Origin of the sequence: Comamonas sp. Tr-654, assembly GCF_011752915.1 — a bacterium.
Classification (GTDB): domain Bacteria; phylum Pseudomonadota; class Gammaproteobacteria; order Burkholderiales; family Burkholderiaceae_C; genus Comamonas.
The window spans coordinates 689,420-800,384 of the sequence record NZ_VWWQ01000001.1 but is presented as its reverse complement, the minus strand read 5'-3'; the positions used below and the strand labels follow the sequence as shown (position 1 = coordinate 800,384).

The 110,965-nt window shown below is 59.8% G+C and carries 109 protein-coding genes and 1 tRNA gene (2 of these 110 cut by a window edge); 57 read left to right on the top strand and 53 right to left on the bottom strand.

The window, feature by feature from the left end; genetic code table 11:
• Positions 1 to 461: the 3' end of a 3-keto-5-aminohexanoate cleavage protein gene (locus F3J24_RS03585; RefSeq protein WP_167002761.1), read on the top strand. 610 nt of this gene lie to the left of the window's left edge; the window shows 461 of its 1,071 coding nt (coding positions 611–1,071); the start codon falls outside the window, past its left edge; the stop codon is at positions 459 to 461.
• A gap of 143 nt (positions 462 to 604) precedes the next feature.
• On the opposite strand, the gene F3J24_RS03580 is transcribed toward F3J24_RS03585, so the two are convergent.
• A complete protein-coding gene (locus F3J24_RS03580) occupies positions 605 to 1,543 on the bottom strand; it encodes an MBL fold metallo-hydrolase (protein ID WP_167002759.1) in 939 nt (312 codons plus the stop codon).
• Between the two features lie 97 nt (positions 1,544 to 1,640).
• Between F3J24_RS03580 and F3J24_RS03575 the strand changes: the two genes are divergently transcribed.
• Together F3J24_RS03575 and F3J24_RS03570 are read left to right on the top strand one after the other, a co-directional pair.
• Positions 1,641 to 2,234 carry an NUDIX domain-containing protein gene (locus tag F3J24_RS03575; RefSeq protein WP_167002757.1) on the top strand — a complete coding sequence of 198 codons (594 nt, stop codon included), beginning with the start codon at positions 1,641 to 1,643 and terminating at the stop codon, positions 2,232 to 2,234.
• A gap of 233 nt (positions 2,235 to 2,467) precedes the next feature.
• On the top strand, positions 2,468 to 2,776 hold the full coding sequence (locus F3J24_RS03570) for a metalloregulator ArsR/SmtB family transcription factor (RefSeq protein WP_003053925.1): 309 nt from the start codon (positions 2,468 to 2,470) through the stop codon (positions 2,774 to 2,776).
• A 59-nt stretch (positions 2,777 to 2,835) separates the two neighbouring features.
• Here the strand turns inward: F3J24_RS03570 and F3J24_RS03565 are convergent, their stop codons facing one another.
• The gene (locus F3J24_RS03565; RefSeq protein ID WP_167002755.1) at positions 2,836 to 3,249 is read right to left on the bottom strand and encodes a DsrE family protein; all 414 of its coding nucleotides are present in this window, start codon (positions 3,247 to 3,249) and stop codon (positions 2,836 to 2,838) included.
• A 161-nt stretch (positions 3,250 to 3,410) separates the two neighbouring features.
• On the opposite strand from F3J24_RS03565, the gene F3J24_RS03560 reads away from it, so the two are divergent.
• The 11 genes from F3J24_RS03560 to F3J24_RS03510 all read left to right on the top strand — a co-directional run bounded on the left by F3J24_RS03560 (position 3,411) and on the right by F3J24_RS03510 (position 13,340).
• A complete protein-coding gene (locus F3J24_RS03560; RefSeq protein WP_167002753.1) occupies positions 3,411 to 4,430 on the top strand; it encodes an MBL fold metallo-hydrolase in 1,020 nt (339 codons plus the stop codon).
• A gap of 5 nt (positions 4,431 to 4,435) precedes the next feature.
• Positions 4,436 to 4,921 (top strand): hypothetical protein, encoded by a 486-nt coding sequence (locus F3J24_RS03555; protein ID WP_167003453.1) that lies wholly within the window; start codon positions 4,436 to 4,438, stop codon positions 4,919 to 4,921.
• A gap of 116 nt (positions 4,922 to 5,037) precedes the next feature.
• Positions 5,038 to 5,358 carry a c-type cytochrome gene (locus F3J24_RS03550; RefSeq protein WP_167002751.1) on the top strand — a complete coding sequence of 107 codons (321 nt, stop codon included), beginning with the start codon at positions 5,038 to 5,040 and terminating at the stop codon, positions 5,356 to 5,358.
• A 55-nt stretch (positions 5,359 to 5,413) separates the two neighbouring features.
• Positions 5,414 to 6,766 (top strand): sulfite dehydrogenase, encoded by a 1,353-nt coding sequence (soxC, locus tag F3J24_RS03545; protein WP_167002749.1) that lies wholly within the window; start codon positions 5,414 to 5,416, stop codon positions 6,764 to 6,766.
• The gene (locus F3J24_RS03540) at positions 6,750 to 7,820 is read left to right on the top strand and encodes a c-type cytochrome (protein ID WP_167002747.1); all 1,071 of its coding nucleotides are present in this window, start codon (positions 6,750 to 6,752) and stop codon (positions 7,818 to 7,820) included. Before soxC ends, F3J24_RS03540 begins: the two co-directional genes overlap by 17 nt.
• A gap of 36 nt (positions 7,821 to 7,856) precedes the next feature.
• Complete coding sequence (soxY, locus tag F3J24_RS03535; RefSeq protein WP_167002745.1) at positions 7,857 to 8,312, top strand: thiosulfate oxidation carrier protein SoxY; 456 nt, start codon at positions 7,857 to 7,859, stop codon at positions 8,310 to 8,312.
• Positions 8,313 to 8,344: 32 nt separating this feature from the next.
• Complete coding sequence (gene soxZ, locus F3J24_RS03530; RefSeq protein ID WP_003053938.1) at positions 8,345 to 8,656, top strand: thiosulfate oxidation carrier complex protein SoxZ; 312 nt, start codon at positions 8,345 to 8,347, stop codon at positions 8,654 to 8,656.
• Between the two features lie 78 nt (positions 8,657 to 8,734).
• Positions 8,735 to 9,544, top strand: coding sequence for a sulfur oxidation c-type cytochrome SoxA (gene soxA / locus F3J24_RS03525; RefSeq protein WP_167002743.1), 810 nt, complete (start codon positions 8,735 to 8,737; stop codon positions 9,542 to 9,544).
• A 9-nt stretch (positions 9,545 to 9,553) separates the two neighbouring features.
• On the top strand, positions 9,554 to 10,207 hold the full coding sequence (gene soxX / locus F3J24_RS03520; RefSeq protein WP_167002741.1) for a sulfur oxidation c-type cytochrome SoxX: 654 nt from the start codon (positions 9,554 to 9,556) through the stop codon (positions 10,205 to 10,207).
• A gap of 181 nt (positions 10,208 to 10,388) precedes the next feature.
• Positions 10,389 to 12,122: a thiosulfohydrolase SoxB gene (gene soxB / locus F3J24_RS03515; RefSeq protein WP_167002739.1), complete on the top strand. Its 1,734-nt coding sequence runs from the start codon at positions 10,389 to 10,391 to the stop codon at positions 12,120 to 12,122.
• A gap of 108 nt (positions 12,123 to 12,230) precedes the next feature.
• Positions 12,231 to 13,340 (top strand): YeeE/YedE family protein, encoded by a 1,110-nt coding sequence (locus F3J24_RS03510; RefSeq protein WP_167002737.1) that lies wholly within the window; start codon positions 12,231 to 12,233, stop codon positions 13,338 to 13,340.
• A gap of 115 nt (positions 13,341 to 13,455) precedes the next feature.
• On the opposite strand, the gene F3J24_RS03505 is transcribed toward F3J24_RS03510, so the two are convergent.
• From F3J24_RS03505 to lptF, 5 genes are read right to left on the bottom strand one after another with little or no spacing between them, the layout of a single operon-like run.
• A complete protein-coding gene (locus F3J24_RS03505; RefSeq protein WP_167002735.1) occupies positions 13,456 to 14,622 on the bottom strand; it encodes a pyridoxal phosphate-dependent aminotransferase in 1,167 nt (388 codons plus the stop codon).
• A gap of 40 nt (positions 14,623 to 14,662) precedes the next feature.
• The gene (locus tag F3J24_RS03500) at positions 14,663 to 15,604 is read right to left on the bottom strand and encodes a CysB family HTH-type transcriptional regulator (protein WP_003075706.1); all 942 of its coding nucleotides are present in this window, start codon (positions 15,602 to 15,604) and stop codon (positions 14,663 to 14,665) included.
• A gap of 58 nt (positions 15,605 to 15,662) precedes the next feature.
• Positions 15,663 to 16,094: a sirohydrochlorin chelatase gene (locus F3J24_RS03495; RefSeq protein ID WP_167002732.1), complete on the bottom strand. Its 432-nt coding sequence runs from the start codon at positions 16,092 to 16,094 to the stop codon at positions 15,663 to 15,665.
• A gap of 2 nt (positions 16,095 to 16,096) precedes the next feature.
• Entirely contained in the window at positions 16,097 to 17,200 is a 1,104-nt protein-coding gene (gene lptG / locus F3J24_RS03490; protein ID WP_043005305.1) for an LPS export ABC transporter permease LptG, read from the bottom strand.
• The gene (gene lptF / locus F3J24_RS03485) at positions 17,197 to 18,306 is read right to left on the bottom strand and encodes an LPS export ABC transporter permease LptF (protein WP_167002730.1); all 1,110 of its coding nucleotides are present in this window, start codon (positions 18,304 to 18,306) and stop codon (positions 17,197 to 17,199) included. Before lptF ends, lptG begins: the two co-directional genes overlap by 4 nt.
• 23 nt (positions 18,307 to 18,329) lie before the next feature.
• On the opposite strand from lptF, the gene F3J24_RS03480 reads away from it, so the two are divergent.
• The 3 genes from F3J24_RS03480 to F3J24_RS03470 are packed head-to-tail and all read left to right on the top strand — an operon-like array spanning position 18,330 to position 21,174.
• Complete coding sequence (locus tag F3J24_RS03480) at positions 18,330 to 19,880, top strand: leucyl aminopeptidase (protein ID WP_167002728.1); 1,551 nt, start codon at positions 18,330 to 18,332, stop codon at positions 19,878 to 19,880.
• Positions 19,881 to 19,932: 52 nt separating this feature from the next.
• Positions 19,933 to 20,364 (top strand): DNA polymerase III subunit chi, encoded by a 432-nt coding sequence (locus F3J24_RS03475; protein WP_167002726.1) that lies wholly within the window; start codon positions 19,933 to 19,935, stop codon positions 20,362 to 20,364.
• A gap of 3 nt (positions 20,365 to 20,367) precedes the next feature.
• The gene (locus tag F3J24_RS03470; RefSeq protein WP_167002724.1) at positions 20,368 to 21,174 is read left to right on the top strand and encodes a hypothetical protein; all 807 of its coding nucleotides are present in this window, start codon (positions 20,368 to 20,370) and stop codon (positions 21,172 to 21,174) included.
• A 29-nt stretch (positions 21,175 to 21,203) separates the two neighbouring features.
• Here the strand turns inward: F3J24_RS03470 and F3J24_RS03465 are convergent, their stop codons facing one another.
• Positions 21,204 to 22,223 (bottom strand): D-2-hydroxyacid dehydrogenase family protein, encoded by a 1,020-nt coding sequence (locus tag F3J24_RS03465; RefSeq protein WP_167002722.1) that lies wholly within the window; start codon positions 22,221 to 22,223, stop codon positions 21,204 to 21,206.
• A gap of 308 nt (positions 22,224 to 22,531) precedes the next feature.
• Here F3J24_RS03465 and F3J24_RS03460 point away from each other — a divergent pair, with 308 nt between their 5' ends.
• Both F3J24_RS03460 and F3J24_RS03455 read left to right on the top strand, forming a co-directional pair.
• Positions 22,532 to 24,289 carry a diguanylate cyclase gene (locus tag F3J24_RS03460; RefSeq protein ID WP_240154229.1) on the top strand — a complete coding sequence of 586 codons (1,758 nt, stop codon included), beginning with the start codon at positions 22,532 to 22,534 and terminating at the stop codon, positions 24,287 to 24,289.
• A gap of 159 nt (positions 24,290 to 24,448) precedes the next feature.
• Entirely contained in the window at positions 24,449 to 25,615 is a 1,167-nt protein-coding gene (locus tag F3J24_RS03455) for a GGDEF domain-containing protein (protein ID WP_167002720.1), read from the top strand.
• An 11-nt stretch (positions 25,616 to 25,626) separates the two neighbouring features.
• Here the strand turns inward: F3J24_RS03455 and F3J24_RS03450 are convergent, their stop codons facing one another.
• A complete protein-coding gene (locus F3J24_RS03450; protein WP_167002718.1) occupies positions 25,627 to 26,406 on the bottom strand; it encodes a YoaK family protein in 780 nt (259 codons plus the stop codon).
• A gap of 142 nt (positions 26,407 to 26,548) precedes the next feature.
• Positions 26,549 to 27,766 carry a diguanylate cyclase gene (locus F3J24_RS03445; protein WP_167002716.1) on the bottom strand — a complete coding sequence of 406 codons (1,218 nt, stop codon included), beginning with the start codon at positions 27,764 to 27,766 and terminating at the stop codon, positions 26,549 to 26,551.
• A gap of 320 nt (positions 27,767 to 28,086) precedes the next feature.
• Between F3J24_RS03445 and F3J24_RS03440 the strand changes: the two genes are divergently transcribed.
• On the top strand, positions 28,087 to 28,341 hold the full coding sequence (locus F3J24_RS03440; protein WP_167002714.1) for a DUF333 domain-containing protein: 255 nt from the start codon (positions 28,087 to 28,089) through the stop codon (positions 28,339 to 28,341).
• 395 nt (positions 28,342 to 28,736) lie between these two features.
• On the opposite strand, the gene F3J24_RS03435 is transcribed toward F3J24_RS03440, so the two are convergent.
• From F3J24_RS03435 to F3J24_RS03420, 4 genes are all read right to left on the bottom strand, one after another.
• Positions 28,737 to 28,931 carry a hypothetical protein gene (locus tag F3J24_RS03435; protein ID WP_019042799.1) on the bottom strand — a complete coding sequence of 65 codons (195 nt, stop codon included), beginning with the start codon at positions 28,929 to 28,931 and terminating at the stop codon, positions 28,737 to 28,739.
• A gap of 67 nt (positions 28,932 to 28,998) precedes the next feature.
• Complete coding sequence (locus tag F3J24_RS03430) at positions 28,999 to 29,169, bottom strand: hypothetical protein (protein WP_155293384.1); 171 nt, start codon at positions 29,167 to 29,169, stop codon at positions 28,999 to 29,001.
• A gap of 1,100 nt (positions 29,170 to 30,269) precedes the next feature.
• Positions 30,270 to 30,617 carry a PRC-barrel domain-containing protein gene (locus F3J24_RS03425; protein WP_019042797.1) on the bottom strand — a complete coding sequence of 116 codons (348 nt, stop codon included), beginning with the start codon at positions 30,615 to 30,617 and terminating at the stop codon, positions 30,270 to 30,272.
• Positions 30,618 to 30,685: 68 nt separating this feature from the next.
• Positions 30,686 to 30,880 carry a hypothetical protein gene (locus tag F3J24_RS03420; protein WP_167002712.1) on the bottom strand — a complete coding sequence of 65 codons (195 nt, stop codon included), beginning with the start codon at positions 30,878 to 30,880 and terminating at the stop codon, positions 30,686 to 30,688.
• 424 nt (positions 30,881 to 31,304) lie between these two features.
• On the opposite strand from F3J24_RS03420, the gene F3J24_RS03415 reads away from it, so the two are divergent.
• Both F3J24_RS03415 and F3J24_RS24800 read left to right on the top strand, forming a co-directional pair.
• Positions 31,305 to 32,834 (top strand): EAL domain-containing protein, encoded by a 1,530-nt coding sequence (locus F3J24_RS03415; protein ID WP_167002710.1) that lies wholly within the window; start codon positions 31,305 to 31,307, stop codon positions 32,832 to 32,834.
• Positions 32,835 to 33,075: 241 nt separating this feature from the next.
• Positions 33,076 to 33,555 carry a hypothetical protein gene (locus F3J24_RS24800; protein WP_205244585.1) on the top strand — a complete coding sequence of 160 codons (480 nt, stop codon included), beginning with the start codon at positions 33,076 to 33,078 and terminating at the stop codon, positions 33,553 to 33,555.
• A gap of 86 nt (positions 33,556 to 33,641) precedes the next feature.
• Here F3J24_RS24800 and F3J24_RS03405 read toward each other — a convergent pair whose 3' ends face one another.
• The 3 genes from F3J24_RS03405 to F3J24_RS03395 form a co-directional block, all read right to left on the bottom strand.
• The gene (locus tag F3J24_RS03405) at positions 33,642 to 34,283 is read right to left on the bottom strand and encodes an FABP family protein (protein WP_167002708.1); all 642 of its coding nucleotides are present in this window, start codon (positions 34,281 to 34,283) and stop codon (positions 33,642 to 33,644) included.
• Between the two features lie 115 nt (positions 34,284 to 34,398).
• Positions 34,399 to 34,803, bottom strand: coding sequence for a DNA breaking-rejoining protein (locus tag F3J24_RS03400; RefSeq protein ID WP_167002706.1), 405 nt, complete (start codon positions 34,801 to 34,803; stop codon positions 34,399 to 34,401).
• A gap of 95 nt (positions 34,804 to 34,898) precedes the next feature.
• Complete coding sequence (locus F3J24_RS03395) at positions 34,899 to 35,207, bottom strand: hypothetical protein (protein WP_167002704.1); 309 nt, start codon at positions 35,205 to 35,207, stop codon at positions 34,899 to 34,901.
• 909 nt (positions 35,208 to 36,116) lie between these two features.
• On the opposite strand from F3J24_RS03395, the gene F3J24_RS03390 reads away from it, so the two are divergent.
• Positions 36,117 to 36,500, top strand: a complete 384-nt coding sequence (locus F3J24_RS03390; RefSeq protein WP_167002702.1) for a hypothetical protein — start codon at positions 36,117 to 36,119, stop codon at positions 36,498 to 36,500.
• A gap of 288 nt (positions 36,501 to 36,788) precedes the next feature.
• On the opposite strand, the gene F3J24_RS03385 is transcribed toward F3J24_RS03390, so the two are convergent.
• The 4 genes from F3J24_RS03385 to lexA form a co-directional block, all read right to left on the bottom strand.
• Entirely contained in the window at positions 36,789 to 37,250 is a 462-nt protein-coding gene (locus F3J24_RS03385) for a universal stress protein (protein ID WP_045839521.1), read from the bottom strand.
• A gap of 146 nt (positions 37,251 to 37,396) precedes the next feature.
• Positions 37,397 to 37,642 (bottom strand): hypothetical protein, encoded by a 246-nt coding sequence (locus F3J24_RS03380; RefSeq protein WP_019042785.1) that lies wholly within the window; start codon positions 37,640 to 37,642, stop codon positions 37,397 to 37,399.
• Positions 37,643 to 38,070: 428 nt separating this feature from the next.
• On the bottom strand, positions 38,071 to 38,463 hold the full coding sequence (locus tag F3J24_RS25095) for a hypothetical protein (protein WP_167002700.1): 393 nt from the start codon (positions 38,461 to 38,463) through the stop codon (positions 38,071 to 38,073).
• A 167-nt stretch (positions 38,464 to 38,630) separates the two neighbouring features.
• Positions 38,631 to 39,302, bottom strand: a complete 672-nt coding sequence (gene lexA, locus F3J24_RS03370) for a transcriptional repressor LexA (protein ID WP_167002698.1) — start codon at positions 39,300 to 39,302, stop codon at positions 38,631 to 38,633.
• 82 nt (positions 39,303 to 39,384) lie between these two features.
• On the opposite strand from lexA, the gene F3J24_RS03365 reads away from it, so the two are divergent.
• Entirely contained in the window at positions 39,385 to 40,368 is a 984-nt protein-coding gene (locus F3J24_RS03365; RefSeq protein ID WP_167002696.1) for an asparaginase, read from the top strand.
• A gap of 266 nt (positions 40,369 to 40,634) precedes the next feature.
• Here the strand turns inward: F3J24_RS03365 and adk are convergent, their stop codons facing one another.
• From adk to F3J24_RS03340, 5 genes are all read right to left on the bottom strand, one after another.
• Positions 40,635 to 41,291, bottom strand: coding sequence for an adenylate kinase (gene adk / locus F3J24_RS03360; protein WP_003054002.1), 657 nt, complete (start codon positions 41,289 to 41,291; stop codon positions 40,635 to 40,637).
• Positions 41,292 to 41,681: 390 nt separating this feature from the next.
• On the bottom strand, positions 41,682 to 42,458 hold the full coding sequence (gene kdsB, locus F3J24_RS03355; RefSeq protein ID WP_167002694.1) for a 3-deoxy-manno-octulosonate cytidylyltransferase: 777 nt from the start codon (positions 42,456 to 42,458) through the stop codon (positions 41,682 to 41,684).
• 3 nt (positions 42,459 to 42,461) lie between these two features.
• Entirely contained in the window at positions 42,462 to 42,653 is a 192-nt protein-coding gene (locus F3J24_RS03350; protein ID WP_003054006.1) for a Trm112 family protein, read from the bottom strand.
• A 97-nt stretch (positions 42,654 to 42,750) separates the two neighbouring features.
• Positions 42,751 to 43,794, bottom strand: a complete 1,044-nt coding sequence (gene lpxK / locus F3J24_RS03345; protein ID WP_167002692.1) for a tetraacyldisaccharide 4'-kinase — start codon at positions 43,792 to 43,794, stop codon at positions 42,751 to 42,753.
• 292 nt (positions 43,795 to 44,086) lie between these two features.
• Entirely contained in the window at positions 44,087 to 44,989 is a 903-nt protein-coding gene (locus F3J24_RS03340; RefSeq protein ID WP_167002690.1) for a LysR family transcriptional regulator, read from the bottom strand.
• Positions 44,990 to 45,422: 433 nt separating this feature from the next.
• Between F3J24_RS03340 and dkgB the strand changes: the two genes are divergently transcribed.
• Positions 45,423 to 46,229: a 2,5-didehydrogluconate reductase DkgB gene (dkgB, locus tag F3J24_RS03330; protein WP_167002686.1), complete on the top strand. Its 807-nt coding sequence runs from the start codon at positions 45,423 to 45,425 to the stop codon at positions 46,227 to 46,229.
• 21 nt (positions 46,230 to 46,250) lie between these two features.
• Here the strand turns inward: dkgB and F3J24_RS03325 are convergent, their stop codons facing one another.
• Together F3J24_RS03325 and F3J24_RS03320 are read right to left on the bottom strand one after the other, a co-directional pair.
• Positions 46,251 to 47,090: a CHAD domain-containing protein gene (locus F3J24_RS03325; RefSeq protein ID WP_167002684.1), complete on the bottom strand. Its 840-nt coding sequence runs from the start codon at positions 47,088 to 47,090 to the stop codon at positions 46,251 to 46,253.
• 201 nt (positions 47,091 to 47,291) lie between these two features.
• Entirely contained in the window at positions 47,292 to 47,849 is a 558-nt protein-coding gene (locus F3J24_RS03320; protein ID WP_240154227.1) for a hypothetical protein, read from the bottom strand.
• Positions 47,850 to 47,919: 70 nt separating this feature from the next.
• Here F3J24_RS03320 and F3J24_RS03315 point away from each other — a divergent pair, with 70 nt between their 5' ends.
• The gene (locus F3J24_RS03315) at positions 47,920 to 48,369 is read left to right on the top strand and encodes an SRPBCC family protein (protein WP_019042959.1); all 450 of its coding nucleotides are present in this window, start codon (positions 47,920 to 47,922) and stop codon (positions 48,367 to 48,369) included.
• A gap of 187 nt (positions 48,370 to 48,556) precedes the next feature.
• On the opposite strand, the gene F3J24_RS03310 is transcribed toward F3J24_RS03315, so the two are convergent.
• Positions 48,557 to 49,486 (bottom strand): LysR family transcriptional regulator, encoded by a 930-nt coding sequence (locus F3J24_RS03310; RefSeq protein ID WP_167002682.1) that lies wholly within the window; start codon positions 49,484 to 49,486, stop codon positions 48,557 to 48,559.
• Between the two features lie 141 nt (positions 49,487 to 49,627).
• Between F3J24_RS03310 and F3J24_RS03305 the strand changes: the two genes are divergently transcribed.
• The 3 genes from F3J24_RS03305 (at position 49,628) to F3J24_RS03295 (ending at position 54,307) form a co-directional block, all read left to right on the top strand.
• Complete coding sequence (locus tag F3J24_RS03305; RefSeq protein WP_167003446.1) at positions 49,628 to 50,854, top strand: FAD-dependent monooxygenase; 1,227 nt, start codon at positions 49,628 to 49,630, stop codon at positions 50,852 to 50,854.
• 670 nt (positions 50,855 to 51,524) lie between these two features.
• On the top strand, positions 51,525 to 52,625 hold the full coding sequence (locus F3J24_RS03300; RefSeq protein WP_167003444.1) for a porin: 1,101 nt from the start codon (positions 51,525 to 51,527) through the stop codon (positions 52,623 to 52,625).
• A gap of 101 nt (positions 52,626 to 52,726) precedes the next feature.
• Complete coding sequence (locus F3J24_RS03295) at positions 52,727 to 54,307, top strand: esterase-like activity of phytase family protein (RefSeq protein WP_167002680.1); 1,581 nt, start codon at positions 52,727 to 52,729, stop codon at positions 54,305 to 54,307.
• Positions 54,308 to 54,968: 661 nt separating this feature from the next.
• Here the strand turns inward: F3J24_RS03295 and F3J24_RS03290 are convergent.
• On the bottom strand, positions 54,969 to 55,475 hold the full coding sequence (locus tag F3J24_RS03290) for a GNAT family N-acetyltransferase (protein WP_240154225.1): 507 nt from the start codon (positions 55,473 to 55,475) through the stop codon (positions 54,969 to 54,971).
• Between the two features lie 87 nt (positions 55,476 to 55,562).
• On the opposite strand from F3J24_RS03290, the gene F3J24_RS03285 reads away from it, so the two are divergent.
• Together F3J24_RS03285 and F3J24_RS03280 are read left to right on the top strand one after the other, a co-directional pair.
• On the top strand, positions 55,563 to 56,486 hold the full coding sequence (locus F3J24_RS03285; protein WP_205244583.1) for a LysR family transcriptional regulator: 924 nt from the start codon (positions 55,563 to 55,565) through the stop codon (positions 56,484 to 56,486).
• Positions 56,487 to 56,783: 297 nt separating this feature from the next.
• Positions 56,784 to 57,308 (top strand): Rrf2 family transcriptional regulator, encoded by a 525-nt coding sequence (locus tag F3J24_RS03280; RefSeq protein ID WP_167002676.1) that lies wholly within the window; start codon positions 56,784 to 56,786, stop codon positions 57,306 to 57,308.
• A gap of 73 nt (positions 57,309 to 57,381) precedes the next feature.
• On the opposite strand, the gene F3J24_RS03275 is transcribed toward F3J24_RS03280, so the two are convergent.
• The 3 genes from F3J24_RS03275 to F3J24_RS03265 form a co-directional block, all read right to left on the bottom strand.
• On the bottom strand, positions 57,382 to 58,587 hold the full coding sequence (locus tag F3J24_RS03275; RefSeq protein ID WP_167002674.1) for an NAD(P)/FAD-dependent oxidoreductase: 1,206 nt from the start codon (positions 58,585 to 58,587) through the stop codon (positions 57,382 to 57,384).
• A 563-nt stretch (positions 58,588 to 59,150) separates the two neighbouring features.
• Entirely contained in the window at positions 59,151 to 59,360 is a 210-nt protein-coding gene (locus F3J24_RS24795; protein WP_205244582.1) for a hypothetical protein, read from the bottom strand.
• 367 nt (positions 59,361 to 59,727) lie between these two features.
• Entirely contained in the window at positions 59,728 to 60,405 is a 678-nt protein-coding gene (locus F3J24_RS03265) for a DUF4124 domain-containing protein (protein WP_370527709.1), read from the bottom strand.
• 484 nt (positions 60,406 to 60,889) lie between these two features.
• Here F3J24_RS03265 and F3J24_RS03260 point away from each other — a divergent pair, with 484 nt between their 5' ends.
• A complete protein-coding gene (locus tag F3J24_RS03260) occupies positions 60,890 to 61,297 on the top strand; it encodes a universal stress protein (RefSeq protein ID WP_167002672.1) in 408 nt (135 codons plus the stop codon).
• Positions 61,298 to 61,596: 299 nt separating this feature from the next.
• Here the strand turns inward: F3J24_RS03260 and F3J24_RS03255 are convergent, their stop codons facing one another.
• Positions 61,597 to 62,166, bottom strand: a complete 570-nt coding sequence (locus F3J24_RS03255) for a TetR/AcrR family transcriptional regulator (protein ID WP_167002670.1) — start codon at positions 62,164 to 62,166, stop codon at positions 61,597 to 61,599.
• 89 nt (positions 62,167 to 62,255) lie between these two features.
• Between F3J24_RS03255 and F3J24_RS03250 the strand changes: the two genes are divergently transcribed.
• Positions 62,256 to 62,723, top strand: coding sequence for a DUF1348 family protein (locus tag F3J24_RS03250; protein ID WP_167002668.1), 468 nt, complete (start codon positions 62,256 to 62,258; stop codon positions 62,721 to 62,723).
• A gap of 312 nt (positions 62,724 to 63,035) precedes the next feature.
• On the opposite strand, the gene F3J24_RS03245 is transcribed toward F3J24_RS03250, so the two are convergent.
• A complete protein-coding gene (locus F3J24_RS03245) occupies positions 63,036 to 63,734 on the bottom strand; it encodes an alpha/beta fold hydrolase (protein WP_167002666.1) in 699 nt (232 codons plus the stop codon).
• A gap of 1,243 nt (positions 63,735 to 64,977) precedes the next feature.
• Here F3J24_RS03245 and F3J24_RS03240 point away from each other — a divergent pair.
• Positions 64,978 to 65,316: a hypothetical protein gene (locus F3J24_RS03240; protein WP_167003438.1), complete on the top strand. Its 339-nt coding sequence runs from the start codon at positions 64,978 to 64,980 to the stop codon at positions 65,314 to 65,316.
• Positions 65,317 to 65,497: 181 nt separating this feature from the next.
• On the top strand, positions 65,498 to 66,301 hold the full coding sequence (gene blaOXA / locus F3J24_RS03235; protein WP_167002664.1) for a class D beta-lactamase: 804 nt from the start codon (positions 65,498 to 65,500) through the stop codon (positions 66,299 to 66,301).
• Between the two features lie 89 nt (positions 66,302 to 66,390).
• On the opposite strand, the gene F3J24_RS03230 is transcribed toward blaOXA (F3J24_RS03235), so the two are convergent.
• Positions 66,391 to 67,260 carry a helix-turn-helix transcriptional regulator gene (locus F3J24_RS03230; RefSeq protein WP_167002662.1) on the bottom strand — a complete coding sequence of 290 codons (870 nt, stop codon included), beginning with the start codon at positions 67,258 to 67,260 and terminating at the stop codon, positions 66,391 to 66,393.
• Between the two features lie 10 nt (positions 67,261 to 67,270).
• The gene (locus tag F3J24_RS03225; protein WP_167002661.1) at positions 67,271 to 67,918 is read right to left on the bottom strand and encodes a YbhB/YbcL family Raf kinase inhibitor-like protein; all 648 of its coding nucleotides are present in this window, start codon (positions 67,916 to 67,918) and stop codon (positions 67,271 to 67,273) included.
• Between the two features lie 642 nt (positions 67,919 to 68,560).
• Between F3J24_RS03225 and F3J24_RS03220 the strand changes: the two genes are divergently transcribed.
• The 7 genes from F3J24_RS03220 (at position 68,561) to F3J24_RS03190 (ending at position 76,107) form a co-directional block, all read left to right on the top strand.
• Entirely contained in the window at positions 68,561 to 68,998 is a 438-nt protein-coding gene (locus F3J24_RS03220; protein WP_167002659.1) for an antitoxin Xre-like helix-turn-helix domain-containing protein, read from the top strand.
• Positions 68,995 to 69,486 (top strand): RES family NAD+ phosphorylase, encoded by a 492-nt coding sequence (locus tag F3J24_RS03215; protein WP_167002657.1) that lies wholly within the window; start codon positions 68,995 to 68,997, stop codon positions 69,484 to 69,486. The genes F3J24_RS03220 and F3J24_RS03215 overlap by 4 nt, the downstream gene beginning before the upstream one ends.
• Before the next feature lie 403 nt (positions 69,487 to 69,889).
• Positions 69,890 to 70,372 carry a GreA/GreB family elongation factor gene (locus tag F3J24_RS03210; RefSeq protein ID WP_167003436.1) on the top strand — a complete coding sequence of 161 codons (483 nt, stop codon included), beginning with the start codon at positions 69,890 to 69,892 and terminating at the stop codon, positions 70,370 to 70,372.
• A 463-nt stretch (positions 70,373 to 70,835) separates the two neighbouring features.
• Positions 70,836 to 71,294 (top strand): RNA polymerase sigma factor, encoded by a 459-nt coding sequence (locus F3J24_RS03205; protein ID WP_240154259.1) that lies wholly within the window; start codon positions 70,836 to 70,838, stop codon positions 71,292 to 71,294.
• Between the two features lie 80 nt (positions 71,295 to 71,374).
• Positions 71,375 to 72,532: a FecR family protein gene (locus F3J24_RS03200; RefSeq protein WP_167003432.1), complete on the top strand. Its 1,158-nt coding sequence runs from the start codon at positions 71,375 to 71,377 to the stop codon at positions 72,530 to 72,532.
• Between the two features lie 130 nt (positions 72,533 to 72,662).
• A complete protein-coding gene (locus tag F3J24_RS03195; RefSeq protein WP_167002655.1) occupies positions 72,663 to 75,077 on the top strand; it encodes a TonB-dependent receptor in 2,415 nt (804 codons plus the stop codon).
• Positions 75,078 to 75,615: 538 nt separating this feature from the next.
• Positions 75,616 to 76,107 carry a DUF4198 domain-containing protein gene (locus tag F3J24_RS03190; protein WP_240154224.1) on the top strand — a complete coding sequence of 164 codons (492 nt, stop codon included), beginning with the start codon at positions 75,616 to 75,618 and terminating at the stop codon, positions 76,105 to 76,107.
• A 248-nt stretch (positions 76,108 to 76,355) separates the two neighbouring features.
• Here the strand turns inward: F3J24_RS03190 and F3J24_RS03185 are convergent, their stop codons facing one another.
• The 3 genes from F3J24_RS03185 to F3J24_RS03175 form a co-directional block, all read right to left on the bottom strand.
• Positions 76,356 to 78,002 (bottom strand): S-layer protein, encoded by a 1,647-nt coding sequence (locus F3J24_RS03185; RefSeq protein WP_167002651.1) that lies wholly within the window; start codon positions 78,000 to 78,002, stop codon positions 76,356 to 76,358.
• Positions 78,003 to 78,188: 186 nt separating this feature from the next.
• Entirely contained in the window at positions 78,189 to 78,512 is a 324-nt protein-coding gene (locus F3J24_RS03180; RefSeq protein WP_167002649.1) for a multidrug efflux SMR transporter, read from the bottom strand.
• Positions 78,513 to 78,844: 332 nt separating this feature from the next.
• A complete protein-coding gene (locus F3J24_RS03175; protein ID WP_167002647.1) occupies positions 78,845 to 79,366 on the bottom strand; it encodes an ATP-binding protein in 522 nt (173 codons plus the stop codon).
• A 403-nt stretch (positions 79,367 to 79,769) separates the two neighbouring features.
• On the opposite strand from F3J24_RS03175, the gene F3J24_RS03170 reads away from it, so the two are divergent.
• The 4 genes from F3J24_RS03170 to blaOXA (F3J24_RS03155) all read left to right on the top strand — a co-directional run bounded on the left by F3J24_RS03170 (position 79,770) and on the right by blaOXA (F3J24_RS03155) (position 85,182).
• Complete coding sequence (locus F3J24_RS03170) at positions 79,770 to 80,306, top strand: sigma-70 family RNA polymerase sigma factor (RefSeq protein WP_167002645.1); 537 nt, start codon at positions 79,770 to 79,772, stop codon at positions 80,304 to 80,306.
• A gap of 27 nt (positions 80,307 to 80,333) precedes the next feature.
• A complete protein-coding gene (locus tag F3J24_RS03165; protein WP_167002643.1) occupies positions 80,334 to 81,404 on the top strand; it encodes a FecR domain-containing protein in 1,071 nt (356 codons plus the stop codon).
• A gap of 248 nt (positions 81,405 to 81,652) precedes the next feature.
• Positions 81,653 to 84,151, top strand: coding sequence for a TonB-dependent receptor (locus F3J24_RS03160; RefSeq protein ID WP_205244581.1), 2,499 nt, complete (start codon positions 81,653 to 81,655; stop codon positions 84,149 to 84,151).
• 230 nt (positions 84,152 to 84,381) lie between these two features.
• Positions 84,382 to 85,182, top strand: coding sequence for a class D beta-lactamase (gene blaOXA, locus F3J24_RS03155; RefSeq protein ID WP_167002642.1), 801 nt, complete (start codon positions 84,382 to 84,384; stop codon positions 85,180 to 85,182).
• A gap of 209 nt (positions 85,183 to 85,391) precedes the next feature.
• Here the strand turns inward: blaOXA (F3J24_RS03155) and F3J24_RS03150 are convergent, their stop codons facing one another.
• Complete coding sequence (locus F3J24_RS03150) at positions 85,392 to 85,841, bottom strand: helix-turn-helix domain-containing protein (protein ID WP_167002640.1); 450 nt, start codon at positions 85,839 to 85,841, stop codon at positions 85,392 to 85,394.
• A gap of 96 nt (positions 85,842 to 85,937) precedes the next feature.
• Between F3J24_RS03150 and F3J24_RS03145 the strand changes: the two genes are divergently transcribed.
• Positions 85,938 to 87,155, top strand: a complete 1,218-nt coding sequence (locus tag F3J24_RS03145) for an MFS transporter (protein WP_167002638.1) — start codon at positions 85,938 to 85,940, stop codon at positions 87,153 to 87,155.
• A 116-nt stretch (positions 87,156 to 87,271) separates the two neighbouring features.
• Here F3J24_RS03145 and F3J24_RS03140 read toward each other — a convergent pair.
• Positions 87,272 to 87,348, bottom strand: a tRNA-Val gene (locus tag F3J24_RS03140).
• Positions 87,349 to 87,522: 174 nt separating this feature from the next.
• Between F3J24_RS03140 and F3J24_RS03135 the strand changes: the two genes are divergently transcribed.
• The gene (locus F3J24_RS03135) at positions 87,523 to 88,443 is read left to right on the top strand and encodes a Dyp-type peroxidase (protein WP_167002636.1); all 921 of its coding nucleotides are present in this window, start codon (positions 87,523 to 87,525) and stop codon (positions 88,441 to 88,443) included.
• A gap of 83 nt (positions 88,444 to 88,526) precedes the next feature.
• Here F3J24_RS03135 and F3J24_RS03130 read toward each other — a convergent pair whose 3' ends face one another.
• Together F3J24_RS03130 and F3J24_RS03125 are read right to left on the bottom strand one after the other, a co-directional pair.
• Positions 88,527 to 88,958, bottom strand: coding sequence for a biopolymer transporter ExbD (locus F3J24_RS03130; protein WP_167002634.1), 432 nt, complete (start codon positions 88,956 to 88,958; stop codon positions 88,527 to 88,529).
• A 19-nt stretch (positions 88,959 to 88,977) separates the two neighbouring features.
• Positions 88,978 to 89,610 (bottom strand): MotA/TolQ/ExbB proton channel family protein, encoded by a 633-nt coding sequence (locus tag F3J24_RS03125; protein WP_167002632.1) that lies wholly within the window; start codon positions 89,608 to 89,610, stop codon positions 88,978 to 88,980.
• Positions 89,611 to 90,056: 446 nt separating this feature from the next.
• On the opposite strand from F3J24_RS03125, the gene xseA reads away from it, so the two are divergent.
• The gene (gene xseA / locus F3J24_RS03120) at positions 90,057 to 91,394 is read left to right on the top strand and encodes an exodeoxyribonuclease VII large subunit (RefSeq protein ID WP_167002630.1); all 1,338 of its coding nucleotides are present in this window, start codon (positions 90,057 to 90,059) and stop codon (positions 91,392 to 91,394) included.
• Between the two features lie 325 nt (positions 91,395 to 91,719).
• Positions 91,720 to 92,304, top strand: coding sequence for a superoxide dismutase (locus F3J24_RS03115; protein ID WP_043007846.1), 585 nt, complete (start codon positions 91,720 to 91,722; stop codon positions 92,302 to 92,304).
• A 186-nt stretch (positions 92,305 to 92,490) separates the two neighbouring features.
• Here F3J24_RS03115 and F3J24_RS03110 read toward each other — a convergent pair whose 3' ends face one another.
• Both F3J24_RS03110 and F3J24_RS03105 read right to left on the bottom strand, forming a co-directional pair.
• On the bottom strand, positions 92,491 to 93,060 hold the full coding sequence (locus F3J24_RS03110) for an SMI1/KNR4 family protein (protein WP_167002628.1): 570 nt from the start codon (positions 93,058 to 93,060) through the stop codon (positions 92,491 to 92,493).
• A 406-nt stretch (positions 93,061 to 93,466) separates the two neighbouring features.
• Positions 93,467 to 94,240: a helix-turn-helix transcriptional regulator gene (locus F3J24_RS03105; protein WP_167002626.1), complete on the bottom strand. Its 774-nt coding sequence runs from the start codon at positions 94,238 to 94,240 to the stop codon at positions 93,467 to 93,469.
• Between the two features lie 175 nt (positions 94,241 to 94,415).
• On the opposite strand from F3J24_RS03105, the gene F3J24_RS03100 reads away from it, so the two are divergent.
• Both F3J24_RS03100 and F3J24_RS03095 read left to right on the top strand, forming a co-directional pair.
• Positions 94,416 to 95,651, top strand: coding sequence for an MFS transporter (locus tag F3J24_RS03100; protein ID WP_167002624.1), 1,236 nt, complete (start codon positions 94,416 to 94,418; stop codon positions 95,649 to 95,651).
• Positions 95,652 to 96,088: 437 nt separating this feature from the next.
• Positions 96,089 to 96,457, top strand: coding sequence for a DUF1428 domain-containing protein (locus F3J24_RS03095; RefSeq protein ID WP_167002622.1), 369 nt, complete (start codon positions 96,089 to 96,091; stop codon positions 96,455 to 96,457).
• A 199-nt stretch (positions 96,458 to 96,656) separates the two neighbouring features.
• Here F3J24_RS03095 and F3J24_RS03090 read toward each other — a convergent pair whose 3' ends face one another.
• The 4 genes from F3J24_RS03090 to F3J24_RS03075 all read right to left on the bottom strand — a co-directional run bounded on the left by F3J24_RS03090 (position 96,657) and on the right by F3J24_RS03075 (position 101,554).
• Positions 96,657 to 98,174 (bottom strand): PepSY domain-containing protein, encoded by a 1,518-nt coding sequence (locus F3J24_RS03090; protein ID WP_167002620.1) that lies wholly within the window; start codon positions 98,172 to 98,174, stop codon positions 96,657 to 96,659.
• An 11-nt stretch (positions 98,175 to 98,185) separates the two neighbouring features.
• Positions 98,186 to 100,372, bottom strand: a complete 2,187-nt coding sequence (locus F3J24_RS03085; protein ID WP_205244580.1) for a TonB-dependent siderophore receptor — start codon at positions 100,370 to 100,372, stop codon at positions 98,186 to 98,188.
• Positions 100,373 to 100,462: 90 nt separating this feature from the next.
• Positions 100,463 to 100,822, bottom strand: a complete 360-nt coding sequence (locus tag F3J24_RS03080; RefSeq protein WP_167002618.1) for a DUF2946 family protein — start codon at positions 100,820 to 100,822, stop codon at positions 100,463 to 100,465.
• 438 nt (positions 100,823 to 101,260) lie between these two features.
• Positions 101,261 to 101,554 (bottom strand): H-NS histone family protein, encoded by a 294-nt coding sequence (locus F3J24_RS03075; RefSeq protein ID WP_167002616.1) that lies wholly within the window; start codon positions 101,552 to 101,554, stop codon positions 101,261 to 101,263.
• 321 nt (positions 101,555 to 101,875) lie between these two features.
• Here F3J24_RS03075 and F3J24_RS03070 point away from each other — a divergent pair, with 321 nt between their 5' ends.
• The 3 genes from F3J24_RS03070 (at position 101,876) to F3J24_RS03060 (ending at position 105,656) form a co-directional block, all read left to right on the top strand.
• Entirely contained in the window at positions 101,876 to 102,220 is a 345-nt protein-coding gene (locus F3J24_RS03070) for an energy transducer TonB (RefSeq protein ID WP_167002614.1), read from the top strand.
• A gap of 733 nt (positions 102,221 to 102,953) precedes the next feature.
• Positions 102,954 to 105,185 (top strand): NADP-dependent isocitrate dehydrogenase, encoded by a 2,232-nt coding sequence (locus tag F3J24_RS03065; protein ID WP_167002612.1) that lies wholly within the window; start codon positions 102,954 to 102,956, stop codon positions 105,183 to 105,185.
• Between the two features lie 180 nt (positions 105,186 to 105,365).
• Entirely contained in the window at positions 105,366 to 105,656 is a 291-nt protein-coding gene (locus F3J24_RS03060) for a CPCC family cysteine-rich protein (RefSeq protein ID WP_167002610.1), read from the top strand.
• Here the strand turns inward: F3J24_RS03060 and F3J24_RS03055 are convergent.
• The 3 genes from F3J24_RS03055 to F3J24_RS03045 form a co-directional block, all read right to left on the bottom strand.
• Positions 105,636 to 106,196, bottom strand: coding sequence for a hypothetical protein (locus tag F3J24_RS03055; protein WP_167002608.1), 561 nt, complete (start codon positions 106,194 to 106,196; stop codon positions 105,636 to 105,638). The genes F3J24_RS03060 and F3J24_RS03055 overlap by 21 nt on opposite strands.
• A 14-nt stretch (positions 106,197 to 106,210) precedes the next feature.
• Positions 106,211 to 106,711, bottom strand: a complete 501-nt coding sequence (locus F3J24_RS03050; protein WP_167002606.1) for a DUF192 domain-containing protein — start codon at positions 106,709 to 106,711, stop codon at positions 106,211 to 106,213.
• 214 nt (positions 106,712 to 106,925) lie between these two features.
• Positions 106,926 to 107,180, bottom strand: coding sequence for a hypothetical protein (locus tag F3J24_RS03045; protein WP_370527708.1), 255 nt, complete (start codon positions 107,178 to 107,180; stop codon positions 106,926 to 106,928).
• A 164-nt stretch (positions 107,181 to 107,344) separates the two neighbouring features.
• Between F3J24_RS03045 and icd the strand changes: the two genes are divergently transcribed.
• Together icd and F3J24_RS03035 are read left to right on the top strand one after the other, a co-directional pair.
• Positions 107,345 to 108,607, top strand: a complete 1,263-nt coding sequence (icd, locus tag F3J24_RS03040) for an NADP-dependent isocitrate dehydrogenase (protein ID WP_167002604.1) — start codon at positions 107,345 to 107,347, stop codon at positions 108,605 to 108,607.
• Between the two features lie 205 nt (positions 108,608 to 108,812).
• Positions 108,813 to 110,965 carry the 5' portion of a membrane-bound PQQ-dependent dehydrogenase, glucose/quinate/shikimate family gene (locus tag F3J24_RS03035; protein WP_167002602.1) on the top strand. It continues 235 nt past the right edge of the window, so 2,153 of the gene's 2,388 nt are visible here — the first part of the coding sequence; it begins with the start codon at positions 108,813 to 108,815; the stop codon falls past the right edge of the window.

The following is a 110,965-nucleotide window of genomic DNA, read 5'->3' as shown; positions in this document are numbered from 1 at the left end:
AGCGCATGATCCGTCGCGGCGTCTACAAGGGCCCGCTGGTCATGAACTGGGTCGCCATCAGCGGCGGCATGGACCAGGCCAATATCTACAACCTGGCCAATATGCTGCGCGCCGTGCCCGACAACGCCATCGTGACGGTGGAAAGCTCGGTGCTGAACGTGCTGCCCATCAACATGATCGGCATGGCCCTGGGCCTGCATGTGCGCTGCGGTATTGAAGACGTGCTGTGGAACCAGACCCGCACGGGCAAGATGAGCACCGTGGAGCAGATCAGGCAGCTGGTGCGTATTGCGGGCGAGTTCGGGCGCCCGATTGCCACGGCCCAGCAGGCCCGCGAGATCAAGCAGATCGGCGTGTTCTACGAAACTGCCGACGAAACCCTGGCCAGGAACGGCTTTGCGCCCAACCGCAAGGGCGCCAACCAGGGCTTTCTGCGCAAGCCCATGGACGCCGTGGCCTGAGTCTCAAAGCCCAGGTGGCTGGGATCGGCTCATCAGCCAAGGGCCAGCTGCTGTGCGTTTGTCACGCTTGCCTGGTGGATGCGTGGCCAGGCGCCAGCCCCCGCCGACTTCCTTGAGAAGTCGGCTTCTTTATTTTTCTGGATTCAAGCCCGCAGATAAAGGTCTTCGCCCTGCGCGTTGCGCTCCTGCAGGATTTCTCCGGCCGCCAGCAGCTCGTCCAGATGCTGGGAGATGCTGCGCTTCTCGGCCCCCAGCACCCAGGGCGCATCAAAGCCTTGCGGGTAGAGCAGGCGCTGCTCCACCATCTGCGAGAGCGTCAGGGGCCGTTGCGCCAGCCATTCGAAAATGCGTGCACCGCGCTCGTCAATGACAGCAGCAAAGCGCTTGAGGTCTCGTAGAAACGCCTCGCGCTCGGTGTAAATGCCTTTGTGGTGAGAAGTCACCCAGACCCGGGCATCGATCTCCGGCAGCCGCGCCAGGCTGCGGCGAAAGTCCGCCAGACAGGAGCAGGCGTCGCCGTAATAGGGCCCGAAGCCCGTCAGGTCGATATCGCCGATAAAGGCAACCCCCTCGGGCTCGATCAGCAGCACGCTGTGGCCCGTTGTATGGCCCGGCATATGAATGGCGCGAATCTGCGACTGGCCCAGCTCCCAGACGGCTCCATCTTCGTAGCCCTTGGCATCGGGTCTGGGGGCGTAGAAGAATTCGCTCTCGAGCTTGCTGCGCATGATGTCGACCTGCGCCGAATCGGCCCAGCCAAAGGTGGCAACCAGGCCCTCCCAGCTTTGCAAGGCCGCCAGATCGCCGGCGTGAGCAAAGACCTGTGCATCTGGTAGGCGGTGCAGGCCGGCCATATGGTCCTCATGCACATGACCCATCACCACCAGCTCGGCGGCATCGAACTCGGCCCCGATATGGTTGGCAACGATAGGCGTATCCAGCGCTGCCAGCGTATCGCTGCCGCGAACCATGATCTGGTTGCCGTCCGGATACTTGCCACCCTTGGCGCCGCGAAACACCGTCACGCGGCCGAACTGGTGGCGCTGTATGTCTGTCTGGGCTGTGTCGATGGGATGCGTCATGGTCTGAGTGGAGGAAAGTGAAGCCGGCTTCTGCGAAGATTAAGACCTTGGATGTATTTGCGCTGTCGCCACGGCGCGTGTGAAGGATGAGTCAGCGATGACACGACAAGACCCCGAAATTCAGGAAGCCCATCTGATTGAGCATCCCATCAAGAGCGAGCTGGTACACCAGGGCAGTTTTCTGCAGGTCAGGCTCGATACCGTGCGCCTGCCTCATGGCGGGCAGGCCACGCGCGAATATGTGGTGCACCCCGGCGCCGTAGTGGTGATCGGGCTGCTCGACGATGGCCGCGTGCTGCTGGAGCGGCAGTTTCGCTACCCCGTGGGCCAGGTCATGACGGAGTTTCCCGCAGGCAAGCTCGATGCGGGAGAGCTGCCACTGATCTGCGCCCAGCGCGAGTTGCTGGAGGAAACCGGCTACAGCGCGCGCGAATGGGCCTATGCAGGGCCCATGCATCTGGCGATCGGCTACTCCGACGAAGTCATTCACATCTTCTTCGCGCGCGGCCTGACTGCGGGCGAGCGCCAGCTCGATGCCGACGAGTTTCTGGATGTCTGCAGCATGACGGCTGCCGAGCTGCTGGATGGCGTGCGCACCGGCCAGGTCACGGATGCCAAGACCCTGAGCTGCTGCCTGTGGCTGCAGAACGTGCAAAGCGGTGCCTGGTCTCTGGACTGGAAGCCCGCCTGATTTTTTGATAGCTGCTTGCGCACATCAGCAATGGATTACAGATAGAAAAGTACCTGAAATCGATGCCAATCAGGCGCTAGATGCTTCTTTTTCGGGATTGCCTGATGCCCATCAGTGTTTGTCGTCGGGCGATGACAGAGGCTGCATGAGCTTCCTATAAACTGGCGCCATGCACCACGGCATGCAATCCAGACGGGACGCTTGCAGGCCGCCAAGGTGCCCAGGAGTGTTTCATGGAATCGTCAGAGCTTGAGGATGACAGCGTGTTCGAAAGTGCGGCCGAGCTGTTCAAGGCCATGGCCGCGCCCATGCGGCTGAAGATCATCAGCGCGCTGTGCAATGGAGAGAAAAACGTTTCCGAGCTGCTGGCTTCCATAGACACCACCCAGCCCAATATGTCGCAGCATCTGAACACGCTGTACCAGTCCGGCATTTTGGGCCGCAGGCGCGAAGGGGTCAGCATTTACTACTTCATCGCCAACGAGAAGGTCGTCCATATGTGCCGCACCATCTGCGTGCAGATTGCCATCGAACAGAACTGATGGCTTGAGCTCCCGGAGCAAAGGCGCAGCTGGCGCCTTTTTTTATGCCCGCTTCGGGCTCAGGGCTTGAGATAGACAAAGCCCTCCCTGGCCTGCAGGCGTGCCACTTCGGCCACGCCCGAGGGGACGACCGACGCTTCCATCAGCAGGCTGGAGGCTTCGAGCTTGCGTGTCTGCAGTGTGTTGTTGCAGACCTTGAACTCCACGCCGCGCCCCGCCAGCGCGCTGACCTGGCCGCTGAACTCGCGGCCCTTGTTGTCCTTGGCGTTGCTCAGCAGAAAGTCTATGCCGGGCCCGTGGGTGACCACCACGATCTTGTCGGTGGGCGAGGCATTGAGCTCGTTGGTGATATTGCCGAGTATGGCGGCCGCGGTCTCCACTCCGGTGTTGACGTGATAGACCACTTTCACATCCTGCGCGGCGGCAATTGCCGTGCACAGGGCAAAGCTCAGGGCAACAAGTTGGCGCTTCATCGAAGGTCTCCTGTGGTGTCTGTGGGCATCAGGGAAGATGCTGCTGGTTAAATATTGCCACTTGCTTATATTAATGATGACGCAAACATTCAAAAATAGGGCAAGCGCTAGTGGCGGCTTCGATGTCGCCGGTCGCTGCCTACCCCAAGGGAGACACCGCGATGACAAGCTGGGCAGGGGCTGCGCTGAGGAGCTTTGTTTGGGCAGTGATCGCAGCGACAGGGGCGGCGGCTGCGCATGATGCAGCTCATGAGGAGGCTCCCGTGCTGAACGGTCCCGTGGCGGGCACTCCCGTGGCGGCCAGCGCACCCGTCATGGCGCTGCAGCAGGTGGCGCCCAATGTGTTTTTCGTGCAAGGCGTATCGGCGCTGGGCAGTGCAGCCAATCGCAACTTCATCTCCAATGCGGGCTTTGTCATCACCGCAGACAGCGTGGTCGTGATCGATGCGCTGGGCTCGCCTGCACTGGCTGAGGAGCTGGTGCAGAAAATCCGCACGCTGACGCCCAAGCCCATCAGCCATGTGCTGCTGACCCACTATCACGCCGACCATATCTATGGCCTGCAGGTGTTCGAGGCACTGGGCGCAAAAATCGTGGCCCATGCCCAGGCGCGTGAATACATCAACTCCGAGACCGCGCATCTGCGGCTTGAGGCTTCGCGCAAGGATCTGGCACCCTGGGTCAACCAGGGCACGCGCCTGGTACCGGCGAGTCAATGGGTGTCGGGCGACAGCTCCACGCTCAGAGTCGGGGGCGTGGACTTTGTGCTGCAGCACATGGGTCCTTCGCATACGCCGGAGGATACGGCCATCTTCCTGCCACAAAGCGGCGTGCTCTTCATCGGCGATGTGGTGTTTCGCAACCGCATTCCCTATGTGGGCCAGGCCGACAGCCGGCACTGGATTGCCGCGCTGGACGAGTTGCTTAAGCTGCCCGTCAAGGTCATGGTGCCAGGCCACGGCCCGGCCTCCGAGCAACCGCGCCAGGACATGCAGCTGACGCGTGACTATCTGCACTATCTGCGCGAGGCCATGGGCAAGGCCGCAGCCAATCTCGACCCGTTTGACGAGGCCTATCAGGCGACGGACTGGTCCAGGTTTTCGGCCTACCCGCTGTTCAAGGAAGCCAATCGCATGAATGCCTACAACACCTTTTTGCTGATGGAGCAGGAAAAGCCGTGACGGCCATGGCCCGCTTCTTTCATGCTCGCAGAAGACTGTGCTTGCAGTTGCTGCTGGCGGGCGCGGCACCGGCGTGGGCGGCGCTCGATGCTTCGGAGCGTCTGCTGCCCACCAGCCAGAGTCTGCGGCATGACCTGGCCTTGGCGCTGGCTGGCAAGCAGCCGCTGGTGGTGATGGCAAGCCTGCATGGCTGCCCGTTCTGCAAGCTGGTGCGCGAGCACCATCTGCTGCCGCTGCAGCGCTCCGGGGCATTGGTGACCCAGATTCATTTTTTGTCGCGTGAAGCTTTGCATGACTGGAATGGCGCGGCGACCACGCATGGCGACATGGTCAGGCAACTGGGCATCGATGTCGCGCCGACCGTGCTCTTCTATGGAGCCGCTCACAAGGAGGTGGCCGAGCGCTTGAGCGGCAGCTTCATCCCCGACTTCTATGGCGCTTATCTGGAGCAGCGCATGCTGACGGCCCGCGCGGCGGTGCAGGAGCGTTGAGCCTCGTTGTTCCTGTTCGGGAATAACGAGGGTTAGCGCGGGATTTCAAATTCGGCATCCTGGCCGATACTTTAAATAACAACATGCTTATATATAAATATAAGGAGACCCAAGCGATGAAGACTGCATCCTGGCTGAGTGGCTTGACGGTGTTGCTGGGGCTGGCTGTTCCTGCGCTGGCGCAGGCGGATCAGGCGCTGGCGCAGAAGAACGCCTGCATGGCCTGCCATGCGGCGCAGCAGAAACTGGTAGGTCCGGCGTTTCAGGACGTGGCCAGCAAATATGCGGCCCAGGCCGATGCACAGGCCTATCTGGTCAAGAGCATCAAGGCCGGTGGCTCCGGCAAGTGGGGGCCGGTGCCCATGCCTGCCCAGCCCGCACTCAGCGATGCCGACACCCAGACACTGGCGGCCTGGATTCTCAAGGGTGCCAGATGACGCAGGCGTCTCACGCTTTCCCGGTAAGCACCACCAGCGATCAAAGAGAGAGCTTATGCAAAGCCAGTTGACGGGCAAGGTGTGCAAGGCACCCGAGAATTTCGTGAGCTCAGGCGATGTCGGCACCGTGTTTGCCGAGGCCAGGGCCGGCCGGCGTGACTTCATTCGCGGGGCTTTCGCGGCCGCAGCGGCTGGCGCTGCAACTGTCCATGCGCAGGGCCGGCGGGCCGTGAGCGGCGATGGAGACCCGAATATTCTGGAGCTGCCCGCGCACAGCAAGGGCCTGGGCCAGCCGGTGGTCACCGACGGCTACGGCAAGCCTTCCCGGTACGAGGCCAATGTGCAGCGCCGCCAGAGCCCGGGGCTGACCCAGACCAAGCAGGCTTCGGTATCGTTTGCGCCGCTGCAGTCGCTGTTCGGCATCGTCACGCCCAGTGGTCTGCATTTCGAGCGTCATCACCAGGGCTGGTGGGATATCGACCCCTCCAAGCACAGGCTGATGATCAACGGTCTGGTGAAGCACTCCAAGGTCTTCACCATGGACGAGATCATGCGTCTGCCTTCGGTGTCGCGTTTTCACTTCATCGAATGTGGCGCCAACACCGGCATGGAGTGGGGCAATGTGGCTGTGCCCACGGTGCAGTACACGCACGGCATGCTGTCGTGCAGCGAGTTCACCGGCGTGCCCTTGATCACCTTGCTGGAGATGGCCGGTGCCGATCTGAAAAAAGGCCGTTTCATACTGGCCGAGGGGGCGGACGGCTCGTCGATGACGCGCACCATTCCCGTGGAGCTGATTACTTCGGGCGAGGTGCTGGTCGCCTACGGCCAGAACGGCGAGATGCTGCGGCCCGAGCAGGGTTATCCGCTGCGCCTGGTGGTGCCGGGCGTACAGGGCGTGAGCTGGGTGAAATACCTGCGCCGCATCGAAGTGGGCGACATGCCTTACGCGGCCAAGGACGAGGCCATCCACTATGTGGACCTGATGCCCGACGGGCAGCACCGCCAGTACTCCAGCATCCAGGAATGCAAGAGCGTGGTCACCACGCCATCCGGCGGGCAGATGCTGCTGGACAAGGGCTTCTACAACATCACGGGCCTGGCCTGGTCGGGGCGTGGCAAGGTCAGGCGCGTGGATGTGAGTGTGGACGGCGGTCGCAACTGGCGCACGGCCCGGCTTGAAGGGCCGGTGATGGACAAGTGCCTGACGCGCTTTCATCTGGACTGGGTCTGGAATGGCGAGGAATGCATCATTCAGAGCCGCGCCATGGATGAAACCGGCTATGTGCAGCCCAGCAACCAGCAACTGCGTGCCACACGCGGAACGCGCTCCATCTATCACAACAACTCGATCCAGTCCTGGGCGGTACGAGCCAACGGGGAGGTCGCCAATGTTCAGCTTGCGTAAACCGCTGGTGCTGCTGGCGCTGCTGGCCATGGGCTTGGCTGCCGGGCCTGCTGCGGCGCAGGGCAAGTCTGACGAAGACCGCTATCCCGGCGTGGGCCGCAATGCCACGGGCAAGGAGGTTCTGGCCTGGGATATCGATGTGCGCCCGGATTTCAAGGGGCTGCCCCCGGGCTCGGGGTCCGTGCAAAAAGGCATGGATGTGTGGGAGGCGAAGTGCGCGTCCTGCCATGGGGTGTTCGGCGAATCCAACGAGGTGTTCAGCCCGCTGGTCGGCGGCACCACGGCCGAGGACATCAGGACCGGCCATGTGGCGCGGCTCAAGGACCCCGCCTTTCCGGGGCGCACGACCCTGATGAAGGTGGCCACGGTCTCCACGCTGTGGGATTACATCAATCGCGCCATGCCCTGGAATGCGCCCAAGTCGCTGTCCACCGAAGAGGTGTATGCCGTCACCGCCTATCTGCTCAACCTTGGTGGCGTGGTGCCCGATAACTTCACGCTCAGCGACAGCAATATCGCCGAGGTACAGCAGAAGCTGCCCAACCGCAACGGCATGACGACCCGGCATGCGCTGTGGCCTGGCAAAGAGTTCGGCAAAGGTGCCAGGCCCGATGTGCAGGCCACTGCCTGCATGAGCAACTGCGGCCCCGCGCCCACGCTGCGCTCGGCCTTGCCTGAGCATGCCGGCAACAACCACGGCAATCTGGCTCAGCAGAACCGGCTGGTTGGTGCCCAGCGCGGCATAACCACCGATGGCGGCGCCAGCAAGGCCGCGCCGCCCGCAGCCAACGGGAAATCGGGCGGTGTGGCACCGACGGCCTTGCTGGAAAAGAACGCCTGCATGGCCTGCCATGGCATGACGCAAAAACTCGTCGGCCCGGCCTTCAGTGACATTGCCAGCAAACACGGCGGCCAGCCGGACTATCTGGCAGGCAAGGTCAAGGCTGGAGGCTCGGGTGTCTGGGGATCAACACCCATGCCGCCTCAGCCCAATCTCAGCGATGCTGATGCCAGGGTGATTGCCCAGTGGCTGGCTGCCGGGGCCAAGCCCTGAGCCCGCTTGTGTGATGTGAATGAAAAGGAGACAACGATGAAACGTAGAGACGCCCTCAGGAACAGCGCGGCCGTGCTCGGCATGTTGATGGCCGCCGGCCTGCTGCCGCAGGCTGCGCAGGCGGCCTATAACAAGACCGCCTTCGATGCCAAGACCGTGGCCGATGTGCTCAAGGCCATGGGCGCTGCTGCACCTGCCGAGAGCAAGGACGTGACGCTGACGGCGCCCGACATCGCCGAAAACGGTGCCGTCGTGCCCCTGGGAGCCGCGACCACCTTGCCCAATGTGAAGCAGATGCTGGTGCTGGTGGAAAAGAACCCCAATACGCTGGTGGCGGCCTTCACCGTCAACGAGGCGCTGGAAGCCAACTTCCTGACCCGCGCCAAGCTGGGCCAGTCCTCGGATGTGTATGCCGTGGCCATCACCAACGATGGCAAGGCCTTCTACGCCAAGAAGGAAGTCAAGGTCACCCTCGGTGGCTGCGGCGGTTGATGGCAACCAATCATCTGAAACAGGAGAAGAACATGGCTGATCCGATGCGTATTCGTGCCCAGGCTGCAGGTGACAAGACTACCGTGCGCGTGCTGATGTCCCATGAGATGGAGACCGGCCAGCGCAAGGATGCGGAAGGCAAAACCGTGCCCGCATGGTTTATTCAGGAGGTGACGGCGGCGCACAACGGCAAGCAGGTGCTGCAGGCCGAATGGGGGCCTGCGGTTTCCAAGAACCCGTTTCTGCAGTTCGTGGTCAAGGGGGCCAAGGCGGGCGACAAGATCTCGGTGAGCTGGAAGGACAACAAGGGCGAGACCCGCACCGATGAAGCGACCGTGAGCTGAGCACGGCGCAGACAGCGGCTGGCCGGCGGCCAGCCTTCACCCTGGACCAGAATCAATCAAAAAACAGAGAGGTGCCCCATGAGACATTCCTCCCCGGGCCAGGCGGCTGCTGCCGTGCTGGCCTTGTGCATGGCTGCGCCGGTGCTGGCGCAAAAGTCCACGGCCGATGGCATTGCCGAGTACCGCGAGATGCTGCAGGACGGCAACCCTGCGGAGCTGTTTGAGATGAAGGGCGAGGAGCTGTGGAAGCAAAGGCGCGGCCCCCGCAAGGCGTCCATGGAGCAGTGCGATCTGGGCAAAGGGCCGGGCGTGGTCAAGGGCGCATTTGTTGAGCTGCCGCGCTATTTTGCCGACACGGGCAAGGTGCAGGATCTGGAGTCGCGCCTGCTGACCTGCATGGACAGGCTGCAGGGGCTGGACGCCCAGAAGATTGCGGCAACACCGTTCGGCAAGGACGAGCAGAAGAACATTGAAGGGCTGGTGGCCTGGATTTCGTCGCAGTCCAAAGGCATGAAGTTCAACCTGCCTCAGAGCCATGCGCAGGAAAGACAGATGTATGAGGCGGGCAAGCGCCTGTTCTATATGCGCGGCGGCCCGCATGACTTTGCCTGTGCCTCCTGCCATGGTGCGGACGGCAAGCGTATCCGCATGCAGGATCTGCCCAATCTGACCAGGAACCCAGGCGCTGCGGAAGGCTTTGGCGCCTGGCCCGCCTATCGCGTCTCGTCGGGCGAGCTGTGGAGCATGCAGCGCCGCCTCAACGACTGCTTCCGTCAGCAGCGCTTTCCCTATCCCGGTTATGCCAGTGACGTGACGGTGGCGCTGGAAGTGTTCATGGGCGTCAACGGCAAGGGCGGGGCATCGACCGCACCGGCCATCAAGCGATAAGGAGGCCCTATGCGCAAGCAAAAATACATGTCGTACCTGGCCGTGGCCGCATCGCTGCTGGTGCTGGGCTGTGCCTCCGTCGACGGGGCTGCGGACATCGATGCCTTGACGGCCAAGATGGTGCAAACCTCTTTTCGCGATCAGGGCATCGCCAAGGTTGATCGCCTGCAGCAGGACGAATCGAATGCGGCCTGCAGCGCTGCCGATGCTTCCGGCAAGCCGCTGGCGCCTGAGCGTGCACAGGGCATAGAGGCGGCCAATCTCAAGACCGTCAAATGGCCTCAGGACGGCAAGCTGCTCGGAGACTGGAAAGAGGGCGAAAAAATAGCCCAGAACGGCCGGGGCATGACCTGGAGCGACAAGGCAGACGGTGCCAACGGCGGCAACTGCTACAACTGCCACCAGATCAGCAAGGAAGAAATCTCCTTTGGCACGCTGGGCCCCAGTCTTTACAACTACGGCAAGATTCGCGGCATCAAGGATCCGGCCAGTCCCGAATCCAGAGCCATCGTCGAGTACACCTGGGGCAAGATCTGGAACGCCAAGGCCTACAACGCCTGCTCGGGCATGCCGCGCTTCGGTCACTCCGGCATCCTCACCGAAGCGCAGACGCGAGACCTTGTCGCGCTGCTGGTCGATCCAGCCTCTCCCGTCAACAAATAGCTTTTTCAAGCGGCGCCGCTGTTTGCCCGTCTCGCAATGCCTAGCCATTCGGCAGGGGGACGAGACCGGGCGACGCAGCATTGCGGAAATGGCTTGTGCCAGTTGGGGTAGTGCGGGGCGTCCTGTTGACGCAAAGGCCCGTGCTTGCCCCTGGTTGGAACAAGTACCAACGGATATCAGCATGAGTCTTTCCAAACGCGAATTCCTGCAAGTGCTGGCGGCAGCCAGTGTCTCGGGCATGGGCTTGCAGCGCTATGCCTACGCCGACCAGTCGCTGGCCGACAAGGCCTTGTATGAGGTGGCGCCGTTCGGCAATGTGTCCCTGCTGCATATGACGGACTGCCATGCCCAGCTCAATCCGGTGCACTTTCGCGAACCCAGTGTCAATCTCGGTATCGCTGCGATGAAGAACCAGCGCCCGCATCTGGTGGGCGAGCATCTGCTGCGCTCGATGAGCATCAAGCCCGGCACGGCTTCGGCCCATGCATTCAGCTATCTGGACTTCGAGGCGGCGGCCAGGCGCTACGGCAAGGTGGGCGGGTTTGCCCATCTGTCCACGCTGGTCAAGCGCATGCGCGCCTCGCGCCCGGGCGCACTGCTGCTGGACGGCGGCGATACCTGGCAGGGGTCGGCCACATCGCTGTGGACCAATGCCCAGGACATGGTCGATGCCTGCAAGCTGCTGGGCGTGGACGTGATGACGGGCCACTGGGAATTCACCTACGGCATGCAGCGCGTGCAGGAGATCATCGACAAGGACTTCGGCACGCAGACCGACTTTGTGGCGCAGAACGTCAAGACGGCCGATTTCGGCGACCCGGTGTTCAAGCCCTATGTGATTCGCGAGATCAACGGCGTGCCTGTGGCCATCATCGGTCAGGCCTTTCCGTACACGCCGATCGCCAACCCGCGCTATATGGTGGCGGACTGGAGCTTCGGCATCCAGGACGACAATCTGCAGAAGATGGTGGACGAGGTGCGCGCCAAGGGCGCCAAGGTGGTGGTCGTGCTCTCGCACAACGGCATGGACGTGGATCTCAAGATGGCCGGCCGCGTGCGCGGCATCGACGCCATCCTGGGCGGCCACACGCATGACGGCATGCCCGTGCCCACCCTGGTGCAGAACGCCGGCGGCAAGACCATCGTCACCAATGCGGGCTCGAACGGCAAGTTTCTCGGGGTGCTGGACTTCGAAGTCAGGGACGGCCAAGTGCGCGGCTTCCAGTACCGGCTGCTGCCGGTATTCGCCAACATCCTTCCTGCCGATGCCCAGATGCAGGCGCTGATCACCCGGGTGCGTGCGCCTTATGAAAGCCGGCTGGGCGAAGTGCTGGCGCGCACCGACGGCACGCTGTACCGCCGCGGCAACTTCAACGGCACGGGCGACCAGCTGCTGCTGGATGCCATGATGGAGGTGCAGAATGCGCCGATTGCCTTTTCGCCAGGCTTTCGCTGGGGAACAACGCTGCTGGCCGGGCAGGACATCACGCGCGAATGGCTGATGGACATGACGGCCACCACCTATTCCTACGCCACGGTGACCGAGATGACGGGCGCCACGATCAAGACCGTGCTCGAAGACGTGGCCGACAATCTCTTCAACCCCGATCCCTACTATCAGCAGGGCGGCGACATGGTGCGCGTGGGCGGTCTGCAATACCAGTGCGACCCGGTGGCCGGCGCGGGTCGGCGCATCAGCGACATGCGCCTGAACGGCCAGTTGCTGGAAGCGGACAAGAAATACAAGGTGGCCGGCTGGGCGCCGGTGGCCGAGGAAGCCAGAACGGCCGGCAACAAGCCGATCTGGGAGCTGGTCGAGCCCTGGCTCAAGGACCGCAAGACGCTGGGGCCGCGCCGGCTTGACGAGCCCCGACTGATCAATGTCGGAGGCAACCAGGGGCTGGCCAAGGCCTGACGAAAGCCGATTGGAAGGACGCTTGGAAATCCGATTAAGACAGTGTTATCGCGCGGGCTGGGGTATATGCCATTGCCTTGAAGTCGGGCCGCGCCGTCCAATGCCCGCATGAGTCCTGCCGAGTTTGATTCCCTGACGGCCACCGTTCTGGTGGCCATTTTGTTGCTGGCCGCCATGCTGGGCTTTGTGATGCGCGAGACCCGGTTTTGCACCGTGGGCGCCATCAGCGATGTGGTCTATCTGCAGGACTGGGGACGGGCGCGCCAGTGGTGCATGGCCATCGCCGTGAGCATGCTGGGCTTCACGGCGCTGGCGCTGTGCGGCCAGCTGCAAGTGGGCGATGCCCTGTATGCCGGCCGCCGCCTGCTGTGGCTTTCGGCTCTGGCTGGAGGGCTGCTGTTTGGCGCAGGCATGGTGCTGGCATCGGGTTGCGGGGCCAGGAATCTGACCCGGCTGGGCAGCGGCAGCCTCAAGGCGCTGGTGGTGCTGCTGGTCATGGGCGTGGCGGCCTTTGCCACGCTCAAGGGCATTACCGCCGTGGCGCGGGTGAGCTGGCTGGACAGCGTGCATCATGAATTCGCGGGCCCGGCCCTGCTGCCCGAGTGGCTGGCCGGTCATGTCGCCTGGCCCTTGACGCTGCTGCGCGGCGTGCTGGGCCTGGGTCTGGGGGGCTTGCTGTTGCTGCTGGCCTTCGATCCTCGGCCCGGCGCCGAGCGCAGCCGGGTCGTGCTGCTGGGCGGGCTGCTGGTGGGATTGTGCGTGACGGCGGCCTGGTGGCTCAGCGGTCATCTGGCGCTGGTGGCCGAACACCCCCAGACGCTGGAGCAGGTCTATGCCACGACCTATAGCGGCCGTATCGAAGCCTTCAGCTTTGTCACGCCGGTGGCGCACACGCTGGACTGGCTGATGTTCTTCAGCGATCGCAACAAGGTGCTGACCTGGGGCATAGCCTCGGTGGCAGGTGTGGTCCTGGGCAGCTTTGCCCATGCGCTGTGGCGCAGGGACTTCCAGTGGCAGGGCTTTGCCGACCGCAGGGATCTGGCCCGACATCTGCTGGGCGGACTGCTGATGGGCGTGGGCGGGGTGACGGCTATGGGCTGCACCGTGGGCCAGGGCATCAGTGCGATTTCCATGCTCAGCCTGGGCAGCTTTGTGGCGCTGGCCGGCATTGTGCTGGGGGCGGTGCTGATGCTGCGCCATCTGGCAGGGACGGCATGAAGAAAAGTAACTTTGATAGCTTCTTGCGCTTGCTGATAAACAGATTCAGCATGAAAACATGCTGAAAATTAAAAAAGGAGCGCGGTAGGCGCTCCTTTTTAAGGGTCGCAGCGTTTCAGAGCTTGCGCAGGCGCGCGGCTGCCTCGATCAGGGTTTCGTCCTTCTTGGCAAAGCAAAAGCGCACCACGCGCTGATCGAAACCGTCGCCGTAGAAGGCCGACAGCGGAATTGCGGCCACGCCGATTTCCTTGACCAGCCATTGGCAGAACTCGGCCTCGTTGAGACTGGAGACCGATGAGATGTCGGCACAGAGGAAATAGGTGCCGGCCGTGGGCAGCAGCTTCAGGCGCGAGCCCTGCAGGCCGCCGAGGAACAGATCGCGCTTGGCCTGGTAGAAGGCCGACAGCTCCAGATAGGGCGCCGGGTCCTGCATGTACTGCGCGAGACCCGCCTGCATGGGCGTGTTCACGGTGAACACATTGAACTGGTGCACCTTGCGAAACTCGGCGCTGAGGGCGGCGGGTGCGGCCACAGTGCCGACCTTCCAGCCCGTGACATGGTAGGTCTTGCCAAAGCTGGAGACGATGAAGGCGCGCTCGGCCAGGCCCGGGTAGCGGGCGCTGCTCAGATGCTGGGCGCCGTCGAAGACCATGTGCTCGTAGACCTCGTCGCTGATCAGCAGCACATTGGTGGGGGCCAGCAGGGCCTCGAGCTGGCGCATTTCCGCATCGGTCCAGATGGTGGCGCTGGGGTTGTGCGGACTGTTGATGATCAGCAGGCGCGTGCGCGGCGTGATGGCGGCCGCGATCCTGGCAAAGTCGGGGCGGAAGCTGGCTGGCGTCAGCGGCACCCGCACGGCCACGCCGCCGGCCATCTCGATATTGGGCACATAGCTGTCGTAGCAGGGGTCGAGCACGATGACTTCGTCGCCTGCATGCACGGTGGCTAGGATGGCGGTCAGAATGGCCTGGGTGGCGCCGGCGGTAATGGTGATTTCGCTGCCCGCGTCATAGTGGCGACCGTGCAGCGTTTCGATCTTGGCGGCCACGGCCTCGCGCAGCGCGGGCCAGCCCGTCATGGGCGGGTACTGGTTGTGACCGGCGCGCATGGCGTCGTTGACAGCGTCGAGCAGCCTAGGGTCGCAACCGAAGTCGGGGAAGCCCTGGCCCAGATTGACGGCCTTGTGCTCGGCGGCCAGCGCCGACATGACGGTGAAAATGGTGGTGCCTACATTGGGCAGCTTGCTGGGGAAGTTGGGAGTCACGATAGTCTTGCAATGCATGGGCCGGGCGCACAGGCACCGGCCCTTGAGGCGGGCCGGGTCAGAGCCCGAAATCGTCCACGCTGCCGTTCATGGCGCGCATGATGAGGTCTCGCGAGAGACGGTCGCTGAGCAGCTCGGCAAACCGGTAGACGAAGTTGCGCAGGTATGCTCCGCGCTTGATGGCCACACGGGCCACGCTGGTGCCGAACAGATGGCCGACGGGGCGCACCACCAGGTCGTTGACGGTGTCGTCGCGCATGGCCATCTCGGCCACGATGCCGATGCCCAGGCCCAGACGCACGTAGGTCTTGATCACGTCGGCATCGATGGCTTCCAGCACGATATGCGGATGCAGGCGGCGCATCTCGAAGGCATGGTCGATCTTGCCGCGTCCGGTAAAGGACGGGTGGTAGGTGATCAGGGCTTCCTGGGCGATGTCTTCCAGCGTGATGCGCTCTTTCTGCGCCAGCGGGTGGCCCGTGGGGATGACCAGCACATGCTGCCATTCGTAGCAGGGCAGGGTCACCAGGTCGGGGTAGTCGGCCAGCGATTCGGTTGCCATGCCGATCTCGGCCACTTCGTCGATCACCATGCGCGCGACTTCGGCGGGCGTGGCCTGGTGCAGGCTGATGGTGACCTTGGGATAGAGCTCACGCAGGCGTGCCACGGCGGGCGGCAGCACATAGCGGGCCTGGGTGTGGGTGGTGGCGATGCTCAGCGTGCCGCTGTCCTGGGCGCTGTACTGCTCGCCGATGCGCTTGAGGTTGCCCACTTCGCGCATGATCAGCTCTATGCTCTTGAGGACTTCCTGTCCAGGCTCGGTGATGCGCTTGAGACGCTTGCCGTGGCGCGCAAAGATATCGATGCCCAGCTCTTCCTCAAGCTCGATGATGGCTTTGGAGACTCCGGGCTGGGAGGTGTGCAGGGCCTTGGCCGCCTCGGTGAGGTTGAGATTGCGGCGGGCGGCTTCCTGGACGAAGCGGAATTGATGCAGGTTCATGACAGCATGGACTAAGAACTCGCATCATTATGCTTCAAATATCTAAAGAAGCTATTTTTTATTTGAAATCTGTATGTTTGAGTGCTTCGGTGCCACCGACGGCCTCTATCGCCAGCTGTGCCAGCAGGGCCGTGACGCGCGGATTCTCGCCAGCTGCGGTCTGCAGATCGAACTGGCAGCCGGGATGCTGGTGGCGCAGTTTGTCCAGCAGGCGCGGAATGTCTTCACGCGCATGCTTGCCGGTACCGAGAAACAGCGGCAGCACGATCAGATGCTGAACGCCCTGGGCAATCAGGCTCTGCGTGGCGGCAGGCAGATCTGGGGCGCAGGCGTCCAGGTAGGCGCAGATGCAGGGCAGGCCGGGCTGCATAGCCTGCAGCAGCTGGTGAACGGCCTCTATGGGCTGGCGCCAGAGGGGGTCTCTGGAGCCATGGGCCAGAAGGATCAGGCCGGCCCGGCCTGGAGAGTGGTTGGCTGCGGCGACATCCATGGCTAGCGCCTCAGTACCAGCCAGCCAAAGGCCGAGAGCGATAGCGCGGTGTAGAGCAGGCCCGGCGCAGCGGCGGCCAGCCAAGGCCACCAGGACTGCAGGGTGCCGATATAGCCGAACACGTTGTTGAGCAGGAAGAAGCTGATGCCGGCCATTACCCCGCCAAACACATAGGCCGTGATGCCGCCCGAGCGGAAATGCAGATAGGCAAAAGGCAGGGCGAGCACCACCATCACCAGGCAGCTCAGCGGGTAGAAGACCTTGCGCCAGAACTCGATTTCGTACTTCTGCGCGGCCTGGCCGTTGTCCTGCAGATGGCGTATGAACTGGAACAGCGCAATCGTGGTCATGCGATCGGGCTTGAGCAGCGCACCCGAGACCATGGCCGCAGTGACCTTGGTGGGCCAGTTCATGCTGGCTTCGTTGATCTGGCTGAGTTGGGTGACATCGCCATCCTGGGCCACCTTGCTGCCTTGCACGTCCTGCAGCGTCCACTGCTCCTTGTCTTCATCGACCTGTGCCGACTTGGCGTTGATCTGGGCGGCGATACGGCCCTTGCTGTCGAACTCGAAGATACGCACATTGACGAAGTCGCCAGGGCTCTTGACGGCGCCGACGTTGATGGCGACCGAGTGATTGCCCTGTTTTTCCTTGAGCCAGGCGCCGGTGGCGCCACGGGAGATCTGGCCTTTGCTGACCACGCGCAGTTTCTGGCTGAAGTTGTCGGCAGCAGGGGCAATGTAGTCGCCCACCAGCACCGTGAGCAGCACAAAGCTCATGCCCAGAATCAGCAGCGTGCGCAGTGCCAGCCAGGGGCCCATGCCGCTGGTGCGCATGATGGTGAACTCCGAGCTCTGGGCGAACTTGGCCATCACGAAGATGGCACCGATCAGCACGGCAATCGGCATCAGCTCGTAGAGGTGGCCCGGAATGGACAGGGCCACGAACAGCAGGGCGCGCGTGGCGGTGTAGCCGGCGTTGCCGCTGCCCACCCAGCGCATTTCATCGACCAGGTCGAAGAAGAAGAACAGCGCCAGAAAGGCCAGCGAGACATACAGGACGGCCTGTATGACCTCGCGATAGATCAGGTTGCGCAGGACTTTCATCGTGCCACCTCCTTGCGGGCGCCCGAGCGCTGCAGCAGATCGCGCGGCGACCAGCGGAAATGGCGCGCCAGCAGCACCAGCACGCTGACCGTGAGGATGCTGCCGTGCAGCAGACCCAGCAGGCCCCACATGCCAATCTTGTTGGCGCTGACCCAGCTCTCGCCCAGGGTCATGAGGTTGTAGTAAACGATAAAAGCGAAGAGGGCGATCATCAGGCTGCTGCTATTGCCCGCACGCGGGTTCACGCTGGAGATGGCCAGACCCAGAATGACGAAGTTGAGCGCTGCGAACGGCAGGCCCAGACGCCATGCGAGCACCGAGCGGGCAATCGGTTCATCCTTGCCGATCAAGTCCTTGGTGGGCATGCTGCGTGCCGCCATCTCCTCCATGGCGACGGGGTTGTCGTTGTCGACCTGCACACCGTATTCCTTGAATTCGGTGATGCGCACCGAGCCGTCGTCGCTGCGTGTCTCCATGCGCTGGCCGTCTTCGAGAATCACCATGCGTTGGCCCTTGATGACGGCCAGATGCGCGCCCTTGGCCGAGGTCACGGACTCCTTGCCCGGGTCGCGCGAGACCACGAAGACATTGCTGGCCGCCATGTCGGAGGGGGAGTCCTTGTCCACGAAGAACACGCGTGTGCCGCCCGCCGATTCCTGGAACTCGCCGGGCGCGATGCGATCCAAGTCGCTGCGCTGCTGGAACTGGGTCTTGATCTGCTCGATTTGCTGATAGGACCAGGGCAGCACGCCGAGGGCCAGGACGGCCGTGATGAGAATCACCGGCCAGGCAAAGCGCAGCAAGGGTTTGAGCAGGCTGGCCAGACCCTGGCCGGCAGCAAACCAGATGACCATCTCGCTGTCGCGATACATGCGCGACAGTGAGCCCACAATGGCAACAAACAGACTCAGGCCCAAAATGGTGGGGAGTTGTCCGAGCACGGTGAAACCCATGACCAGCATCACGTCGGAAGGGCTGACACTGCCCTTGTAAGCCTGACCCAGGGTGCGGATCAGCATCATGGTCATCACCACAGTGATCAGAACCACGGCCGTCGCGCCAAAGCTGCGGGCCAGCTCTTTGCGTATGGATGAATCGAATAACATTGGCTAAAAGGAAAACACCGATTATGAACTTTGAACTGAAGGCTCTGACCGCTGCTGCCGCAGCGCGTGAAAAATGTGATCTGTTGCTGGTGCTGGTTTCCGAGCAGGCAGCTTCGGGCACATTCGGCAGCGACGCCATCGGAGCCATGGTGGCTCACGCGGTGAAACAGGGTGATTTTGCCCTGTCTTGCGGCAAGCAATTGCCTTTGTACCAAGTGCCCGCCATTGCCGCACGCCGTGTGGTGCTGCTGGGCGCGGGGTCCGGCTCGGCCAGGGATGTGCGCAATGCGCTGGCCGGCTGTGGCGCGGTGCTCAAGACCGACGGCATTGCCAAGGCCGTGGTGAGCTTTGCCTTTGAGGCCAGCGCCCAGGCGGTGGCCGCCGCCGTGCAGGCGGTGGCCGATGCGACCTACCTCTATACCCACACCAAATCCCAGGCCAAGCCCATTGCACTGACCAAGGTCGTGCTCGGTGTGTCGTCCAAGGCCGCTGCAGTTACCGCTGCTTTCAATACTGCCGTGGCGCAGCAGGAAGGCGTGAACACGGCCCGCGAATGGGCCAACCGTCCGGCCAACCATGCAACGCCCACCTTGCTGGCCAATGCGGCCAAGAGCATTGCCAAGGCCGCACGCATGAGCTGCAAGATCCACGGCCCTGCCGAAGTGGCAAAGCTGGGCATGGGCGCCTTCATGGCGGTGGCCCAGGGCTCGCGCGAGCCCCTGCGCTTTATCGAGCTGCACTACAACGGTGGGGCCAAGAGCGAGGCCCCCATCGTACTGGTGGGCAAGGGCATCACTTTCGACACCGGCGGTATCTCGCTCAAGCCTGCGGCCGAGATGGACGAGATGAAGTTCGACATGGGCGGCGCTGCCAGCGTGCTGGGCGTGTTCCAGGCATTGGCCAGACTGCAGCCCGCCATCAACGTCGTGGGCCTGATCCCCGCCTGCGAGAACATGCCCGACGGCGCAGCCGTCAAGCCCGGCGATGTGGTGACCAGCATGAGCGGCCAGACCATCGAGATTCTCAACACCGACGCCGAAGGCCGTCTGGTGCTGTGCGATGTGCTGCACTACGCGGCACGCTTCAAGCCTGCGGCGCTGGTCGATATGGCCACGCTGACCGGTGCCTGCGTGATCGCCCTGGGCGGCTTGCGCAGCGGCTTGTTCTCGACCAGCGACGAGCTGGCAGCGGCTCTGCAGACTGCGGGCGACGCGGCGCTTGACCCTTGCTGGCGCATGCCTCTGGACGAGGAGTACGCCGATGGCCTCAAGAGCAATTTTGCGGACATGGGCAATGTGGCAGGGCGCGCTGCGGGTGCTGTGACGGCTGCCAAGTTCCTGCAGAAGTTCGTGGGCGATATTCCCTGGGCGCATCTGGATATCGCCGGTACGGCCTGGAAGAGCGGTGCTGCCAAGGGCGCCACCGGTCGCCCCGTGGGTCTGCTGGTGCAATATCTGCTGGGCCAGCAAGGCAAGGCTGCACCCGCGACGGCCAAGACCCCGGCGTCGCGCAAGGGCGCTGCCAAGCCTGCGACCTCGCGCCGCACGCGTACGACCGCCAAGGCCTCGACTTAAGGAAAGCCGGCAGGAGCAGCCTGGTTTGGGGCTGCTGCTGCCGCCAATAGCTGTGACAGAAATTGCCTTTCATTTCAACGCGCCTGACAAGCTGGGCTATGTGTGCCGCTTCGCACGCAAGGCCTTGCGTCATGGTGCGCGCCTCGTGGTACTGGGCGATGGCGCCGCGCTGAGCCGGCTTTCGCCTCGCTTGTGGAGCGTCTCGGCCACGGACTTTCTGGCCCATGCTGCCGAGTCCGAGGGTGCGCAGATGCTTGCGGCTTCCCCCATCATCCTGGCCGAACACCTGCAGGGTCTGCCCCATCACGATGTGCTGGTCAACCTCACGCCGCAGGTGCCTGCCGAGTTCGAGCGCTTTGCGCGTGTGGTGGAGATCGTGTCCTCCGGCGATGAAATGGATCGCCAGGATGCGCGTGTCCGTTGGCGCGACTATGCTGCGCGTGGTTTTCCCATTGTCCGGCACGACCTGAATCTCAAGGGCTAGGTCATGAACTCCTCATCCAAAGTTCCGCCACGCTTTGTCCCCACACTGACCGAGGTGGTCCAGCCCGAAGCTGCCGCGCCCGAAGGCGCGGCAGACAGCGCACAGCCGGCGGCGCCGGAGCAGTCGCAGGAAGCTGTGCAGCAGGTGCCAGGCCCGCGGACTCTGGGAGGCAGCGTCGTCCCTCTGGCGCGGCCGTCGTTTCACACCTCATGGCTGGCGGATGGTCTCTACGGCCGTGGCCGGCCTGCAGGTATTCCGCATCAGCTGCCCCCTTTGCCGGAATCCCTGCCGCCGCAGCAGTCATTTGCCCAAAGCATGGCTGAGGAGGAGGTGGAAGCAATATCGGCCGTGCAGGTGGAGCCTGAGACTGATTCGGTAACTGCCGAGCCCGTGGAGGTATTTCCGCTCGCAGACCCGGCGGAGCAGCCAGCCGCTACGGACGCTGGCCAACCCCAGGATGAAGAGCTTCAACCCGGGTCTGAAGCACTCGATGAGGAAGCCGCCGAGCCACTCGTCCAGGCACAGAATGTGGAGCAGACCGTTCAGCCAGCCCCGGTCTTCGAGGCAGCCGGCCTGCAGCAGGCGCTGGATGCGCACGGTGCCGTGGTGACCGAAGAGTATCTGGTCCACAGACTCATGCAGCGGGTGGATCTGGTGCTGGAGCAAAAGCTCAGGGAAGCGATAGCGCAGGTCGTGGAGGCGCAGACCCGATCCATGGTGCTGCGCCTGCGTGAAGAGGTGGAGACCGTGGTGCGTCAGTCGGTCTACCAGGCGGTGGAGGCCGAGCTTGCGCAGCAGACCCGGCAATAGCCGATAGCCGCTGGCTGCGGCATCCCGGCCTAGCGGTTCAGGCGCAGCGGACCGTTGAAAACCTCGGGGTTCAGGATATTGCTGGGCTGGCCGTTGGCAAAGTTCACCACGTTCTCGAACGCCGCGCGGAAATACAGCTCATAGCTGTCCTGCTCCACATAGCCGATATGGGGTGTGCAGATGCAGTTCTCCAGCCTCAGTAAGGCATGGCCTTGCAGTATCGGCTCGCTTTCGAAGACATCGATGGCAGCCAGGCCTGGACGGCCGCGGTTCAGTGCGCAGAGCAAGGCTTCGGGCTCCACCAGCTCGGCGCGCGATGTGTTGACGAACAGGGCGGTCGGTTTCATCCGCGCCAGATCCTGTGCCGTCACGATGCCCCGCGTTGCGTCGTTCAGACGCAGATGCAGCGACAGCACATCGCATTGCTCAAAAAAGGCTTCCTTGGAGGGGGCGCTCAGATAGCCGTCGGCCTCGGCCTTTTGGCGCGAGGCTTCGCTGCCCCAGACACAGACCTGCATGCCGAACGCCTTGCCGTAACCCGCCAGCAACTGGCCGATGCGGCCATAGCCCCAGATTCCCAGCATGCGTCCGCGCAGTACGCTGCCCAGTCCGAAGTTGGGCGGCATGGATGCCGCCTTGAGTCCCGACTGCTGCCAGGCACCATGTTTGAGATTGGCGATGTATTGCGGCAGGCGGCGCATGGCCGACATGATCAGCGACCATGTCAGCTCTGCCGGCGCAATCGGAGAGCCCACGCCTTCCGCAATCGCCACGCCACGTTCGCTGCAGGCCTGCACATCGATATGCGCGCCCGCCTTGCCTGTCTGCGCAATCAGCTTGAGCCGGGGCAATTTATCGAGCAGTTGGCGCGAGATCTGGGTGCGCTCGCGAATCAGGACAATGACATCCGCATCGCGCAGCCGGACCGACAGCTGCCCCACACCCTTGATGGTGTTGGTGTAGACCTTGGCGTTGAAGGCATCGAGCAACTTGGCGCAATCGAGCTTGCGAACCGCGTCTTGGTAATCGTCCAGGATAACGATGTTCACCACTGGCATCCTTAAGTAAGTGGCTGAGTTTATTGAATGAAATTCAATGCGATCAAAGGCTTAGGATTGCTCTCGTGAAAACTTACGCCAAATCGACGCCACCAGATTCCCTGCGTGCACACCCTACACATACCAGAGCTTAGCTCAGGTTTGGCACCGGTTTTGAAAGCCAGGCTGACGCATGGCGTTGGCAGCGGCTCGATGACCAGGGCGCAAGAAGCTCCGGGTTGCGAATGCCATTGTGAGCCAGGCCGGAGACGGTCCGCGGCTTGCAGTGGCTGTAACCGGCAAAACTGGGGTTTACCGGTATGTTCGAGCATCGAGTAAGCATGATCCGCATGCCGGGTTCTGGCGGCATCTGCGGCATGGCTGCTTCAGGCCCGACCGTTCGAGCTTGGCCGATGTGCAGCAGCTTTGTAATATCTTCTGCTTTGACTCAGAGGTCAAAGGCTTGCGCGTCCGGTCTGTTGATCAGGCAGTCACTTTCGGTGCGCTGCCAGATGCAAGCCGGTTCGCAAATCGGTCCATATAGCCAAAACGCTTGTCAAACATTTCATATATGTCCAATCATTAACACCTTTGCCAACCGCTTGCTCAATACCGGTGCAGATATCGATGACGGTGCGGGTGTCAGGGTCGGTCAGAAATTAATGTGCCGCAGCATTCGCAATCAAGGTGAGAATGTGGCGATGGAGAAGAATAGTTATATTTCGTCACTTTCTGATTCTCGACTGGATACCCAATCGCAACTGCTTGAGGTAGCTGTGGCCCAGGCATTTAATGCCGTGGTGATAACCGATGCTGAAATGGCTGACGGTGGCCCGTTCATTCGCTATTGCAACAAGGCATTTACCAGCATGACGGGTTACTCCACAGTGGAGCTGCTGGGCCGGTCTCCGCGTATGTTGCAGGGCCCCGAGACGGATCCGCAGGTGATTGGGCAATTGCGCCAATGCCTTGCCGAGGGACGCTTTTTCGAAGGCAGTGCAGTCAATTACCGCAAGGATGGAACGCCATACCATGTGTCCTGGAATATATCTGCCGTGCGGGATGTAGACGGGAAGATCACGCATTTTGTATCCGTGCAGCAGGATGTGACGCAGCAGGTGGAAAGCGAAAGGCAGCGGGATTTGATGATCCAGGCATTGAACTCGGCCAATGCGCCGGTATTCATTACCGATCGCAATGGCTACCTCGTGTTCGTCAATGATGCTTTTGAGCGTCAGACGGGTTATTGCGCAGCCGAAGTAATGGGCCGCACGCCGGCCATGCTGCACTCCGGCTCACATACGGCACAGTTTTATTCCGAGTTGCGCGATGCCTTGGTGCGTGGAGAAAACTTCAGCCGGACTTTTATCAATCGGCGCAAGGATGGCGAGCTCTACCATGCCTCCCAGAGCATTTCGGCGCTGCGCGATGCCCGGCACCGGATAACGCACTATGTGAGCATTTCCAAAGACATCAGCGACCTGGTTCAGCGTGAACAGGAACTGCTGGTGCGGGCCTACCGGGATGATCTGACCGGCTTGCCCAATCGCAGTGCCGGAAGTTATGAACTGGAAAATTGCCAGCGAATTGCCGAGCGTCAAGGCGTTCCCTATGCACTGATCATGTGCGACGTCGACCTGTTCAAGCAGGTCAACGATCAGTTCGGCCATGAGGCCGGCGACCAGGTTCTGCAGCAGATCGCAAAAGTCCTCAGGAGCACCGTACGGTCCTCGGAGCATGTTGCGCGCTGGGGTGGCGAGGAATTCCTGATCATCGTACCGGGCGTCGGCCTGCAGGCGGCCCTGGAGCTGGCCGAGCGGCTGCGCCGCAGCATCGCATCGCACAGCTACGCGGCGGCAGGAACCATCACCATGTCGTTCGGCGTGGGCGGCTGGCAGGTCGGTGAAGCCTCTGCGCAACTGCTGCACCGCACCGACATGGCCTTGTACCGGGCCAAGAGTTCGGGCCGCAATCAGGTCCAGAGGGCTCGCTACCCGGACCAGGGCGACGAACTCGAGCGCAGCAAGGATGGTTCTCGTGACGCCTGGACCGTCCCGCTCACCGGAGCCGGTAACTGATATTTGTCGGGAAATCGATTTCTCGGCTTTTGGACACTTGCTAACATCGCCCCGAATTCAACAGTCCACTGATCAAACGGACTCCTTCTTTCTAACCTCAGAGCATGGGTAGCCACCAATGTGTAGCCGCGCGAATGAGCTTTACTGATCGGCTGATTCATGCCTAGCAATTTGCAGCTCTATTTGTTGGTCGCGCCGGTGTGCATCACCGCGCTTGGCGCACTCATGGCTTTTTGCTGGCTGGCGCAGCGTCGCTCGGTGTTCCTGCTCTCGACGGCCTGCGGTCTGACGCTGACGGGGATTGCCCTGGGACTGCAATGCTTGATGCCTGCCGGTGAGCTGGTGAAATGGGCTGTTTATACCGGGCCTGTATATCTGCTGGGGGCCTGGCTCTGCACCTGGGGAGTCGCACAGAAATTCTCCGTTTCCTCCTATCCCAAGACCTCGGCCCTGGTGTCCATCATCGTTGTCGCTGCGCTCTATGAATACAGCGTCGTGCAGAACAATATTGCGGCGCGGGTGCTTTGGCTCAATACCGGGCTGGGCATCATTCACTTCATTCCCTTTCCTGCCATTGCGCTGAAAAAGGTCAAGCGTGACGGGCTGGAAAAGCTGCTGTACTGGTCTTACGGCGTGTTCGCCATCTATACGGTGCTGCGACCGGTCATGGTGTTGTACCTGGGCTTCAGCGAGCTTCAGGACATGCTCAGCTCGATCTACTGGCTGGTCACCATGCTGGGCTCGCTGCTGTTCAGTCTGGTCTTCTCGGGACTGATGCTCATTGTTTCCATGGCGGATGCCATGTCCAAGCTCAGGGAGGAGCGCAACCACGATGCGCTCACCGGGGTATTGAACCGTCGCAGCTTCTGGGAGCTTGCAGAGCCGCTGGTCCGCGATCGAAAGGCGCAGCCGATCTCGGTGGTCGTGGCCGATCTGGACCACTTCAAGCGGGTCAACGACAGCTGGGGGCACGAGTTTGGCGACAAGGTGCTCAAGGCCGCTGCGCAAGTCATACAGGCAGGGGTGCGCGGCACCGACCTGGTGGCGCGCTTTGGCGGCGAGGAGTTCGTGCTGCTGCTGACCAATGCCGACATCGATACCGCAGGGCGGGTGGCCCAACGCATCCGTGTTGGAATCAGCGAAGCTATAGACGCTCTGCCTGACGGTCAGCGTGTGACCTTGAGCCTGGGCATCGTGGCATGTCCCTTGGGCGGCGATTTGCGCGAGGCCGTGATGCAGGCTGACCGGCAACTCTACAAGGCCAAGGAGCAGGGGCGCGACCAGGTTGTCGTGCTCGATCCGACGGGTTCTGCAGCAGCGGCTTGAGCCACAGGCGCTCAGCCCTTCTTGCTGAAGAGGGAGGGCCGCTCCGTCGCTTGCGCGGCATCGCGCAGAAAGGGCGGTACGGACAGGGCGAGCAAGAGCGCGGCCAGCGGTACCACGCAGATAAAGCCTATATGCTTGAAGCCCAGGGCGCCGGTAATGCCGCCCAGCACGAACATCGCTATCAGTCCTGCCGAAACCTGCATGCGGCGCCAGTCGTGCCGGACCAGGGACGGCAGGGGCAGGCCGGCCTGGGCGTGGCGCTTCCAGAAGAACATCTTGCCCAGCTCCATCCCCAGATCCGTGAAATTGCCGGTCATGTGCGTGGTGCGCGTGCTGCCGCCTGAAGTCTTGGAGCCCACGGCATTTTGCAGCCCCATCATGAACGACAGCAGCAGCACGGTCAGCGGCACCGCGAATGGGGTGTTCCAAGTCAGGGTGACAGCGCCCATCAGACCGAAGGCGATCAGCATCAGAGCTTCCAGCATCAGGGGCAGGGCATAGACGCTGTATAGATGCCGTTGGCGCCCCCAGTTGACCAGCACTGCGCAAACGGCCGCGCCGGTCGTGAAGGCGATGATGGCGCCCAATGCGTTCAACAGCAGCGTGGCGTTTTCCAGCACCATGCCGTCGGCCACCTGCGAGGCGAAGCCCGTCATGTGCGAGGTATACATGCGCAGCACCAGAAAGCCGCCTGCATTGACCGCGCCGGCGTTGAAGGCCAGCAGCAGACCCAGGGCGATATTGGTGGACGGCGTGCGGTGCCGGTTGGTGAGATGGCGAAGTCTGCGCATCAAGGATTCCACTGACAAAAGTGCAGCCATGGCGGATGCAGCAATGCCGGCGAGCCGGGCGCCGACAACCCATGGTGAATCATTGATTGTGGGCCAAATTGGATCAACGAGCTGTCTGGTGCGTGATGGCCGGACACCTGGCCTACATTAGCAGGGCCATGGGATGGTCTGCCGGCATGGTCTGTTCGAAGCTGATGTCCGGGTAGAGGCGGCCTTCCACATGCACGCGATCACGCCCTGCATTCTTGGCGCTGTAGAGCAACTGGTCAGCCTGGCGCAGCGCTCCTTCAAGCTGGTTGGCATTGTGGATGGCGGTGATGCCAAAGCTCAGCGTCACGGCCGGCCCGTCGGGCAGCACCTTCTGGTCGTTTCTCAGTTCCAGGCCTATGCGCCGGGCGACCTGCTCGGCGCCCGGCAAATCAATGCGGGTCAGTAGCACCATGAATTCCTCGCCGCCAAAGCGTGCCACCAGATCATTGCTGCGCACATTGTGCTGCATGGCTCTGGAAACCAGTTGCAGCACCTCATCGCCCTTGTCATGCCCCCAGTTGTCGTTGATGCGCTTGAAGTGATCGATGTCGCTGGCTACCAGCGCCATGGGATACAGGTGCTTGTCGGCCAGGCGGTGCTGTGCGGTTTCGCCAAAGGCACGGCGATTCAGTACCTGGGTCAGAGCATCCAGATCGCGCTCGGTGCGCAACTGGCGCACGGTGTCGCGGATGGTGACGGCGCAGATCAGCACGGTGAAGAGCAGGGCAAAAAACAGAATGCTCATCAGCGTGGTCAGCCAGTAGGTCGAGTTGGCCTCCATGGCATCGCTGAGGCCGTTATGCGCGAACGTTGCCACCAGCGTCGGGCGCAGCATGGTGAGGACGGCATAGGACAGATAGGACCACAGCAAAGTCCTGTCCAGCCAGTCACTGGAGAGGCCCCGCCTGAGGACTGCGGGTACCGGCAGCAGAAGAATCATTGCGACGCCTATGCTGAATGCGTGCAGCCGACCTTCGGGGTTCTGCGTCAGATTGGCGAAGTAGTACAGCGATGCCAGGGTGATGGAGCACAGGGCAAGGACGGCGAGCGGATGCATCGGCACATGCCGGCGCTCTGAAAAACTCTTGGACAGACACCAGGCTCCCGCCAGAAACAGCCCGTTGACGAGAACCACATAGTGGTTGAGGACCTCGAACTTCAGCACGCTGCGAATGCTGACGGACACTGCCGTCAGCATGAAAGCGGCGCACAGCCAGAGCAGAAAGCGTTGCCGGGGCTGGGTCACCCAGCACACACCGAGCAAGCCTGCGAGGAACAGCAGTGACAGCGATGGCATCAGCACATAGATGTAGTCGTTGCTCGTATGCATACACGCAGCCCTTCTGCTAGTGATTACCAACAGACAGGCCAGACTGGCCATATCTCTCATGGAATCTAAATGCCAAGGCGATCGGCAATGTGTCAGTCGCTGATCTTCCGGATCAGAAATTAACAACTTCTTGCGATTTCTGACAGTTCCCTTTTTCCTTTTTTTGAGGGGAAATGACTAAAAGTGACATTCGCTGACAGCGTGCGCCAGGATGGCTGGCACAAACCCTTGGCCCAAATGGGTGAAGCCCTGATGAAATGGCTCTGAAGCATGACTTTATGAGCCTTAGCGGGAGGGTGGGCATTTGCTACATTGGGCCCATGAAAAAAGCACTTGAAACCACCGGCGCCGTTCTTGGCGCGATTGCCATCAGCGGCTGTGCCCAGCCTCAGGCCACAACGCCTGCCGGGCCCATGGTCGGCATGGCCAACCCTGCCTCGGTCTACTGCGCCAAGCTGGGCGGCAAGACCCGTATCGAGAAGGCGAGTGCTGGCGAGCGCGGCATCTGCGTGCTGCCCGACGGCAAGGAAATCGACGAGTGGGAACTGTTCCGCCGCGACCACCCCTCCCGCTAACGACGCCCTGACCCTGGCGTCGGGCGGGCCTGGCCACCGGGCGAGACGGTGCAGTTCATGCTGCGCATGAGCTGCGTGCCGGCAGGGCTGACCTGCATCTGGTGGGCCTCAAGGCTGCCGCTGCGGCCCGCGCAAGCTCGCTGCTGCGACCAGGAATGGCAAGGCCCGTCAGGTAGCAAACCTTGCGGGCCTTGATGTACATGCCGAACTTAATGAATACCAGCTGAATTTGTGAGCGCCTTGCGCTTTCTATATATGAATTTCAAGGTGTTTTTATTCTGAAAACTATGTATAGATTGCGATAGAAGCTTTGATTTCTATAGCTGCGGGCGGGCAGATTGATGACCATAACGCTGCGGCTGCCGCCGCGGATGGGCGATGTGCGTGGCGGCAGGTCAGGGCTTTTCGCGCAGGCATTGGACGGTGTGGGCATCCAGCCATTCGGCGTGCATGCCCGGGCAGGCGAAATCATCGCGCACGGATTTGGTGAGGGTGGTTGGTTCGTCCGCCTGGGCGCTGGGAGTTGCCAGCCACAGGGCACCCATGCCGATGGCGGCGACGAGGATCAGGGATTCGATGATCTTTTCCATGATGTTTCTCCGGTCTGGCGCTTATCAATCAAGCGCATATAGCTATCAGAATTGATGGATCAAGCGTTCAAAGCGGCCAGGCTTCGGGCGTGGTTGCAATGACGGCGACGGCGCCGATGAGGCCCAGCAGCGCAAGCACCCATTGCGCGGCACTCAGAAGCTTTGCTCCAAGGCCGGGGCGAGCAGGAGCAGGACCGCCAGGAGCAGCGCGAGCAGGGCGGTGGGGATGTGTGGCCATTTCACAGGCCTCCCTTCTCGCGCAGGCGCTGCACGAGGTCTTCATCAACGGGCTGAGGGACGGTGCTGTACAGCATGGAATTTCCTTTTGGCGAGAGGCAGGCCCGCTGCATGGGCGGGGGCGAATAAAAAGGCCAGTGCTCTTGCGAGCAGGCGAAACCAACGAAGGTGCGGAGTGAATGCGCTTCGCGCTCTGGCGGGGAAAACGAGGGCTGAGGCACGGATCTGCAAGCAGCGATTGCATAGGATTTTACTGTTATTTTTATCAGTGCTGTTTATTTGTACAGTAGTTTAGACCTGGCCTGTACAGCGCGTCAACAGGCGTGAACACAGGGTGTTGCGTGGCTGCAGCGGATGTCTGCGGGCAAAGAAAAGCCCACCGGCTTTCGCGGGTGGGCTTTTGAGTAAAGGCCGATGCCTTGCGGCGTGCCTGAGGAAGCGGAGGGAGGGTCAGAGAACCTCAGGCTCGGCAGAAAACGATGAGCGTCTTCACCATCGGGTGTGACGGCTGCGGCGATCCGGCGATCCGGCGACCCGGCGCTCCGGCGCAGCCCGCGTTTGGTGCACTGCAGTATCCACAAAGCGTATTTCAGGCCTTGATTTTGAGCAAGACCCTTTGCCCGGACGATCACACCGGATGGCCCCGCTTGACCCTGCGGGGAGAGGTCGCGTTTAGAACGTGTTGACGATCTCCTCGCGCCGCGACAGTGGCTTTGCGGGATGGGATGCAAGGCGCGATACCGCAGCAATAGCTGTGCTATTGCGAGGATTCGCAACGCCGCAGACCGCCCGCAAAGTCCCTGTCCCGAAGGGTTGGAGCGAAATCGGGCGATTTCTGTGCGCTGACTCTTGCTTGCACCCCGGTGCAAGCGGCGAGCCATCGCTTCGAACTCATCCCGATTGCGCTCCAACGCGGCTGCGTAGAGATCGTCAACACGTTCTGGCGACCCGCGGGGCCGGGAGGCCACATTTGAAAATCTCCGGGCAAAAAAAAGCCTACCGCGAGGTGGGCTGAACTCCAACAGGATGGCGGCCGGCGCTCACCGGCCTGCAGTTCTTCTTCGGATCGGGCGCCTGCGCTTGCGCAGCTGCGCGCCGGGCTTAGACAAAGGGCACACCGTAGTGGTCGTAGACTCGGCGGCCGTAGTCGTCGGTGTATTCGGGCAATGCGCCACCGGCGTAATGAGGGGCGTTTTCAAGCCGTTCCTTGGTGACGGAAACCACGTAACCGCCTTGACTGGGCTCGTATTTGAGGCTGTCCCACGGCAGGGGATAGAGATCCGAGCCTATGCCCAGGAAACCGCCAAATTGCATCACTGCGTATCGAACCTTGCCGGTGAGCTTGTCGATCATCAGTGAGTCGATGGACCCCAGCTTGTCGCCGTTGGGGTTGTAGACATTAGTGCCATTGACGCGATCGGATGAGATGACAGGTGAGGCTGATTGCATTCCTGCTCCTTTCTTTGCGTGGTTCAGAACAGCGCTGGCGCACAGGGCCAGCGCTGAGGCGTGCACTTTCAGTTCTGGGGCGTCTTGTGCTGCTGCCCATGCTGCTGCTGGGCAGGACTCTTTTGCTGGCCCGGGCTCTGCTGCTGTTGCTGGCCGGGCTGGTTGGTGTTCTGGCCTGGCTGGCGTTGACCAGGGCTTTGCTGCTGCTGTTGCTGCTTGTCCTGCTGGTTGGGGCTGTGCTGCTGATTGGCTTGTTGCGTCATTTCCTTCACTCCTTCAGGTTGGTGATCAGCAAACCGGTTGGCTTGCTGAGGGCCCATGGTCACCGAGTAAGGAAAAACCCTTCTGTAGGAGAACGGGGCGCAAGCCTGAAAACTGTGAGTGAGCCGCCATTACGTAGCATTTGGTTTACGTTTGAGGCGGAACTCTCGATATTCCTCACACAAGCCATCACAAAGTGCTGCGGGTGATGGCCCGGCACAAGGTGCACACGGGCGTGGAGTTGCAGAGCAGACTTTGCTGGTTGAGGGCAGGCGATAAAGAAACGTGGCGCCAGGAAGCAAGGCGCAGCCTCCTGCAGGTGCATTGTCGGACTTCGGGTTGAACATTTTGATACAAATAAAGACCTCTGGTATTTTTGGGGCTGAACATAGAATGACATTTCAATAGGCATATACAAATCAATCAATGAACAATTTATCGGGAATCAATAAAAACCCAGTAAAAATAAGAATTCTGATTTATTTGTTGCCTATCGCAGGATTGTTTTCAGGAATATTTTTCGGTAGCAGACTTGATTTTCAGCATTTTGAAAATCAAGCTGAAATACAGCATGCATTCATCTTGAAGCGAGCCATGAGGGAGAGGCAGGAAGAAACAAAAATCTTCGATGCTCTTGACTCGATAAAAGCAGGCTGCAGCTTTAATGATATTCAGGAGATGAAAGGCTATCTTTCCCAATCTAAATATATAGCGGATATCGGGAGAATGATTGATGGAGAAATAAGATGCACTGCAATGTCGGGGCTCGTCGAAGGAATAAGGCTGCCGCAATCCGCTTCAAAGCAGCGAGATGATGGGGCATTGGTATGGCAGGATGTTGAATTTTCTCAGCTCAATAAAGAAACAGGATCGGTTGCCTTGAGTGGCAGTGTGGCTATCTTCACCCATGAGGATCTGTATGACGATCTGGCTGCAGAAGGTACTAATTCAGTGGTGCAGATTAACTCCAGAGATCAGGAGATAATTTATTGGTATTCCAGGGTTTTGGATAATTACAGGTTCAAGAAAGAAGGTTTTATATCCGGGTATATCTGGCCGCAGCTTCAAAAAACGAGTTGTCTGTCGGATCTTTGCGTTCAGTCCGAATTCAGGGTTTCATGCCGACTCAACACCCTGGTATTGTCAGCGCTGGGTTTGGCGATTGGCCTGCTGCTGGCGATAACCAGCGGGATGCGCTGGCGAGTCAAGCACGGACTGCGTTACAGGCTGGTCGAAGCCATGAGGTCAAGGCAGATTTTTGTAGAGTATCAGCCTCTGCTTGCTGTTGCAGACAAAAGAGTCGTCGGAGCGGAAGCACTGGCTCGTTGGCGGCATGATGAAGTTGGCTCGGTCTCGCCCGATATATTTATTCCTTTGATTCAAAAACTGGGCTTGCGAAAAGAATTTACCAGATATATCGTCACCAGCATTATCGAGGAGCTGAAGGTCAAGCTCAGGTCAGAAGATGATTTTTATGTGGGTATCAATGTCTTTCCTGCAGATCTTGAAGAAGATGATTTCTTCTTGTTTTTGCATTCAACTCTGAAAAGAATGAATATTCCTGCAGGAAAAATAGTTCTGGAAGTGACCGAGGGCAGCCAGTTCAGTGTCGATGATCCGACGAGAATATTCGAAAAATACCGATCCTTGGGAGTGAAGATCTACATCGATGATTTTGGTGTGGGGTACTCCAACATCAGCCGCATGCTTGAGGGTGGTATCGACGGTATCAAGCTGGACAGGGTCTTCATCAGATCCGTGGATTCGCAGGCAGAGACGGTGTCTATTTTCGATAACGTGGTGGCAATGACGCAAAAAATAGGAGTGCAGATTGTCATTGAAGGAGTAGAGACACTTGAACAGCATCAATACATTGCCAGGCTGGCTCCCGGGGCGATTGGGCAAGGCTGGTTCTATGGTCGCCCAGGACCGGCCAGCGCTCTGACTGTCCATTGACGGCGGGGCCGGCTCGCATTGCAGCCACGCAAGCTGCAGCAAGTCCGGCGATCACTCCCATGGTCGGAAGGCACCGCTTCCGGAATGCATGGCGCTTGAATGCCGAGCAATCAACTGTAGCCGCAGCACAGGTAATCGCCGGACATGCCGAAGCTGAGCTTGATTATCAATTTTGATAGCTTTAATCGCTTGATTGTTAAGCGTTTGAGGCCGATTTTCCTCAAATCTGCTGGCGCAGTACTTGGAGCTGGACTTCTCCGCACCTATCAAAGGCTTTGTGCAGGCCTATGCTGCTTTTGCCGGCAGCTCGCTGAAGCCGCAAATCACTGTGACCAGCCCGGTGCTCAGCGGCAATGCCTTCAGCGCACTGGTCAACAGCAATATGGCGGGCCTGGGCGGTGTCTTTGACCCGGGCCATGCCGTGCTCACGCTAATGGTCTACGTCAAGAACGAAGGCAGCCATGGCCTGATGGTCTATCAGACAGAGTGCGTGGACCTGACGCTCATGAACTATCTGCTGGGCCAGGCACCAGCGCAGCGCTTGACGAAATGCCAGGGCAAGCCCTTGCCGTTGGATGCCCAGGTGCAGAAATTGCAGGCGCGCAGCACGAGGTCCTTGCCGACCTCAGGGCAGGAACCCAGCAATTTTGAAGATCCGGAACTGGCTCGGGTGCTGATCGAACGCCTGCGCAAGGCCATCGGCTCTGCATCGTTGCATTGAGGTAACACTGCGCAAGCATTCAACTCAGCCCTCGCTGCTGGGCCGGGCGTGCGCGATGCTTACGACGACGTCCTGGCTATTCGCCATCAGATCTCGACTGCGGCTCTTGCCGTGGGGTTGGGCGTGGGCTCGCCGATCTTGTGCAGGGTATTGCGGTCGGTATGGGCAAAGGGCTCGCTCTGACCGGGGATGGCGAGCGTGGTTTCCTGTTCGTACGACCAGGTGCCGTCGGCGTGCTTGGTGACGGTGATGGTGTAGGCGTCGGTTCTGAAGGCGTGCTCCAGAAATGGGTTGCTGGAGATGCCGTTGACCGTGGACCCGCGCACGGCACTGAGGGTGAAGCTGGTGGCGTCGGCCGTGGTTTTCCCCGTGGCCATGGCCGTCTGCCCGCGCGGGATGCTCAGGGTTTGAATGATGTTGCCGGTGGCGGGCTCCCACAGCCAGTAGCCGACCTGGTCGTGAAAGGTTTCCACGTCGTCGGGCTTGACGATGCGCGTGTGATAGCGCAGACCGTAGAAGAGTTGGGGGCCATTGGTCTGCGCATCGATGGGCTGCAGCTCCATGTGCTCGATGAAGGCCTGCTTTTCGGGGCCGTCGGCCTTGGGATTGATGTCCAGGCCACGCCTGCCGGTCCAGATGCCAGCCATGCCGGTGAGCGGGCCGAGATTGGCCAGAGTATTCACATCAGGTGTGGGCTCGGTGTAGATGTCCTTGGGAAAGTTTTCCATATCGTGTAACGAGCTTTCACTTTGAATCTGGTGAAGCCAGTTTACAAGCCGCGGGTCGAGGTGAAATTGACAGTAGTCAAGATGCCGGGTACACCAGAACTGCCGGTGAGAGCAGTCAGGTGCTTTCTTCGGTTGTGAGCGTGAAGCGTGCACTCTCGCCGCGCTGGGCTGCATCACGTGTGAGAAAGATCAGCACGCGGTAGCTGGCACCTCTTTCGACGCGGAAAGTACAGATGTTTTGCTTGGCCGAGCCTGCACACAGCGGCTGAGCATTGCCGTCCTTGAAGATGTTCATCTGGCTGGACGGATTGTTGGTGTTGAGCGTGACGGTCATGCGCTGGAAGGGCCGCGTTTCCAGTCCATATTGCACAACCCCATTGCCGGTGATCTGGCCGCTGTAGGAGTTGGAGTAGCCGCCCGGCGTCGTGAAGGCGGCCTGAGCCATTGAGCTGCTGCTGAGGTGTAGGGTCATGAGACTGAGCAGGGCAGCAGTTGCAAGCATCGGTTGGAAGCGGGTCATGCAACTCTCCTGAAGGTTCTGGACAGGATGGCGCCCCTGGCGCTGCGGCAGGCGTCTATGGCGACAGCCGGGCCGCCATCTCCCTCCACTGCGCCCTAGCGGCAGGAGACATTGCGCCAACTGAATTTGCCGTCATTGAAGAACTCTGTCCATACCGACATGATGGGAGCCTGGCGGTAAGAAAACGTAATCTGGTTAGGGATCTTCGGCCCCAGCGCAGCGGGCTGGCCATCCTTGTCGAAGACCTTGACAATGAAGAGCGTGACGCCGCCGTCTTCGTCGGTGTTGAGGACGACTCGGTAGTCCTTGGTGAAGATATCCCAGTCGAATTGCTTGGTCACATACGTGTGCAGCCGGACAAAGGCGCGATTCGCGTTCTTGGCGGCAGGATTAACTTTTCTCATATTCACACTCCCAGTTGCTCAACCACATGCCGCAGAACCTGCGAGCTGACATTTCTTTGCATTTGAGTGATGTTGTATCAAGCGGATGTAAGTAAGTATGTAGGCACTTACAGATCGCGCCGATGGATAGCTCTGATCCCGTTTGTGAGCTTGAAGGAAGCCTGGAGGCAGCACTTTGCTGGTGCGGCTGTCATCTTTTCTTGATGAAGTAAGCGTGCTAAGTAACGGAGGGAAAAGATAGTTTTTGTTAATTGGGTCAAACCTGTGCAAGTGTGGAAATCCGCTCTGTATTTCAGGGCAGAGAAGCGAAATACGAACGAGGCGATGTCGATGTCCGCGAACAGAATTCGCGGCCTGAATCGCTTGGTTGCCTGTCTCGATTCGAGCAAGAAAAATCATGACTAATCTGCGCTGACCCTGGGTGCTGCGACATAGGACTTCGAAGCAGGGGACGCTGGCTTAATCCGCCCGTTTTGTGCTCAGGCCGCAGCCTTGAGTCGTGGGGGCCGTGTCGCTATGGGCTTCTGAACCGGCTCGCATTGTCGGATCGCCCATCCATGAAGCCACCGCGCGCAAGCTGATTGCCCTGGAGCGCTTCAGTGGGCATGAGTTAGCAGGACCGTAACTGAGCCGGTGCAGCGAGGACAGACAAGGGCGCAGGGTGAAGCATGGTCGATGCGTCCATCGATGCATTGACATGACGGATGCGGCAGCCCGAGACCGTAGATTCCTAGGGTTTCACCGGGCTGGCTCTCTTAATTCAGCTATTGACAGCCTTAAACCCTGAGCCTACTGGTGATGTGTATTTTGTTTCAGACGAAGTTTTAGGTAAATTGTGCGTAGGAAAATTCTGAAAGTGATGTGCAAATGGCGATTTAGCCTGGTGCGCTATTGAATTCAAGAAAACTCATGCCTCACCACCTGCAATACACCTTTGCCTCCCGTCTGGATGCCTGGATCAGGCATATGAAGATGGCCAAACCGTGCCATACGCAGCAGATGGCCTATGAGCTGGTGATTGACAGCTGGGTGCATGTCAACGCGGAGCTCGGTGCTTCACAGGAGTTCCTGAGGGCTTTGCGCCGGCGCCGTCTTTGTGAGGAACATGGCTGGCGGGGCGTGAACACCAGCGTGGCACATTGGGATCTGGACGATGACCGGACGGTGCGGATCTATCTGCATGAAGACGGCTCCATCGTGGTGCAGCAAATGGATTCGCAGAATCTCCAGATCCTGTTCACCTTGCCCGGCCATCGAGAGCGCTTGGGTGAGACATCGGCACGATGTGCCTAGCACCCCAAAAAAATGCCCGCGCAAGGCGGGCAAGTTTCGGGGTCCCTTCGATTCCGTTCTGCAGCTCACACAGTCAATGCATTTGAATAGTTGGCAGAGGCTTCGGCCTCGGTTGCCGTTTATCGCTCTTGCACTGTTGCTGACGCGTTTGAACGGTCGACAGGTTGCCCCATCGGGTGCGGCCGGCAGCTTTGACTGGCTGGCCTGCATTGCTGAGCAGTCACGGTCTATCGGTGGTTGGCGTCCTTGTGTGCAACGTTAGATCCGCTGCCTGATGTTTTGTGCTCCTTAGTGCTTGCCGGTTGAGGCGGGCCGGTGCACCAGCACCGGGACGTGACTGTGCGTCAGAACGCGCTGGGTTTCGCTGCCCAGCAAGATTCCGCCTATGCCTTTGCGGCCATGGGAGGCCATGCAGATCAGGTCGCATTGCAATTCCTGAGCCTGCTGAACAATGGCTTGGTAAACAGAGGCGTGGGTGACTCGCACGAAGTTGCAGGGCACGCCTTCAGGCCTGGCGATCTGGTCAACGAATTGCAGGGCCGCATCGGCATCGCTGTTGGCACTGCGTTCGAACTCCGCGCTGTTATAGGTCAGCAGGGCATCCGCGCCATAGATGATGGCGCGGTAATCGGGCATGACATAAAGGCCGGTCACCTTGGCACCTTGCTCACGTGCAAGCAGAACGCCTGCGCGCACTGCTGCCTCGGACAGTTTGGTGCCATCGGTGGGAATGAGCAGGTGCTTGAACATGTTCAATCTCCTGATGCCGGAAGATGTGCCTGAATGCCAATTTATTCCAATACTTCAGGCTGCGCAATGCTCAGAACTTTGCCTGGAGCAGGGCGATCAACAGAGGGAGAATTTCGCCATGGTCAAGGCAGTAGTGTCGTGCAGGCTTACTCCTCCGGTGAAGCTGGAACGCGATTGAGGATCTCGCCAGTGGCTTCCATCTCGAACTGTTGGGGATTAAGCCAGTTGACCTTCTGGTGATCGGAGGTTTCGAAGTAAATGGCAGACGGGCGTATGGAGACGCCATGCGGCATGTCGACTTCGTCGAAACTCTGATAGACCAGAATCAGGCGCAGGTTGCCATTGGCGTCTTTGGCCTGTATGTGCTGCAAGAGCTTGCGGTAGGCACTCATAGGACGCCCTCGTTGACATGTGTGTATGAATGTTTCCACTGTCGAGAAGGTGCCGCAATACCCTGATCCGGGTACTGCGATGGCGGATATTCGCGCCTGACAAGGAGTTTTGTCACTTGCGGGCTGCTGCAAAAGGCGTTTTGGCAGGCAGGAGCAGCCAGAATGTCTGGCAAAAAATTTACATGGCGATCCAGATCGTTTGGCGCCGACGAAATGAAGTTTTCATCGCGGTACTGGCGGCAGTGGCATCTCGCACATCTGTCGATCAGCGGGGCAGACCCTTGAGAGGGCGCCTTGCGGCCCGCTGCGAGTCAGCCAGTCAGGCGGGCATATGGAAGCCTTGCTGCACCAGCTGCAGGTCTGTCGCGACTCGCATGCGACTCGGACTTGTGCTGCATGAGCGTAGTGAGCCCAAGCTTGTCGTGCTTTCAGGCTTGCCGGGCTGCTTGCTCATTGAGAACCATGCGCTCCAACGCTGCGCAGACATCGGCCATGCGCCCGGAGATCAGCAGGCATTCGGGTTGCTTGCGTGGTTCACGCTGAACGATTTTGAGCAGCCGTGCAGAGGGCGGCTGCACCGCCTCGGCGGTGATGGGCGAGGTGGTGGCTAAGGTCCGAGAGTGAAGCACGCGGCTGCCAAGGCGGCTGCGACCGCGATTGGCGCGCATGACCGGAATGCTGATTTGTGTCGCCTTGGGGTGATGAGCCTTGCAGGAGGCGGTCTCCGTGGCAGCTTTGCTCGTGTCGCCAGGAGGATGCAGGGACGATAGGCTTTTCAGTGTCCGGCGAGTCAAAGACTGCAGTGATGTGGCGAATCCCATTTGACAACTCCTCTTGATGACCTTGCGGCATGGATAAGGGCAGGATTGCGTACTTCAGGCAAAGCTCCGCCCAGGGCGAAGCTCAGCAGCTTCGCGCCTACCACCTGGGCTCGAGAGGAAAAGAGGCTTGATGCACCTCCGGGAGGTGCCGACAGGCCGTCTGGCCGCTACATGAACATGCTGTTGCGGATCAGGCCAACGGCCAAGCCTTCGATGGCGAATGGCTCTTCAGGCGAGACGTGAATGATCTTGTAGTCGGGGTTTTCGGGCAGCAGCTCGATGCCCTGAGGCGTGCGCTTGAAGCGCTTGACGGTGACGTCGTCACCGAGGCGGGCCACCACAATCTGACCGTTGCGCGCTTCATGCGTGGCCTGTACCGCCAGCAGGTCGCCGTCCATGATGCCGGCGTCGCGCATGGACATGCCGCGCACCTTGAGCAGGTAGTCGGGTTTGGCGGCAAACAGGCTGGGCTCGACCGAATAGCTTTGATCGATATGTTCCTGAGCCAGAATAGGCGAGCCGGCGGCGACGCGGCCGACTAGGGGCAGCACCAGCGGAGCCAGGGCTGTGAGCGGCAGCGCAAAGCTGGCGCCGCGTGCAGCATTGATGGTGCGCACGGTGTCGGCGCGCAGGCGAATGCCGCGCGATGTGCCGCTGACCAGATCGATGACGCCCTTGCGGGCCAGTGCCTGCAAATGCTCTTCTGCAGCATTGGCCGACTTGAAGCCAAAGGTGCAGGCAATCTCGGCCCGGGTCGGGGGCGCACCCGTGCGAGCGATGGTGGACTGGATGAGGTCCAGAATCTGCTGCTGGCGGGGCGTGAGCTTGGGGTGGTCCATGGGCATTCCTTGATCGATCAATGATGAATACTGTGTGTTCATCCAGTACCTGTATTTTTAATCAGTTTAAAGAGGACTGCAAGTGGAACGTGACAAAAAAATCGTCATCCTGGGCACGGGCGGCACGATTGCCGGTGTCGCCGAGCAGGCCGGCACCAGCGTGGGCTACCGCGCGGCCCAACTGGGCGTGGCTCAGCTGCTGCAGGCCGTGCCGGACCTGGAGCGCGTTGCTGCTGCGTCGTTGCAGGCGGAGCAACTGGCGCAGCTGGACAGCAAGGATATGGATCACGCCACCTGGCATGCGCTCGCGCTGCGCTGTGCCGAGCTGCTCGCGCGTGATGATGTGAGCGGTATCGTGATCACCCACGGCACCGACACCCTGGAGGAAACTGCCTGGTTTCTGCAATGCGTTCTGCGCCCGTCAAAGCCCGTGGTACTGACCTGTGCCATGCGCCCGGCCACAGCCATCTCAGCCGACGGCCCTGGCAATCTGCGTGATGCCGTGGCCTGCGCGGCCGATGCACAAGCCGCTGGCCGGGGTGTGTTGGCGGTGGTGGCGGGCAGGGTGTTCAGCGCACGCCAGGTGCGCAAGGTGCATCCTTACCGTGTGGATGCCTTTGATGGAAGCGGCGCCGGCCCGCAGGGCTGGGTGGAAGAGGGGCGGGCGCGCTGGGCAACGGGCGGGCTGCCTAGGGTAGCTGCGGCTGGCTCGCCTGCAATCGCTTTACCGCCCGCAGGTCAATGGCCCCAGGTGGAATTGCTGCACAGCCATGCGGGCTGCAACAGTACCGTGGCGCTGGCGGTGATGCAGGCCTGGCATGCGGCAGGCGTGCGCGCCGTGGTGGTGGTGGGCACGGGCAATGGCACGGTCCATCGGGCATTGGGGCCAGCCCTGGACTGGGCGCAGGCGCAGGGCATGGCGTTGTGCATCACGACCCGGTGCGAAGAGGGGCCGGTGGTGCAGGCTCAGGGAGCACAGGATGGCCACACGAGCAGCCTGCCTGCGCCCAAGGCCAGAATCAGCCTGATGCTGGAGCTGATGGGCTGGCCTCGCGCTCTGGGTTGATGCTCTTATTATGAGAGCTTTTAGCCTTTGTTGATGAAGAGTATTGGCGGTATTTCGACCTGAAAGCCAATGAATGCAAGCGCAGGAAGCTATGAATGTTGATGGCCGCAACTCCGCTTCGGTACAGTGTGCCCGCATTGGACGGATGCCAGCCGAAAGGCCGGGAGCTTGAGCTTCGAGAACAAAAAAGGCCAGTGAAGACACCGGCCTTTTTTGCCCAGAGATGCCTGACCGCGAAAGGTCGGCAAGGCTCCACGAGCGAGTGATCAGGAAGCCAGAGCAGCCAGAGCGCGCTCGGTGATTTCTTCCACGCTACCTGTGCCGCTGATGGCACGGTACTTGGGGGCCGCTGCTGCGTCGGCCTTGGCCCAGTTGCTGTAGTAGTCCACCAGAGGACGGGTCTGGTTGCTGTAAACGTCCAGGCGCTTCTTGACGGTTTCTTCCTTGTCGTCTTCGCGCTGCACCAGGTCTTCACCGGTCACGTCGTCCTTGCCTTCCACCTTGGGAGGGTTGAACTTGACGTGGTAGGTGCGGCCCGAGGCTGGGTGGCTGCGGCGGCCGCTCATGCGTTCGATGATGGCGTCGAAGGGCACATCGATTTCCAGCACATAGTCCAGCTTCACGCCGGCGGCCTTCATGGCGTCGGCCTGGGGGATAGTGCGGGGGAAGCCGTCAAACAGGAAACCCTTGGCGCAGTCGGGCTGGGCGATGCGTTCCTTGACCAGGTTGATGATCAGATCGTCGCTGACCAGCTGGCCGGCGTCCATCACGGCCTTGGCTTGCAGACCCAGAGGGGTGCCAGCCTTGACGGCGGCGCGCAGCATGTCGCCCGTGGAGATTTGAGGGATACCGTACTTTTGGCAAATAAAGGCCGCCTGAGTGCCTTTGCCGGCGCCGGGTGCACCCAACAAAATCAGTTTCATGGAAATCCTTGAGGAGAGTAGAAATTCTTGCTGGCTCAGGCAGACGGGTGGTCGTCCGTAGTCCCCGGGCCGTATTTTTTCGCGGGCAAGGATAGCACGCACAAGACCAACACAGGCTTACACAATTCAGTCAAGGCTGTCACAAGTGCGGCCAATCGAAGGCATGTATCCGCTGCAAACGCGATTGCTGTAGTTGTAATCCAGATGCCGAAGCCGTTACATATGCTATTCGGACTATGCGGAAAGTATAGCTATCGGCGCTTTCCTGGACTGGCCCAGGGCCCTTTGGGGTGGCGCGCGCCGACAGGGCTGCTGCCGGCTTGATGCGTGAGCAGCCCTGGATGAAGATGGCCCGCGCACCGGTGTCGCCAAAGTGCGCAGGTCTTTTACTCACACAGCAAAAACGGCGCGCACGCGCTCAAGGTCTTCGGGCGTGTCTACGCCGGCACCCGGTGCATCGGGTGTGATGTGCACGGCAATGCGGTGGCCGTGCCAGAGGGCGCGCAGTTGCTCCAGCTGTTCCATGGCTTCGGTCGGCGCGGGTGCCAGTTGCGGGAACTCGCGCAGAAAACCGGCCTTGTAGCTATAGATGCCAATATGGCGCAGCGGTGTGAAACCTGTGTGACCAGCCTTGGGGGCCGCCGTCTGCCACCAGGCTTCATCGCCGTGGTCGCGCGAGAAAGGGATGGGCGCGCGGCTGAAATAGCTGGCCAGACCCTTGGCGTCACAGACTACCTTCACCACATTCGGGTTGCGGTAATCCGTCAGGCTATCAATAGGATGGGCGGCCGTGCCCATGCTGGCTTCGGGGCGGGCCAGCAGCAGTTGCGCCACGGCCTCGATGAGCTTGGGGTCGATCAGCGGCTCGTCGCCCTGCACATTGACGACCACATCGTCGCCGGACAGGCCCAGTTGCGCACAGGCTTCGGCCAGACGGTCGCTGCCGCTTGGATGATCCTTGCGCGTCAGGATGGCCTGGACGCCATGCCGGGCGCAGGCCGCGACAATGCTTTCGTCGTCGGCGGCCACCACGCAGCGGGCTGCGCCGGCCAGAGCCGCGCGCTGGGCCACGCGCACGACCATCGGCAGGCCGGCAATATCGGCCAGCGGCTTGCCGGGCAGACGGGTCGAGGACAGGCGGGCCGGGATCAGTACCGTATAGCTCATGGATTATTGCTTTTCTTCTTCCAGCTCGTCGTCGGACAGGGTGCGGGCTTCGTTTTCCAGCAGCACCGGGATGCCGTCGCGCACGGGGTAGGCCAGACGCGCGCTGTGGCTGATCAGCTCCTGATGCTCGCGGTCAAAGCGCAGCGGGCCCTTGGTGACGGGGCAGACCAGCAGTTCGAGAAGTTTGGCGTCCATGGAATATTCCTGCAAAACGGGATGAGGGCGCCAGCAGGGGGCTGGCGCTGCAAAAAAGGGGTGATCAGCCGGGGCCGATCCATAGGCTCAATGATAGTCAGGCTGGCTTGCCATCGCGGCGAATATTGGCGTTGGCCTTGGACAGCTGCGCGTCCAGCAGTTCCCAGAAGGCCTGCGGCAGATGCAGCTTGAGGGGCACGGCCCAGGCTTCGGGATGCCTGCGCCAGAGCTTGACGGCGTCTTTTTCGGTGCAAATCAAGGGCTTATCGTTTCCCAGCTTGCGCGAGAAGCTCTCGAAATCATAGTGATCGGGCAGGGCCTGGGTTGCCGCCGCAGTGATGCCCTGGGCGGCCAGCATGGCAAAAAAGGACTCGGGGCGTGCCACGGCGGCCACGGCCTCCGGGCTCTGGTCAGCCAGGCTGCGCAGCGGGATGCTCTGGCCATGGCCGTTGTGGGCAGTGTCGGCCAAGCTGCGCTGCAGCGCGAACGTCGGGGCCGTGCCCGGTGGCCTGGGCGGCTGGCCCGCATGCAGTGTGGCCGTCACCGGGCGGGGCCAGGGCTCGCGCAACGGGCCTGCGGGCAGCAGAAAGCCGTTTCCGACTCCTTCATCATTGAAGACGCACAGCTCAACATCGCGTGCCAGGGCCAGATGTTGCAGGCCGTCATCGCTCACGATCACATCGACCTGCGGGTAGCGCTGGCGCAGCGCTTGCGCTGCCTCCAGGCGCCTGGAGGCGACAAAGACCGGCACGCCGGTGCTGCGCGCCAGCAGGGCGGGCTCGTCGCCGACTTCGCTGGCGGGGCTGTCCGGCAGGGCCTCGCGGCAATCCTGGCCGTTCTCGATTCTGCGGCCATAACCGCGCGAGATGATGGCCGGCTGCCAGCCCCTGGCTTTGAGGTGGGCCACTACGGCCTGAGTCACGGGGGTCTTGCCTGCGCCGCCTGCGATCACATTGCCGACGACGATGACCGGCAGTCCCGTGCTATGCTGGCGGCTGCGCATGCGCCGTGCATTCCAGGCCTGCAGCACTCCATAGAGTCGCGATAGCGGCCACAGCAGCCAGGCACCCGCTCCACGTTGGCGCCAGAGGGCGCGCAAGCCTTGTTGCGAGGAGGATGCTTGGACGGTGTTTTGAGGCATAGGGGTTCGGATCATACGGGCGTGGCCGGAGTTCCCGCAGCCAACCGGCCTGGGATGCGCAAATACCTGGGCCCTGATCCTGGCAGCCAGAGGTCAGAAGTTGCCAAAGAGGCTACCCAGCGCCACGATGGCGGCAAGGGCTGCAGGGCAAGGCGGAAGGCCCGATTCTGCCGTCCAGCCATGGCGTGCCCTGCTGCGGCGGCACAGCCTCGCTGCAAGTGCTGCGCTGCCGGCCCATTGCCCAGCCTCATCGCGATACAGGCACGGCGGCCGCCGCGCCGGCTCGCGCCGCTCAGGTCTCGAAAGGACCGCTGCCCAGCGTTTCCACCACATGGTCCACAAAGCAGGTGATGCGCGCTGCCAGCGCGGTGTTTCGATAGTAGACCGCATTGACGGGCTGACAGATGTCCAGCGTCTGCTTGCCGAACAGTTGCACCAGACTTCCTTGCTCGCGGTCTGCGCGGGTCATGAAGTCCGACAGGCAGACGATACCCAGCCCGGCCAGCGCCATGTGCCGCAGCGTCTCGCCGCTGGAGGAGGCAATGTCCGGGCAAATGTGCACGGCGTTGCCGTCGGTGTCGCGCAGCGGCCAGTCGTTGAGCGATTCTGGCTGGGTAAAACCCAGCAGGCTGTGCTGGTTGAGCTGTGCCGGACTGGCGGGCATGCCGTGGCGCTTGAGATAGGCCGGGCTGGCCAGCACGCGTATGCGGCTGATGCCCACAGGGCGGGCATGCAGTGTGGAGTCCTTGAGCACGCCGATGCGGAATGCCACGTCGGTGCGCCTTTCGAGCAGGTCGATGATGCCTTCGTTGGAGTTCAGCTCCAGCTCCACTTCAGGGTAGCGCGCACGAAATCCTGCAATCAGCGGCACTAGCACATGCAGCATGAAGGGCGTGGCTGCATCGACACGTAACCTTCCCGCCGGACGCATGCGCCGCGCGGCCATCAGTTCCTCCGCTTCGTCGACCGATGCAAGAATGGCGCGGGCGTGCTGCAAGAAAGTGGTGCCTTCCTCGGTCAGCGCCAGGCGTCTGGTGGTGCGGCGCAGCAACGTGGTCTGCAGCTTTTCCTCCAGCCGCCCCAGCGTGCGGCTGGTGGCTGAAATTGTCAGGCCCAGCAGTTCCGACGCGGCTGTGATGGACCCCGTGTCCACGACGGCCACAAAGGCCTGAAGTTCGTCGAGCGTGGTCTTCATTGTTGAATTCGGTTCAAGAAAAATGGGGGATGCCAAGCTTGATCTGCAAATATTAATCGAGGACACCGCCACGAAAACCCGTCCGTGGTTCTGTTCGCCCTGGTCAACGGCGTTTTGCCGAGTTCAACTCCAAGGAGCTGGTGCCGTTGATTGCCGATGGAGCGCAGACCCGTGTTCCGCAGCTTCCCGCAGCGGGTATGGCGCTCAAGTCGGGTCAGGCGTCTGAAGTGGTCACAGGTCATGAAAATTGGCGACTGCTGCTGCAAGATTCTGGTTCTATATTTGATTTGGTTTCAAGAGTATTTGTGAAATACAGGGCTTAATCCGCGACTATGAACGCGGCAAACTTCAGGCATCGGGAAAGCCGGGACGGCCAGCATGCATGCAGGCTCCGGACGGGCTGCAGCCCTCAATCTCATTCAGGAGTGATTTCATGAGCCATATTCCTTCCTTCGGCGTCGGTACTTTCCGCCTCAACGGTCAGGTCGTGATCGATTCCGTGCGCAACGCACTCGACGTGGGTTACCGCGCTGTCGACACAGCCCAGATCTATGGCAACGAAGCCGAAGTCGGCCAGGCCATCGCCGACAGTGGTGTGGCGCGCAGCGATCTGTTTGTAACCACCAAGATCTGGACCGACAACTACAGCCGCGCCAAGCTGATCCCGAGCTTGCAGGACAGTCTCAAGAAGCTGCGTTGCGATTATGTGGATCTGACCCTGATCCATTGGCCCGCACCCGGTAACGGCGTGGAGCTGTCCGAGTACATGGAAGCCCTGGCCGAAGCCAAGGCCCGGGGTCTGACACGCCAGATCGGTATCTCCAACTTCAATATCGAGCTGACCCGCCAAGCCATCGCCGCCGTGGGCCAGGGCGAGATTGCCACCAATCAGATCGAGCTGAGCCCCTATCTGCAGGGCCGCAAGCTGACGGCCTTCCTCAAGGAGCAGGGCATTCAGGTCACGTCCTATATGACTCTGGCCTACGGCAAGGTGCTCAAGGACCCGGTGCTTGCGCAGATAGCGGCCAAGCACCAGGCCACGGTGGCGCAGGTGGCGCTGGCCTGGGCGCTGCAGCTGGGCTATGCGGTGATTCCGTCGTCCACCAAGCGCGAAAACTTGGCCAGCAATCTGCTGGCGCGCGATCTGAAGCTGGATGCCGATGACATGGCGCTGATCGCGGCGCTGGAGCGCAACGGGCGCGAAGTCAGCCCCGAGGGCCTGGCTCCTGTCTGGGACTGATAACGGCGCCGTCATGAGCGCTCAAGCCTGCTTGAGTGTCCGATCCTTGCGCAGCAAGCAGGCGAGGGCGCTCAGGCGGTGCTTGCGTTTCTTTCTGAGCCAGCGTCTTATTTCTTTCGCCTGATCCGGAGAAGGGATCAGGCGCGGGTTCTGTCTGAGCAGGCTTTCGCTGACAGCAAGGTCATTCAGCTCGCCAAGCGGCTGCTGGATTTTCTGCAGCCGCTTGAGCAGGCGGCGATGGTCTGCGGGCAGCACAGACCCGAACAGCTCCAGCAGATAACGTGTTTTCTTGCCGGCCTTTCTGACATCGTGAAAGGCTTCAAGGTCTGGCCTGCCGGAGGTGATCGCCCGTTTGATGCGTCGGCGCAGCTGTCTCACGGATTGCGCAACCTGGGCCTGCGCAAGAACTCGCAGTCGCGGCTGGCTGGACCCAGCATCCACGCTGGCCGACGTTTGCGCCAGAGCTTCCTGCAAGCGTTTCTGTATGTGAAGGGGCGAAAGATTTTCCCGGCCAGCCTGCAGAGCGGATTCACGAGCGGTCGATAAGGCAGCAATGCTGGCCGTGCTGTATTTGTCGTTACGTCTCAGCAGTTCGATCAAAATGTCGTAATCGCGGGCCATGCCTGCTGCGCTGGCAATCGATTTCAGGCTGCTGCGTTGCCGTGCATATTCTCGTGCCTCCATCAGAGGCCGGTAAAACCACCACAGCGTCAGCAGGCTGCGCAAGGTGACGCGCAACTGATGGATTCCCTCGACGTCAGGTACCCGTGCAATGTCCCGGGCCTGTTCGACTGCCGAGTCGACGAGCGGGGTTGCGAGAGCTGAAAACGCCGCTTTGGTGCCGGATCTGCCTTTGCCCATACGAACTCCCGGGGCCGTTGTCATGAGGCTGCAACAGGCGGCGACGCGCAATGCGATGCGGCCTCGCCGATGTTCGCCACAGTGTGCCATGCTCCGTGCCTCCGGCCGTAAGGGGAACGCTGCCTGAATTCCGGCAGCTGTGTGTGCAGATCGGTAGCGGCTCGGGTTGCGAAGAGCCTGAACATGCGCTTGAAGATCAGGCTATGGCAGATGGGCGACGAACACGGCCAAGCTCAAAGCCGGCTCCTCACTGAGGCCATCGCGCGCAGCCTGGTCTGGCCCAGGCTGGCCCCACGCGGCATTGAGCCAGTCCTTTTCGACAATATCTGCGGCAATGGATGCAAGCCCCGCTCCGGGGTCGACGGCGCAGCCGAAAGGCAGCCGGCCATGCGCGGCGGATACAAGGCTGAAGCGCAGCTGCCTGGTCTGTGCCTCATGCCAGCAATAGAAAAGCATGGGTGCATTTCCACTCAATTGCTCCCGTCTGGCTGCCACGACCTGCCTGATGAAATCGGCAAGGGCTTCTGCACTGATGCCCAGAGACTCCTCATCGTCTGGAGAAAAGCACCATAGATTGGACGATGCTTCGTGGTTGATGTCGGTGGCATCGACGACGATCTCGTCATCGCGCGCCACGGTTAGCCATCTGCTTAATGTCGGCGAATCTTGCATGGGGTTTGTGGTGGAGCGGAGCCGAAGCGGCTTGTCTGTGGGGCATGTGCGATGGCGTTGTGCCGAAGAGGTGATTGATGAATACATCCAAGAAAGCCTGGTAGCCAGCCGCGGTAATGAGGGCTAAGCTTGCTGACCTCTATCTCAGGAGTCTCGCATGCCACAGACCATTCGACTGCACCGTGTGATCAAAGCTCCGCCCGAACGCGTCTATCGGGCCTTCACGACTCCCGAGGCCATGGTCAAGTGGCTGCCTCCGCATGGCTTCGCGGCACAGGTGCATGAATTTGACGCACGCGTGGGCGGCCGCTATCGCATGAGCTTCATCAATTTTTCCGCCAATAGCAAAAACAGCTTTGGCGGTGAGTTTCTGGAGCTGGTGCCGGGCCGGCGCATACGCCATACCGATCGATTCGAGGACGCCAACCTACCCGGCGAGATGATCACCACCGTCGATCTGAAAGAGGTCTTTTGCGGCACAGAGCTGCATGTGGTGCAAGAGGGCGTTCCCGACATGATTCCAGAGCAGGCATGCTATCTGGGCTGGCAGGAATCGCTGCAATTGCTTGCCCTCTTGGTGGAGCCAACCATCCCTGATGGAGCGTGAGTGCGGCGGTGCCACTCATAGAGCCGCGGGACAATCGGCCGATGTGGGCAACGACGGAATTCAGCAACGGAGTTTCTGAAACTTGGTCGCGCACTTCACATGGTTTAGCTGCTGCTGGGGGCAGACGCTGATATTGAGCAAGTGACACCGAGCGACTGCTTGCGCCGCGAAGGGCTCCACTTCGATCCTAGACCGTCCCACAAGGTGAAGGGTTGACCAAACCAGCCAACCGTACTTGCATCAGTTCCAGCAGCGCCCGGACACGCGCAGTTACGGAATGGCGATGGCTGTATGCCCCCAGCAATTTCAGTGGCGCGGGGCACAGGTCTAGTGGTACCTCCTGCAATCGGCCCGTAGCAAGGTCTTCCTGGCAGGGATAGGCAGCCACAATCGCGAAGCCGATACCTTGCCGAGCGCCGGCCACTGCCAGCTCTCCGCTGTTGACGCGATAGCGGCTGCGGACTGGCACCTTGACGATTTCGCCCGTAGCGTCCTGAAACTGCCAGGGCTGCCCCTTCAGTGCACTGAGGGTGGTGATGCAGGGCAGAGATTTCAGCTCACGCACGTGGCGAGGAATGCCGGTTTTGACCAGCAAGGAGGGGGCGGCAACCACGATGCTGGGCAGTATGGCGAGTTCGCGGGTGATGAACGCGCTGTCCTCCTGATGGCCCCGGTGGAAGACGATGGAAAGGTCAACGTCTTCTCGAAGCACTTCCAGCCCGGTCATCCGGGTGTCGCATTCGAGCTCGATCCCCGGATGGAGACTACAGAATTCGGCAAGGATGGGAGCTAGCAGCCTTGGTGCCTCGCCAGGCATGCACATCTTCAAAGGACCACGCAGTTCGCGCTGCACAGCACCAAGTTCATCCTGCGTGGAGAGCAAAGTGTCGAGCAAGGGCTTGGCGCGCTCGTAGAGCAGCCGACCGGCTTCCGTCATGCGCAGATGGCGGGTGCTCCGTTCCAGCAGGCGTGTGCCGAGTTTGCTCTCCAGTGCAGCAACGTGGCGGCTGACGTTGGACGAAGGCATGGCCAATAGACGCGATGCGCCAGCAAAGCTCTGCTCATCAACAACTGCCGCATAGACACGGACAGTATTCAGGTCGAGTGCATCGCGCATTGATTATCCCGTTTGAGGTATGAAAACGTCCCATTTTTTCAGGCTAGTTCTCTCCAGTGGCGAAATTTAACATGCCCTTTTGTCCGATGCGATACGGTGGACCGTGCATCGGGCACCGTATGGACAGAGGAGAGATTCAAAATGAAAATTGGAATACTTGGCGGCGGCATTGCGGGCCTGAGCATGGCACTGGCTTTGCACAAGCAGGGATACAGCCCTCGGGTCTATGAGCGCAGAGCAGAGCCGGCAACCATGGGGGCCGGCGTTACGCTTTGGCCCAATGCCAGCTTTGTGCTGGAAGAACTGGGGCTGTTGCAAGACATCGAAGCCATTGGCGGCCGGCCAAAGACAATGCGCCGCCAGGATGCTGCGGGAAATGCACTGGGAGGGCTCGATATCGCCTTGCTGGACCGGACGATGGGATACCCCACCTACACAGTGCTGCGCAGGCACTTGCAGCAGGTGTTGCTGGACCATGTGACACGGGCGGGGATTCCGGTGAAGTTCGGGCGCAGGGCGGTGGCCCTTGAGCAGGATGCTCATGGCAGAGCCGTGGCGCACTTCGAAAATGGATCGAGCATCCGTCCGGATTTGCTCATTGGTGCCGACGGCCGCATGGATTCGGTGGCGCGCAAGTTTGTTGCGGGTGACAACAAGCCCATCTACCAGGGCTTTGTGAATTGGATCGGCGTGGCACAGTGCCCGCATGCGCTGGTGGACGATATTTCGATTCAGGACTTTTGGGGGGCGGGTGAGCGTTTTGGCTGTGTGCCGATTCGACCTGACCTGGTGTACTGGGCCGCGGCGCAGGCTCGGCCCCTATCTGAGGCTTCGCCCACCGTAGACATGCGCGAGGAAGTCGGGAACTTGTTCGCGAAATGGCCTGAACCGGTTGCGCGCATCATCCGTGCCACACCCGCGAATGCCATTCGACTGATTGCAGTGCATGACCTGGAGCCGCTGCATACATGGAGCCGGGCGAATGTGCTTCTGGTTGGAGATGCCGCGCATGCGCCGTTGCCGACGTCGGGGCAAGGTGCTTGCCAAGCACTGGAAGATGCGTGGCATTTGGCCCGGTGTCTGGATGGTGCAAATGGTGGCTGGGAAGAGGTCTTCCAGGCGTTTGCGAACATCCGCGCGCCCAAAACCGCAAGGCTGGCGGAACAGGGCCGAGTCTTCGCGCGCGGATTGTTTGCCACCGATCCTGAAACCTGCCGCATCCGCAACGAGCGAGCCAAGGCGTCCAACCCCATGCATGACGTGCAGGTCTTGGCCGCCGGGTGGGGACAGGGTCTGCCGATGCCTGGTGGTGCGGACATCATGTCGGCAGAGGAGGGGAGCTTCGGCAGCCTGTACCGCATCGAATGACGTGCTCTGGATTTCGCAAAGATAGAAAGTCATGTCCCCAGTGACGAAAGCGAACAGCCGGATGAACGTTAAAGGCGCTGGATGTGGTCCTTCGGGTTTCATACAAACGGTGACAAGCAGCGATAAAGGGCGATTCCCACGCATCGAGTCAGCTTGCATGTGGACTCCGGCCTTCAGGCTGCCACATACCATCGAACTCGACAGCGACTAAGGGTCGTGAGCTGGACTAGGTGACTGGCAGCTACCGGCCAAGAGATGCCGGTCGCTGCGAGTAAAAGCGGGTGCCCAATGGAAAAGGCAAGCGGCTGGTCATAGGCCAGACCGCTTGTGTGACAGGCTGAAGTGGCTGGCGCCACCGCTGTACCAGGCGCACGCGGATGATCGCTGTTGCCAACTTCTGCAGTGTTTCGCGTTTCGTGGATATCGGACTGAACATCGGCTCGCCAGGATCGAGCGGTGGGGCAAGAGGATCTGGCTGCATGGAGCGCTGCGCATGCACCGCTGCTGTGACTTTCATGTCACGCCGTACAAGCGTCACGAAAAGTACTTATGTGTTGCTTAGAGTTCGCGCAGCGGTTGCAAGAAGCTGCCGCCAATTCCTCTGATCAGTTCCGTTCGTATCTCGCCAATGAAAAATCAAAAAACGCGCTCGCGCAATCTGGCAATCGTGATGGGTGCATTCGTCGCCTCTTCTTCCAGCCTTGCCTTGGCACAATCCTCCATCACCATATTTGGCATAGTGGACGTCGGTATCACCAGCGCCAAATCCGGCGGCAACAGGCTCAATGCCTTGAACTCCAGCCAAGGCAAGACCAGCCTGATCGGCTTTCGCGGCACCGAAGACCTCGGTGGCGGCAACCATGCTCAGTTCTGGCTGGAAGGCGGCCTCAACCCCGACGTCGGCAGTGGCGGCAGCAGCGGCTCTCTGGGTTTCGAGCGCCGTTCCACCATCGGGCTGATCAACAACTCCTGGGGTGAAATCCGCCTGGGTCGCGACTACACCCCCAGCTACAACATCTTTACCGCCTTCGGGGGCCCCGACACCACCACCGGCGTGCAGGCCAACCTGTTCCAGACGATCCGCCAGACTGCCTATAACGCCGCCAGCCAAAGCGGCACGGTGGATCGCACGCGAATCAGCAACTCCGTGGGCTACTTCCTGCCACGCGATTTGGGCGGTGTCTACGGTCAGTTCTCGGTTTCCTTTGGTGATGAAAACGCCTCGAGATCTGGCGCAAGCAAGGCCCGCAGATACATAGGCGGCAACCTGGGATATCGCTCTGGCCCGCTGAACGTGGGTATTGGCTACGGCAAGATCGAGGGCACTGCAGCCGTGACTTCGCCCAGTGCCATCGCTGCAACCAGCGATCTGGAAGACTTTGTGTTAGGCGCTTCCTACAACTTCGGCAGTTTCGTGCTCAATGGCGGATATAACAGCCTGAAGTGGAATCCCGTCAGTGGCGCAACCTCCGGAAAGGTGGATGGTGTTTACCTGGGCGCAACCATCCCCGTGGGGCCAGGCAGCTTCCGCGTCAAGTACGCCAGCGCCAAGTTCAGCGGTAACGCCACGGCTCTCACGCGCAGCGGCGGCAAGACCGACAAGTATTCGATCGGATATGTCTACGACTTCTCCAAGCGCACCTCCATGTACGCCGGGATTGCGCGTGTCAACAACAAGAATGGCGCCAGCATCGGCCTGATCGGCGGCCCTGCAGGTGTCGCCAACACCGGGTCGACTGGCGTGGATATCGGCATCAGCCACTCATTCTGAGCGGCACGACGCCTCTTTCCGCAAGGAAGTCTTCAAGGTCGGGCAGGCCTTCGCCTCGTCGGGCTTGGGGACTTCCATCTTCCTCTCAAGCCATACTTGCCATGCGCCACCTTACTTCTTCCTCCTGCCTGATGGCCGCGACCGCCGTCGCGGTTACCTTGCTGAGCGCCTGCGCCGATACCCGCCCGCTCCAGGCCGCTAGCTCCGAGACGGTCACTCAGACCAGCGGCGTCGGCAGCGTCAGCGCCATCGTCATGCGCCAGGACGTCCAGTTCGACGACACGTTCTATTTCCCCTATGAAGGCCACCACCCTGCCACCAAGGCTGATTTCCCCAAGGGCTTTCTGCCGGCCTATGGCTCGGGCCTGGCATTGAAGGGCAGGCGGGCCGACGGCACGCTGGAGTTCTATGCCATTACCGACCGCGGCCCGAACGCCACCACCGGCCCGGTGACGCAGATCACCGACGGCTCCAACCCCATGGGCTTTGCCAGTTCCACGGTGTTTCCTTCGCCCAACTTCACGCCGTCCATCGGCGTGATCACTCTCGGCAAGGACGGAGCCAGGCTCGTCTCGACCCTGCCGATCAAGTTCAGCGCCGCACAGAACGCCAATGGGCGTGTGCAGCCACGGGGCATCACGGGCAATACGGGCGAGCAAGTTCTGGACGACTCCTTCACCTACCCCGGCAAGGCCAAGGGCTACAGTGAATTCGGCCTGGACACTGAATCGGTGGTGGTGGACGCCGCACGCAATGTGCTGTGGGTTTCCGATGAATACGGCCCCTTCGTCCTGAAGATCGACCCGGCTACCGGCATCATTCTGAAGAAATACAAGCCCGGTGCCGGCGCTGCCGATCTGCCTGCCATCCTCGCCAAACGCCGCGCCAACCGTGGCATGGAAGGGCTGAGCATCGATGTGGCCAGTGGCAAGCTGCACGGTTTCCTGCAAAGCCCTCTGGACGACGGCAAGGCCGACTACACCACTGCTGCCGTTTCCGGTGCGACCGGCAAGTCGGAAAATGTGCGCGACTACGCCCGTTTTGTGCGCTGGGTGGAGTTTGACCCGACTACCGAGAAAACCCGTTTGTTTGCATTGCCCGTGGACAGCAGCTGGTACAGCCAGGGCAAGACCGGGAACGCCAAGCTGGGTGATGTGGTTTCGCTGGGCAATGGAAAGTTCATCGCCATCGAGCAAGGCACGGGCAAAGACAAAAAAGTCTTTAACGATCTGGTGCTGATCGAGTTTCCGGTCAACGCTACCGACATTACCGCGCTGGGATCCGACCTGGAAAAGAGCAGCCTGACCGGCAAGCCGGTCAATGGCGCGGACTATTCCAAGGTGGTGGCGCTCAAGAAGACCCGGCTCTTCAACTTGAACGCCACCGGCTGGGAGGCCGAGAAGGCCGAGGGACTGGCATTGGTCGACGACTACACGCTGGCGCTGACCAACGACACCGACTTCGGTGTCTCGCTGGCCGTGCTGGACGCCAGTGGCAAGCAGATTGAAGGCTCGGACGTCACCAAATGCATGGTGGATGCCGACGGCAAGATCGTGAGCGATGGCAAATGCGCCAAGGGTGCGGCAAGCCTGCGCTTTACCACCAATGACGTCGATGATCGCGCACAGCGACTGTGGACCTTTAAGTTCAGCAAGAAGTTGAGCGAATACGGCGCTCCCTGATCGACAGCGGCTGCAGCAGCCGCTTTTGCTGTAGCCCAGGGCACCGCACCGGCTCCAGTCGGCCCGCTCGCACGAGTGCCGTGCTGATGCTGCGTACAGCGACCTGCGCTGGTGCTCCGGCACAGTGTGGTTTTTGGCAAGGGGCTGGAGGCAGGGTTGCTAGGCTGGATAGCAGAAGACTGCCAGAAATGAAAAATAGATAACTGACAAGCCGAGCCAGAGGACATTTCTAAAGCGCGAGCGTGACACCAAGATTCCGACAAAACCAAATGCAGCGGCAATGAACAACCAGCCGCTCACTACGGCGCTCAGTCCGAAAGAGGTGGAAATACCAAGCTTCCCCCCGGTCGTGAGTTGATGCTCAGTGATGCCAATCCAACCTACGCTCGCGCAGATTGCAGCCATCACACCACAGGCCATAACGACGGATATCGGAGGTCTCATCAATCTCAATGTAATGTAGACCGCACCAAGCTGCAGGCCATGCGATCTGAGCTGGCGCGAAAGAGCGCGCAAAGGGGCTTGCAGCTTAGCTGAATGGCGGCGTTGGAGCTATAGGCTGAATGGCCGGTTCAGGCTTGTGAGCTGCCCTCGTTGGCTGATCGCTACCGGTCACAAAAGGTCACTGGCCAGGTCCCAGAGCCTCCGACGTTCGTGCATTTCACAGGGTCATAACCATTTCATGCCAGGCCATGCCACCGTGGTCTGAGTCCGAAGGACGCTGGTACTGAAATCCCAGGCGAGAGTACAGCCCCACATGCCGCTCCTTGCACATCAGGTGGATGGTTTTCTTGTCCTCGGTGCGCATCTTCTCGACAAAGGTATGCATCATGCTGGTGGCGTAGCCGCGGCCTTGGAAAGCCGGATCGATCACCACGGACATGATGACCACGTTAGGTGCGGCAGCGTCATGCCCGATCAGCTCCTTGAACTCCTCGTCAGACATGCACACCTTGTAGGCGCAGCCACTGTTGATGAAGCCAATGATCTGCCCATCGTGTTCCATGATCAGGAAGCCATTCGGATATTCACGAATACGTTTGGTGATCTTGGCAAGCGTGGCTGCTTCATCACCCTCATAGGCACCGGCTTCGATGTCGTAGCAGCGATCGGCGTCTTCTGGTTGAGCATGGCGGAACGTGAGATCTGGTGTCATGGCGGAGGTCATTTCAAGGCTCATAAATCGTCAATTTCATGATGCTAATTGGAATGATCGCTGCATGTAATGCATTGTTTTCATTGCATACTGCATATCATGCACTCCGCTTTACGCCGTCTCGATCTCAATCTACTGCTGGTCTTTGACGCCCTGTTTCGTCACCGCAGTGTCGTTGCAGCAGCCGATGAGCTGGCCATCAGCCCTTCGGCCTGCAGCCATGCCCTGGCCCGACTTCGGGACGGATTGGGCGATGAGCTGTTTTTTCGCACTGGCAGCAGCATGCAGCCCACAGTGCGAGCTGCCGAGATGGCGGAGGGAATTACCCTGGCTCTGCATGCGCTTTCGGAGCAGTTGGGTGACCCGGCGGCCTTTGCACCTGGCAGCAGCACTCAGTCTTTCACTTTCGCTGCTACCGACTTCACCACCTTTGCTTTGATGCCTGCGTTGATCTCCAGGATCGAGCATGAGGCGCCTCATATGCGCCTGCGCGTGGTCCATTCGCGTCACCGAGATGCCTTCAGCGACCTAGTGCAAGAAGGAGCCCATTTCGTCATGGGTTTTTCGGACGAATTCAGCCCGGCGCAAGAAGGCGTGGAGGTCTTGCAAGGACATACCGATGCCTATGTCGTCGTTGCGCGCAGAGGCCATCCTCGCATCGGCAAGAGGCTCTCCATGGCGCAGTATCTGGCAGAACGCCATGTGGTCGTGAAGCCCTGGCAGGAGGAGAAAGGCACCATAGACTCGGCATTGAGCAAGGGCGGATGGACTCGTGAGATCGCGATAGAGCTGCCCAGTGTCATGGCCGCGCCTTTTATCGTGGCAAATTCAGATTTGCTCATTACGCTGCCCCGCCTGGCTGCACTGCAGTTGGAGGCCTCGGCAGCGATTGCGATCTTCAAAGCACCTTTTGAGGTGCCGTCATACACTCTGAACGTGTATTTTCAGCATCGGCATCTGAGCAGTCCATGGCATCGCTGGATGCGCGCTCGTCTGGAGAGCATATTGCGCCCCAAAGGGTGACTAAAGCGTGTGAGCAATTGCCCGCATTGGGGCGTGAGCATTCCTTGGCGGAAAGCTGCTACCGGCTGTGGATTCAACCGGTCGATGCGACATACGCGCTGCAAATCTCAGCGGGCGTATGGGAGCCGAGCGTCTTGTGTGACCTCTCATTCAATTGTTTCGCTATCGCGTTGAGCTCATGCGGCAACCGTCTACCAATGGCCGAGGTGCCATAAGCGCACAATGCCTAAGCCCCCATGCGAAGCATGGCTGCTTGCACTGCGGCTAAACTCAGTCTGTATTAGTCGGAGTTATGCTATGAGTTTTATGAGCGCGGGTGTCGAATACGGCTTGCACTGCATGTTGTACTTGGTTCACTCTGCCGAACATGGCGTTGCAGAGGCCAGTACCCGTGACCTGGCGGATATGCAGGGTGTACCAGCGGAGTATGTCGCCAAGCTCTTTACCAAGCTGGGGCATGCCGGGCTGGTGCGTGCGGTAGAGGGCGTCCGTGGCGGATTCTCTTTGGCGCGCCCTGCTGAAGAAATTACGGTGAAAGACGTGGTGGAGGCCATTGACGGCGTGAAGCCGGTCTTCGATTGCCGCGAAATACGAGAGCGGTGTGTTGTCTTCGGCGAAGTGGCTCCCGCCTGGGCCACGCGTGGCACCTGTTCTATCCATGCAGTAATGGTCAGTGCAGAGAAGGCCATGCGCGACGAGCTCAACCGGCACACGCTCGCGGATCTCGCTAGCCGAACTCGATCCAAAGCGCCGGCGAGCCACGAGTCGAAAGTCATCGAATGGTTTGGTGCGCGCTCGGCGGCGCGGCGCTCCGCTTCATAGTCAGGAACTGGGGCACCGAGGCCGGGCTGCATGTAAAGAAGAGGCACCAAGCCTCTTCCAATGATTGCCCAACTCAGGCGACGACGATGCGCAGTGGATCAGCGGATGCCAGCGCTTCGGCACGATTCGCCGAGGGAGGGTAGATCCATTCGGTGTTGATTTTCTGCTTGAGTGCCTTGGCTTCCGCTCCAGCCAGCTTCACCGAGCGCTCCCACCCTTCGGTATAGACCGCACCCCAAGGACCAAGGTCAAGGCAAGTCACATACTTTGGCTGGCTATAGGGAATCGGCGTCAGTCCCAGCAGATCGGATGCGACGTTGTGTCCGGCAGAGCGGCCAAGATTCATGGCATGCTGGCACGACATCATGGTCACATTTCCCTGGTCGTCAGTCGCGGCGTTGGCGACATCGCCCGTCGCATAGATGGTTGGCACGGCTTTCACGCGCAGATTCCGGTCGACGTGGAGGCGGCCGTATGCGTCCCGCTCGCCCGGGATCTGGGATGTGAGTTCGTTCGCGCGAGCACCTGCTGTCCATACCACCGTGCTGGCATCAATGCGCTGGCCGGAGGAGGTGACCAACCCATGTGCATCAATAGCGGTTACCCCGGCCCCCAGAACTGCCGTGACGCCAAGTTCGGCGAGCGCCTGTTGAATCACGGGCCGTGGGCCCGGGCCCAGGTCGGGACCGATATCGCTGTTGCGTTCGACAATCACGACATTCACCTGTGCGTCTTCGCCCAGGGCCGCACGCAGCCTTGCGGGCATTTCCGCAGCAGTCTCAATGCCTGTAAATCCGCCACCGACCACCACCAGGGTGTTTCGTGCTGGCGTGTCGGGCTGGCTGCCAAGGTTTTGAATGTGTGCCTCCAGCGCTGCTGCTTCATCTACCTGATCCACGCTGAAGGCGTGTTGGTCCAGTCCAGGCACATCGGGGCGGAACAGCTTGCTCCCAGCAGCCAGCACCAGGCGGTCATAGGAAAGCAGTGCATCCTGTTCCTGCGTTTTGATGACTACTTGCTGTTGCAGCACATCAATTTTTTCGACACTTCCCTGCAGGAATTTCACGCCGACGACATCCAGCAACGCGGTCAGCTTGACGCGCATGGTGTTCGGGGATTCTTCGTACAAGCGAGGCCGAACATGCAGCTCGGGTTGGGGAGCCACAAGCACGACTTCAATATCGGAGCGCTTGTGCATGTCCAAGACGCGAGCCGCAGCTAGGGCACTCCACATGCCAGCAAAGCCAGCACCAACAATCACGATGCGTTGAGTATTCACAGATTTACCTTCATCCCACGTAGCACGGCATGCTCGGCTGGGCCGTTGGCGCGCCGAGGTCCGGTAGAAGTGCCGACAGCAGGCGCGCGGGAGACCGCCTTGGTTCGGCAGGCATAAGGCCTACCGGTCAAGCACTAAACTACGACAATAATAGTCGGAGTTTTTGGGAGGTACATCCCACAGAGGATTTCCGGCCAAAGTTTGAGGATTTCAGCGGCTGCAATAGACATGGAGGGGTTCAGGCGTGGTGGTCGCACGAGTGACCATTGGTGTGCAGCTGCGCACCAGGGACATCCATGCAGCCCTGTGTCGAGTGGCGATGGCAGAGAGAGGTGCTGACCGGCGCACCAGGGATAGGCCCAGCCTGGGAATGAGGGGCGGCATTGGGCGGCAGCGCAATTAGCTCGATGCCTGGCGCCTGAACAGCAGTGGCTAGGTGTTCATGCAGGACACGCGGGCCAGTACCGGCAACTTCGACGATTTAGCAGGCCGTGATCGACCCTCAAGTCCGGCGACGTCAGAAGCTGAACAAGAACGGCTGCAACGTCAGCGGAGAGGCTGCCTCATGTGTTGCAGATGCTGTCTGCCCATGGCCATTTCGCGAGAAAAGAAGGGAGCAGATGGACGATATCAAGAAGCTGGCGCAGCAAGTTTTCGCGACCCAACCGTTCAGCGAGTTCATCGGTGCCGAGCTGATTGCCGCGCAGCGCGACAGTGCCGAACTCACTCTCGCCATTGCGGCGCAACACAATCAGCAACATGGGTTTGCGCATGGTGCCGTCTCAGCAACTTGCGATTAATGCCATCGCCTTCACGGGAGGCTGGCTCTCAATGGCAAGGCGCTGGCTGCCGAGCTCAAGATCAGTTACGTTAGCTCCGGTGTCGCACTCATTTGATTGCGCGGGCCGAGACACACAGCATCGGTATGCGTCAGGCTGTGTGCCGATGCGAGGTATCTGCGGTGGATGGCGGCAAAGAAAAACTTTGCGCGTTGGCCCAGGGTACGGTTGTGCCATCGTCCTGACCGGAATCGATCGACAGGTAGGACAGGCGCGCGAGGCGCAGGCCTGCTGGTAGAGGAGTGTGGCGAGCGAGAGTACCTGGAGGTGTCGTTGGCCCGGACAGGTGCTGCGGCCTGATTCAGTGGCACTGGATCAGGTTGCCAATTTCCTGGCAACTGCGGCCGCTTTGGTTTGTCATGAAGGAGCCGCTGCGATTGTAGATATTGCCGTTGGTGTCGTAGCAAAAGCCGGCATCGCAATGGCTGAGCGGGTGACCTTGTTCTGGCGCAACAATGACTTTTTGCGGCTCTTGCATGAGCGGAGTGTTGGAGTCGCAAGCGGCATTGACATTGCTGATGGCCGCATTGGTGCGCATGCGTTTTTCGTCCTGAGAGACGGTGCGGACGCTGGAGACGAATTCAAGTTCCTTGCGTGCTTCTTTGCAGGCTGGAGACTGACTGGGTGATACGGCTTGAGCGCCTGAGGATTGATGCTCAAGCCTGCGTTGCTGTGACTCCAGCTGGCTATGCTGCATGTCATGCAGCTGCTGTCGGTATTTGCGCTCGTTTGCCTCGGCAGCCTGCATGCGCTCCTGATCAATCTCTTCGTTGCTGCGCTTGCGCTCAAGCAGTTCGCCAGACTGGCCGACGGAGCAGGGTTTATCAGACATGGTAATGCTGCCCGTGGAGTCCTTGCATCGATACACCTGAGCCGTGGCAGGCAGGGCCAGAACAGTGCAGATCAAGGCCAAGCTCAAAAGCCGCATGGGGAGCCTCCTTGTGACTATTGCATTTCCCGAAGCTGCGAGATCGAACACTGCGCTCGTGCCTGGGCTATGGGGAGAGGGTACACCCGTCAGAAGGCCGTACAACTGCCGGGTGAGGGCCTATGCGTAATCTGGGCCGGTGCATCACTTTGTGCGCTGAGAGATCTGTTCATCAAAAGCTGATGTCCATCAAACATCTCAAGGGGTTTCTTTGAATTCCCATGGCACGAGGAGCATCATCATTCATGTCTTACAGAGTCGCTCTTCAGCGGAGTTCTGCCGAGTGGCTGTGGGCATTCGTTCAATCAAGCGAGGGAATCTGTCCTCAAATACGAGGAGCCGTGCCCCGCTGGGCTGGTCGAATCTGAGAAACAAATGTTCTCTGCTCCTATCCATAGGATGGATTCCCTTGAGGGATCTGGTAGGTGCCACTGTCTGCAAAATCGGCGGTCTGCTGCTATCGCTGATCGTGCTCTATTGAACGAATCGATCGCCTTAGTAGGACTGCTCCCGACCCTGTCAAAGGAGATTCCCTGTGAAGATTGTTCTGGCTGCTGATGGCAGCAAGTTCTCCGGCAAAGCGCTCACTTGGCTGCTGAAGCAGGAATGGGTGCATGGTTACGGTGTGGAGATCCTCATCGTCAACGTGCGTGCCCGCGCGACATCGAGACCATTGGATGCAGAAGACAAGGCTGCCCAGCAGGTCACCAAGCCGGTTTTCAATTCCCTTGAGCGACAGTTGAAGCGCTACCGCATATCGCATCGCAGCGTGTCATTGGTCGGTGACCCTGCAGCAGAAATCGTCAAGCTTGCGAAGAAGGAGGGCGCACGGATGATAGTGATGGGGACTCGCGGACAAACCGCAATCAAGAGCATATTCATGGGGAGCGTTGCCCAGGGGGTGGTCACCAAATCACCGATACCTGTTTTGCTCGTCAAGTGATGGAGTGATAGCGCGATGCTGATTCATCGCTCTCATCGTTCGTCTGCGCTCGGAGGACGAACCCGGCAAACAGTATGACCAATCCGTCCGTCATGGCCGGCCCATGGCTTCTGGTGGGCGTTGGAAGATGGCTAATGCGCCTGTGCTGCATTGACCGGTTGGATCCACAGCCATAAGCAGTCGCTGCTCATGCTGTGTAGTTCAGTCGACAAGCGCTTGGGTATATCGATCTCCTGCCGACTAGACGCCAGCAGATTCAAATCGCGCACAAGCTGGCCTGAACTACCCGCACGGCCACCTCATCTGCGCAGAATTCCTTCAACAGATACTTTGACGTTCTCCATCACTTCATCGACTGCTTGGCCCATCTGAGCATGGACGATGGCGCCATCTATCACCAGCGATAGCGCGGGTCCGGCAGACACAGCATCGATCCCGAACAGGCTGTCCAACACCGATGACATTTCTTGCTTGTGCCGACGTACGATTTCCAGGATTTCGGGGTCTGACGAGCCCAACTCAGCAGCGGCATTGAGAAACGCGCAGCCTCGAAACTCTGGAGTACTGAACCAAACTTTCAGAGTGGTAACGAGGGCATCCGCCGCAGACAAACCGTCTCCTGTGGCTTCCAGCAAGCTTGCCTTGAACCAGGAAATCCACTTCCCATACCTGTAATCGAGGTATGCCCGAATCAGCTCATCTTTGCTCGCGTATTGACGGTAGAAGGTGACTTTGCTCACCGATGACTGGTCAATGATTTTGTCAATACCCGTCGCCCTGATTCCTTCTCTGTAGAAGAGGGTGTGGGCGGCAATCAGGATGCGCTCCCGAGGAGGCAGCGAATCAATAGGTGGCTCTACAAATTTCATGAGGGTATTGTAGACAGGTCGTTCTACATCCGCTAGCATTGGGCATGTAGACAGATCGTTCTACATGTTTTTTTTAGTGAGATCACATCATGGAAACTCGTCCACCCCTGCCACCATTCACGCTCGAAACTGCCATTCAAAAAGTACGTTTGGCCGAAGACGGCTGGAACACGCGCGATGCTGCCAAGGTTGCAATGGCATATACCCACGACACGAAGTGGCGCAATCGAGCGGAATTCGCCAACAACCGCGCTGAAGCACAGGCTTTTCTCGAAAGGAAATGGAGCAAGGAGCTTGACTACAGGCTCATCAAAGAGCTTTGGTTGCACGAAGGCAATCGGATCGCAGTTCGTTATGCGTACGAGTGGCATGACGACGCGGGGAACTGGTTCCGCTCGTACGGGAACGAGAACTGGGAATTCGAGGCCGACGGCCTCATGCGTCGTCGCTATGCCTGCATCAATGACATGCCTATCAAAGAGTCGGAGCGAAGGTTCCACTGGCCTCTTGGTCGTCGACCCGATGACCATCCCGGGCTGTCTGATCTCGGTCTGTGAGGAAAGACCTCGGAACACCGCATGCGGAGGACTCCCCGTGTGCCATGTCTGCCAAAGGCATGCATGGCACACGAAATACCAACGTGGCCAAATTGGATAGGTCTGCTTTCGAACGAGTCATGATCGACAGCACCGCCGCGTACTTTTCAAGAGCTTCCGTGCAATGGCACTTGTAGCGCAAGCAGAGCACCTGGCGGCAAGCATCCAGGATTGTTGACCGACCGCCAAAGGGCACTCTGCGACGGACGCAGTACGGCCACACATCATCCATCAAGAGGATCGGGTGACTAAGTACTTCCAGCGGTATCTGTTTTAGGTGGCAATCACACGATCAATGAAATGCGCCACTGCGTCGCTCGCTTCTGCTGGCACGACCTGTAAGAGACAGTGTGGAGCATCAAAAACCTCGACTTCCATAGCTCGGCACCATTGCTGTGTTTCGGCAGCGGCTGATCGCGGCACAAGCTGATCGTTGAGTGCTTTCAGATATAGAACTGGCATCGCAAGCTTGGCAGCTTGCGCCCGCACATCTACAGATGCGACCTCACGAAGCCTTGCTCGCATGACAGAAGGATGCACTTGAAGTAGAGCATCGCGCAGCAAGGCGCTCAGCCTCGAGGTTGCAAACCGTCCGAAAAGCAATGCATTCACGATTGTTAAAGGTGGGCGAGGCATAGGCACCCAAGCCAAGCTTTTCAGCCACCGAAGTTTGGGTCTAGGGTTGCGAACGAACGTGCAACACAAAATGACGCCCAGCACACGCACAGGATTGGCTGCTGCTATCGAAATTGCAATTGGGCCTGAAAACGACTCTCCGAGCAAAACAATGGGGCCATCAGCAGGCAGTTGCGCTTCAGCAAAGTCATGCAAAGCAGCGTAGGTCTGAGAATGATCTTTGGCCGGATATCGAACCACTGAAACGGGGTACCTATTTCCGAGTGCAGCAATGAAGGGCTCGAACAGGATGCTTGTCCCATCCATACCCGGAAGGAGAACGAGGGTGATCGGCATTTTTTGCAGATGAAGGGCTAGTTGCCTGCAAATCAGGAAATGGCCAGGAAGCTGTATTCAACAAGAATAATAGCCAGTGCCGTAGGACTGCTCTGGGTCGGTCATGGCCTGCGAGCGCTTACCGCCTGTGGCGCAGAGAAGACTCTCGTGAATCTGCAAAGCGCCCATTGAGCGCGCTGACACGGCTTGGTGCAATTCAAGCCAGCACAATGGAAAACGACATCAGCATGCAAGAGGCCTATTCAGGCTCTTCGCTGAGAACCACCGGTGTGTCGTGGGGCACTACTGAGCGCCAGAATCGCAGCCCTGCGAGATTGGCCGGCATGACAGTGAGTTGCCAATGTCCTTTTCTGGACGCCAGGCGGGCCTACCAGCATGACCTGCTGCTGACTCTGCCGGCTGATCGATGGATGTTAGCTGTTGAGGTGAGCCCGCCTACCAATTGTCAAATTGATTCAACGTCCAGGATTTTCTTGAGGCAACTCAATACAATTGGATACAACCAAGCGTAAACCCTAGTTCTTTAGGGCGCGCTATCTTCCCTCTGCCTGCTCTCGCCGCAGGGCCGCAAACGCCGTTCATACAGCCCGCTGATGGCTCACGGACCGGTGTTGCCGCCTTCAGCGTGAACATGCAGGATGGCCCAAGCGGCGAACGATGACTTCCGTTGTGCGTGACCAGGGCCAGGGCCGCCAGCACGGCAAACGTCGTAGAAAAATAGAGCCACTCATTGATGCAAGCCCCTAGTGTTGCAGTTCTGGATCTGACATCTCGCATGGGTGCCTATGCGCTTGCACAATTGGGCGTATCAGGAGCAGAAGGTCATGGTGCCTGGGAAAACATGCCGCTCGGTGGCATGTCTGGCGCACCGCATTTAAGTTGGTACCGACCTTTCAAGGCGGCTGACCTGGCAAGCCTTCCAGGCAGGTCCGATGCCATTGCAATTCTGGTGGGGCCTGGCAGCTTTTCCATGCTGCCGGCGGTACTGGCCCACAACACGATACGTACAGCATCGGTCGTGTGGTTTCTGATGCTGCCTAACGCGCTGATGGAAGACATCGAAATTTCCAAGTGCCTGGCCGACCAACCACATGCAGGTACTCAGAAGTATCAGCTGCCTACGAGCGATCCGCAGACCTTGTGGTTTGTGCTCATGGAGCAATTGACCAAGCTGAAGAAATTCAACGAATATTTCAACGAAGAAAGAAGTGAGAGTGAGATGAGCACGAATTTGAAGTCATCCATGGACTCCGCCATGAGCATCGACGGTGCGTTGGCTGCTGCCTTGGTTGACTACCGCAGCGGTATGTGTCTGGCCCAGGGCGGCAGCGGCATGAACCTGGATCTGGCAGCAGCAGGAAATACGCAGGTCGTGCGAGCCAAACTCCAGACCATGGAGTCTCTTGGCATACGCCGTGGTATCGAGGACATCCTGATCACTCTGGCCGACCAGTACCATCTGATTCGACTTGTACCGAACGCCGAAGGTCTGTTCCTGTATCTGGTGCTCGATCGCAACAAAGGAAATCTGGCGCTGGCGCGCTACAAACTCACGGATATTGAGCGCGCGCTGAAGGTGTGACCGGGCGGAGATTCACCCGTGTCGGTCACGGCGAGCATGGTCATGACATTGGGGCAGGGGATCAGGCCTGTTGCTGATCGAGAGCAGTGGCATCGCACGGCTCATGGCCGTCGCTGCCCGGGTCCTCCATGCAGAAACCGATGTATCCGGCGAAACTACGGTTTTCAAGTCCAGAGTCTAAATGTCCAGAGCCTCAGCCACCTTCATCACCGCATTCCTGGTGCTTTCAGGGCCTGTTTCATCCGCAGCTGAGTTGTGCACCCTCGTTGTTGATGCCGCCACCGGCAGTACCGTTGCCAGCAGTGGTGCAAGCTGCGCCAGGCGCGTTACGCCTGCGTCCACGTTCAAAATCGCCATCAGCTTGATGGGGTTTGACTCCGGACTGCTCCATAGCAGCCATCGCCCGATATGGCCCTATAGAGATGGCTATCCTGACTGGGCTGGGGACGCATGGAAGGGAGAAATTGATCCCGCCAACTGGATGAAAAAATCCGTTTTCTGGTATTCCCAGCAGGTGGTGAAGGAGCTTGGCCAGGCTCGCTTCGAGTCCTATGTCACGTCCTTCGAATATGGCAATCAAGATGCGTCTGCTGTCCAGGTACGGCATCCGCAAAGCAATGGTGCCTGGGTGATGTCGTCGCTCCAGATTTCACCCATTGAGCAAGTTGCGTTTCTGAGGAGGCTGGCCAATCGTCAACTTCCCGTGAGCGCTCATGCATATGAGATGACTGAAGAGATCACCCGGCAGGACGAGCTGAATGGTTGGCGCATCTACGGGAAAACAGGCACCGGGTCCCCGGGGCAGGACAACAAGTACCGGGCAGATCAAGCCTATGGCTGGTATGTCGGATGGGCCAGGAAAGGCGCGCAAGCAATGGTGTTTGTCCGCCTCATCCAGGACGAAAAAGCGCAGTCCACCAATGCAGGGTTGCGGGCGCGCAGCCAAATGTCCGAGCAGCTGCTTTCGGTCACCTCAAAGCGTTGAGGGCATTGCCTGCGGCATCTCGCAGTGACCCATGGCGGATGTTTGGAGCGATGCTCTGATGCGTCTATTGCGGGGCTGTCGGCATCAGATCAGCGTACAGCTGAAGGCGGATAGCCGAAGCGCGCGCGGAAACGTTCGGCAAATCGGGCGCGTGACCTGTATCCACATGCCTGGGCAATCTCCGGAACACTCAACGATGTGGTTTGCATCAGCATCATGGCGTGGTGCATGCGCACGTCTATCAGCACATCCTCAAACCGGGCGCATTCACCCGCAAGGCGGCGGTGCAGGGTGGCTTCGCTGACGGCGAGTGCTTTTCCGGCAGTCTGCGCAGTCCAATGTTGATGGGGCGCTTCGCTGACAAGGGCACGCAAACGCCCGGACATCCGCTGTGACATGAGCGGCCTGAATGCGAAGCCGCGTTCGGCCAGTGCTGCCAGCAAGTCCATGGCCCGGTATCGAAGGCGCTCGTCACTGAACTGCGGGGCAGCGGCGCCCGCAAGCACATGCTCTAGCGAAGAACCGAGGTCGGCGTCCAACGGAATGCTCCGAAACGATGCGGCCGCTTGCGAGCTCTCAGGTCCTGTGGCGCGGCCCCGGCGAAAAGCCTCAAGCAGTTCCGGTGACAGAGTCAGAAAGATCGAGCGAAAGCGCTGCTCTGTGCCGCCAGGTGTCTTGATCAAATCTGCGCAGGCATTGGCTTCGACGAGGAGCAATGCTGCACCAGCATCGACACTGATTCTGTCGACGCCGCAGTCAAGATCCAGTCGCCCCGACGCAATGAGCAGCAGCGTCGCATCCTGAAACAGGAAGCGTGGCGTGTGCTGCGCCTGTTTCAAACAGGGTTGGGCCATGGTGCAAAGGCCGCGCCGCCATACGGGCGAGCCCGCAGGAAGCAGCCATGGCAGGTCGTCAGCATTGGTCTGTGCGGTGTGAGAGGCTGCCCGCGCAATTGCCATGGCTAACTTTCTAACGCAGGCCTGTCTGAAGCGAAACAGCAGGATTGAGGCTGTAGACCCCGGTGAGACTGGCCTGTCCAAGCACCTTGGCCGATGCCAGCGCTGCACGCACATTCGCGCCGGTCAGAGGCCCTGTCACCTCCAGCGTGAGGGTCGCCAGAGCATAGACGGTGAACACGTAGTGATGGATTCGCGTGTCGTTCCATGGCGGGCAAGGGCCGTCATAGCCGAAGTAGTTTCCCTTCATGTGTTCGTCCGCTGCAAACCATCCGGTGTAGTCGTTCAGGCCATGACGCCATCCTTCCGGCGTGGCTGGGCCGGACTTGCCTCCTGGTGTCACGCCATCCGAATGGGATCCTGCAGCGATCTGCGAGACGTCGGCAGGAATGTCGAGCAGCACCCAGTGAAAAAAGTCCACACGAGGCAAGGAGAGCGGAACTTCACGGCCCTCCTGGTTCACATCATCTCCCCGGCTGGGCACGTCGGGGTCATGACAGATGACAACGAATGACCGGGTTCCCTCCGGCACATCGCTCCAGGCCAGATGCGGATTCCGATTGGACGACAGGGCCACATGGGAGGATGCATCGGGCACGGCGAACGCGAATTCGCCTGGGATGACCTGACCGTCTTGAAAACTCTGGCTGATAAGCTGCATTGCAATCCCTCCTTCAGTGGGTTGAGCTTGTGTGACGTGCATCCACGTCTTGCAGCAGTGTAGGAAATCAAATGCCCTCAAAAGTACCAAATCCGATCAATTGTTGCGCCAACCCTGTCAATCTGAATGTATTTGGCTCTATGCGTGCGTTGTCATCGCATTTTCGGCTGCGCTTGGATTGAGGTCCTGCCCAAAGGTCTGCGTCTGACTGCATGCCGCTGCTCGCGAACGGCTGACTGTCCGGTGATGGCTGGCCCAACTGGTCAGCTCTATACCAGGGCGCATGATGGCTTGCCTCTTTCGATAGCTGAAGAACCTGAGTCTTCGCCATGACCCTACCGGGCAGGCTTGCCGCTTCGCACATGCAAGCAGGGCCGGCCAGAGGCGGCAGGCCTGTATGTTGATTCCATGGTCAAGCCTAGTAAACTCTCAGTTGGGAGAAGTTTGACTCCCAAATGAGAATTGGAGCTTCCTATGGAACATGCTGCCGCTGGACGGAATGTGGGCAAGGCCGCTGCGAAGCAGGCTTTTCAAGAAACGAAGGCCCGCACCATCAAGCCGCGGACGCTGGGCCAGGCCAGTCTCGGTGCATGGCAAAAGAAACTCTCTTCCATCGAGGCAAGATCCTCGAAGAGCTTGTCAATGCCGAAATCGCAGCTGGTGTTTCGCATGAGCCCTCTGCAGCGCCATGAAGTGGTATCTGATGGTGTGCCCGCAGCTGCGGTGGCGGACATTGCCAGCAAGCTTGGCACCACGGCCGAGAAGCTGAACCGCGTTCTGGGTCTGGGCTCTTCCACCGTGGCGCGCAAGGTCAGCGAAGGCAAGAACCTCGATCTCAATGACGGGGAGAGAATTCTGCAGATGTACCACCTGCAGGGTCTGGTGCATGAAATTGCCGAAGACTTCATCATGCCCGAGCAGCGCAAGGACTTTGATGCCGACAAGTGGCTGGGCGAATGGCTGGAAATTCCGCAGCCTTCGCTCAACAACAGAAAGCCTTCCGAGTTTCTGCACACCGACGTCGGGATGCAGATCGTGGAAACACTGCTCAAGCGGATTGCTGTCGGGGCCTTTGCATGAGTGGCGGCGCCGCCCCCCAGGGCTATTTTTCGTTCTTTCGTATCGGCAAGGAGACACCCAGATATCAGGCCACCGACATGAGTGGAAAGGGTGGGCTGTATGTCGGCGGCCGGTGGCATGAGGAAGGAAATCCATGCCTGTACGCAGCCGGCTCCGTGGCCTTGGCAGTCCTGGAAACCTTGGTCCACTATGAAGACCATGGGCTGCCAGCGCTACGTAAGCTGGTGGAGTATCAGATTCCCATGAGCCTTGTCAGGCAAGGTGAGAACGTTGTGCTACCTCCCCACTGGGATGACATGCCGACCAGCACCGCTGCCCAGAAAGTGGGAACGGAATGGCTGAGATCCAAGCGTGGGCTGCTGCTCTTTGTCCCTTCGGTCATTGTCAAAGCGGAAGCCAATGTGGTCATCAACACCATGCATCCAGACTTGGCCTTGATCAAAACCATTGATCGCGGCGCCTGGACTTACGACTCGCGGTTGCTCTGATGGTCTGCCGCAGCAATGGCTGAGCGCTGCGCCGAAGGCGCTGACTCTTCGTCTGCATGAATTGTTCAATACCCTGGGGGAGTAGTCCGTTCAAGGTGCTGTCGCCAGTGCTGGATAGAAGATCGTGCTATTAAAAATAGAGCTGCTGGCGCTCATCAATTAATAGTTTTATATAGATTTCTCTTTAGAAACAATGATTAGCTTGCGCAAGCTGCTATAAGTTTTTGATCGCATCACTTGTTCAGATGGGCAGTAGCGCAGCCCTCTGAGGTGAAGGAAGTGCGCTTTACCTGCCTGAAAAAAGGTGCTGACGATTCTCTGGCCTATAGCCAATGGGAAGCGTCGAGCGGTGAACAAGCCCTTCATAATCGGGACCCCCAACTTGTTCGAAATGCCTTTCGCTATGGATAAATTGTTGTTGCAGCAGCAGGTGCTGGAACGGCTCGCGGAGGACCTTCTGCAGGCCGAGAAGGCCGCTATGGCTGCTCATGAAGCAGCGACTCATGAGGAAAACATCGCCGAGAACAAGTACGACACATTAGGTCTCGAAGCTGCCTACCTGGCTACCGGCCAAGCTCGTCGCGCAGAAGCCATCCGTCAGGCGATGGGCGATTGGCGCCAGTTCCGCCCGCAACCCTACGACGCCAGCAAAGGGATTCAGCTCGGCGCGCTGTTCTGTCTGGTGGATTCAGACGACAAGCAACAACAGTTCTTTCTCGGACCGGATGGAGGGAATATGAAGCTGGTCAAGGGCGCAGATCCCATTCAGGTCATCAGCAGCAAAGCACCTTTAGGCAGGGCGGTGCTGGGCAAGTGCGAAGGGGCTGAGGCGTCGATACAGATCGCTTCAACCCGCCAGCAGTTTGAGGTGCTGTGGGTTTACTAAGCCGCGAGCGAGCTCTTGCTGAAGTGATCGGCAGTGATTCGTTCCAAGCCGCCCGGCCTGATGCCGTGGCCAGCAAGCGTCTGACGTGAGCGCAGCATCAGCCTGCGCCTGATTTCGGATTCGCAAGCGAGATGGAGCTTTCGGCCATGAGCTGAATTCCTGCTCCTCAACCCTGACGGCTGTTTCAGGCTACTTGCTGCCGGTGGTCGGCCCGGACATGCCGATCAAGGCTGAGCCGAATGGGGCCGTGGCTGACCCGCGCCCATGGATCGCATCACATTGGACGGATTTATTGAGAATAAGTCGCATTAACAATCTATAATTTTGCCGTGTAGTTGAGCGCAACTCTTTGCGCCAGGGCTCCAAGGCTGTCTTATCGCCGCGCACGTTCGACCTCACTTATTGCTACTGGCTTTTTTGGATCGTGCTGACCCGCTACTACAGAGACCTGTTGAATTTCTGCATGCGCAAAGTGAGAGACCGCGATGCTGCGGCTGACTTGGCGCAGGAAAGCTATGCCCGTGTGCTGTCCATGCAGCAGAAGGGGCAGGTCATTCTTGAGCCAGGTGCGCTGTTGAGGCAGGTGGCCTTGCGCGCCAAAATCGATATGGATAGACGGGCTGAGGTCCGCCAGCATCAAAGTATCGATTCTTTGGAGGAGCTGGATCAGCCTGCGAGCCCTCTGCATCTGCAGCCCGAGCATGCCTATGCATCGTCTCAGAGTATTCAAGCGTATCTTGACACTATCGAGGGGCTGCCGCCTCGGTGTCGTGATGCCTTCTGCATGTACATCTTCGATGAGTTGCCCAACAAGGAGATTGCAGAGCGTCTGGGAGTGTCGCTGAGCATGGTGAATCAGTACATCAGCCGTGGAAAACTTGCATGTGCTGCGCGCAGAATGGAACTTGATAATGTCGAGTGATCGCGAATTTGCGTTCGTTTTGCGTAGCTGCTTCGCCGAGGGTGAATTCTTGCCGCGCCCCGCGCATCCCTATCCATAAGATGAGTCACTCTTTTGCATCCCAGCGCAATGTGCCAGCCTCCTTTGACGAGGCTGAGGAAGCGCGCGAGCTTGCGGATTTTTTCAGTCGACAGAATCCGGTAGAGGTGGCGGCCGTCGAATGGCACTCTCGCTGGGAGCAAGGCTTGAGCGAGAACGAGCATGAAGCCCTGCGTCAGTGGCTGGCTGAGGATGCGGCGCATGACGCGGCATTTCGTTGTCTGACGCAAGACATGGCGGTGCTGCGCTCTGCTCCTTCCGATATGGTTGCAAAAGCACGATCCTCGTTCGAGCGCGAAACCATTGCCAGTGGTGGATCTTCTGCGCAGTCTGCCAGTGGGCCTGCGAAACCGAAGGCGATGGAGGGATGGGCGCGCGCAGGCGCTCTGTTGAATTGGATACAGCCGCGCTCTGCCTTGGTCGCTGCCTGTTGTGCTGCGGCCTTTGCTGCAGGGACTGGATGGCACCAATGGATGCAGCCGACATTCGAGAGCAGCTATGTTGCGCAGAAGGGGCAGCAAAAGCTTGTCACCTTGCCAGATGGCTCCGAGCTCGCCATGGACACCGACACGCAGGCCCAGGTCACCATGTACCGCGACCGCCGAGAGGTGCGGATTGCGGATGGGCAAATCATGTTCTCGGTTGCCGCCGATCCCAAGAAGCCATTCCATGTTCTCGCCGGGCCTGCGCGTGTCACGGTGCTGGGGACACGGTTTTCCGTTCGCTATCGCAACCAGGGGGCCGATGCCGGGGCTGTCAATGTTTCGGTGGAGAAGGGCCATGTACAGGTCGCCAGTTCCTACAGCAGCACCAATGCGAAGGCGGATCTGCCTGTCGAATTGCTGGCAGGACAAGGCCTGAGGGTGTCATCGAACGGCGTATTAGGTCAGGTAGCCAGTGTTGCTCCTGGCAGTGTCGCCTTATGGCGCAAGGGCTTGGTGCGTTTTGATAACACTGCCTTGGTGGATGCATTGTTTGAACTGGAGCGCTACGGGTCTACGGGTCTGGAGATTCGCGACCCGGCGGTCGCTGCAATGACCATCGGCGGCAGCTACCAGATTGATAGACCCGGGGAATTTGCGCGCATGCTGACTCAGATCCTGCCTGTGAAGCTGGTCAGCGAACCATCTGGGAAGACCGAAATCGTCAGCACGCCTTGAGCACTTTCAGGCTCGATGCGGGAATTTCAAATTTTCTTCGGACTAGGGGTGTATTTCTGGTGATCTGATGCGTCTTAAAGAGTAGTGAGTTTTATTTTCATTCATTACTCGACGTTCGGAATCCCTCTCCATGCGCTTCACGCAGCCTCATTTTCAGCCCGCTCCTCTTGCTCTGGCCGCAGCCCTGGCCGTCCTCTCTCCGGTGATTGCACAGGCGCAATCCGCTGCTGAGAATGCAAAAAGCATCAGTTTCACGATCACTTCCCAGCCCTTGGGGAGTGCACTTAACGAGCTGGCAGCAGCCTCTGGAACTTCCATTGGGTTTGCTCCCGCGCTGGTTGCCGGCAAGACAGCGCGTCCTGTGCATGGCGCGCTCACGCTCAAGCAGGCAGCGGAGCAGATGCTGGCCGGGACTGGTCTGGTCGCGGTCCCCCAAGGAGGAGGACTGGTCATCAAAGCCATCGCGCCAAACGATGATTCCGCATCGCTGGCCACCGTCACTGTGACTGCTCAGCTCGAGAGGGACGGCGTGACCGAGGGTACGGGCAGTTATACCCAGACCGGTCCCAGCAGGACAGCAACGGGACTGAATCTCTCGCTGCGCGAGACACCTCAGTCCGTGACCGTGATGACGCGTCAGCGCATGGATGACTTCAAGCTGGAGACCCTGACCGATGTGATGGAGCAGACACCCGGCATCGCCGTGTACAGGCAGAACAACGCCACCGACTTTCAAGCGCGCGGGGCGAAGGTCAACCTGCAGACGGACGGCATGGCACAACTGAGCAGCGGCTGGTATTACCTGACCAGCACCATGTTTTCGCTCGACGACATGGCGGAGATTGACCGGATCGAGGTCCTCAAAGGTTCATCCGGTCTGGTTGTGGGCAAGGGTGACTACGGCGCCACAGTCAACATGATCCGCAAACGACCAACCCGCGAATTTCAGGCCAGCGTGCGCGCCAATGCGGGGAGTTGGGATACTTACCGAACACAGGCCGATGTGAGCGGCCCACTGAACGAAGCGGGCACGGTTCGGGGGCGTCTGGTTGCCTCAGCCATGGATGCCGGTGGCTTCCGCGACCATGAAAAGAGCCGTAGCAAGATGCTGTTTGGGGCACTTGAAGCGGACATCACCCCTGGCACGGTCCTCAACCTTGGCATGACCTATCGCGAACGCAGTGCGCAGGGCATTGGCACCACGCAACCGATCCAGCGATACACGCGCACAGGCGGTGAGGTGGCGTGGTTGCCCCGCTCGTTCAACACCGGCGCCCCTTGGGGGGGATATACGCAAAAAGGCCTCAATCTCTTCGGCAGTCTGGAGCAAAAACTGGCGGATAACTGGGCCGCCACGCTCAAGTTCTCACATCAGAACGTATCCATGGACGATATGAAGGCTGGCTACTTCTACGACCAGGACCGCGCCAGCTTTGGTCGATGGCGCAACATGGAGACCGATAACTGGAGCGTCAATCTGGATGTTAAGGGGACATTCGAGCTGTTGGGGCGCTCGCATGAGCTTCTGGCTGGTGCCGGCGTATCGCGCTTTCACAGCAATGTGCAATTGCCGCTGAATGCGTTGAACCTGGTGCCGCTAGGCAATCTCGGCATCAAGATGGCACAGGGAGGCGCTGTGCTGCCTCAGCCCGACTTCAGTGTCTTGAACTACGGCAACAACAAGTTCAGTCAGAAGCAGCGTTATGCCTATGCAGCGGGGCGCTTCCGGCTGGCGGATCCTCTGCAACTGATTACGGGGTTGCGCGTTACGCGGTTCGAAGAGCGTGACATCACCCCCTACTGGTGGAACTATGACATGAAGGAAAACGGCGTGATCACCCCATATGCCGGGTTGGTCTACGAGGTGCAGCCGAACATGTCGCTGTACGCAAGCTATGCCAACATTTTCCAGCCGCAAACGGCTCAGGATGCACGGGGTGCGACACTGGCACCGGAACAGGGCAATACCTATGAGATCGGCGCCAAGGGGGAGTTCTTCGACAAGCGCTTGAACGCCAGCATCGCTCATTTCTGGATGAAGACGGAAAACACTGCAGAGGAAAGCGGCGATCTCACCCCTGCGGGCAATACGGCCTATCGTGCGGTCTCTTCTGCCACGCGGCGTGGCTGGGAGCTGGAGTTGGCGGGCGAGCTTGCGCGCGGCTGGCAGGCACAGGGCAGCCTGGTGCAGCAAAGCAGCTCACTCACCAGCGCAAGTCAATATCCCAAATACCAGTTCAAGCTGGGCACGACCTATCGTTTCGACGCAGGCTTCTTGCGTGGCTTGACTGTGGGAGCTGCCACACGTTGGCAAGGCAAGACTTCTGTGAGCAATAGCGCCGCCACTTTGTCGCAGAGGGGTTATGCGGTGCTGGACCTGATGGCGCGCTATCAAGTCGACAAGCACCTGTCGTTCAGCCTGAACGTGAACAATGCACTGGACAAGAAGTACATGGCCGGGCTCACCAACTTTACGGCGGCAGGCTTGTTCTATACCTGGGGTGCTCCGCGCAGCGTCAATGTAGGGATGCGTTATGACTTTTGAACTCCGGGATTCATAGTCTTTCAGAGGGTGGCCGAGCCAGCTTCGAGGGCAGATTTGAGGCCAAGGTGAAGCCGGGCCTGGCTGCATATCTGGACCGGACTTCGGGTCGGTGCTGTTCTTCATCCGCGTCAACGGAACGCCCAGCCGTTGCCCGCAAGGCGTCACGCGCTGGAGGCAGCGCAAACGGCCACGGATGCTGATCGCCACTATCTGATGCGAGCAGGCAGCAGATAGTGGAAGCAGGGCCTGATCGCCGTAGCCCGCCCAGCCTTTGTATGTGCGCTCGACACGGGGTCTTGGTTGCAGGCCGGCGTCGGGCTGGAAGAGATCCAATAGGCGCCAATAGGTCGAGCGCATTGGATGCAAGCTTGAGGACAAGGATTACCAAGTGCATTTACCTGATGTATTTCATCGAACGGCTCTGTGTCTGTTAAGCAGTAGCGTCCTATGGTGTTCGGCAAAGGCCCAAGCGGAGTATCTCTGGGTGCAGCCCGAAGGGGCGGAGGTCCGAGCCTACGTGGGAGAGCTGCACCGCCCTTTGGAAAAGTTGCCTGCCTTGCTGGAGCCCAAGGCCATGCAGGCTGATGGCAAGGCGCTGCCAGTGCAGGCTGCGATCAACCATATCGTTGTTCCCAAACCCGTCAGCGATCTGCGCTTCACTGCTACCGGGTTCGATGATGGCGTTCTTACCTACTATCAAGCCCGCTACGGTCGCCAGGGCACTCAGGCCCTGAACGACCTGGAACTTGTTCCGATCCACCCTGATGGAAACACCTTTCGATTGATGTTCAAGGGACGGCCCGTCGCCGCCAGTCAGGTGAATGTCGAAACGGGGGAGGGGTGGCGGCGTTCACTGGCTCCGTCAAAGGACGGTACGGTGAGCTTTACGCCGTCCTTCCCTGGCCTGTATGTGCTTGAGGTATCGGCTCGCGTCAATGATGCAGTGGTGACTGTGGGTGGCAAAAAATATCACGATGTGCGCTATACGGCGACGCTCAGCTTTACCGTCCCTCAGCCAGAGGGGCGGTGATTTGTCCAGCGGTGGAGACGTATCTCTATCGAACCTGCCAAGGAGCGTAGGCCAGTCATCGCAAATGCTGAGGCGAAAGACGGCGTCTGCTGTGAAGCGTCTATTGCACCAAGTCAATACATGCAAACAGCGTTCACCCAGAATTGGTGCGACTTCCGTGACGGCCTGCGGGTGTGGCGCAGCACATAGCTGCGGCACTGTGGTACAAAAATGCCCGGCGGTGAGCCGGGCATTTCAGGGGGCAAAATTTACTTGGCTGCCGTCTTCACAAACACCGGATTCGAATAGAACCACAGGTCGCCGTAGTTGCGTGCATTGATCTTGTTGAAGCGCGCCACATGGTCGGTGCCGTCATCGGTCTTCAGATCGGGCAATGGTTCGCCATTCGCTGTCTCTCCGGCCACATCGGTGCCCAGGTTGGTGCCGCGCAGACGGAAATACTGGTCGCCGGTGGCTTTCACCGTGGTAGTTACGGTGTAGTAGCCATCGGAGTCGAGCTTCCAGTCCGCACGGGTAAAGCGCTTGAGCACGCGGGTCGATGAGTTGGTGGCTTCATCGTAGCCCGGGGTGCCCGGGGTCTTGCGACCGGTGACATTGCCCGCAATCAGGTCGATATGGTCCACCACGGGCTTGACGTTGGCATACAGCCCGCTGCCCAGCTGGTATTCGAAATTGTTGCGATCAGGGCTCTTGAAGCGGATGGTGATGCTCAGGTCTTCGCCGCTTTGTGCCGCCACTTCAGAGCCCATCTCGCCCGTGACTTTGGCGCTTTTCACCTTGAAGTCCAGCTCGTTGATCAGATCGCCGTACACGGCAAACAGCTTGCCGGTGCGCAGCGTGGCCAGCAGCGATTGTGGGTCCTTGATATCGCCCCACAGGTAGTTCTTGGCATATTCGCCCGGCGCGTAGCCGCTGCTGTATTTGCCTTGCGACATGGTGAAGTGGTAGTCGGAGTCGGCCACGTTCCAGATGCGGCGCCCTTCGGAAAGCAGCGCATCCCAGGTCCCCCCGAGCTTGGCCACCATATAGTCCACGCCGCCATAGGTGCGTGAAGGCAGGTTGGCTTCGATGTAGTCGCTGGTGTAGCCTCCGCGGTCCGGCTCCATCTGGTTGCCCACCATGCCTTCGAGGGTGAAGACAATATCGGGTGCCAGATCATTCATCTCACGCAGTTGGGCAATCGTGTATTTGCCAGGGTTGCGCGATGGGTGGTTGATCTGCAGATAGCTTGTACTGGGGTAGTTCTGCTTGAGCCAGGCAATGGCGGCCATGGCTTCGGCATGGGTGTTGTAGCCGGTGCCGGCCTTGGGACCCCAGGCCGCCACATCTTCTGCCTTGAATAGTGCCGCGTCGCGGTTGGTGAACAGATACTCGAACTGGCTGGCGGCCTTGAGCGCACCGGCCGACATGGGCTTGTCGGTCAATATGCCGACGTTGCCATGGTCGTGCGAAGGCATATCCCATTCAAAGGACGAGAAGATCACCTTGTCGGCGTACTTGCCCTGGGCCTGGAGTTCCTTGATGCGCGGCACCTGGAATTTGGCCATGGCTTCCGACATCGGAATCTGCGGATTCAGACGGTTGCCGTCATTGTCCCAACTGGTCAGGCGCAGATGATCCGACAACGTAGCCCAGTCCAGACCAAAGCGGTCAAAAGCGGAGGCCAGCACTTTGTCCAAGGTGTTTACCTGCTGCGCATCGTCGGACTGCATGGTGTGCACATGCAGGTCACCCGTGGTCCAGCGGCCTTGTACGACCGGTGGCTGGGGTGTGGTGGGGGGGGGATCAGAATCGTCGGAACCTCCGCATGCCACCAGCACGGCAGTGCTGAGGAAGAGTGTGGCAGCGGCATAGGCAACGCGCTTGGGGGCGAAGCCGGGGGATGCAGTTTTCATGACAGCGAATACAAGGAGGCAAGGCTTTGCAGCCTATCCACATGGCGTGTGGATTGGTGAAAACCCGCAGTCTCTGCCTGTGTCGTGACAACGCAATGACAGGGGAGGATCGGAATGCTTCATCCGATCATCGATAGCTTTCGACTCATTGCAGACGTTCGTTAAGTCGACGGATCTGGTGTCAGGTCATTTCTCGGCTGATAAGAGCTTCAGCCCAACAATGCCAGCCAGGATCAGTGAAAAGCAGACAATCCGTCCAAGGCTTCGATCTTCATCCAACATCAGCACGCCGTAGATGGCCGTGCCAACGGCCCCAATGCCAACCCACACAGCGTATGCCGTGCCAACAGGAATGGTTCTGGTTGCCAGGGAGAGCAGATACATGCTCATCACAATGAATGCGGCGCAAAAAGCGCTGGGCCCAAGCTTCGTAAATCCATCTGTCCTTGGCATAGCTGCCGCATAGAAGATTTCACATAAACCAGCCAAAACCAGATAGATCCAACCCAACATGCGCTCCTAAAGCACACAACTCTACACAACAAGTTCTGGCTGGCTTTATGCGAATGTCCTGAATCACCGGATAAACAGATCCGAATCCCTAAATCAGCTTTGGCGCCGCCTGTTCACTGAAAACACCACCGGGTTAACCTTCAGCAAGGGAAAAAAATTCGTTCAGCAACCACGTCCAGGAGTTGATCCTCAACATCGGGTTCAGGAATTGGGCCCACTGCTTGCCCAGCGATAACGATGGCAGATCGTCCCCCAAAAGCCTGCCTCCGGCCGAGAGCCACCAGTGATCCAAGGTGGCTCCCGGCCTGGGCTGGAGCAGTCAAGCTGTGTCAGCGATGAAGTACCAGATTGAAGCCTTCTCGCAACGATGGCTCAACAAAGTGCTTTGTGATCTCCTCAAACTGCTCGTCCGTTGTCTGGAACGGGTGATCGCCCGATAAATTCCTGAGACGCAAACGCTGTTTGCATTCTTCGTCCGGCACATCGAGGAAGTGCAAGCAATGCGACGCTCCCGCTTTTTCAAAAATGCTGCGGCCCCATGCTCTTGCATTGAGGGTGTTGGAAGGGAAGTCCAGCACCACGGAGGTTCCTGACTGCAGAAGAGCAACGATGTGCGACTCCATTGCTGCTCTCAATCGGCCCGAGAGCCTTATGTAGTCTGAGATGGAGCGAAGTTCATCGGGATAAAGCCGTGCCAGCAAGACATCCTCGCTGAGGATCACCGTCTGCGGACGGGATGCGAGCTGTTTGGCAAGCGTGGATTTTCCAGCAGCAATCTTTCCGCAGACGAGGTGCAGCGAGCCCGTCCTGGACTGCTTGGCAGACGCGTTTTCGGCAGGTGTGACGTCCATTCTTTCCATCTCCTTGACAGTGCCCCGGAGACGGAAAACCCACCTCCAGGGTGGGTTGCATGGCTATATGGTCGCGAGCTATCCCACCTTCAATCTGAAGATGCCAATAATTCGCTGGGTAACGCAGTAAGCCATTCATGGATGCTAGCAGATTGGACATGCGTTGCTCTTGCAGCAGCTGCTCTTGATCAACTTGAGCGCCTGGCATGCGGGCTGCCGCAAGCATTCGCTGCTCAACGCGAAAATGATCTAGCAGCTGACAAGCTTCGGTGGTGGTCAGGCCATGACGTTGATGCAGGGCCTCGTTGTGAAACAGGCAAGGAGGCAGGGGCACTGACAAGGCGGGCTCGCAGAGAGCAATTTGATTAGACGCTAGAATGAGAATAGTTCTCAATATCGAATAATGCCGCGTCATCGCGGTCTACCGTCTGTGACCGCATCTTCCTCTGCTCCTGCTGATCCCGTTCACGCGCTGTACGTTGAACATCATGGCTGGCTACAGCATTGGCTGCGGCGCAAGCTGGGCAATGCCTTCGAGGCATCAGACATTGCTCACGACACCTTTGTCAACGTCATCGTCTCCGGGATGGCGACGCGCATCGAGCAGCCACGGCCCTTCCTGGTCACAGTGGCCAAGAACCTGGTCATTCGTCACTACCGCCGTCGTGTGCTGGAGCAAGCCTATCTGGACGCTGTGGCGCTATTGGCGGAAGATCTGGTGCCGCCGCCAGAGGAGCGCTTGATCGCTCTTGAGTCGCTGCAGGCAGTCGATCAAGTATTGGATGCTCTGGCTCCAAAGGCGCGCGAAGCATTCTTGCTGGCTCATCTGGAAGGCTTGACTTACGCTGCCATTGCAGAGCGGCTCGGTGTCTCCATGACTTCGGTAAAACGCTATCTGATGCAGGCGCATCGTCAATGCTTTCTCCTGGCGCTTTCCTGATCCCTTGAGCACCGCTTCTGTTTCGTCATGACCAATCGCTCTACCTGCCGCCTGGCGGCCCCTGCACCGGGCACTGGTGTGCAACTGCGTGCCGGTGGTGCCCCCTTGGATGCTGCCGTTGCCGAAGCTGCCGCAGACTGGTTTACGCGTCTGCACGGCTGCACTGCTACGGCAGCAGAGAAAAAGAGCTGGCGTCAGTGGCATGACGCACATCCAGACCATGCCCGTGCATGGCTGCACTTGCAGTCCATTACCGGTGCATTGCAGGGTTTGAATGCGGACGGTGTGGGCTATCGAACCTTGCACACTGAGCCCACGTCCGCGTCACGCCGCCGTTTACTGGGTTTGTTCGTTGGCGTGGGCGCGGCTGCAGGCACGGGCTGGATGGTTACGCGCACGCCGCAATGGAGACAACTGGCGGCGGACTACCGCAGCGGTACTGGCGAACGCCAGCGTCACACATTGCCCGATGGCACCGAGCTGCTGCTGGGTACGCGCAGTGCGGTAGCACTGAACTTCGCACGCCCTGAGCGCCGCGTGCGTTTGCTCCAGGGCGAAGCCCTGTTTACCACAGGCCACCCACCTGGCGAGTTGGGCGAGTTGCCTTTTGTGGTTGAAACCGCCGAAGGACTTGTACGTGCCATAGGTACGCGTTTTACAGTACGGCAGAACAGCGGCATGACGCAGGTGGCGGTGTTCGAGGGCGCCGTGGAGATTCATCCCGTCGATGCTTCCCCGGGCAGCCCACCTTTGCGACTGGATGCAGGGCAGGTCGTCGTTTTTGAACGCACGCACGCGCATGATCCGGGCGCCGCCGGTGAGCGCGAGCTGGCCTGGAGCCAAGGGCAGTTGTGGGTGGACAACCAGCGCCTCGATGATTTTCTGGTCGAGCTGGGACGCTACCGCAGTGGCTGGCTACGCGTAGACCCTGCGGTGGCCGGGCTGCGCTTTTCGGGCGTCTTCCCTCTGGGGGCAGAAGGAGGCGTCGCCAATACCGATGCGGTTCTGGCAATGCTCCCGAGTTCATTGCCAGTGCAGGTGCGCTGGCGCTCACAGTGGTGGGTGAGAGTGGAGGCAGCCCAGGCCAGCGGTCAGTGAGCTAACGGTGGTATTGCTTCTTACCTATCTTGCCGCCTAGGACTTCGGTCGATTGAGTGCCTGGCTGGGCTGACCTGTTTCTTGACTTCTTCTGTTCCAGAGCCTAATCCAGAAGCGGCGTGCCGCGATAGCTTTCCAAGCGTCCGAAAAATATTTACTCGGGAGGTGACCCGATTTGAACTCTCAGGCTTCTTTATTTCCGAAAGCTTTCATTCATTGCCATCGGATTTCAAAGACTGTCCAACGTCATGCCCTTTCAAACTTTCCAGCGGCCTGCGCGCCGCCCCTTCGCTCCATCCATACTGGCTCATTCCGTGCACTGGGCTATGTGTGCAGGCGTCATCGCCACATTGCCGCTGGCCGTGACTACCGCTCATGCCCAAACCTCGCAGCAGCAAAGCTACGACGTCCCCGCCGGGCCGTTGGATGCGGCTTTGCGCAGCGCAGCCGGTCAAGCAGGCGTGGCACTGATCTTTACGCCGGAACAGACGGCAGGCCGAAGCAGCAGTGGGCTGCGCGGCAGCTACACCGTGGAGGGGGCTTTTGGAGCGCTGCTCAAAGGCACTGACTGGCAAGCCGTGCGCCAGAGCAATGGTGGCTGGGCGTTGCGCCGTGTGCCGCAGATAAGCCAGACCGCTGCCGGAGTAACTGCGGGGGAAACCGAGATGGCGGCGGTCACGGTGACTGCAGCTGCCGAGCGCCCGGTTGTGGCAGAGGGCGCATACACGCCTACAGGAGCTGTAGCCACGGCGACCCGCATGGGCATGACTCTGCGTGAAACGCCGCAATCTGTGAGTGTCGTTACGCGCCAGCTGATGGACGATATGGCGTTGACGGCCATGCCTGACGTGCTGGAGAAAACCCCTGGCATCACCGTGGGTCGCAACGACAGCGAGCGCTACACCTTTTATTCGCGTGGCTTCACCATCGAGAACTTCCAGTTCGACGGTGTGCCCAACACCATGGACTCGGCCAACCAGTACACCACCTCGCTGGCCGACAGCGCCATTTACGAGCGCGTCGAGGTTGTCAAAGGCGCCACCGGCCTGTTGACCGGGGCGGGCAACCCATCGGCTGTGGTCAATCTGGTGCGCAAAAAGCCAACGAAGGAGCTCGCCGCATCGGTGGAGGTGGGCGCAGGTTCATGGAACCGTTACCGCTCTACCGCCGATGTTTCCGGCCCGCTGAATGCGGCCGGGACGGTGCGCGGCCGTGTGGTGGTGGCCGGGCAGAACGCCGAATCCAATGTGGACTACTACAGCCGGGACACCCGCAACTTCTACGCCATCGTCGAGGCAGACCTCACGCCCAACACGCTGCTGAGCCTGGGCTTTGACTACATGCAGTCCAAGGCCGATGGCTCAACCTTCGGCCACTTGCCGTTGTTCTACAGCGATGGCACGCGCACCGATTTCAGCCGCTCGGTCAATCCGGCCGCGCGCTGGTCCTACTGGGACAACGACAGTCGTAACCTGTTTGGCAGTCTGAAGCATGATTTTGGTGGCGGCTGGGTGCTGGATGCATCGGCCAGCCACCTCACACAGTCGCGTGACGTGGTCTACGGTGCGGCCTATAACGGCACCGTGAATCGGGTGACGGGGGCGGGTATCCGCATGATCGCGGGCACCATTCCCACGCAGACTGACGTCAACACCTTCAACGCTGCATTGAACGGCAAGTTCCAGCTGCTGGGCCGTAGCCATGATGTGATGCTGGGCGCGGGCTATTCGCGTCAGCACCGGGCGGCCCAGTTATCGAACACGGTCTGGACGAACATCCCCAATTACTTTGCCTGGGATGGCAACATCGCTCAGCCCACGTTTACGCGCAGCTCGGATCGCGACATCGTGGTGCTGGAAAAGGGTTTGTCGGCAGCCACCCGCCTGCGGCCCACGGATGACCTGTCGGTGATTCTGGGTGCCCGCGCCAGCTGGTACGACATGCTGGACACCAACACGGCGCTGGCTACGGGCAAGACCAGCCTGAACAACGACCTGCAGGTGAACCGCAAGATCACGCCCTATGCAGGTCTGGTCTATGACCTGAACCCGCAGTGGTCCGTGTACGGCAGCGTGACCAATATCTTCAACCCGCAGACCTATTACAAGGACGCAAGCGGCAATCCCTTGTCGCCGCTGACCGGGTTGAGCAAGGAGGTGGGCGTGAAGGGCGAGCTGCTGGATGGCAAGCTCAACACCAGTGTGGCGCTGTTCCACATCAAGCAAAAGAATGCGGCGCAGTACCAGGGCGTGAACGGGGCCAGTGGTGAAGAGATCTACACCGCCATCGATGGCATCACCAGCCAGGGTCTGGAGGCCGAGCTGTCCGGCAGCCTCGCGCCGGGCTGGAACCTGTTCGGGGGATATGCCTACCGAACGTCCAAGGCGCCGGCACAGCCTGATGTGGTCACGCCAGCGGTGAATACCAATCAGCCCCGCCATCTGCTCAAGCTGGGCAGCACCTACCGCCTGCGCGGTGACTGGTCGCGCTGGACCGTGGGTGGCAATGTCACCTGGCAAACCGAAACCTATTACCAGCAACCCAGCGCACCTTACTGGCGTGCCACCCAGCCTTCATACGCCGTGGTGGGGCTGATGGCTCGTTATGAGATGGACAAGCACTGGTCAATGTCGATCAACGTGAACAATCTGTTCGACAAGACCTATATGCCGGGTCTGGGCTCTTACGGCACTGGCGTCTATGGCGATCCGCGCAATGTGCTGGTGACAGCGCGCTACCGGTTCTGAGGGCCGGGCGCGTAGCGCATCGACGATGCTGAACGCCGGCTGGCTGTTTGGCATCGTCATTTATCTTCGGCGTGTCCGTCGCTGCCATGCAGGCAAGGCCGCAAATGCTCGTGTATGGCCGAAAGCAACAACTGCACAGGAACCGCAGGAGACGTCCACCCTTGCCGCAGCCGGTGCTATCGCCGCTCAGGTCCCCTCGGGCAGGTTCCGTTGACCTTTAAACTGTCTGCATGAATCGACGAAGTTTGGTCTTATCGGCCTTGGTTGCAGGGTTTGCTCAAATCGCAGTGGCGGGTCAGCCATTTCAGGAAATGACTGAGTGGTCCCGGTTTTTCACGGAAGCCGATGCTCAAGGCAGCATGGTTGTACTCGATGCGCGAGCTCCATCCGAAACGGCTCTGGTCTACAACGTCTCGCGCGCCCATCGCCGGTACTCGCCGGCCTCTACCTTCAAGATCCCGCACAGCCTGTTCGCGCTTGATGCGGGGCTGTTGCGCGACGAGTTTCAGGTCATCCCCTGGGATGGCATGAAGCGTCCCACGCCCGCATGGAACATGGACCAGAATCTGCGCTCGGCGATGAGGAATTCCACCGTCTGGGTGTATGAGCGCTTTGCCAAGGAACTCGGCGATGTGCGCGAGACCGAGTACATGCGAAAGATTGGGTATGGCAATGCCACTGCCACGGGCGACCAGCCATTCTGGGTTGAGGGCGACCTTGCCATCTCATCCTTCGAGCAGATTGCTTTCCTGAAGCGGCTGTACCGCAATCAACTGCCTTTTCAGGTCGAACACCAACGACTTGTGAAGGATGTGATGATCAATGAAGCCGGCTCTGACTGGATACTGCGTGCAAAAACGGGGTGGACCGGCCAAATCGGATGGTGGGTGGGCTGGGTGGAGTGGCCCAGCGGCCCCGTCTTCTTTGCGTTGAACATGGATACTCCGAACAGGCTCGGTGACCTTGCCAAACGCCAGAGCATTGTCCGCAAGGTTCTGCGCTCCATCAACGCGTTGCCAACTGCGTCCTAGATGCCGGCCAAGGCTTGCAAATTGCCGTCAGGCTTGGCGCACCTGCGGTGCCTGCGATTACTGCCACGCTCTCAGGTTTCACGGAACCACTGGCGCGAACATGGAAGACCGACTTGCAAGCTCTGATCTCCCCATCCTGTTGAGGCGGCCTTCAAACCCGAGATGAGTCTCTGCGGCCAGGATTGAGCGGCAGCTCGCCTTGCTGCAAGCTATACCGCTTTTTCAATCACAACCACATCGTTGAATGCCAGGCTTCGTCCCTCAGCACTTTGCACTTGCATGCGGGCAATGGCTTGACCGCTGGCTGCCTCCACAAGCCTTGAATGATGTTCATTGTGGTGAAAGAGGTTGTCCTCGCCCCACTGGCGCAGCCCGACGACGATAGGAAACAGGGTCTGCCCTTTCACCGTGAGCATGTACTGCTGATAAGCCGTTCCGTCGGCTGCGGGTTGTGCCTCCAGGATTCCTGCCTCCACCAATGCCTTGAGTCTGCCGGCCAGGATATTGCGCGCCACTCCCAAATTTTTCTGGAAGTCGCTAAACCGGCTGATGCCGTCAAAGGCGTCTCGCACTATCAACAATGACCAGCGGTCACCAATCACATCAAGTGCCCGCGCCACCGGGCAAGTCGCGGTATCCATGCGTTTGCGTTCTGCCATCAGACCTGCTCCATCAAGTTCTCGTCTTTTCTGGTTGCATTTTAAAACCAACTTCATTATGCTCAATCTGGTTTTATATTGAAACCAAATTTGGCAATGTCTCAGAATTCTTCCCATGTTGCAGCGGTCATGCCACGAAAGCTCGTGGCTCTTTTTTCCTGTACCAGCGGTGCAAGCGTCGCCAATGTTTACTTTGCGCAGCCGTTGCTCGACCGATTGGCGGCGGACTTTGGTGTCTCGCTAGGCGCGATTGGTGGTGTGGTTACTGCCACGCAGGCCGGCTCAGTGCTTGCCTTGCTATTCCTCGTACCTTTGGGGGACCAGCTTGATCGCCGCCGGCTCGCACGATGGCAACTGGTAAGCCTGGTTCTTGCTCTTGTCTGGCTGGCGATGGTTCAGAGCGCCGTCGGCCTGATGGCGGGCATGCTGGTCGTGGGACTGCTCGGCACTGCAATGACACAGGGGATGATTGCCTACGCTGCAAGTGTTGCAGAGCCTCAGGAGCGAGGGCGGGTGGTGGGGGCCGCTCAGGCGGGTGTGGTCGTGGGGCTGTTGCTCGCCAGGGTCTGGTCCGGGGTGATTGCGGATCTGAGTAGTTGGCGTGGCGTGTATGCCGGCTCGGCGGTGCTCATGTGCATGCTTGCTGGGCTGATCTGGCGAAACTTGCCGCCTCAAATGGCGCCTGTTCAGCGTCTGTCGTATTTCGAACTTGTCGGCTCGATGCTCGCACTGCTGCGGACGAACCGGGTACTTCAGGTTCGAGGCATGCTGGCGCTGCTGATGTTCGCCGTGTTCAGCATCTTCTGGAGCGCGCTGGCTTTGCCACTGAGTGCCCCACCGTTGTCGCTGTCGCATTCGGCGATTGGCGCATTTGGGCTGATCGGCGCAGCAGGGGCCCTCATTGCCAGCCGAGCCGGCCGATGGGCCGATCGGGGCTGGAGCCACAGAGTCAGCGCGGCGGCCCTGGGCTTGCTATTGCTTGCGTGGATACCACTGAGTTTTCTGGAGGTATCGCTGTGGTGGCTGGCCGTCGGCATCCTGCTGCTCGACCTGGGCTGCCAGGCATTGCATGTCACCAACCAGGCCATGATTTTTGAAAGTTCGACACAGGCACATAGCCGGCTGGTCGCTTGCTACATGCTGTTCTACGCAATGGGCAGTGGGGCCGGTGCCCTGGCTTCCACCGCGGTCTATGCGCGGGGTGGCTGGATTGGCGTCTGCATATTGGGCGCCTGCGTGAGTGTGCTCGCATTCATGGTCTGGGCAGCGAGCGTGCAACAAAGCGGCGCTCGCAATGTCTGCGCTCAATCATGAAGATGCCTGCGCATTCCTGGGCCGGCTTCACTACCGCGTGTTGTACGGCAAAAACAAAAAAGCCCGCTATGAAGCGGGCTGTCTTGTTTGCAAGCTCTGGTTTCGCTTGCGATATTTGGTAGGCGCGATTGGACTCGAACCAACGACCCCCACCATGTCAAGGTGGTGCTCTAACCAGCTGAGCTACGCGCCTGTCGTCGATGGGATGAATTCTAGCAGCGGAAAAATGGTGGTTTGGGCAAAGTCGCGACTTTTTTGCGTTCGAGCCCCATTTTTCTCATTCTGCTACCCGCTCAAGGCTTGGCTGGGGACTGCTGATTCGCTACTAAACTTTGATGTGTTTTCCATCCAATGAATCGGCAACCCCATGACAAAAGCACAAGCAGGCATTCTGGCGTCTCTTCCTGAGCAGGGACGCTATGTTTTTTTTACCCTGGCCGGTGCAGGTACGGATTTGCAGGGCAGCCTGAAGAAATTGCAGGCAAATGTTGACGGTCAGCAGGTGGTGGTGGGTCTGGGCCTGCAGGTGCTGCAGCAACTGGACAGGAAGCTGCCGCTGATGCGCGAGTTCCCCCCGCTGAAGGGCCCTGAGTTTGCAGCGCCCAGCACACCTTACGCGCTGTGCCTGTGGCTGCGTGGCGACCAGCGCGGTGAGCTGATCGCTTTGACGGCCAGGCTGGCGACCTTGTTGGCGGCGGCCTTCAAGCTTGATCATGTGGTGGATGCCTTCGTGCACCAGCGCTCGGATAACGGCCACGGCCGCGACCTGACGGGCTATGAAGACGGCACCGAGAACCCCGAGGAGGATGAAGCCGTGGCTGCCGGCATTGCTGCAGAGCAGGGGGCTGGGCTGGATGGCTGCAGCTACTGGGCCTTGCAGCAGTGGGAGCACGACTACTCAGCCTTTGAAAGCATGAGCACCACTCAGCAGGACCATGCCGTGGGTCGCCGTCGCAGCGACAACGAGGAGCTGGACGATGCTCCGGAGTCGGCCCATGTCAAGCGCACGGCGCAGGAGAGCTTTGAGCCTGAAGCCTTTGTGGTGCGCCGCTCCATGCCCTGGTGGAGCGTCAGTCCGCAGGGTAGCGATCGCAGTGGATTGATGTTCTCTGCCTTTGGTTGCAGCTTTGACGCGTTCGAGGCCCAGATGCGCCGCATGCTGGGCATGGATGACGGTATCAGCGACGGGCTGTTTCGTTTCTCCAGTCCGCTGACGGGCTGCTATTTCTGGTGCCCGCCTGTGTCTGGTGGCAAGCTGGATCTGACAGCGCTGGGTCTGCAGGCCTGAGTCAGGACGCGAGGGTAAAGAAAAACGGGCCAGATGGCCCGTTTTTTTGTGTATCACCCATAAGGGGGTGGAGGAGGGGGCACCTAGTTGGCCTTGCCTGCGCTGGCTGATGACTGGGTCGCAAACGTGATCTGCGACAGTCCTGCGTGGCGGGCCGCCTCCATGACGGTCACCACCGACTGGTGTGGGGAGTTGGCATCGGCGCTGATGATGACCACGCTATCACGGCCTGCCGTTGCTGCGCCGGAAAGAGCGGCGGCGACCGAGGAGACGCTACGGTCATCCACGCCCTGCTTGTTGACGGAATAACGCCCGTCGGCAGAGACGCCGACGATGATTTCCTTGGGCCGGTCGCGTTGCTGATCGGCGTCTGCCACGGGCAAGGTCAGTTGCAGCTCGGTGAACTTGCTGTAAGTGGTGGAGAGCATCAAAAAGATCAGCACCACCAGCAGTACGTCGATAAAGGCGATCAGATTGATCTCGGGCTCATCGCGGTGACGAGGACGGAAGTTCATGATGGATGCGTTCCGCTTCTTACTTGGCAGGCTTGAGGCGGCCCAGATGGCGTACGAACTGCTCGGATGCCAGTTCCATGCCCAGCAGATAGCCGTCCACCCGCGCGCGGAAGTAGCGCCAGAAGATCAGTGAGGGAATGGCCACCATCAGACCGAACGCCGTGTTGTAGAGCGCAATCGAGATGCCGTGAGCGAGCTGGGCGGGGTTGCCGGCGCCGGAGCTGGCACCGGGCTGGGAGCCGAAAATCTCGATCATGCCGATCACCGTGCCCAGCAGGCCCAGCAGCGGCGCAGCCGAGGCGATGGTAGCCAGGGCGCTCAAATACTTTTCCAGCTTGTGGGCTGCGGCGCGTCCTGCACCTTCCATGGCCGAGCGAAGCTCTTCCTCGCTGCTTTCGGGATGTGCCTGGCGGGTGCGCAGACCGGCGGCCAGCACCTCACCCAATACCGAGCTTTGCGCCAGTTGCTGGGTGGTTTCTGCACTGGGCAGGTTTTTGTTGGAGACCGAAATCGCTTCGTTGAGCAAATTGGCTGGCGCAACCTTGCTGGCTTTCAGCGAGGCAAAGCGCTCAAAAATCAGGGCCAGAGCCAGAATCGAGCAGGCAATCAAAGGCCAGATAGGCCATCCTGCGGCTTGTATGATCGACAGCAACGTTGCTCTCCCTCGTCGTTCTGAAATTGCAGCAGACGATTATCACCCACTGTCGTGCTGTTGCGAGCCGTTTTTGCGGACTCACACGTTGACTTGAGTCAGCGTAGCAAGATCGTCAGGTGAGGCTTGAACGATTGGAGCCTGTTCAGGCAGCAGGACACGCGGTGCTTGCGTTTCTTTGCGAATGCTTTCGCGTATATCACAGAAATCTGTGGATAACTTTGTGATCTAGTCGTCGTGCCGGCAAGCCGTTGGCGTTGCAGTGAAGGCTTGTTACGAGTTTGACAGCTGTGTGAATGGCAATAAATTGTTTTAAATCAATAAGATGGGTTTTGTTCTTAAGGTGATTTTTAGAGTCGTCCCAGATTTGTCGCCGACAAGGCTGGACGCCGACATCTGTGGAGAATCCGGCCCGCGTAAGACCTCGCTGACACCGCATGAATTCAATGTTTGAACGATCAAACCCAGCAGCCACGCAGCATGTATGGGAAGTTGGCGCGCTATGCCACGCCATTGGTGATGCCTTGCAGGCGCGCTTCAATCCGGTTGCGGTGCGTGGCGAACTCAGTGGCTTTTCGCGCGCCGCCAGCGGGCATTGCTATTTCAACCTCAAGGATGCGAGCGGGCAGATTCGCTGCGCCATGTTCCGCCGTGCGGCCGAGCAGGTCGGTTTCTCGCCACGTGATGGCGAGCTGGTCGAAGTCAGGGGGCGTCTAGGCGTCTACGAGCAGCGCGGTGATTTGCAACTGGTGGTGGAGAGCATGCAGCGAGCCGGGCAGGGGGCTCTGTTCGAGCAGTTTTTGCGCCTCAAGGCCCAGCTGGAGTCAGAGGGGCTGTTCGACCCTGCGCGCAAGAGGCCGCTGCCCCCCCTGCCGCGCGGCATCGGCTTGGTCACGTCCCTGGGCGCAGCCGCCTTGCACGATGTGGTGACGGCGCTGCGCCGTCGCGTGCCGCATATTCCGGTGGTGATCGTGCCTGCTCTGGTGCAAGGCGCACAGGCGCCACAGTCGCTGGTGCAGGCATTGTCAAAACTGTATCGGCTGGCGCAAGACGGGCAAGGCCCAAGCGGCAATTTGACTGCCGACTTCGCACGGCCGCCGGTGATTGATACCATCTTGCTGGTGCGCGGTGGCGGCTCGCTGGAAGACCTCTGGGCCTTCAACGATGAACAGCTGGCGCGCACCATTGTGCAAAGCCCGGTGCCGCTGATCAGTGGTGTGGGCCACGAGACTGATTTCACCATTGCCGATTTCTGCGCCGATCTGCGCGCGCCCACGCCCACGGCAGCGGCCGAGCTGGTGACCCAGCCGCGCGAGGCCTGGCTGGGGGCGTTGGGCCTGATGGGGGACCGTCTGGACAACGCCGTGCAACGGGTGATGGATCGCCAGGCCCAGCGCCTGGATATGGCGGCCCAGCGCCTGGGCCGGCCCAGCGAGCAGCTGACACGCAATCAGCTGCAGCTCAGCCGACAAGCGCAGCGTCTGCGTCATGCGATGCTACTCAAATTGCAGCATATATCGCAGAACCATCAAGCGCTTCAGGATAATTTGCCTAATATTCTTCGGCGCAGCCTGGAGCAGCAAAGGCACAAGCTCAATCACATCGATCTGCGCTTGCAGTTGCTGGACCCTCGCCTGGTGCTGCAGCGCGGCTATGCCTTGCTGACGGATGAGCGGGGCAGGCCTGTGACCCAGGTCGGACAGGCCGTGCCGGGAGCAGCGCTGAAGGCCCAGTTGTCGGATGGGGCGGTGGATGTGGTGGTCACTCAGCCGCGTCTGCTTTGAGGCTGGTCAGCCACAAGCTGGCTACAAAACACCTGCACGCGTACCGGGTTCTTCATCAGAACTCTTTTGCAATCGGGGCAGGCAATGTTGCAGGGTCCAGCGTTCATGCGCTGTAAGCCGTTAGCACATGCTTTTGCCTGCGTGCGCAATAGTCCTGATGAATGGCGCGCAGCCTCTCAGTTCTTTCTACAATGGTCCGGTTAGTGCAATACTTGACGTCTGCAGTACAGCAATGTGCTTGCCGCCCTGGCCGGCACAACGGTCACCGCTCAGGCGCCATGGCACTGGACGGCTCCCAAAAATTTCAACCACGAGGAAAACCATCATGGAACGCACCCTGCCCCCCCTGCCATACGCTATTGATGCACTGGCTCCGTTCGGTTACAGCCAGGAAACGCTGGAATTCCATCACGGCAAGCACCATAACGCCTATGTGGTGAACCTGAACAACCTGCAAAAGGGTACCGAGTTCGAAAACATGGATCTGGAAGAAGTCGTCAAGAAGTCTTCCGGCGGCATCTACAACAACGCTGCCCAGATCTGGAACCACACCTTCTTCTGGAACTGCATGACTCCCAACGGCGGTGCAGAACCTACAGGCGCTCTGGCCGATGCCATCAACAAGAAGTGGGGCTCCTACGCCGAGTTCAAGAAGGCTTTCGTGGCTTCCGCTGCTGGCAATTTCGGTTCCGGCTGGACCTGGCTGGTGAAGAAGGCCGACGGTTCCGTGGACATCGTCAACATGGGCGCTGCCGGCACCCCCTTGACCACCGCCGACAAGGCGCTGCTGACCGTGGACGTGTGGGAACACGCTTACTACATCGACTACCGCAACCTGCGTCCCAAGTTTGTCGAGACCTTCCTGGAAAAGCTGGTGAACTGGAAGTTCGCTGAAGCCAACTTCGCTTGATGCCGCACAGCTGCGGTCGCTGACTGCAGGCCATCTGCAATGATCAATGGGCCCACGATAGCAATATCGTGGGCCCATTATTTTTTGCGTTGGTATGCCGGGGGCGGCGATGAGGGGGGCCGGACGGGTCCCGGCCATGCCTCGCCGCCAATGCCCGCCGGCAGATCCCATCTGCACTGCCTGGCTTCATTCAAGCTCGTCAAGTGGGCCGTTCAGGAACTCCTCTCTGTCGGCGTCGATGGAATCGGCTGCCGCTTGCAGGTAGGCGCCGAAGTTGGGCGCAATCCACTGGATCTGGTCGGGGTCGTGTACGTAGGCGATGATCTGGCCACGCTGGCCTTCAGGACCGGGGTGTTGATCGACCAGCAGCACGATATCTCCGTAAAAGCTGGCAAATGGCTGCCAGCCGGCCTGCCACCAGCGCCCGCTAAGGCGCGGGTCCTGCGACGCAGGACCGGCCAGATCCCACATGCGTTGCGCCCGCTTTTCCATGCCAGCTGCCTGGGCTGTGGCCTGCGCTGGCGTGAGAAGGTCCAGCGCATCCACAAAGCCCGGCCGCTGGAACAAGGGCTGGGTGCGGTCGGAACTGCTGCCCGCCGTCAGACGCCAGAGGGCGGCGAGGTCGGGATCCAGCGGCCCTAGCTCTGCCGCCAGAGCGGTCAGTTCCTGTTCGCTGGCAGGAGGCATCGGATCGAAGGGCAACTGGAATGCGGCATACACGGCCCGCAAATGCGCAAGATACTGATCAGGTCTCATGGTAATGGGAGCGCCTTCATCGGAGGTGGACGGATTGGAGCAAGGGGTGTTGGGATTCGGAGATTGGAGGGTGGAAATTCCAGCGCAAGTAATGTTTGCAGGAAGCTGCGACCGATCAGGACTTGGAATACTTCGAGATGGAAGGTCTTCAAGAGAGTACGCCAGTCTTTGGGGATTGCTGTGCCGAAAGGGCCGGTGCGGGTGATTCCGATTGTTATTGGCGAGGCTTTGCAGCCATTTTTGGTGGCAGCAGTTGCGCATTGATCGGCTTTTCGTGAGCCGGTCGCTTTGACGCGGGACGTGACAGGCTGCTCCCGTTGCTGAAATCAGGAGGGCCGGGCGTGCACGCAGGCTCGTCACTGCGTGCAAGAGCGCCCGGCTTGCAATCATTAAATGAGGCGCGGCGTCATTGGTAGAAACTGGACGGCGGCGTCTTGAAGTGGCGCCTGAACATGGCAGCAAACGCGCTCGGGCTGGAGTAGCCGCAGTCCAGGGCCACATCGATGAGCTTGTCGCCCTCGGCGATTCGGCGCAAGGCATGCAGCAAGCGCGCCTGTTCGCGCCACTGCGCGAAAGTCATACCGGTTTCCTTGGCAAAAAGCCGGTGCAATGTTCGCTCGGCCACGCCTATGGATTGCGCCCAGTCGGCGGCACTGGATGTATCCGAGGGGCGTTTGGACAAGGCATCGCATATCGAGCGTATCCGCGTGTCGACCGGCATGGGCAGGTGCAGCGGTATGGTGCTGGAGACTCGAAGTTCGCAGACCAGCAAGTCCAACAGCAAGGCTTCGCGGCCTTCGACTTGCGCGGTTGGCGCAATTCTGACGGCTTCGACCAGCAGTTCGCGCAATAACGGCGATACGTTGATGACGCAACTTTCGGCGGGCAGATTCGCAATCTTTGTCTCGTCGATGTACGCGGTGCGCATCAGCACATCACCGGACATGGTCACATTGTGTCGCAGCCCAGCGAGCATCCACAGAGCACGGTTGGGCGGAACCACCCAGGAGCCGATGTCCGAGTGCACCACCATCACACCATCGGTGGCGTAGAGCAACTGCCCCCTCGGGTGTGAGTGCCATCCGGTAGAGCTTCCCGTCGGCCAGGCGTTCTCCATGACAACCAAAGGGCGCGGCAGGTTGTCGAAGTGCTTGTGCTTGTCTGATGGATGGGCGTGCATGGCAGAAACTCTACAGAAGTTGGCAGATCAGCGTGCGACTGCCGTGCAGCTTCTCGGTACGCTCCAGTGCTGGCTGTGACCTTGATCATCCTCAAGGCCTAGATGCCCGAATCCATTTTGTCCATTGGGCCTGTCGAACTTCTCGTTCGCAGGCTTCTGCTCTACAAGCCTTTCCATGTCTGCGAAATCTACAACGCTCGACGCGCCGACCGTGTCATCTTCTGGATCAGTGGCGGAGCAAAAGCCACACGGCTTTTTGCTGCCCATTGTCGGAGGTGCGGCCTTTGCCCACCTGCTCAACGACCTGATCCAGGCCATGCTGCCGTCGATCTATCCTCTGCTCAAGTCGAATTTCTCGCTCAGCTTCGGGCAGATCGGCATCATTGCCCTTGTTTATCAGGTCACAGCCTCCCTGCTGCAACCCTGGATCGGGATGTACACCGACAAGCATCCCAAGCCCTACCTGCTGCCTTCTGGCATGGTGATGACCTTGATTGGCATTGCACTGATCGCCACGGCAAATTCCTTTCCCATGCTGCTGATTGCCTCGGCCGTCATCGGCGTGGGCTCTGCCACTTTCCACCCCGAAGCATCGCGCATAGCGCGTCTGGCGTCGGGTGGCCGCTTCGGCACGGCGCAGTCCACCTTCCAGGTCGGTGGCAATACCGGAAGCGCCATCGGACCGCTTCTCACGGCCGCCATCGTCATACCGCTCGGTCAGGGCGGAGTAGCCTGGTTCATGCTCGTGGCGCTGGTCGCCATCTTTGTGCTGTATCGCCTTACGGTGTGGGTGCAGCACCATGGCCAGGCCAAGGCCAAGAGTCTGGCCAGAAGCCATGGAGCCGGCCTCAGCCGGGCCCATGTGATCCAAGCCGTGATCGTCATCTGTATTCTGATGTTTGCGAAATTTGTCTACATCGCATCGTTCACGAATTACTTCACCTTCTACTTGATCGAGCGCTTCGACCTCAGCGTGCAGCAAAGCCAGATGTTTCTTTTCATGTTCCTTGCTGCCGTCGCCGCTGGCACGTTCGCCGGCGGCCCGGTGGGTGATCGCATAGGGCGTAAGGCCGTCATCTGGATTTCCTTTCTCGGCGTTGCTCCGTTCGCCCTCGCGCTTCCCTACGCAAACCTGTTCTGGACGGCTGTACTGGCCATCACCGTGGGCCTGGTGATGTCATCGGCATTCGCTGCACTCGTTGTCTACGCGCAGGAGGCTGTTCCCGGCCGCGTGGGACTGGTATCTGGCCTGATGTTTGGTCTGATGTTCGGCATTGGCGGCATCGGCGCCGCCGGCCTTGGCGAACTGGCAGATATAAAGGGCATCGTCTGGGTTTACGGGGTCACATCGTTCCTGCCTTTGCTGGGGCTGGCCACTGCCTTTCTCCCCAGCACGCACCACAAGGCGTGATCTTCAGGCCTGTGACGATCGCTTCCGGGCCATGCCCTGCAAAGGCGGGTGGCTTCAAGATGCCCGCAATGCAAGTTCGTTGATGGACTTCTGCTTCGCGCAGGCAGAGTCAAGGTCTGCTGGGGGGCGATCCGGCCAGAAGCCGTCGGTCACAAACGTCAGCCTTTGTGCACAGGAGCGGCGGTACCATCGAGCCGAAAGCCGTCACAACCTTCCCGGCGAACCAGCCAATCAAGTCCAGGGCCAGCCTGCTTGGGCATTGGTCTGGTTGCTGTTAGCCACGGACAATGTTGAATGCTCAGGCCCGGCTCCTATTGCCCGAGCCTTAGCTGCGAGCCCAAAGGGTCCATGTTGCAAGCAATGCAGCGATGGATTGGCGGGCATTCTGTAGTGGTGCTGTTTAAGCACCGACGGGCCAACTTGGCAGGAGTGAAAACATGTCATATATCGATGGTTTCGTGATCGCAGTCCCCACCGCCAACAAGGAAAAATTCGTCGAGCACGCACGCAAGCTCGATCCGATATTCATCGAACTGGGTGCAATCCGCGTGATTGAGGGGTGGGGCGATGACGTCCCCGATGGCAAGGTCACGGATTTCCGGCGCTCGGTCCTGGCTACGGCCGAAGAGACGGTGGCTTTCTCCTGGGTTGAATGGCCGGACAAGGCCACGCGCGACGCCGCCATGAAGAAGATGATGGAAGACCCGCGCATGGACCCGTCAGCTCCCGGCAATCCGCCCATGCCCTTCGACGGCAAGCGCATGATCTTCGGTGGCTTTGAGCAGGTCGTCGAAGTGAAGGCATGAACCCTGCGCCGTGCCACTGATTGCGGCTTGCTGACTGGCTCGCCAACGGACTCACTTCATATGTGGCTGCGGCATCGGCTTGCGCCAATTCCTGGCGCAAGTGCAGCCGGGAATGTGCAACGCCCGACCCGGAACAAGGTCGGGCGTCTTTTCATGGCGATAGCACACGAGGCTGGGCAGTGGCCCTATACGGCCCAGGTCAGCTGCGGAGCTTGTGGCTGATGAATAGCTTGAGCCGTCTGTAGCCCAGCACGATGCCTGTGAGTGCCAGCGCAAACGCACCCAGGCTGAGCAAGACCAGCATGACATCTCGCGGCCAGGCGCTGCGCAGCATCCACGGCAAGTCCCAGCTGTGCAGGAAATTGAACAACCACCGGCCTGTACGCTGGCTACGGTCCAGGCTCAGCACCACATCACCGGAGTATGGGCTGATGTAGACAATGGTGTTGCCCGGATCTTCGAACTGCACCCTGAGTACGGGTAGCTCGCGAGCCGCTGCAGCATACATGGAGGCCTCGCCCCGGCGGTAGTAGTAGGCGTCGTATTCGTTCAACCAGGCGGTGGAGCGTATGGCAAAGGGCAGCAGCCTCTGCGCTGCCTGCTCCAGCAGAGACTGCTCAAGTCCGCGCTCGACCCTGGGGGGCGCAACATCTGCGGGCAGCACGCGGGTGTCACCCGCTGCGTCAAAGGCCAGCAGATAGGGCTGCCCGTTCAGCCATTTCCATTCGACCTCGCGCGTGTCAAAGCCCTGGGCATCGAGCAGTGACAGTGCCTGGTGCGTGGAGAGTCCAAAGTTCGTGGCACCAGTGACCGCATGCTGGTAGGCGCGCAGGTCGGGACGGGTTCCCTGCGGGCTGAAGAGTCCCAGTGGATTCATGGACATCAGGCCGCTGAAAATCCAGCAGGTCATCACTGCCCCGAATACGAGGCCCGTGATGTGGTGCCAGCGCATCTGGAACTCCCGATAAGGAGTCTTGGAGCCAGATTTGTAGCGACCACTGAAGCGCCACCGCCAGATGCCCACGAAGGTGCCGGTGATGGCAGATAAGGTTCCCAAAGCGGAAAGGCCTATGACCAGCCAGCTCCATACGGGATCTCTGGAGCCGTCGCGAAACATGTATACCCAGTGGAGCCAAGCCCCCACGTAGTTCCAGTAGCGTTGACGGCGCGGCACATCCATGACTACCTCACCGGTGCTTGAGGAGATGTACAGCAGGCTTGATGCGGAATCATCCATCTGGACCTTGATGAGAGGCCTATGGGGATTCAGCAGGGCTGAGTGCGTCCAGCGATCGTCCTGGGTTCGACCTTGCAGAACACCATTCGCACCAGACGCGAATGCTCGGGCGCTACGCAGCGCTGTTGCGTCATCGGGTGGCGGAGCAACAGCTCCCGTGCCGGCATCAACGACTCGCAGCGTGCCGTCAGCCTGCTTGAGCCGGTAGCTGGGGCGGTCTGCAATCGTGGTGAGGCTGATCTGCTGCACCTTATCCGGAGATGGGCTGTGCTTGAGCGCTGCCTCAACCGGCAGGCAGCACTGATCAGTGCTCAGAGAGGGCAGTGCGCGCAGGTGCTCGGACGGCAGCAGCTTGGGGTAGCCGATAAACAGCATGACCACTCCGCTGAAGACCCATAGGGCCATCAGCACACAGGCAGCCACCGCTGTCCATCGATGCACCAGGAACACCAAGCGTTTGGCATGGGCGGTAGTCCACATCAGCGGCCCGATCAGAAACGATGGTTCAAGGTCAGCTCGACACGTCGTCCTTCCCCGACAAACCACTGGGTATTGGTGTAGTAGGAAGTCGTGAAGTAGTGCTTGTCGAAGAGGTTGAACCCGCGCAATGTGAGCGTGGTGGCCTTGGTTGCCTTCCATTGCAGCGCCAGGTCGGCAGTGGTGTATGCCGGCAGCTTCAAGGTGTTTGCGTTATCAGCATAGCGCTTGCCCACATGGCGCAGACCGCCGGAAAGCGTCCACTCAGGCACGAGCTTCCAGCTGACCCAGACATTGGCAACACGTTCCGGCACGTCCGTCGGCACATTGCCGTTACGAGAGACCGTAATGCCGCCCGCAGACTCGCTGAAATCGTCATAGCGAGCCTTGAGCAAGGCAATGTTGGCATCGATCTGCACCGTCTTGCCAAGCGGCATCGATAGCGTGCCTTCAATTCCTCTGGACGAGCGCTCGCCGACCTGCACGCGCAATGCAGGATTGGCGGGATCTCGTGTCAGCAGATTGTTCTTGGTGATGGAATATGCGGCAAGCGTCCAGTCTCCCTTGCCCTCCCAGAACGATTGCTTGACGCCAATCTCGAACTGTTTGCCGGTCGATACATCGAAGGTGGAATTGGCCGCCGACAGCAGAAGCAGGCCGCTGACGGGATCTGCTGCCCTGGAGGCTTGCGCATAGAGTGACAGATCGGGGTTCAGCTTGTAGACGGTGCCAAGGCGCCATCCGGTATTGGAATAGCTTCGCTTGAAGGCTTGATTGCCGACGACCAGATCCTGGCGCGAGAGGTCTGTGTGGTCGAAGCGCGTGCCCGCCACGACGGACCAGCGATCGGTCAGTTCCAGCCTGTCCTCCGCGAACAGCGCATATTGCTCGGCCTTGTTCCGGTAGCGAGGAATGAAAGGGACGGAACTTTGGTAGTTGCCGGGTACAGGGTTGTAGGGGTCCACGGAGCCCGAGCTGCCGGTGTAGGTGTTGTTGGTGTGCTGAAACGATGCCCGATTGACGTCGAACCCCAGGGAGAGCTGATTGGCGCGTCCGAACAGACTGCCGCTGAAGCTCACATCCGTCGTGTTGCCTGTCTGGGTCTGGTCGTGACCGATTTCCGTATTGTCGGAGCGATCGATCAGCCCCGTGGCCGTGTTGTATCGATAGGCTTCGGCGTTACGCCAATAGCGATCACTGCCGATGTGATAGAGCTTGCTGCGCACCACCACCTTGCTGCTGGGTGCCCATTGGGCGAGCAGCTCGGTCCAGCGGTCCTTGTACTGAATGCGGCTGTCCGCGACGTTGTAGTTGCGCTCTCGGATGGCTGGGTCCTGGACCCCATTGATTAGCGGCGTGCCGAAGTAGCGCATGGGCTTTTGCCGGCCCTGTGCATGCGACAGTTGCAGGTTGAGATCAGGCGTTACATCCCAGCGCAATGCGCCGGAGACTGTGCGGTTGCTGGAGTTCCCGTGGTCCACCCAGCCCTCTGATTGATCGCCGCTGACATCCAGGCGGTAGGACCACTGGTCGTTGATTGCGCCGCCGCTGCCAAAGGCCAACGCACGCTTGCCATTGGTTCCTGCGGTGGCCTGGATTTCGTTCTGAACAGGCCCGCGTGCCGGCTTTTTGGGGATCACGTTGACCACGCCGCCAATGGCACCGTCACCATAGATCACCGATGCCGGTCCACGCAGAACCTCAATACGCTCGATGGACCAGGTGTCGAAGGGAAAGCTCACCCCGACGCCGCCGTACTGACGCGTGCCGTCGTATAGACGCATGACCGAGGTGGTGTCCGTGAAACCTCTTGCCGAGAGAGAGCTGCCGCTATTGCCCGGATGTCCGAGGCTGGTGATGCCGGTAGATCGCGTGATGGCATCGACAAGTGCCGTGTCGCCGCGAGCCTCCAACTGCTCGCGCGTGGTGACCTCGACGCTGGCCGGTGTATCGCGTGCACTGAGGTCAAGCCGGCTGCCGGTGTTTACCGCACGCTCCAAGGAGGTGTTGCCCGAAGAGTGAACGGTGACCGTGTCCAAGGTGACATCGGCTTGTGCCCAACCCGCTGAAGATGCAGCGAGAAGAGGTGCGGCCAGTGATAGCCGGGCAACGGTCAGCGCCACATGCTGGCGTTGGAACGGTAGGGACGAGAAAGAGCGAGCGCTGCCATCAGGCATCGCACCGGAAGAGTAATAGGTCATTGAAAAACTGCGTGCAAGTGGAATCGGCCGGGCGGGGCTGAGCCCGACGGCGATAAGGTGCGGCCGTCTCAGTAGACGGGCACAGCTGACTTACACGAGTGCTGGAGGTCCTCGCGGGGGCAAAGCTGCCCCCACCAGCGCGGCAATGCGCGCTGAAACCACGGGATGCAGTGCCAGGCCGAGTGGCTGTGGCTGTACAAGATGCTGGGAGGAATAGGCCGGAGGTGCTGTGATGGTCAGGCACAGGGGGCAGTCCAGCGAATGATGTAGACCGGGTGTGGCTTGTCCGTCGTCATCCAGCATGATCACCTGCATGCTGCCGCTTGAGGTACAAACAACCTCGATGACTTTGGGATGCACGATGGGCGATGCGACTGTAATTCCCAAAGTCAGCATGAACCACGCCAAAACCAGGCGGGTCAGTGACAGTGAATTACGCAGCGCTTGCATGGTCGCGCATTATGAATGCCTTCGTGCGGGAACTGAACAAAGACCTGCGTTTACCGCGTTTGAGCAGAGTCGATTCACCCCAATCTCTATGCAATTGGCTCCAGCATTCCTGTGCAGGCTCGGCTCTCAACAGCCGGCGATAAAAAAATGCCAGTTCTCCGAACGGCTGGGTCTGCTTTAGTCTTGGCCGCTGCACGCAGTTTCTGGGTCGGCAGCCGCCCAAGCCTTTACGGGCAAAGACCATGGTTTCTGCGGTCAAGGATTTTTGCGATGGACGAGGCGCCAGGCGCAGGACATCAGCAGGCTGGTGTAGCCGGTATTTGACGAATTGATGGTGAGCGAGGGCATGAGCCTCAGCGATGCAGCTGAAATGATGCTGCCATCAGGCTGTCTGTGGTGACTGTCTCCATAAAGAAAAAGTGGCCACTAGGGCCACTTTTAAATCGCAAACTGCGAACGGTCTTGATCCTTGATCCAGTTCGGCGGCTTTCCTCGGCCGGTCCAGGTCTGGCCAGTCACTGGGTCGCGGTATTTGGGAGCCACGGCACCTGTCTCGCGCTTTTGCTTTTGCTTGGCGGGAGGAAAGACATCGTCCTGTGTCAGGCCGAAAGCCTCAATCAAGCCCTTGATTTTTTGCACTGCGTCCGAGACTTCAGTCTTTCGGGCCGCAGCAATCTGCTGCTCAAGAGCCTCGCGTTGCGCCAACAAATCCTTATAAGAATGTGTACTCATCTAAAAGAGGTCCTATGTAAAGTTATGAACCAGCACTAAAGGGATGCACCCATACATGAGATACGTCGTTTATGCAGTTGGTTCACTTTCAGTCGAAAGTGACCGCGTACATTGTGTCTTGGTTTGAGGCAGGTCAACTTCAAAAAACTCAGGCGCAACACAAAAAAACGATTCTCGTGGGTTGCGCTGATCTACGCTCAGGCATCTCGCCGGACTCATATTCCATCGCAAGCGATAGAACGCTTGGCTGAGTTCAGATAGCAGCAATCTTTGAAACGTGAGGAGTCAGGGTCTACCGTGACTCGTATATATGATCACTATATGAGTTCAACCTCCCGTTTTCTGATTGCTGTCGCCGCAGTTGGCGGCTTTGTCACCAGCTCGGCCCACGGTTCGGAAGCAAGTATTTCACCGCCATCTCGAATGCCAACGCCGAATTCCGATCTGCAGCCCCGATCCAATAACAAGGTCAAAGTCGTCGTCCGTGTTTTTGTCGAGGCAGATGGTCAGCAAACACAGGCAGAGGTGAGCGAGTCCAGCGGGAATCCCAACATCGACAAGGCTGCACTGGAGATGGTTGCAGGTTGGAAATTCGTACCAGGAAAGCGCGATGGCATTGCCCGTCCTATGTGGCACATCGTTCCACTTAATTTCCAGTTGAACTAATCAAAGCGTGACCTGTCAGCCATCGGCATTTATGCCGGACTTTCAGGCTCGGGTCAGACTGGGGCCGCGGGAAGGGATCGCTGAATGTCTGTGGGGAGGTGATCGTTCTGGCGTCGGGGGCTGGCGGTTGCAATGGCGGGCGCTCGAGTGAATTCCTGTTCTTAGCTGCAAAGCACCAACCTGCTGCAAGCCAAGCCTCAAGAAACGAATAGAGCGCCTTAATGAAGGGAGTCAGGTCATAGTCTCGGTGCCAACGTCGTAGAAAGACTGTGAAGCCCCAAGGCCAGGGCACTCACCACCAGCACATGGCGTGGGTGATCGCTCCGGTGATAAGTGAGAAAACAACACCTCTGGCCCAGAACGCTTGCCAATTTGTCAGCCTTGGTGCCGAGGCCTGTGCTACTTTGTGCCAAAGGTCGCGCCACGCAACTCTCTTTCGCAACCTTCATGGCGGCGATGGCCGCAGAATGACTGGAAGATGCGATATTTTTACATGGTCGAAAACACGGCGAAAAGGCCAGTTTCCCTATGAAAACAGCTGATGAAAGTTGATCTAAATCCCTGAGTCTTGTACAAGACTTAAAAAAACCGGCCCGGTTGCGCGTAGAATTTTGTATTGTGGGAACGCATTGCATCAAGAAAGTGTCGTCCCGCTGTGTCAGGCCCCATTGCGCAAGCCCGGGATGCAGGCCCAAGGCACCTTTCCCCCTTTTTTCACAACCTGAGACAAGAGATGAGTACGCAGCAACCCACCATCATCTACACATTGACTGACGAGGCTCCTCGCCTGGCTACCAGCGCATTCCTGCCCGTGATCCGTGCTTTCGCAGCACCGGCCGGCATCAATGTGGAAACCAGCGACATCTCGTTGGCAGGCCGTATCCTGGGCGAGTTCCCCGAGTTTCTGACGGAAGAACAACGCGTTCCCAACAATCTGGCCGATCTGGGCAAGCTGACACTGACTCCCGAAGCCAACATCATCAAGCTGCCCAATATCTCCGCTTCCGTGGGCCAACTGACTGCCGCCATCAAGGAGCTGCAGTTCAAGGGCTACAAGATCCCCAATCTGCCTGAGAACCCCACGACGGACGAAGAGAAAGACATCAAGGCGCGCTACAGCAAGTGCCTGGGCTCGGCCGTGAACCCCGTGCTGCGCGAAGGCAATTCCGACCGCCGCGCGCCTGCTGCGGTGAAGAACTACGCCAAGAAGCACCCCCACTCCATGGGTGAGTGGAAGCAGTGGTCGCAGACTCATGTCTCGCACATGAGCGAAGGCGACTTCTACCACGGCGAAAAGTCCATGACCCTGGACAAGGCCCGTGACGTGAAGATGGTGCTGGAGACCAATTCCGGCAAGAGCATCGTGCTCAAGGAAAAGGTCAAGCTGCAGGACGCAGAAGTGATCGACTCCATGTTCATGAGCAAGAAGGCCCTGTGCGCTTTCTACGAGAAGGAAATCGAGGACTGCAAGGAGTCCGGCATTTTGTTCTCGCTGCACGTGAAGGCCACGATGATGAAGGTGTCCCACCCCATCGTGTTCGGTCACTGCGTGAAGATTTTCTACAAGGAAGCCTTCGAGAAGCACGGCAAGCTGTTCGACGAACTGGGCGTGAACGTGAACAACGGCATGGCCAATCTGTACGAGAAGATCGAGACTCTGCCCGCTTCGCAGCGCGAAGAGATCATTCGTGATCTGCACAAGTGCCAGGAAAATCGGCCCCGTCTGGCCATGGTCGATTCCGCCAAGGGCATCACCAATTTCCACTCGCCCAATGATGTGATCGTTGATGCCTCCATGCCCGCCATGATCCGCGTGGGCGGCAAGATGTGGGCTGCCGACGGCAAGCCTTACGACTGCAAGGCTGTGATGCCTGAGTCCACCTTTGCCCGTATCTACCAGGAAGTGATCAACTTCTGCAAGTGGCACGGCAACTTCGACCCCAAGACCATGGGCACCGTGCCCAACGTGGGTCTGATGGCGCAAAAGGCCGAAGAGTACGGCTCGCACGACAAGACCTTCGAGATCGCTGAAGACGGCGTGGCCAACATCGTGGACATCGCCACCGGCGAAGTGCTGATGAGCCAGAACGTGGAAGAGGGCGATATCTGGCGCATGTGCCAGGTCAAGGATGCTCCCATCCGCGACTGGGTGAAGCTGGCCGTGACCCGCGCCCGCAACTCCGGCATGCCTGCCGTGTTCTGGCTGGACCCCTATCGTCCCCACGAAGCCGAGCTGATCAAGAAGGTGCAGACCTATCTGAAGGACTACGACACCAACGGTCTCGAAATCCACATCCTCTCGCAAGTGCGCGCCATGCGCTACACGCTGGAGCGCGTGGCCCGTGGTCTGGATACCATCTCGGTGACCGGCAACATTCTGCGTGACTACCTGACCGACCTGTTCCCTATCCTGGAACTGGGCACCTCGGCCAAGATGCTGTCCATCGTGCCTCTGATGGCCGGTGGCGGCATGTACGAAACCGGTGCCGGTGGCTCCGCTCCCAAGCATGTGCAGCAACTGGTGGAAGAAAACCACCTGCGCTGGGACTCGCTGGGTGAATTCCTGGCCCTGGCCGTCTCCTTTGAGGACCTGGGTATCAAGGAAAACAATGCCCGCGCCAAGCTGCTGGCCAAGACCCTGGACGAAGCCACAGGCAAGCTGCTGGACCTGAACAAGTCGCCTTCGCGCCGTACCGGCGAGCTGGACAACCGTGGTTCGCAGTTCTACATCGCTCAGTTCTGGGCTCAGGCGCTGGCCGCTCAGACCGAAGATGCAGAGCTGGCTGCCAAGTTCGCGCCTCTGGCCAAGAGCCTGGCCGAGAACGAAGCCAAGATCCTGGCCGAGTTCAAGGAAGTGCAAGGCAAGGCTGCCGATATCGGCGGCTACTACATGCCCGACGTGGTCAAGATGGACGCCATCATGCGCCCCAGCGCCACCTTCAACGCTGCCATCGCTGCCGCGTAAATCAAGTGTTTTCTGCAGTGCAGTCTCGGCTGCCTGCAGGCCTTGAAGCAAGCCGGTAACCAGAAAAGGTTGCCGGCTTTTTTGTGTCCATTTTTTTGATCGCTATATAAACAGAAGCTGCTGGCGCTTGATGGATGGGCGTTACATCTTGATTTGGACTGAATTCATGAAAGGCGAGTCATGCTGTTGTACCAATGCCCGTGCTGCGACCACTTCTCGCTCGATGACCGTGGCGAGTACAGCATCTGCAGCGTCTGCTTCTGGGAAGACGGCGGCTGGGATGTGGACTGCCCGGATGAATACTCCGGCCCCAACCTTATGACGCTGCGCGAAGGTCGGCGCAACTTTCAGCGATTTGGCGCCTGCGATTACCGCATGCTCAGGAGCGTGCTGCCGCCGGCGGCGCGCAGCCGCTATCGACATAGTCCGCGTGTTCTGCGCAGAGTGGCATCAATGGGCGTGGGGCAGTGACCGTCTGGCCTCGTCAACCCAGCGCAGGAATCGTATGCCTGGGTGCTGACGCAGCAGCGGATAGCGGTGGCGGTGGTAGCAGTCCCAGTAACTGGCGGCCTGCTGCTTGCAGTTCATCACAAATTCAGGGTTCTCGGCCGCAAATCGCCCGTAGCTGTTTGGCAAAAGTCTATGAGACTGGGCTGCCAGATGCTCAGCAATTTCCAGCACATACTCGCCAGCCGCGCGGACCACAAACGGCAGCACCCAGTTGCAGTCGTGCTCCAGTAACTGGAGCAGACAGGCTTCGCGCACACGGCCGTTGGCGTGACGGCTGCCCAGGCACAGAGCCAATTGCTGTGCAGCGTCACTGCTTTTTTGAATGCATTGCTGCAGCTCACGCTCGTCGTAGTACACGCGGTAGGGGGCATGCAGCAATTCGCCATTGATGCTTACCGTGAAGCCGGGGTAGGGCTCGAATGTCTGCGACCTGCCCAGTCTCTGCAGCAGCGCAGCGGCGGTATCGCTCAGTGCTTGCGGAAACCGCGGCTGGTAGAGCATGCAGGATGCGGGGCTCAGCGATTGAAGGGCGCACCGCCCAGCTTGGTCCCCGCCTTGATGCCGCGCTTGGTGAACCAGCCCTGGTTCATCTCCAGGACATAGCGCACGGGCTTGGCCGAGCAGTGGGAGTCTTCGCTCATGGGCTTCATGTCGGCAAGATTGACGATGGTGCCGTCATCGGCCACAAAGGCCGCCGTCAGCGGCAGGATGGTGTTGCGCATCCAGAAGCACTGCACGCCGGGCACTTCGAAGACAAAGAGCATGCCTTCCTGCTGCGGCATCTCTTTGCGGAACATCAGACCGATCTCGCGCTGCTGCGGCGTGATGGCCAGTTGGGTATCGATGCGGTACATGCCGGCCGTCAGATCGATGCGGCGCAGATTCATCTGTGGCTGGCCTTCGTCGCGGGCCATGGCGGGGCTGCCGAACAGGCCCAGCAGGGCAGTACAGGCCAGGGCCAGCAGCGGAGCGCGCCAGCCGGATTGTTGGGGGGTCTTGGTGGAGAGGGTCGTCATGAGCCTTGCTTGCCAAACAGGAAGTCGGAAGTCGCAAGCCTATAGCAATCCGGGCGGGTTGCGGTGCAAATCCGCGTCATGGGGATGCGGCCGTAGCCGGTCTGCAAAATGCAGGGCCTGTAGAACTTGCGGTCCGGCAGGCCCTGGGGCGAGTCAGATCCGGCGGTCAAAGCCATGGGCCTCGATGTCGCCGGGCTGTGCTCTCAGTGGGCGATCAGGCGGGCTTGTGCATCTTTTTGGTGCTGTGCTGCATATGATGCTTTTTGGCCGGCTTGGTCTTCATATGCTTGACGGTAGGCGCCGCTGCTGAAGCGGCAGGGGTGGCAGGCTGCGCCGGCGTGGCGGCTTGAGCAAAGGCGCCAGCAGCGAACGAACCAGCAATCAGGACAGCGAGTAGTTTTTTCATGGATGCCAATTTCCCAAAGATGCGGCAATGCCAGGTTTCAGGTTGAAGTGCGGAGCAGCCCATCTGCCCCCCACAACCTCTCAACGACAGGCCTGTGCCGCCGTTGACAGATTTTTATGCGGCATTTCTTTAAATTTGCTTGGAGCAAGGTGCCAAAATCGGGGGCAGGAAACAGCACCAAAAAGGTGCGCCACCGCGCAGTATTCAAGACTAGGAGATTCCACAGCATGAGCAAGTTCCAGCACATCCAGGTTCCGCCGCAGGGTGAGAAGATCAGCATCAATGCGGACAAGACACTGAATGTTCCGAATCAACCCATCATTCCGTTCATCGAGGGCGATGGTGTCGGCGTCGATGTGACGCCGGTGATGCGCAAGGTGGCTGACGCAGCCGTGTCCAAGGTCTATGGCGGCCAGCGCAAGATTGCCTGGATGGAGGTGTATGCGGGCGAGAAGGCCACGCGTATCTACGGCCCCGATGTCTGGCTGCCCGAGGAAACCGTGGCCGCCGTGCGCGACTATGCGGTGTCCATCAAGGGCCCGCTGACGACGCCCGTGGGCGGCGGCATCCGTTCGCTGAACGTGGCGCTGCGCCAGGAGCTGGACCTGTATGTCTGCCTGCGCCCGGTGCAGTACTTCAAGGGCGTGCCTTCGCCGCTCAAGGAGCCCGAGAAGACGAATATGGTGATCTTCCGCGAGAACTCGGAGGACATCTACGCAGGCATCGAATACGCGGCCGGCAGCGAGAAGGCGAAAAAGCTCATCGACTTCCTGGCCAAGGAAATGGGCGCCAACAAGATCCGCTTTCCCGAAACCTCGGGCATCGGCATCAAGCCCGTCTCGCGCGAGGGCACGGAGCGCCTGGTGCGCAAGGCCATCCAGTACGCCATCGACAACAACAAGCCCAGCGTGACCCTGGTTCACAAGGGCAACATCATGAAGTACACGGAAGGCGCTTTCCGTGACTGGGGCTACGCGCTGGCGCAGCGCGAGTTCGGTGCCGAGCTGATCGATGGCGGCCCCTGGTGCCGCATCAAGCACCCGAAGACGGGCAAGGACATCATTATCAAGGACTCGATCACCGACGCCTTTTTGCAGCAGATTCTGATGCGTCCGGCCGAATATTCGGTGGTGGCCACGCTCAACCTCAATGGCGACTACATCTCGGATGCGCTGGCCGCGCAGGTGGGCGGCATCGGCATTGCTCCCGGTGCCAATCTCTCGGAGAGCATTGCCTGTTTCGAGGCCACCCACGGCACGGCGCCGCGCTATGCGGGCAAGGATTATGTGAACCCCGGCTCCATGATTCTCTGCGCCGAGATGATGCTGCGTCACATGGGTTGGCGCGAGGCTGCGGACCTGATCGTCGAGTCGCTGGAAAAAGCCATCCAGAGCAAGCATGTGACCTATGACTTCGCCCGTCTGATGGACGGTGCGACCCAGGTGTCCTGCTCGGGCTTCGGGGATGTGGTGATCTCGATGATGGACTGAGCCGCGCTGCCTGCTTGGCAGCCTGCAAGGGCAGCCGGCACTGCGATCTCAGCGGCCGCACCGTCTCCACGGTGCGGTTTTTTTTTGCGCGCGCGAATTCGCGCTTGTAGTCCTGAGGCTGGCGTGCAAACCCTCGAAAGTATGTCGATGTGTATCGGCGTTAAGGCGTGCAATACACAAATGGCAATTAATTTCAGGTGAGGCTATGGCTCCTTCATCCAATGACGGGCGCTGGTACTGGCTTGTGGTGGGGCTGCTGATGCTGCTGATGGGTCTGTACATGACCATAGGCGGCGGCATTCTGCTCGGCAAGGGAGGTAGCTGGTACTTTGTGTTGATGGGGCTGGCGCTGCTGGTGTCGGCGGCATTGCTGCTGGCACGTCGCAGGGCCGGCGCCCATCTCTATGCGCTGGCCTTTGTGCTGACTCTGGTATGGGCCTGGTGGGATGCGGGCTGGGAGTTCTGGCCGCTGGTGTCGCGCCTGATGGTGTTTGCCGTGCTGGGCCTGCTCGTGGCCCTGGGCTACGCACAGCTTGAGGCGGGCAAGCTGGTCATGAACGACTATGGCCGCCTGGGCGCCGCAGTGTCGGTGGTGGTGCTGGGCCTGGGCATCGTCGCGACGGCCGTCAGCGCCTTCTCGCCCAAGGGGGTTATTGCCCCCGAGGTCACCGAGGTGCCTTCGGTCGGCTCCATGGAGATCAAGGCCTCGGACTGGACGGACTGGGGGCAGGGCCCTGCAGGCCAGCGCTTTGCAGCCGTCGAGCAGATCAGCCGCAACAACGTCGACAAGCTGGCCGTGGCCTGGACGGCCCGCACCGGCGATGTGCCCCAGAGCACGGGCTCGGGTGCCGAAGACCAGAACACGCCGCAACAGATCGGGGACCGCCTGTATGTCTGCACGGCCTACGGCAAGGTGCTGGCGCTGGATGTGGATACGGGCGAGGAGAAGTGGAAATTCGACCCCGAGGCCAAGTCGCCCAACTGGCAGCGCTGCCGGGGCCTGGGTTACTTCGATGGCAACGAGGCCGCGCTCAGGGCTTCGGGCGCGTCCGGCAGGTCCGGTGATGTCGCACCGGGCTGCCGGCGTCGGTTGTTTCTGCCCACCATCGATGCGCGCCTGATCGCGCTCGATCCCGATTCAGGCAAGCCATGTACCGACTTCGGGAAGGACGGTGTGCTGGATCTGACCCAGGGCATGGGCGAGGTCAAGGAGGGCTGGTATCAGCAGACCTCGGCACCGCTGGTGGCCGAGAACCTGGTGATCGTGGGCGGTCGCGTGGCCGACAATTTCTCGACCGACGAACCATCGGGCGTGGTGCGCGCTTTTGATGTGCACAGCGGCAAGCTGGTCTGGGCCTGGGACCCGGGCAATGCCGCCATCACCGGGCAGCCGCCGCAGGGGCAGACTTATACCCGCAACTCGCCCAATGTCTGGGGCGGCATGTCCTATGACGCCAGACTGGGCCTGGCCTATCTGGGTACGGGCAATGCGACGCCGGACTTCTATGCGGCCCAGCGTACGCCGGAGATGGAGAAGAACAGCTCCGCCATCGTGGCCATGGACATCAGGACCGGCAAGCCGCGCTGGCTCTACCAGACCGTGCACCACGATCTGTGGGACTTCGACATTCCGTCCCAGCCCGCTTTGGTCGATGTGACCAATGCCCAGGGCGGGGTGGACCCCGCGCTGCTGCAGGTGACCAAGCAGGGCATGATCTTCATGCTCAACCGCGAGACCGGCGAGCCTCTGGCAGAGGTGCAGGAGCTGCCCGTGCCACAAGGCCATGTGCCTGGCGAACGCTATGCGCCGACCCAGCCGCATTCCACGGGCATGCCCAATATCGGCAACCAGACCCTGAAGGAGTCGGATATGTGGGGCGCCACGCCTTTCGATCAGTTGCTGTGCCGCATTGCCTTCAAGGACATGAATCATCAGGGTGTGTTCACGCCGCCGGGCATGGGGCCGACGCTGCAGTTTCCGGGCTCGCTGGGCGGCATGAACTGGGGCAGTGTCTCCATAGACCCGATCACCCAGACCATGTTCGTCAACGATATGCGTCTGGGCCTGGCGAATTACATGATTGCACGCGCCGATATGAAGCCCGGCGCCAGCGGCATCGAGATGGGGGCCGTGCCCCAGGAGGGCACACCGTTTGGTGCCATGCGCCAGCGCTTTCTGTCGCCGCTAGGCATTCCCTGCCAGAAGCCGCCTTTCGGCACCATGACGGCCGTGGATCTGAAATCGCGCCAGATCAAATGGCAGGTGCCCGTGGGCACGGTGCGCGACACCGGTCCCCTGGGCATTCCCATGTGGCTGACCATTCCCATCGGCATGCCCACGCTGGGGCCTTCCATGGT

What these genes read in the sequence shown, in the direction of transcription:
- F3J24_RS03580 (WP_167002759.1), bottom strand. Translation starts at nt 1,543, where the DNA reads ATGACGCATCCCATCGACACAGCCCAGACAGACATACAGCGCCACCAG.
- F3J24_RS03575 (WP_167002757.1), top strand. Translation starts at nt 1,641, where the DNA reads ATGACACGACAAGACCCCGAAATTCAGGAAGCCCATCTGATTGAGCAT.
- F3J24_RS03570 (WP_003053925.1), top strand. Translation starts at nt 2,468, where the DNA reads ATGGAATCGTCAGAGCTTGAGGATGACAGCGTGTTCGAAAGTGCGGCC.
- F3J24_RS03565 (WP_167002755.1), bottom strand. Translation starts at nt 3,249, where the DNA reads ATGAAGCGCCAACTTGTTGCCCTGAGCTTTGCCCTGTGCACGGCAATT.
- F3J24_RS03560 (WP_167002753.1), top strand. Translation starts at nt 3,411, where the DNA reads ATGACAAGCTGGGCAGGGGCTGCGCTGAGGAGCTTTGTTTGGGCAGTG.
- F3J24_RS03555 (WP_167003453.1), top strand. Translation starts at nt 4,436, where the DNA reads ATGGCCCGCTTCTTTCATGCTCGCAGAAGACTGTGCTTGCAGTTGCTG.
- F3J24_RS03550 (WP_167002751.1), top strand. Translation starts at nt 5,038, where the DNA reads ATGAAGACTGCATCCTGGCTGAGTGGCTTGACGGTGTTGCTGGGGCTG.
- soxC (WP_167002749.1), top strand. Translation starts at nt 5,414, where the DNA reads ATGCAAAGCCAGTTGACGGGCAAGGTGTGCAAGGCACCCGAGAATTTC.
- F3J24_RS03540 (WP_167002747.1), top strand. Translation starts at nt 6,750, where the DNA reads ATGTTCAGCTTGCGTAAACCGCTGGTGCTGCTGGCGCTGCTGGCCATG.
- soxY (WP_167002745.1), top strand. Translation starts at nt 7,857, where the DNA reads ATGAAACGTAGAGACGCCCTCAGGAACAGCGCGGCCGTGCTCGGCATG.
- soxZ (WP_003053938.1), top strand. Translation starts at nt 8,345, where the DNA reads ATGGCTGATCCGATGCGTATTCGTGCCCAGGCTGCAGGTGACAAGACT.
- soxA (WP_167002743.1), top strand. Translation starts at nt 8,735, where the DNA reads ATGAGACATTCCTCCCCGGGCCAGGCGGCTGCTGCCGTGCTGGCCTTG.
- soxX (WP_167002741.1), top strand. Translation starts at nt 9,554, where the DNA reads ATGCGCAAGCAAAAATACATGTCGTACCTGGCCGTGGCCGCATCGCTG.
- soxB (WP_167002739.1), top strand. Translation starts at nt 10,389, where the DNA reads ATGAGTCTTTCCAAACGCGAATTCCTGCAAGTGCTGGCGGCAGCCAGT.
- F3J24_RS03510 (WP_167002737.1), top strand. Translation starts at nt 12,231, where the DNA reads ATGAGTCCTGCCGAGTTTGATTCCCTGACGGCCACCGTTCTGGTGGCC.
- F3J24_RS03505 (WP_167002735.1), bottom strand. Translation starts at nt 14,622, where the DNA reads ATGCATTGCAAGACTATCGTGACTCCCAACTTCCCCAGCAAGCTGCCC.
- F3J24_RS03500 (WP_003075706.1), bottom strand. Translation starts at nt 15,604, where the DNA reads ATGAACCTGCATCAATTCCGCTTCGTCCAGGAAGCCGCCCGCCGCAAT.
- F3J24_RS03495 (WP_167002732.1), bottom strand. Translation starts at nt 16,094, where the DNA reads ATGGATGTCGCCGCAGCCAACCACTCTCCAGGCCGGGCCGGCCTGATC.
- lptG (WP_043005305.1), bottom strand. Translation starts at nt 17,200, where the DNA reads ATGAAAGTCCTGCGCAACCTGATCTATCGCGAGGTCATACAGGCCGTC.
- lptF (WP_167002730.1), bottom strand. Translation starts at nt 18,306, where the DNA reads ATGTTATTCGATTCATCCATACGCAAAGAGCTGGCCCGCAGCTTTGGC.
- F3J24_RS03480 (WP_167002728.1), top strand. Translation starts at nt 18,330, where the DNA reads ATGAACTTTGAACTGAAGGCTCTGACCGCTGCTGCCGCAGCGCGTGAA.
- F3J24_RS03470 (WP_167002724.1), top strand. Translation starts at nt 20,368, where the DNA reads ATGAACTCCTCATCCAAAGTTCCGCCACGCTTTGTCCCCACACTGACC.
- F3J24_RS03460 (WP_240154229.1), top strand. Translation starts at nt 22,532, where the DNA reads ATGTTCGAGCATCGAGTAAGCATGATCCGCATGCCGGGTTCTGGCGGC.
- F3J24_RS03455 (WP_167002720.1), top strand. Translation starts at nt 24,449, where the DNA reads ATGCCTAGCAATTTGCAGCTCTATTTGTTGGTCGCGCCGGTGTGCATC.
- F3J24_RS03450 (WP_167002718.1), bottom strand. Translation starts at nt 26,406, where the DNA reads ATGCGCAGACTTCGCCATCTCACCAACCGGCACCGCACGCCGTCCACC.
- F3J24_RS03445 (WP_167002716.1), bottom strand. Translation starts at nt 27,766, where the DNA reads ATGCATACGAGCAACGACTACATCTATGTGCTGATGCCATCGCTGTCA.
- F3J24_RS03440 (WP_167002714.1), top strand. Translation starts at nt 28,087, where the DNA reads ATGAAAAAAGCACTTGAAACCACCGGCGCCGTTCTTGGCGCGATTGCC.
- F3J24_RS03435 (WP_019042799.1), bottom strand. Translation starts at nt 28,931, where the DNA reads ATGGAAAAGATCATCGAATCCCTGATCCTCGTCGCCGCCATCGGCATG.
- F3J24_RS03430 (WP_155293384.1), bottom strand. Translation starts at nt 29,169, where the DNA reads ATGGCCACACATCCCCACCGCCCTGCTCGCGCTGCTCCTGGCGGTCCT.
- F3J24_RS03425 (WP_019042797.1), bottom strand. Translation starts at nt 30,617, where the DNA reads ATGCAATCAGCCTCACCTGTCATCTCATCCGATCGCGTCAATGGCACT.
- F3J24_RS03420 (WP_167002712.1), bottom strand. Translation starts at nt 30,880, where the DNA reads ATGACGCAACAAGCCAATCAGCAGCACAGCCCCAACCAGCAGGACAAG.
- F3J24_RS03415 (WP_167002710.1), top strand. Translation starts at nt 31,305, where the DNA reads ATGAACAATTTATCGGGAATCAATAAAAACCCAGTAAAAATAAGAATT.
- F3J24_RS03405 (WP_167002708.1), bottom strand. Translation starts at nt 34,283, where the DNA reads ATGGAAAACTTTCCCAAGGACATCTACACCGAGCCCACACCTGATGTG.
- F3J24_RS03400 (WP_167002706.1), bottom strand. Translation starts at nt 34,803, where the DNA reads ATGACCCGCTTCCAACCGATGCTTGCAACTGCTGCCCTGCTCAGTCTC.
- F3J24_RS03395 (WP_167002704.1), bottom strand. Translation starts at nt 35,207, where the DNA reads ATGAGAAAAGTTAATCCTGCCGCCAAGAACGCGAATCGCGCCTTTGTC.
- F3J24_RS03390 (WP_167002702.1), top strand. Translation starts at nt 36,117, where the DNA reads ATGCCTCACCACCTGCAATACACCTTTGCCTCCCGTCTGGATGCCTGG.
- F3J24_RS03385 (WP_045839521.1), bottom strand. Translation starts at nt 37,250, where the DNA reads ATGTTCAAGCACCTGCTCATTCCCACCGATGGCACCAAACTGTCCGAG.
- F3J24_RS03380 (WP_019042785.1), bottom strand. Translation starts at nt 37,642, where the DNA reads ATGAGTGCCTACCGCAAGCTCTTGCAGCACATACAGGCCAAAGACGCC.
- F3J24_RS25095 (WP_167002700.1), bottom strand. Translation starts at nt 38,463, where the DNA reads ATGGGATTCGCCACATCACTGCAGTCTTTGACTCGCCGGACACTGAAA.
- lexA (WP_167002698.1), bottom strand. Translation starts at nt 39,302, where the DNA reads ATGGACCACCCCAAGCTCACGCCCCGCCAGCAGCAGATTCTGGACCTC.
- adk (WP_003054002.1), bottom strand. Translation starts at nt 41,291, where the DNA reads ATGAAACTGATTTTGTTGGGTGCACCCGGCGCCGGCAAAGGCACTCAG.
- kdsB (WP_167002694.1), bottom strand. Translation starts at nt 42,458, where the DNA reads ATGAGCTATACGGTACTGATCCCGGCCCGCCTGTCCTCGACCCGTCTG.
- F3J24_RS03350 (WP_003054006.1), bottom strand. Translation starts at nt 42,653, where the DNA reads ATGGACGCCAAACTTCTCGAACTGCTGGTCTGCCCCGTCACCAAGGGC.
- lpxK (WP_167002692.1), bottom strand. Translation starts at nt 43,794, where the DNA reads ATGCCTCAAAACACCGTCCAAGCATCCTCCTCGCAACAAGGCTTGCGC.
- F3J24_RS03340 (WP_167002690.1), bottom strand. Translation starts at nt 44,989, where the DNA reads ATGAAGACCACGCTCGACGAACTTCAGGCCTTTGTGGCCGTCGTGGAC.
- dkgB (WP_167002686.1), top strand. Translation starts at nt 45,423, where the DNA reads ATGAGCCATATTCCTTCCTTCGGCGTCGGTACTTTCCGCCTCAACGGT.
- F3J24_RS03325 (WP_167002684.1), bottom strand. Translation starts at nt 47,090, where the DNA reads ATGGGCAAAGGCAGATCCGGCACCAAAGCGGCGTTTTCAGCTCTCGCA.
- F3J24_RS03320 (WP_240154227.1), bottom strand. Translation starts at nt 47,849, where the DNA reads ATGTATTCATCAATCACCTCTTCGGCACAACGCCATCGCACATGCCCC.
- F3J24_RS03315 (WP_019042959.1), top strand. Translation starts at nt 47,920, where the DNA reads ATGCCACAGACCATTCGACTGCACCGTGTGATCAAAGCTCCGCCCGAA.
- F3J24_RS03310 (WP_167002682.1), bottom strand. Translation starts at nt 49,486, where the DNA reads ATGCGCGATGCACTCGACCTGAATACTGTCCGTGTCTATGCGGCAGTT.
- F3J24_RS03305 (WP_167003446.1), top strand. Translation starts at nt 49,628, where the DNA reads ATGAAAATTGGAATACTTGGCGGCGGCATTGCGGGCCTGAGCATGGCA.
- F3J24_RS03300 (WP_167003444.1), top strand. Translation starts at nt 51,525, where the DNA reads ATGGGTGCATTCGTCGCCTCTTCTTCCAGCCTTGCCTTGGCACAATCC.
- F3J24_RS03295 (WP_167002680.1), top strand. Translation starts at nt 52,727, where the DNA reads ATGCGCCACCTTACTTCTTCCTCCTGCCTGATGGCCGCGACCGCCGTC.
- F3J24_RS03290 (WP_240154225.1), bottom strand. Translation starts at nt 55,475, where the DNA reads ATGACCTCCGCCATGACACCAGATCTCACGTTCCGCCATGCTCAACCA.
- F3J24_RS03285 (WP_205244583.1), top strand. Translation starts at nt 55,563, where the DNA reads ATGCACTCCGCTTTACGCCGTCTCGATCTCAATCTACTGCTGGTCTTT.
- F3J24_RS03280 (WP_167002676.1), top strand. Translation starts at nt 56,784, where the DNA reads ATGAGTTTTATGAGCGCGGGTGTCGAATACGGCTTGCACTGCATGTTG.
- F3J24_RS24795 (WP_205244582.1), bottom strand. Translation starts at nt 59,360, where the DNA reads ATGCGCAAACCCATGTTGCTGATTGTGTTGCGCCGCAATGGCGAGAGT.
- F3J24_RS03255 (WP_167002670.1), bottom strand. Translation starts at nt 62,166, where the DNA reads ATGAAATTTGTAGAGCCACCTATTGATTCGCTGCCTCCTCGGGAGCGC.
- F3J24_RS03250 (WP_167002668.1), top strand. Translation starts at nt 62,256, where the DNA reads ATGGAAACTCGTCCACCCCTGCCACCATTCACGCTCGAAACTGCCATT.
- F3J24_RS03245 (WP_167002666.1), bottom strand. Translation starts at nt 63,734, where the DNA reads ATGCCGATCACCCTCGTTCTCCTTCCGGGTATGGATGGGACAAGCATC.
- F3J24_RS03240 (WP_167003438.1), top strand. Translation starts at nt 64,978, where the DNA reads ATGGACTCCGCCATGAGCATCGACGGTGCGTTGGCTGCTGCCTTGGTT.
- blaOXA (WP_167002664.1), top strand. Translation starts at nt 65,498, where the DNA reads ATGTCCAGAGCCTCAGCCACCTTCATCACCGCATTCCTGGTGCTTTCA.
- F3J24_RS03230 (WP_167002662.1), bottom strand. Translation starts at nt 67,260, where the DNA reads ATGGCAATTGCGCGGGCAGCCTCTCACACCGCACAGACCAATGCTGAC.
- F3J24_RS03225 (WP_167002661.1), bottom strand. Translation starts at nt 67,918, where the DNA reads ATGCAGCTTATCAGCCAGAGTTTTCAAGACGGTCAGGTCATCCCAGGC.
- F3J24_RS03220 (WP_167002659.1), top strand. Translation starts at nt 68,561, where the DNA reads ATGCCGAAATCGCAGCTGGTGTTTCGCATGAGCCCTCTGCAGCGCCAT.
- F3J24_RS03215 (WP_167002657.1), top strand. Translation starts at nt 68,995, where the DNA reads ATGAGTGGCGGCGCCGCCCCCCAGGGCTATTTTTCGTTCTTTCGTATC.
- F3J24_RS03210 (WP_167003436.1), top strand. Translation starts at nt 69,890, where the DNA reads ATGGATAAATTGTTGTTGCAGCAGCAGGTGCTGGAACGGCTCGCGGAG.
- F3J24_RS03205 (WP_240154259.1), top strand. Translation starts at nt 70,836, where the DNA reads ATGCGCAAAGTGAGAGACCGCGATGCTGCGGCTGACTTGGCGCAGGAA.
- F3J24_RS03200 (WP_167003432.1), top strand. Translation starts at nt 71,375, where the DNA reads ATGAGTCACTCTTTTGCATCCCAGCGCAATGTGCCAGCCTCCTTTGAC.
- F3J24_RS03195 (WP_167002655.1), top strand. Translation starts at nt 72,663, where the DNA reads ATGCGCTTCACGCAGCCTCATTTTCAGCCCGCTCCTCTTGCTCTGGCC.
- F3J24_RS03185 (WP_167002651.1), bottom strand. Translation starts at nt 78,002, where the DNA reads ATGAAAACTGCATCCCCCGGCTTCGCCCCCAAGCGCGTTGCCTATGCC.
- F3J24_RS03175 (WP_167002647.1), bottom strand. Translation starts at nt 79,366, where the DNA reads ATGGACGTCACACCTGCCGAAAACGCGTCTGCCAAGCAGTCCAGGACG.
- F3J24_RS03170 (WP_167002645.1), top strand. Translation starts at nt 79,770, where the DNA reads ATGCCGCGTCATCGCGGTCTACCGTCTGTGACCGCATCTTCCTCTGCT.
- F3J24_RS03165 (WP_167002643.1), top strand. Translation starts at nt 80,334, where the DNA reads ATGACCAATCGCTCTACCTGCCGCCTGGCGGCCCCTGCACCGGGCACT.
- F3J24_RS03160 (WP_205244581.1), top strand. Translation starts at nt 81,653, where the DNA reads ATGCCCTTTCAAACTTTCCAGCGGCCTGCGCGCCGCCCCTTCGCTCCA.
- blaOXA (WP_167002642.1), top strand. Translation starts at nt 84,382, where the DNA reads ATGAATCGACGAAGTTTGGTCTTATCGGCCTTGGTTGCAGGGTTTGCT.
- F3J24_RS03150 (WP_167002640.1), bottom strand. Translation starts at nt 85,841, where the DNA reads ATGGCAGAACGCAAACGCATGGATACCGCGACTTGCCCGGTGGCGCGG.
- F3J24_RS03145 (WP_167002638.1), top strand. Translation starts at nt 85,938, where the DNA reads ATGTCTCAGAATTCTTCCCATGTTGCAGCGGTCATGCCACGAAAGCTC.
- F3J24_RS03135 (WP_167002636.1), top strand. Translation starts at nt 87,523, where the DNA reads ATGACAAAAGCACAAGCAGGCATTCTGGCGTCTCTTCCTGAGCAGGGA.
- F3J24_RS03130 (WP_167002634.1), bottom strand. Translation starts at nt 88,958, where the DNA reads ATGAACTTCCGTCCTCGTCACCGCGATGAGCCCGAGATCAATCTGATC.
- xseA (WP_167002630.1), top strand. Translation starts at nt 90,057, where the DNA reads ATGTTTGAACGATCAAACCCAGCAGCCACGCAGCATGTATGGGAAGTT.
- F3J24_RS03115 (WP_043007846.1), top strand. Translation starts at nt 91,720, where the DNA reads ATGGAACGCACCCTGCCCCCCCTGCCATACGCTATTGATGCACTGGCT.
- F3J24_RS03110 (WP_167002628.1), bottom strand. Translation starts at nt 93,060, where the DNA reads ATGAGACCTGATCAGTATCTTGCGCATTTGCGGGCCGTGTATGCCGCA.
- F3J24_RS03105 (WP_167002626.1), bottom strand. Translation starts at nt 94,240, where the DNA reads ATGCACGCCCATCCATCAGACAAGCACAAGCACTTCGACAACCTGCCG.
- F3J24_RS03100 (WP_167002624.1), top strand. Translation starts at nt 94,416, where the DNA reads ATGTCTGCGAAATCTACAACGCTCGACGCGCCGACCGTGTCATCTTCT.
- F3J24_RS03095 (WP_167002622.1), top strand. Translation starts at nt 96,089, where the DNA reads ATGTCATATATCGATGGTTTCGTGATCGCAGTCCCCACCGCCAACAAG.
- F3J24_RS03090 (WP_167002620.1), bottom strand. Translation starts at nt 98,174, where the DNA reads ATGTGGACTACCGCCCATGCCAAACGCTTGGTGTTCCTGGTGCATCGA.
- F3J24_RS03085 (WP_205244580.1), bottom strand. Translation starts at nt 100,372, where the DNA reads ATGACCTATTACTCTTCCGGTGCGATGCCTGATGGCAGCGCTCGCTCT.
- F3J24_RS03080 (WP_167002618.1), bottom strand. Translation starts at nt 100,822, where the DNA reads ATGCAAGCGCTGCGTAATTCACTGTCACTGACCCGCCTGGTTTTGGCG.
- F3J24_RS03075 (WP_167002616.1), bottom strand. Translation starts at nt 101,554, where the DNA reads ATGAGTACACATTCTTATAAGGATTTGTTGGCGCAACGCGAGGCTCTT.
- F3J24_RS03070 (WP_167002614.1), top strand. Translation starts at nt 101,876, where the DNA reads ATGAGTTCAACCTCCCGTTTTCTGATTGCTGTCGCCGCAGTTGGCGGC.
- F3J24_RS03065 (WP_167002612.1), top strand. Translation starts at nt 102,954, where the DNA reads ATGAGTACGCAGCAACCCACCATCATCTACACATTGACTGACGAGGCT.
- F3J24_RS03060 (WP_167002610.1), top strand. Translation starts at nt 105,366, where the DNA reads ATGCTGTTGTACCAATGCCCGTGCTGCGACCACTTCTCGCTCGATGAC.
- F3J24_RS03055 (WP_167002608.1), bottom strand. Translation starts at nt 106,196, where the DNA reads ATGCTCTACCAGCCGCGGTTTCCGCAAGCACTGAGCGATACCGCCGCT.
- F3J24_RS03050 (WP_167002606.1), bottom strand. Translation starts at nt 106,711, where the DNA reads ATGACGACCCTCTCCACCAAGACCCCCCAACAATCCGGCTGGCGCGCT.
- F3J24_RS03045 (WP_370527708.1), bottom strand. Translation starts at nt 107,180, where the DNA reads ATGGGCTGCTCCGCACTTCAACCTGAAACCTGGCATTGCCGCATCTTT.
- icd (WP_167002604.1), top strand. Translation starts at nt 107,345, where the DNA reads ATGAGCAAGTTCCAGCACATCCAGGTTCCGCCGCAGGGTGAGAAGATC.